Annotated in this window: 98 protein-coding genes, 1 tRNA gene and 4 pseudogenes (1 of these 103 only partly in view); 42 read left to right on the top strand and 61 right to left on the bottom strand. The window is 71.5% G+C overall.

Annotation, left to right across the window (positions count from 1 at the left end; all coding sequences use genetic code 11):
* Positions 1–55, bottom strand: partial view of a response regulator gene (locus ABNF97_RS18680; protein WP_130464807.1) — the 5' end (the start) only. Its footprint begins 650 nt before the window's first position; the window shows 55 of its 705 coding nt (coding positions 1–55); the start codon lies at positions 53–55; the stop codon falls past the left edge of the window.
* Positions 56–162: 107 nt separating this feature from the next.
* Positions 163–894: a PadR family transcriptional regulator gene (locus tag ABNF97_RS18675; protein ID WP_349339251.1), complete on the bottom strand. Its 732-nt coding sequence runs from the start codon at positions 892–894 to the stop codon at positions 163–165.
* A 522-nt stretch (positions 895–1416) separates the two neighbouring features.
* Between ABNF97_RS18675 and ABNF97_RS18670 the strand changes: the two genes are divergently transcribed.
* The 4 genes from ABNF97_RS18670 to ABNF97_RS18655 all read left to right on the top strand — a co-directional run bounded on the left by ABNF97_RS18670 (position 1417) and on the right by ABNF97_RS18655 (position 7594).
* On the top strand, positions 1417–2355 hold the full coding sequence (locus ABNF97_RS18670) for an ATP-binding cassette domain-containing protein (RefSeq protein WP_130464808.1): 939 nt from the start codon (positions 1417–1419) through the stop codon (positions 2353–2355).
* Positions 2352–3182, top strand: a complete 831-nt coding sequence (locus ABNF97_RS18665; RefSeq protein WP_130464809.1) for a DUF2705 family protein — start codon at positions 2352–2354, stop codon at positions 3180–3182. Before ABNF97_RS18670 ends, ABNF97_RS18665 begins: the two co-directional genes overlap by 4 nt.
* Positions 3183–3472: 290 nt before the next feature.
* On the top strand, positions 3473–7333 hold the full coding sequence (locus ABNF97_RS18660) for a multifunctional oxoglutarate decarboxylase/oxoglutarate dehydrogenase thiamine pyrophosphate-binding subunit/dihydrolipoyllysine-residue succinyltransferase subunit (protein ID WP_349339250.1): 3861 nt from the start codon (positions 3473–3475) through the stop codon (positions 7331–7333).
* 39 nt (positions 7334–7372) lie between these two features.
* Positions 7373–7594: a DUF6104 family protein gene (locus ABNF97_RS18655; protein ID WP_207230635.1), complete on the top strand. Its 222-nt coding sequence runs from the start codon at positions 7373–7375 to the stop codon at positions 7592–7594.
* Between the two features lie 485 nt (positions 7595–8079).
* On the opposite strand, the gene ABNF97_RS18650 is transcribed toward ABNF97_RS18655, so the two are convergent.
* Positions 8080–8250 (bottom strand): hypothetical protein, encoded by a 171-nt coding sequence (locus ABNF97_RS18650; protein ID WP_165436863.1) that lies wholly within the window; start codon positions 8248–8250, stop codon positions 8080–8082.
* Between the two features lie 125 nt (positions 8251–8375).
* Between ABNF97_RS18650 and ABNF97_RS18645 the strand changes: the two genes are divergently transcribed.
* The 3 genes from ABNF97_RS18645 (at position 8376) to ABNF97_RS18635 (ending at position 12945) form a co-directional block, all read left to right on the top strand.
* The gene (locus ABNF97_RS18645; protein WP_349339249.1) at positions 8376–10634 is read left to right on the top strand and encodes an MMPL family transporter; all 2259 of its coding nucleotides are present in this window, start codon (positions 8376–8378) and stop codon (positions 10632–10634) included.
* A 130-nt stretch (positions 10635–10764) separates the two neighbouring features.
* Positions 10765–11751 carry an alpha/beta hydrolase family protein gene (locus ABNF97_RS18640; RefSeq protein ID WP_349339248.1) on the top strand — a complete coding sequence of 329 codons (987 nt, stop codon included), beginning with the start codon at positions 10765–10767 and terminating at the stop codon, positions 11749–11751.
* A gap of 180 nt (positions 11752–11931) precedes the next feature.
* The gene (locus ABNF97_RS18635) at positions 11932–12945 is read left to right on the top strand and encodes an alpha/beta hydrolase family protein (protein WP_349339247.1); all 1014 of its coding nucleotides are present in this window, start codon (positions 11932–11934) and stop codon (positions 12943–12945) included.
* 113 nt (positions 12946–13058) lie between these two features.
* On the opposite strand, the gene ABNF97_RS18630 is transcribed toward ABNF97_RS18635, so the two are convergent.
* The 4 genes from ABNF97_RS18630 to ABNF97_RS18615 form a co-directional block, all read right to left on the bottom strand.
* A complete protein-coding gene (locus ABNF97_RS18630) occupies positions 13059–14525 on the bottom strand; it encodes a right-handed parallel beta-helix repeat-containing protein (protein WP_349339246.1) in 1467 nt (488 codons plus the stop codon).
* 197 nt (positions 14526–14722) lie between these two features.
* On the bottom strand, positions 14723–15685 hold the full coding sequence (locus tag ABNF97_RS18625) for a zinc-binding dehydrogenase (protein WP_207230636.1): 963 nt from the start codon (positions 15683–15685) through the stop codon (positions 14723–14725).
* 91 nt (positions 15686–15776) lie between these two features.
* Entirely contained in the window at positions 15777–17000 is a 1224-nt protein-coding gene (locus tag ABNF97_RS18620) for a malic enzyme-like NAD(P)-binding protein (RefSeq protein ID WP_130464816.1), read from the bottom strand.
* Between the two features lie 240 nt (positions 17001–17240).
* On the bottom strand, positions 17241–17603 hold the full coding sequence (locus ABNF97_RS18615; protein WP_486484826.1) for a S24/S26 family peptidase: 363 nt from the start codon (positions 17601–17603) through the stop codon (positions 17241–17243).
* Positions 17604–17686: 83 nt separating this feature from the next.
* On the opposite strand from ABNF97_RS18615, the gene sodN reads away from it, so the two are divergent.
* Positions 17687–18094 (top strand): superoxide dismutase, Ni, encoded by a 408-nt coding sequence (sodN, locus tag ABNF97_RS18610; RefSeq protein ID WP_130464817.1) that lies wholly within the window; start codon positions 17687–17689, stop codon positions 18092–18094.
* Positions 18095–18224: 130 nt separating this feature from the next.
* Positions 18225–18632 (top strand): ATP-binding protein, encoded by a 408-nt coding sequence (locus ABNF97_RS18605; protein ID WP_130464818.1) that lies wholly within the window; start codon positions 18225–18227, stop codon positions 18630–18632.
* Between the two features lie 186 nt (positions 18633–18818).
* Here the strand turns inward: ABNF97_RS18605 and ABNF97_RS18600 are convergent, their stop codons facing one another.
* On the bottom strand, positions 18819–19220 hold the full coding sequence (locus ABNF97_RS18600) for a hypothetical protein (RefSeq protein WP_130464819.1): 402 nt from the start codon (positions 19218–19220) through the stop codon (positions 18819–18821).
* Between the two features lie 42 nt (positions 19221–19262).
* Between ABNF97_RS18600 and ABNF97_RS18595 the strand changes: the two genes are divergently transcribed.
* Both ABNF97_RS18595 and ABNF97_RS18590 read left to right on the top strand, forming a co-directional pair.
* Positions 19263–20213: a diacylglycerol/lipid kinase family protein gene (locus ABNF97_RS18595; RefSeq protein ID WP_349339245.1), complete on the top strand. Its 951-nt coding sequence runs from the start codon at positions 19263–19265 to the stop codon at positions 20211–20213.
* Between the two features lie 432 nt (positions 20214–20645).
* Positions 20646–20903: a WhiB family transcriptional regulator gene (locus tag ABNF97_RS18590; RefSeq protein WP_130464821.1), complete on the top strand. Its 258-nt coding sequence runs from the start codon at positions 20646–20648 to the stop codon at positions 20901–20903.
* Positions 20904–21232: 329 nt separating this feature from the next.
* Here ABNF97_RS18590 and ABNF97_RS18585 read toward each other — a convergent pair whose 3' ends face one another.
* From ABNF97_RS18585 to ABNF97_RS18570, 4 genes are read right to left on the bottom strand one after another with little or no spacing between them, the layout of a single operon-like run.
* A complete protein-coding gene (locus tag ABNF97_RS18585) occupies positions 21233–22075 on the bottom strand; it encodes a sirohydrochlorin chelatase (RefSeq protein WP_502930515.1) in 843 nt (280 codons plus the stop codon).
* 50 nt (positions 22076–22125) lie between these two features.
* Positions 22126–22887: a phosphoadenylyl-sulfate reductase gene (locus ABNF97_RS18580; RefSeq protein ID WP_130464822.1), complete on the bottom strand. Its 762-nt coding sequence runs from the start codon at positions 22885–22887 to the stop codon at positions 22126–22128.
* A complete protein-coding gene (locus ABNF97_RS18575; RefSeq protein WP_130464823.1) occupies positions 22884–23081 on the bottom strand; it encodes a hypothetical protein in 198 nt (65 codons plus the stop codon). The genes ABNF97_RS18580 and ABNF97_RS18575 overlap by 4 nt, the downstream gene beginning before the upstream one ends.
* Entirely contained in the window at positions 23078–24817 is a 1740-nt protein-coding gene (locus ABNF97_RS18570; RefSeq protein ID WP_349339244.1) for a nitrite/sulfite reductase, read from the bottom strand. The genes ABNF97_RS18575 and ABNF97_RS18570 overlap by 4 nt, the downstream gene beginning before the upstream one ends.
* A 631-nt stretch (positions 24818–25448) precedes the next feature.
* Between ABNF97_RS18570 and ABNF97_RS18565 the strand changes: the two genes are divergently transcribed.
* Positions 25449–26678 carry a glycosyltransferase family 39 protein gene (locus ABNF97_RS18565; protein ID WP_349339243.1) on the top strand — a complete coding sequence of 410 codons (1230 nt, stop codon included), beginning with the start codon at positions 25449–25451 and terminating at the stop codon, positions 26676–26678.
* 88 nt (positions 26679–26766) lie between these two features.
* Here the strand turns inward: ABNF97_RS18565 and ABNF97_RS18560 are convergent, their stop codons facing one another.
* Entirely contained in the window at positions 26767–28404 is a 1638-nt protein-coding gene (locus ABNF97_RS18560) for a histidine kinase N-terminal domain-containing protein (protein ID WP_349339242.1), read from the bottom strand.
* Between the two features lie 95 nt (positions 28405–28499).
* Positions 28500–29534: an SIS domain-containing protein gene (locus ABNF97_RS18555; protein WP_130466287.1), complete on the bottom strand. Its 1035-nt coding sequence runs from the start codon at positions 29532–29534 to the stop codon at positions 28500–28502.
* A gap of 192 nt (positions 29535–29726) precedes the next feature.
* Here ABNF97_RS18555 and ABNF97_RS18550 point away from each other — a divergent pair, with 192 nt between their 5' ends.
* Positions 29727–31568 carry a tetratricopeptide repeat protein gene (locus tag ABNF97_RS18550; RefSeq protein ID WP_349339241.1) on the top strand — a complete coding sequence of 614 codons (1842 nt, stop codon included), beginning with the start codon at positions 29727–29729 and terminating at the stop codon, positions 31566–31568.
* Between the two features lie 185 nt (positions 31569–31753).
* Here ABNF97_RS18550 and ABNF97_RS18545 read toward each other — a convergent pair whose 3' ends face one another.
* A complete protein-coding gene (locus tag ABNF97_RS18545; RefSeq protein ID WP_486484829.1) occupies positions 31754–33337 on the bottom strand; it encodes an MDR family MFS transporter in 1584 nt (527 codons plus the stop codon).
* A 114-nt stretch (positions 33338–33451) separates the two neighbouring features.
* Between ABNF97_RS18545 and ABNF97_RS18540 the strand changes: the two genes are divergently transcribed.
* Positions 33452–34075, top strand: a complete 624-nt coding sequence (locus ABNF97_RS18540; protein ID WP_130464828.1) for a TetR family transcriptional regulator — start codon at positions 33452–33454, stop codon at positions 34073–34075.
* 140 nt (positions 34076–34215) lie between these two features.
* On the opposite strand, the pseudogene ABNF97_RS18535 reads toward ABNF97_RS18540, so the two are convergent.
* Together ABNF97_RS18535 and ABNF97_RS18530 are read right to left on the bottom strand one after the other, a co-directional pair.
* Positions 34216–34713, bottom strand: a pseudogene (locus ABNF97_RS18535) (GNAT family N-acetyltransferase); the annotation flags it as partial.
* 87 nt (positions 34714–34800) lie between these two features.
* A complete protein-coding gene (locus ABNF97_RS18530; protein ID WP_130464830.1) occupies positions 34801–35016 on the bottom strand; it encodes a biotin/lipoyl-binding carrier protein in 216 nt (71 codons plus the stop codon).
* 176 nt (positions 35017–35192) lie between these two features.
* Between ABNF97_RS18530 and ABNF97_RS34235 the strand changes: the two genes are divergently transcribed.
* On the top strand, positions 35193–35267 hold the full coding sequence (locus tag ABNF97_RS34235) for a 50S ribosomal protein bL37 (RefSeq protein WP_369752275.1): 75 nt from the start codon (positions 35193–35195) through the stop codon (positions 35265–35267).
* A 144-nt stretch (positions 35268–35411) separates the two neighbouring features.
* Here the strand turns inward: ABNF97_RS34235 and rsrA are convergent, their stop codons facing one another.
* The 5 genes from rsrA to ABNF97_RS18505 form a co-directional block, all read right to left on the bottom strand.
* Positions 35412–35696 (bottom strand): mycothiol system anti-sigma-R factor, encoded by a 285-nt coding sequence (gene rsrA / locus ABNF97_RS18525; protein ID WP_130464831.1) that lies wholly within the window; start codon positions 35694–35696, stop codon positions 35412–35414.
* A 4-nt stretch (positions 35697–35700) separates the two neighbouring features.
* The gene (locus ABNF97_RS18520; protein ID WP_349339240.1) at positions 35701–36552 is read right to left on the bottom strand and encodes a sigma-70 family RNA polymerase sigma factor; all 852 of its coding nucleotides are present in this window, start codon (positions 36550–36552) and stop codon (positions 35701–35703) included.
* A gap of 253 nt (positions 36553–36805) precedes the next feature.
* On the bottom strand, positions 36806–37420 hold the full coding sequence (locus ABNF97_RS18515) for an alpha/beta family hydrolase (RefSeq protein WP_130466289.1): 615 nt from the start codon (positions 37418–37420) through the stop codon (positions 36806–36808).
* A gap of 165 nt (positions 37421–37585) precedes the next feature.
* A complete protein-coding gene (locus tag ABNF97_RS18510; protein WP_130464833.1) occupies positions 37586–37987 on the bottom strand; it encodes a WhiB family transcriptional regulator in 402 nt (133 codons plus the stop codon).
* Positions 37988–38186: 199 nt separating this feature from the next.
* Positions 38187–38909, bottom strand: a complete 723-nt coding sequence (locus ABNF97_RS18505) for an SOS response-associated peptidase family protein (protein ID WP_130464834.1) — start codon at positions 38907–38909, stop codon at positions 38187–38189.
* A 165-nt stretch (positions 38910–39074) separates the two neighbouring features.
* On the opposite strand from ABNF97_RS18505, the gene aroA reads away from it, so the two are divergent.
* Complete coding sequence (aroA, locus tag ABNF97_RS18500) at positions 39075–40385, top strand: 3-phosphoshikimate 1-carboxyvinyltransferase (protein ID WP_349339239.1); 1311 nt, start codon at positions 39075–39077, stop codon at positions 40383–40385.
* A 99-nt stretch (positions 40386–40484) separates the two neighbouring features.
* Positions 40485–41504: a ribosome small subunit-dependent GTPase A gene (gene rsgA / locus ABNF97_RS18495; protein WP_207230637.1), complete on the top strand. Its 1020-nt coding sequence runs from the start codon at positions 40485–40487 to the stop codon at positions 41502–41504.
* Between the two features lie 10 nt (positions 41505–41514).
* Here the strand turns inward: rsgA and ABNF97_RS18490 are convergent, their stop codons facing one another.
* Positions 41515–42120 (bottom strand): DUF2087 domain-containing protein, encoded by a 606-nt coding sequence (locus tag ABNF97_RS18490; protein ID WP_349339238.1) that lies wholly within the window; start codon positions 42118–42120, stop codon positions 41515–41517.
* A gap of 51 nt (positions 42121–42171) precedes the next feature.
* Between ABNF97_RS18490 and hisN the strand changes: the two genes are divergently transcribed.
* Positions 42172–42963, top strand: a complete 792-nt coding sequence (gene hisN, locus ABNF97_RS18485) for a histidinol-phosphatase (RefSeq protein ID WP_349339237.1) — start codon at positions 42172–42174, stop codon at positions 42961–42963.
* 71 nt (positions 42964–43034) lie between these two features.
* A complete protein-coding gene (locus tag ABNF97_RS18480) occupies positions 43035–43979 on the top strand; it encodes a hypothetical protein (RefSeq protein WP_349339268.1) in 945 nt (314 codons plus the stop codon).
* A gap of 108 nt (positions 43980–44087) precedes the next feature.
* Here ABNF97_RS18480 and ABNF97_RS18475 read toward each other — a convergent pair whose 3' ends face one another.
* On the bottom strand, positions 44088–45287 hold the full coding sequence (locus ABNF97_RS18475) for a glycosyltransferase (protein ID WP_130464838.1): 1200 nt from the start codon (positions 45285–45287) through the stop codon (positions 44088–44090).
* A gap of 178 nt (positions 45288–45465) precedes the next feature.
* On the opposite strand from ABNF97_RS18475, the gene ABNF97_RS18470 reads away from it, so the two are divergent.
* Complete coding sequence (locus ABNF97_RS18470; RefSeq protein ID WP_130464839.1) at positions 45466–46035, top strand: DUF5709 domain-containing protein; 570 nt, start codon at positions 45466–45468, stop codon at positions 46033–46035.
* Positions 46036–46164: 129 nt separating this feature from the next.
* Here the strand turns inward: ABNF97_RS18470 and ABNF97_RS18465 are convergent, their stop codons facing one another.
* Together ABNF97_RS18465 and macS are read right to left on the bottom strand one after the other, a co-directional pair.
* A complete protein-coding gene (locus ABNF97_RS18465; protein ID WP_130466291.1) occupies positions 46165–46797 on the bottom strand; it encodes a response regulator in 633 nt (210 codons plus the stop codon).
* Positions 46798–46967: 170 nt separating this feature from the next.
* Positions 46968–48149 (bottom strand): MacS family sensor histidine kinase, encoded by a 1182-nt coding sequence (gene macS, locus ABNF97_RS18460; RefSeq protein WP_349339236.1) that lies wholly within the window; start codon positions 48147–48149, stop codon positions 46968–46970.
* Positions 48150–48291: 142 nt separating this feature from the next.
* On the opposite strand from macS, the gene ABNF97_RS18455 reads away from it, so the two are divergent.
* Together ABNF97_RS18455 and glpK are read left to right on the top strand one after the other, a co-directional pair.
* Positions 48292–48747 carry an ATP-binding protein gene (locus tag ABNF97_RS18455; RefSeq protein WP_349339267.1) on the top strand — a complete coding sequence of 152 codons (456 nt, stop codon included), beginning with the start codon at positions 48292–48294 and terminating at the stop codon, positions 48745–48747.
* 32 nt (positions 48748–48779) lie between these two features.
* Positions 48780–50297 (top strand): glycerol kinase GlpK, encoded by a 1518-nt coding sequence (gene glpK, locus ABNF97_RS18450; RefSeq protein ID WP_349339235.1) that lies wholly within the window; start codon positions 48780–48782, stop codon positions 50295–50297.
* On the opposite strand, the gene ABNF97_RS18445 is transcribed toward glpK, so the two are convergent.
* The 7 genes from ABNF97_RS18445 to ABNF97_RS18415 form a co-directional block, all read right to left on the bottom strand.
* A complete protein-coding gene (locus ABNF97_RS18445) occupies positions 50294–50680 on the bottom strand; it encodes an MmcQ/YjbR family DNA-binding protein (protein ID WP_349339234.1) in 387 nt (128 codons plus the stop codon). The genes glpK and ABNF97_RS18445 overlap by 4 nt on opposite strands.
* A gap of 92 nt (positions 50681–50772) precedes the next feature.
* Positions 50773–51939 carry a restriction endonuclease gene (locus ABNF97_RS18440; protein ID WP_349339233.1) on the bottom strand — a complete coding sequence of 389 codons (1167 nt, stop codon included), beginning with the start codon at positions 51937–51939 and terminating at the stop codon, positions 50773–50775.
* Between the two features lie 38 nt (positions 51940–51977).
* Positions 51978–53966, bottom strand: coding sequence for a GmrSD restriction endonuclease domain-containing protein (locus ABNF97_RS18435; protein WP_349339232.1), 1989 nt, complete (start codon positions 53964–53966; stop codon positions 51978–51980).
* A 35-nt stretch (positions 53967–54001) separates the two neighbouring features.
* Positions 54002–57388, bottom strand: a complete 3387-nt coding sequence (locus tag ABNF97_RS18430; protein WP_349339231.1) for a DUF499 family protein — start codon at positions 57386–57388, stop codon at positions 54002–54004.
* A gap of 62 nt (positions 57389–57450) precedes the next feature.
* The gene (locus tag ABNF97_RS18425) at positions 57451–60213 is read right to left on the bottom strand and encodes a DUF1156 domain-containing protein (RefSeq protein ID WP_349339230.1); all 2763 of its coding nucleotides are present in this window, start codon (positions 60211–60213) and stop codon (positions 57451–57453) included.
* A 312-nt stretch (positions 60214–60525) separates the two neighbouring features.
* Positions 60526–60696: a DUF397 domain-containing protein gene (locus ABNF97_RS18420; protein ID WP_502930514.1), complete on the bottom strand. Its 171-nt coding sequence runs from the start codon at positions 60694–60696 to the stop codon at positions 60526–60528.
* A 31-nt stretch (positions 60697–60727) separates the two neighbouring features.
* Positions 60728–61579, bottom strand: a complete 852-nt coding sequence (locus ABNF97_RS18415; protein ID WP_349339228.1) for a helix-turn-helix domain-containing protein — start codon at positions 61577–61579, stop codon at positions 60728–60730.
* A gap of 110 nt (positions 61580–61689) precedes the next feature.
* Here ABNF97_RS18415 and ABNF97_RS18410 point away from each other — a divergent pair, with 110 nt between their 5' ends.
* The 3 genes from ABNF97_RS18410 to ABNF97_RS18400 all read left to right on the top strand — a co-directional run bounded on the left by ABNF97_RS18410 (position 61690) and on the right by ABNF97_RS18400 (position 63358).
* Positions 61690–62040, top strand: coding sequence for a hypothetical protein (locus ABNF97_RS18410; protein WP_349339227.1), 351 nt, complete (start codon positions 61690–61692; stop codon positions 62038–62040).
* Between the two features lie 295 nt (positions 62041–62335).
* Positions 62336–62791: a helix-turn-helix domain-containing protein gene (locus ABNF97_RS18405; RefSeq protein WP_349339266.1), complete on the top strand. Its 456-nt coding sequence runs from the start codon at positions 62336–62338 to the stop codon at positions 62789–62791.
* Between the two features lie 3 nt (positions 62792–62794).
* A complete protein-coding gene (locus tag ABNF97_RS18400) occupies positions 62795–63358 on the top strand; it encodes a PIN domain-containing protein (protein ID WP_349339226.1) in 564 nt (187 codons plus the stop codon).
* 12 nt (positions 63359–63370) lie between these two features.
* Here ABNF97_RS18400 and ABNF97_RS18395 read toward each other — a convergent pair whose 3' ends face one another.
* Together ABNF97_RS18395 and ABNF97_RS18390 are read right to left on the bottom strand one after the other, a co-directional pair.
* Complete coding sequence (locus tag ABNF97_RS18395) at positions 63371–66940, bottom strand: helicase-related protein (protein WP_349339225.1); 3570 nt, start codon at positions 66938–66940, stop codon at positions 63371–63373.
* 205 nt (positions 66941–67145) lie between these two features.
* Positions 67146–67325: a hypothetical protein gene (locus ABNF97_RS18390; protein ID WP_130464848.1), complete on the bottom strand. Its 180-nt coding sequence runs from the start codon at positions 67323–67325 to the stop codon at positions 67146–67148.
* 309 nt (positions 67326–67634) lie between these two features.
* On the opposite strand from ABNF97_RS18390, the gene ABNF97_RS18385 reads away from it, so the two are divergent.
* Positions 67635–70118, top strand: coding sequence for a penicillin acylase family protein (locus ABNF97_RS18385; protein WP_130464849.1), 2484 nt, complete (start codon positions 67635–67637; stop codon positions 70116–70118).
* A 111-nt stretch (positions 70119–70229) separates the two neighbouring features.
* Here ABNF97_RS18385 and ABNF97_RS18380 read toward each other — a convergent pair.
* Positions 70230–70364: pseudogene (locus tag ABNF97_RS18380) on the bottom strand (phosphoribosylaminoimidazolesuccinocarboxamide synthase); the annotation flags it as partial.
* Between ABNF97_RS18380 and ABNF97_RS18375 the strand changes: the two are divergent.
* Both ABNF97_RS18375 and ABNF97_RS18370 read left to right on the top strand, forming a co-directional pair.
* Complete coding sequence (locus tag ABNF97_RS18375; protein ID WP_165436562.1) at positions 70341–70520, top strand: hypothetical protein; 180 nt, start codon at positions 70341–70343, stop codon at positions 70518–70520. The pseudogene ABNF97_RS18380 and the gene ABNF97_RS18375 sit on opposite strands and share 24 nt — an antisense overlap.
* A 9-nt stretch (positions 70521–70529) precedes the next feature.
* Positions 70530–71636 (top strand): hypothetical protein, encoded by a 1107-nt coding sequence (locus tag ABNF97_RS18370; protein ID WP_165436563.1) that lies wholly within the window; start codon positions 70530–70532, stop codon positions 71634–71636.
* Here the strand turns inward: ABNF97_RS18370 and ABNF97_RS18365 are convergent.
* Positions 71617–72447, bottom strand: coding sequence for a phosphoribosylaminoimidazolesuccinocarboxamide synthase (locus ABNF97_RS18365; RefSeq protein WP_130464851.1), 831 nt, complete (start codon positions 72445–72447; stop codon positions 71617–71619). The two genes, ABNF97_RS18370 and ABNF97_RS18365, sit on opposite strands and share 20 nt — an antisense overlap.
* A 202-nt stretch (positions 72448–72649) precedes the next feature.
* Here ABNF97_RS18365 and ABNF97_RS18360 point away from each other — a divergent pair, with 202 nt between their 5' ends.
* Positions 72650–73972: an ABC transporter substrate-binding protein gene (locus ABNF97_RS18360; RefSeq protein WP_349339224.1), complete on the top strand. Its 1323-nt coding sequence runs from the start codon at positions 72650–72652 to the stop codon at positions 73970–73972.
* Positions 73973–74060: 88 nt separating this feature from the next.
* Here ABNF97_RS18360 and ABNF97_RS18355 read toward each other — a convergent pair whose 3' ends face one another.
* The 7 genes from ABNF97_RS18355 to ABNF97_RS18325 all read right to left on the bottom strand — a co-directional run bounded on the left by ABNF97_RS18355 (position 74061) and on the right by ABNF97_RS18325 (position 81799).
* Positions 74061–74312 (bottom strand): hypothetical protein, encoded by a 252-nt coding sequence (locus ABNF97_RS18355; RefSeq protein ID WP_130464853.1) that lies wholly within the window; start codon positions 74310–74312, stop codon positions 74061–74063.
* A 65-nt stretch (positions 74313–74377) separates the two neighbouring features.
* Entirely contained in the window at positions 74378–74869 is a 492-nt protein-coding gene (locus ABNF97_RS18350) for an anthrone oxygenase family protein (protein ID WP_349339223.1), read from the bottom strand.
* Positions 74870–75015: 146 nt separating this feature from the next.
* A complete protein-coding gene (locus ABNF97_RS18345; RefSeq protein ID WP_130464854.1) occupies positions 75016–76209 on the bottom strand; it encodes an FAD-dependent oxidoreductase in 1194 nt (397 codons plus the stop codon).
* Positions 76210–76293: 84 nt separating this feature from the next.
* Positions 76294–77250, bottom strand: coding sequence for an RNA polymerase sigma factor SigJ (gene sigJ, locus ABNF97_RS18340; RefSeq protein WP_130464855.1), 957 nt, complete (start codon positions 77248–77250; stop codon positions 76294–76296).
* Between the two features lie 235 nt (positions 77251–77485).
* A tRNA-Met gene (locus ABNF97_RS18335) sits at positions 77486–77562 on the bottom strand.
* A gap of 105 nt (positions 77563–77667) precedes the next feature.
* Positions 77668–80682 (bottom strand): UPF0182 family protein, encoded by a 3015-nt coding sequence (locus tag ABNF97_RS18330; RefSeq protein ID WP_207230638.1) that lies wholly within the window; start codon positions 80680–80682, stop codon positions 77668–77670.
* A gap of 100 nt (positions 80683–80782) precedes the next feature.
* A complete protein-coding gene (locus ABNF97_RS18325) occupies positions 80783–81799 on the bottom strand; it encodes a PDZ domain-containing protein (RefSeq protein WP_130464857.1) in 1017 nt (338 codons plus the stop codon).
* A 141-nt stretch (positions 81800–81940) separates the two neighbouring features.
* On the opposite strand from ABNF97_RS18325, the gene ABNF97_RS18320 reads away from it, so the two are divergent.
* Positions 81941–83248, top strand: coding sequence for a zinc-dependent metalloprotease (locus tag ABNF97_RS18320; protein ID WP_502930512.1), 1308 nt, complete (start codon positions 81941–81943; stop codon positions 83246–83248).
* Between the two features lie 25 nt (positions 83249–83273).
* Here ABNF97_RS18320 and ABNF97_RS18315 read toward each other — a convergent pair whose 3' ends face one another.
* On the bottom strand, positions 83274–83873 hold the full coding sequence (locus ABNF97_RS18315) for a hypothetical protein (RefSeq protein WP_349339222.1): 600 nt from the start codon (positions 83871–83873) through the stop codon (positions 83274–83276).
* A gap of 139 nt (positions 83874–84012) precedes the next feature.
* The gene (locus ABNF97_RS18310; RefSeq protein ID WP_130464860.1) at positions 84013–84543 is read right to left on the bottom strand and encodes a YgjP-like metallopeptidase domain-containing protein; all 531 of its coding nucleotides are present in this window, start codon (positions 84541–84543) and stop codon (positions 84013–84015) included.
* Between the two features lie 512 nt (positions 84544–85055).
* Here ABNF97_RS18310 and ABNF97_RS18305 point away from each other — a divergent pair.
* The 3 genes from ABNF97_RS18305 to ABNF97_RS18295 all read left to right on the top strand — a co-directional run bounded on the left by ABNF97_RS18305 (position 85056) and on the right by ABNF97_RS18295 (position 88150).
* Entirely contained in the window at positions 85056–85223 is a 168-nt protein-coding gene (locus ABNF97_RS18305; RefSeq protein WP_165436864.1) for a DUF5679 domain-containing protein, read from the top strand.
* A 225-nt stretch (positions 85224–85448) separates the two neighbouring features.
* Positions 85449–86576 carry a hypothetical protein gene (locus tag ABNF97_RS18300; protein WP_349339221.1) on the top strand — a complete coding sequence of 376 codons (1128 nt, stop codon included), beginning with the start codon at positions 85449–85451 and terminating at the stop codon, positions 86574–86576.
* Between the two features lie 182 nt (positions 86577–86758).
* Positions 86759–88150 (top strand): AarF/UbiB family protein, encoded by a 1392-nt coding sequence (locus ABNF97_RS18295; protein ID WP_130464861.1) that lies wholly within the window; start codon positions 86759–86761, stop codon positions 88148–88150.
* A gap of 205 nt (positions 88151–88355) precedes the next feature.
* On the opposite strand, the gene ABNF97_RS18290 is transcribed toward ABNF97_RS18295, so the two are convergent.
* From ABNF97_RS18290 to ABNF97_RS18280, 3 genes are all read right to left on the bottom strand, one after another.
* Positions 88356–88613, bottom strand: coding sequence for a hypothetical protein (locus ABNF97_RS18290; protein WP_349339220.1), 258 nt, complete (start codon positions 88611–88613; stop codon positions 88356–88358).
* A 1-nt stretch (position 88614) separates the two neighbouring features.
* Positions 88615–88980: a WhiB family transcriptional regulator gene (locus ABNF97_RS18285; protein ID WP_349339219.1), complete on the bottom strand. Its 366-nt coding sequence runs from the start codon at positions 88978–88980 to the stop codon at positions 88615–88617.
* A gap of 598 nt (positions 88981–89578) precedes the next feature.
* On the bottom strand, positions 89579–91810 hold the full coding sequence (locus ABNF97_RS18280; RefSeq protein ID WP_502930511.1) for an ATP-dependent DNA helicase UvrD2: 2232 nt from the start codon (positions 91808–91810) through the stop codon (positions 89579–89581).
* Positions 91811–91950: 140 nt separating this feature from the next.
* Between ABNF97_RS18280 and ABNF97_RS18275 the strand changes: the two genes are divergently transcribed.
* Positions 91951–92196: a mycoredoxin gene (locus ABNF97_RS18275; RefSeq protein WP_130464865.1), complete on the top strand. Its 246-nt coding sequence runs from the start codon at positions 91951–91953 to the stop codon at positions 92194–92196.
* A gap of 272 nt (positions 92197–92468) precedes the next feature.
* On the opposite strand, the pseudogene ABNF97_RS18270 reads toward ABNF97_RS18275, so the two are convergent.
* Positions 92469–93650, bottom strand: a pseudogene (locus ABNF97_RS18270) (MFS transporter); the annotation flags it as partial.
* Positions 93651–94051: 401 nt separating this feature from the next.
* Between ABNF97_RS18270 and ABNF97_RS18265 the strand changes: the two are divergent.
* Entirely contained in the window at positions 94052–95017 is a 966-nt protein-coding gene (locus tag ABNF97_RS18265) for a helix-turn-helix domain-containing protein (protein ID WP_349339217.1), read from the top strand.
* Positions 95018–95351: 334 nt separating this feature from the next.
* A pseudogene (locus tag ABNF97_RS18260) lies at positions 95352–95585 on the top strand (hypothetical protein); the annotation flags it as partial.
* A 353-nt stretch (positions 95586–95938) separates the two neighbouring features.
* Here the strand turns inward: ABNF97_RS18260 and nudC are convergent.
* From nudC to ABNF97_RS18215, 9 genes are all read right to left on the bottom strand, one after another.
* A complete protein-coding gene (gene nudC, locus ABNF97_RS18255) occupies positions 95939–96880 on the bottom strand; it encodes an NAD(+) diphosphatase (protein ID WP_349339264.1) in 942 nt (313 codons plus the stop codon).
* Positions 96881–96897: 17 nt separating this feature from the next.
* Positions 96898–98223 (bottom strand): insulinase family protein, encoded by a 1326-nt coding sequence (locus ABNF97_RS18250; protein WP_130464868.1) that lies wholly within the window; start codon positions 98221–98223, stop codon positions 96898–96900.
* On the bottom strand, positions 98220–99533 hold the full coding sequence (locus ABNF97_RS18245; RefSeq protein ID WP_349339216.1) for a M16 family metallopeptidase: 1314 nt from the start codon (positions 99531–99533) through the stop codon (positions 98220–98222). Before ABNF97_RS18245 ends, ABNF97_RS18250 begins: the two co-directional genes overlap by 4 nt.
* Positions 99534–99722: 189 nt before the next feature.
* A complete protein-coding gene (locus tag ABNF97_RS18240) occupies positions 99723–100661 on the bottom strand; it encodes a hypothetical protein (protein ID WP_349339215.1) in 939 nt (312 codons plus the stop codon).
* A gap of 89 nt (positions 100662–100750) precedes the next feature.
* Positions 100751–100960 (bottom strand): hypothetical protein, encoded by a 210-nt coding sequence (locus ABNF97_RS18235; RefSeq protein WP_130464871.1) that lies wholly within the window; start codon positions 100958–100960, stop codon positions 100751–100753.
* Between the two features lie 300 nt (positions 100961–101260).
* Entirely contained in the window at positions 101261–102655 is a 1395-nt protein-coding gene (locus ABNF97_RS18230; RefSeq protein WP_502930510.1) for a DEAD/DEAH box helicase, read from the bottom strand.
* Positions 102656–102873: 218 nt separating this feature from the next.
* Positions 102874–103077, bottom strand: a complete 204-nt coding sequence (cspE, locus tag ABNF97_RS18225) for a transcription antiterminator/RNA stability regulator CspE (protein ID WP_101369720.1) — start codon at positions 103075–103077, stop codon at positions 102874–102876.
* A 260-nt stretch (positions 103078–103337) separates the two neighbouring features.
* The gene (locus tag ABNF97_RS18220) at positions 103338–106871 is read right to left on the bottom strand and encodes an ATP-dependent helicase (RefSeq protein ID WP_349339214.1); all 3534 of its coding nucleotides are present in this window, start codon (positions 106869–106871) and stop codon (positions 103338–103340) included.
* Positions 106868–110323 carry an ATP-dependent helicase gene (locus ABNF97_RS18215; protein ID WP_349339213.1) on the bottom strand — a complete coding sequence of 1152 codons (3456 nt, stop codon included), beginning with the start codon at positions 110321–110323 and terminating at the stop codon, positions 106868–106870. The genes ABNF97_RS18220 and ABNF97_RS18215 overlap by 4 nt, the downstream gene beginning before the upstream one ends.
* A gap of 196 nt (positions 110324–110519) precedes the next feature.
* Here ABNF97_RS18215 and ABNF97_RS18210 point away from each other — a divergent pair, with 196 nt between their 5' ends.
* Together ABNF97_RS18210 and ABNF97_RS18205 are read left to right on the top strand one after the other, a co-directional pair.
* Complete coding sequence (locus ABNF97_RS18210; RefSeq protein ID WP_349339212.1) at positions 110520–110876, top strand: type II toxin-antitoxin system RelE/ParE family toxin; 357 nt, start codon at positions 110520–110522, stop codon at positions 110874–110876.
* The gene (locus ABNF97_RS18205) at positions 110873–111193 is read left to right on the top strand and encodes a helix-turn-helix domain-containing protein (RefSeq protein ID WP_130464875.1); all 321 of its coding nucleotides are present in this window, start codon (positions 110873–110875) and stop codon (positions 111191–111193) included. The genes ABNF97_RS18210 and ABNF97_RS18205 overlap by 4 nt, the downstream gene beginning before the upstream one ends.
* A gap of 40 nt (positions 111194–111233) precedes the next feature.
* On the opposite strand, the gene ABNF97_RS18200 is transcribed toward ABNF97_RS18205, so the two are convergent.
* The gene (locus ABNF97_RS18200) at positions 111234–111524 is read right to left on the bottom strand and encodes a hypothetical protein (protein ID WP_130464876.1); all 291 of its coding nucleotides are present in this window, start codon (positions 111522–111524) and stop codon (positions 111234–111236) included.
* A gap of 386 nt (positions 111525–111910) precedes the next feature.
* Here ABNF97_RS18200 and ABNF97_RS18195 point away from each other — a divergent pair, with 386 nt between their 5' ends.
* The 3 genes from ABNF97_RS18195 (at position 111911) to ABNF97_RS18185 (ending at position 113666) form a co-directional block, all read left to right on the top strand.
* Positions 111911–112627, top strand: coding sequence for a DUF5753 domain-containing protein (locus tag ABNF97_RS18195; RefSeq protein ID WP_502930513.1), 717 nt, complete (start codon positions 111911–111913; stop codon positions 112625–112627).
* The gene (locus ABNF97_RS18190) at positions 112615–112812 is read left to right on the top strand and encodes a DUF397 domain-containing protein (RefSeq protein ID WP_130464878.1); all 198 of its coding nucleotides are present in this window, start codon (positions 112615–112617) and stop codon (positions 112810–112812) included. The genes ABNF97_RS18195 and ABNF97_RS18190 overlap by 13 nt, the downstream gene beginning before the upstream one ends.
* Positions 112813–113162: 350 nt before the next feature.
* The gene (locus tag ABNF97_RS18185) at positions 113163–113666 is read left to right on the top strand and encodes a hypothetical protein (RefSeq protein WP_349339211.1); all 504 of its coding nucleotides are present in this window, start codon (positions 113163–113165) and stop codon (positions 113664–113666) included.
* A 99-nt stretch (positions 113667–113765) separates the two neighbouring features.
* Here the strand turns inward: ABNF97_RS18185 and ABNF97_RS18180 are convergent, their stop codons facing one another.
* Positions 113766–114617 (bottom strand): LOG family protein, encoded by an 852-nt coding sequence (locus ABNF97_RS18180; RefSeq protein ID WP_502930509.1) that lies wholly within the window; start codon positions 114615–114617, stop codon positions 113766–113768.
* 171 nt (positions 114618–114788) lie between these two features.
* Between ABNF97_RS18180 and ABNF97_RS18175 the strand changes: the two genes are divergently transcribed.
* The gene (locus ABNF97_RS18175; protein ID WP_165436865.1) at positions 114789–114950 is read left to right on the top strand and encodes a hypothetical protein; all 162 of its coding nucleotides are present in this window, start codon (positions 114789–114791) and stop codon (positions 114948–114950) included.
* The last annotated feature ends 93 nt before the right edge of the window (positions 114951–115043 follow it).

Here is a 115043-nt window from a genome sequence, read left to right as displayed (position 1 = left end):
TCGGGTCGTCCTCGACGACGAGAAGCCGTGCCTCGGTCTGCGGTGTCGCTGCCATCTGACCATCATCCGCGTCCCCGCTGCGCCGGGGCTGAACATCCCCTGAAAGTTTTCTGAGAGCGCCCGACGGCTCGGCGGAGCGGTCCCGGGGGAGCCCACGGTCTCTCAGCGCAGCAGCCGGCGCAGCCCGTCCAGCGTCCCCTGCAACACCCGGGCGGCGGTACGCAGCTGGGCCTCGGTGAACCGGCCACTGCGGGCCAGCGCCCGTACCTCGGTCACGAAGAGCAGCAACTGCCGGTCGAACTCGTCCCCCGGATCGTCCCCCCGGGGCGCCGACCGCTCGCCGGGCGGCCGCTCCTCGGCACCGGCTCCCGTCGACCAGCCCTCCGGAGCCTGCTCCCAGGCACGCTGTCCGGCCGCCCAACCGCCACCGGCGGCCCCGGCCTCCGGCGCCGGGTCCGGGAACGCCGGGCCCGGAGCGGACCTCCGGGGACCCTGGCGGCTCTTTCGGACGGCGGCCCGCAGCTCCTCCTTCAGGTCCCGCACGGTGCCGCGCACCTCGGACCGGATCTCACCGGCCAGCTTGGTGAGGTCGGAGACCGCGGCGCGGATCTCCGACTCCAGGCTGGTCACCTCGTCGGCCCGCTGCCGCAGCTCGGCCCGGCCGGCGTCGGTGATCTGGTAGACCTTCCGGCCGCCGACGGCGTCGTGCGTCACCAGTCCCTCGGCCTCCAGCCGGGCCAGGCGGGGATAGATGGTGCCGGCGCTGGGCGCGTAGAGGCCGAGGAAGCGCTCCTCCAGCAGCCGGATCAGCTCGTAGCCGTGCTTGGGCCCGTCGTCGAGAAGCTTGAGCAGGTAGAGCCGGAGCCGGCCGTGGCCGAACACCACCACCGTCATCTCGTCCTCACTCCGCCGACCGCCGGGCATCCACGGTGCTGTGGCTCAGCCGGCGCGGTCCGTTGATGGTCCAGCTCGGCATGGCGACCCCCTGGTGCAGGCCGGTCCGGCCGGCGCGAGGCGCCGGCACGGACGGCAGGACGTGCGTCCCGCCACGATAACGCGATACATCGCGTTTCCTAAACGCTCCCTCCGGGGGCGGCAGCGCCGCCGGGCGGCTCGGCTTCGTCGCGGTACGTGTAGGCCCCGGCGGGGTCGACCGTCGGCCGGTGGCGTGTCGATCCCGTGAACGGGACGTGGTATGGCTCGACAGACTTCGCGCGCCATCCCCCGGCAGCTCGCCCGAGCTGGTAAATTTCGCCCCTCCTCCCCGGATGCCGCGCGGCTCGTGCTGTGGGAGGACGGGGTCCTGCCCAGGTATGACAACGCGTTACGCAATCATCCCGATTGACCGCGTGACCCACAATGTCAACGCTGGGTGACGGCGTGGCCGGTACGGCCGCGCCTCACGGAGGGAGAGAGATGTCCGACGGGCGGCTGAGCCCAACGACCGGAGCTGGCCAGATTGTGGTCTCCGGTCTTACGAAGGTCTATCGCAATGTCCGGGCGGTCGACAACCTGTCGTTCACCGTCGAGCCCGGCCGGGTGACCGGCTTCCTGGGACCGAACGGTGCCGGCAAGACCACCACGCTGCGGATGCTGCTCAACCTTGTCACGCCGACGGCGGGCGGCGCGACGATCGGCGGCAACCGCTACGCCGACCTGCCGCAGCCGCTCCAGTACGTCGGCGCGGTGCTGGAGGCGTCGAGCGCACACAAGGGCCGCACCGGGGTCAACCACCTGCGGGTGATCTGCGCGGCGGCCGGGCTGCCGAAGCAGCGGGCCGACGAGGCGCTGGCGCTGGTGGGGCTCACCCCGGCGGCCAAGCGGAAGTTCAAGGGCTACTCGCTGGGCATGAAGCAGCGGCTCGGCATCGCCGCCGCGATGCTCGGCGACCCCCGGGTGCTGATCCTGGACGAGCCCGCGAACGGGCTCGACCCGGAGGGCATCCGGTGGATGCGCGGCTTCCTCAAGGCGCTCGCCGCCGAGGGACGTACGGTGCTGGTCTCCAGTCACCTGCTCTCCGAGATGCAACTGCTCGCCGACGACGTGGTGATCATCGCGGCCGGCAAGCTGGTCCGGCAGGGCCGGGTCGACGAGGTCGTCGGCTCGATGGCGCAGACCGGCCGGGTTCGCGTGCGGACTCCGCAGAGCGACGAGCTGACCACGGCGCTGACCGGGAACGGTGTCCAGGTGACCCGGGGCGAGGACGGCGTGCTGCTGGTCGAGGGCACGGACGCCCCGGCGGTGGGCCGGGCCGCGCTGGCGGCAAAGGTCGAGCTGCACGAGCTGACCACGGAACGGCCCGACCTCGAAGGGGTCTTCCTGGAGCTGACGGCCGGAAAGGCGGGGATCCGATGAACCTGGTCCGGTCCGAGCTGCTGAAGATCCGTACGACGAACACCTGGTGGGTCTTCGGCCTCATCACGCTGCCCCTCTGGGGCCTCACCCTGATGATCAACTATTTCCAGTCCCAGGCGGTGCTCGACCCGGACCGCGTCGGCGTACCCGAGGCCGACCAGCAGAACGCGCAGTTCCAGGCGGCCGGTGAGCACGTCAACGTCGCGGCCAACCTCTACACCAACGGCCAGTTCTTCGGCGTGCTGATCGTGATGCTGCTCGGTGTACTGGTGGTGACGAACGAGTTCTTCCACCAGACCGCCACGACCACCTTCCTCACCACGCCGCACCGCACCGCCGTGGTGCTGGCGAAGCTGGTCGCCGCCGGCATCCTCGGGGTGATCTTCTGGGTGATCACCACCGGGCTGAACCTGATCTTCGGCCCACTGATCCTGAGCAGCCTGGACGTGTCGAGCCAGCTCGGCGAGGGCGCGATCTGGCAGGCGATCGGCCTGAACGGGCTGGCATACCTGCTCTGGGCCGTCTTCGGGATCGGGTTCGGGGTGCTGATCCGCAGCCAGATCGGTGCCACCGTCACCGCGCTGCTGGTCTACCTCGCCGGCTACATCGGGGCGATCATCGTACTGGCGATCCTGGCCGAGCGGTTCGGTGACTGGATCAACAACCTTCAGTTGATCGTCCCGTCGCTCGCCTCGCAACTGATGGCGACCGGCACCGACCTGCCGGGCAGCCCGCCCCGCTGGGCGGGAGCGGCGGTCATGGTCGCGTACGCCGTGGTGACCGGCACCATCGGCACCTTGATCATGCGCAAGCGGGACGTCTCCTGACCCTCAGTGACGAGGTGGGCCGGGTGTCGGAGAAACCCGGTCGGGGCCACCAGCCCCGGCCGGGTTTCTCCTCGGGCGGGGCGGATTGGTGGCCCCCGTCACCCGAGTACCTTGGTACCGAACGGCCAACAACTCGCAAAAGCTGTGAAACGCGACACGGGTCTGATGCGACAATGCTGTCGGTTACCGCACGGCGTAGCCTTGGACCCGTCTTTCGACCCAGCCCCCCGGACCGGGCGGGCAGGCGACCGCGTGACACACAACCCGCGTGAAAGAGGCGATTACCGGCCGTGTCGACCCAGCAGACTTCGCAGGAAAATCCACTGGCGGGGTTCGGTCCCAATGAGTGGATCGTCGAGGAGATGTACCAGCGCTACCTCGCCGACCCCGCCAGCGTCGATTCAGCCTGGCACGACTTCTTCGCCGACTACCGACCCACGGCCGGGCCGTCCGGCCCGGACGGTGGTGGCACCAGTGACGCCGGGGTGACCGGCGGCGCCAAGGGGGGCACGACCATCCAGAAGCCGGCCGCGCCCACCCGCACCGGCGCGAAGACCGAGACCGCGCCCGCCACCCCGGCACCGGCCAAGCGCGGTACCCCGACGACGCCGGACGGCAAGGCCGCGAAGCCGGACGGCAAGGCCGCCACCGCGAAGCCGGCCCCGAGCCCATCGAAGTCGGCCACGAGTGCGTCGAAGCCAGCCCCGAGCACCTCGTCGAAGCCGGCCACGAGCCCGCAGAAGGCCGCCGGCAAGCCGGCCGCGCCGAGCACCGACGGCAAGGGCGGCCCGACCCGACCCGCCGGCCCCCAGAGCACCCCGCTGCGCGGCGTCGCCGCCCGGATCGTGCAGAACATGGACGCCTCGCTGGCGGTGCCGACCGCGACCAGCGTCCGCGCGATCCCGGCCAAGCTGCTGGTGGACAACCGGATCGTCATCAACAACCACCTCGCGCGCGGCCGGGGCGGCAAGGTCAGCTTCACCCACCTGATCGGGTACGCCCTGATCAAGGCGCTCGCCAAGCACCCGGAGATGAACAACTCCTTCGCCGAGGTCGACGGCAGGCCGGCGCTGGTCACGCCGGAGCACGTCAACCTGGGCATCGCGATCGACCTGGCCAAGCCGGACGGCTCGCGCACCCTGGTGGTGCCGTCGATCAAGGCCGGCGAGGGGATGGACTTCCGGCAGTTCTGGCAGGCGTACGAGGACATCGTCCGGCGGGCCCGCCGCAACGAGCTGACCATGGAGGACTACGGCGGCACGACGATCTCGCTGACCAACCCGGGCGGGATCGGCACCGTGCACTCCCAGCCGAGGCTGATGGTCGGCCAGGGCACCATCATCGGGGTCGGCGCGATGGAGTACCCGGCGCCGTACCAGGGGATGTCCGAGGAGACCCTCGCCGAGCTGGCGGTCAGCAAGATCATCACGCTGACCAGCACCTACGACCACCGGATCATCCAGGGCGCGCAGTCCGGCGAGTTCCTGAAGACCATCCACGAGCTGATCCTCGGCGAGCACGGCTTCTACGACGAGATCTTCACCTCGCTGCGCATCCCCTACGAGCCGGTGCGCTGGATGCGGGACGTGGCGGTCAACTCCGACGGGCAGATCGACAAGACCGCACGGGTGATCGAGATCATCCACGCCTACCGGGTCCGTGGACACCTGATGGCGGACACCGATCCGCTGGAGTTCAAGATCCGTAAGCACCCGGACCTCGACGTACTCCAGCACGGCCTGACCCTGTGGGACCTGGACCGCACCTTCCCGGTCGGCGGCTTCGCCGGCAAGCAGAAGATGAAGCTGCGCGAGGTTCTCGGGGTGCTCCGCGACTCGTACTGCCGCCGGGTCGGCGTGGAGTACATGCACATCCAGGACCCGGAGGAGCGGCGCTGGATCCAGGAACGGATAGAGCGCAAGTACACCAAGCCGGCGCCGGACGAGCAGAAGCACGTGCTGAACCGGCTCAACGCGGCCGAGGCGTTCGAGACCTTCCTGCAGACCAAGTACGTCGGCCAGAAGCGCTTCTCCCTGGAGGGCGGCGAGTCGCTGATCCCGCTCCTCGGCGAGGTGCTGGAGTCGGCCGCCGAGAACGACCTCGACGAGGTCGTGATCGGGATGGCCCACCGGGGCCGGCTGAACGTGCTCGCCAACATCGTCGGCAAGCCGTACGAGAAGATTTTCTCGGAGTTCGAGGGGCACCTCGACCCGCGCTCGACGCAGGGCTCCGGCGACGTGAAGTACCACCTGGGCCAGGCCGGCAAGTTCACCACGCCGGACGGCGCGCACTCGATCAAGGTGTCGGTGACCGCCAACCCGTCCCATCTGGAGGCGGTCGACCCGGTGATGGAGGGGATAGTCCGGGCCAAGCAGGACCGGATAGACCTCAAGCTGGAGGGCTACACCGTGCTGCCGGTGGCGGTGCACGGCGACGCGGCCTTCGCCGGTCAGGGCGTGGTCGCCGAGACGCTCAACCTGTCGCAGCTGCGCGGCTACCGCACCGGCGGCACCGTGCACGTGGTGGTGAACAACCAGGTCGGCTTCACCACCGCCCCGGAATACTCGCGCTCCAGCCTCTACAGCACCGACGTGGCCCGGATGATCCAGGCGCCGATCTTCCACGTGAACGGCGACGACCCGGAGGCCGTGGTCCGGGTGGCCCGGCTGGCCTTCGAGTACCGGCAGGCGTTCAACAAGGACGTCGTGATCGACATGGTCTGCTACCGGCGGCGCGGGCACAACGAGGGCGACGACCCGGCGATGTCCAACCCGTTGATGTACAAGATCATCGACTCGAAGCGGTCGGTCCGGAAGCTCTACACCGAGGAGCTGATCGGGCGCGGTGACATCACCGTGGAGGACGCGGAGGAGCTGCTACGCGACTTCCAGGCCCAGCTGGAGCGGGTCTTCAAGGCCACCCGGGACGCCGCCTCGTCGGCCCGGCCGGCCAGCCGACCCCGCCGTCAGCCGGAGCCCGAGCCGCCGGTGGAGACCGCCACCACCGTCCCCGCGCTGCGCGCGGTCGGCACGGCACACACCTCGCTGCCCGACGGTTTCACCCCGCACAAGCGGATCCAGCAACTGCTGGAGCGGCGGGCCAAGATGACCGAGTCCGGCAACATCGACTGGGGTCTCGGCGAGATCATCGCGTTCGGCACCCTCGTCCAGGACGGGATCACGGTCCGGCTCGCCGGCCAGGACTCCCGGCGGGGCACCTTCGTGCAGCGGCACGCCGTCATCGTGGACTCCCGGACCGGAGTCGAGCACACCCCGCTGGCCACCCTGGCCGGGGACCGGGCCCGGTTCTTCGTGCACGACTCCCTGCTCAGCGAGTACGCCGCGATGGGCTTCGAGTACGGCTACTCCGTGGAGAACACCGAGGCCCTGGTGCTCTGGGAGGCGCAGTTCGGCGACTTCGCCAACGGCGCGCAGACGGTGGTCGACGAGTTCATCTCGTCCGGCGAGGTGAAGTGGGCCCAGCAGTCGGCGGTGACGCTGCTGCTGCCGCACGGCCACGAGGGCCAGGGCCCGGACCACACCTCCGGTCGGCCGGAGCGGTTCCTCCAGCTCTGCGCCGAGGACAACATGCGGATCGCCATCCCGAGCACCCCGGCGAACTACTTCCACCTGCTGCGCCGGCAGGCGCTCTCACCGAAGCGCAAGCCGCTGGTGGTCTTCACCCCGAAGTCCCTGCTCCGGCACAAGCTCTGCGTCTCCAGCGTGCAGGACTTCACCACCGGCACCTTCCAGCCGGTGCTGACCGACAGCTCGGGCATCACGCCGGAGGCGGTCAAGCGGGTGCTGCTCTGCTCCGGCAAGGTCTACTACGACCTGCTCCAGGCCCGCACCGAGCGGGGCATCACCGACACCGCGATCGTCCGGATGGAGCAGCTCTACCCGCTGCCGGTCGAGGAGGTCCGGGCCGCGCTGGCGCAGTACCCGAACGCCGAGGACTTCGCCTGGGTCCAGGAGGAGCCGGCCAACCAGGGCGCCTGGTCGTTCGTCGCGCTCAACCTGCTGGAGCACCTGGAGGGGGTACGCCTGCGCCGGATCTCCCGGCCGGCGGCGGCCGCCCCGGCGGTCGGCTCGGCGAAGATGCACGATGTCGAGCAGGCCGCGCTGATCGAGGCGGCCCTGCCCCGCCCCTGAAGTAGGTAAGGAAGGGCCCCCGCTACAGCAGAAAACGATATGCAGGGGCCCTTCCTTGCAACACCGTCGAGAGAGGACGCCGTGTACTTCACCGACCGAGGCATCGAGGAACTCGTCGATCGCCGGGGCACCGAGACGGTCACCCTGGAGTGGCTCGGCGCGCGGCTGCGCGACTTCGTCGACCTGCACCCGGAGTTCGAGACGCCGGTCGACCGGTTCGCCACCTGGCTGGCCCGACTCGACGACGAGGACGACCTCTGACGGCCTACCCTGGTTTCAGGTCAGGCACCGGAGAGTCGGCGTTGTCGTCACGCGCCATGTGCTTCCGGCCTCACCGCTACCAGGGCGAGAGGTTCGGGTGACCGGGATCGTCGAGGTTCGAGAACTCTCATTCTCGTACGGGAGGTGTCGGGTCTTGACCGACGCCAGGAGCTACCTCCAGTAACCCGAGCGGATTCCAGTAACCCGAGCGGAGAAGACGTTGAGCGACGTCGCCAGACCTGGCACGTGCCGGACGACCTCGCTCGCCGGCTCGCCGAGCCGCTGTTCGGCGCGAGCGACGGAGGACACCTCGGCGCCTGAGCACTCGCCGCGCCGGTGACCTCTCAGCAGGACAGCGACGACCCACCTGGAGATCGTGCTACTTCAGGGAAAGAGTGCCTTCCGGCGCCGGGTCAAGGCACTCTTTCCCTGAAAGCCCCAACAGGCAGTTCGGCTGAGCGCCAGCCAACCGACCAACAGGCAGCTCAGTCGAACGCCAGCCAGCCGACCAGCGCGGCCAGCACGACGACCACGACCGCGATCCCGACGATCAGCGGCAGCCTGGACGGCGGCTCGGCGGCCGACGATTCGGGAGAGTGCGCGAAGGCCCGGAACGCCTCGGTGTTGCCGCTCGGGTCGGGGTGCTGATCAGCCATGCGGAGCACGATAGCGAACCGGGGCACGGTCGGGCCTGCCCTACCTCGCCCGGCGTGGCCGCCCTACCCCTGACCTGGGTGCTCGCCGGATCGAACCCGACCGGTCCGGCTCATAGCGTCAGGGCATGACCACGTCGACCACTCTGCCACCGCCGGCCACCGGCACCGCCGCAGCTCCGGCGAGTTCCCGCAAGGGAAACCTGGCCGCGAGAATCGCCGGCTGGAGCACCCGGCACCGGGGCTTCGCCGTCCTCGCATGGCTGCTGTTCGTGATCGCGGCGACCGCGCTCAGCGCCGTCGTCGGCACGGTCGAGGCGAAGGACAGCGAGTACGGGCACGGCGACTCCCGCCGGGCGGACGAGATCATCGCCGCCGCCGGCTTCCCCGACCGGGCCGCCGAGATGGTATTGATCGAAAGCGACAGTCTGGTCGCGGAGGATCCCGCCTTCCGGGCCGCGGTCGCCGACACGGTCGCTGCCGTCGAAGGCACCAACCAGGTCCTCGACGTACGGTCGGACGCGGTCTCCGCCGACCGGCACGCCGTACTCGTCACCTTCGACCTGACCGGGCCGGCCGACGGCGCCGCCGACCGGGTCGGGCCGGTACGCGAAGCGGTCGCCGCCGTGCAACGCGACCATCCCGGGTTGTACGTGGCGCAGACCGGTGGGGCCAGCATCGGCGAGGCGATCGGCCGGACCCTGGACGCCGACATGCACCGGCTGTCGATGCTCTCCATCCCGGTGACCCTGGGCATCCTGCTGGTGGCGTTCGGGGCGCTGCTCGCCGCCGTGCTGCCGATGGGGCTGGCCCTGACCGCGTTCCTGGCCTCGCTCGGGCTGCTCGCCGCGGCCAGCCGGTTCGCACCGGCGGTCGACACCACCATGCACCTGATGCTGCTGATGGGGCTCGCGGTCGGGGTGGACTACTGCCTGTTCTACCTGCGGCGGGAGCGGGACGAGCGGGCCCGGGGCGCCAGTGCCGAGCAGGCGCTGGCGATCGCCGCCGCCACCTCGGGACGGTCGGTGCTGATCTCGGCACTGACCGTGATCATTGCGATGTCCGGAATGTTCCTGACCCAGGACACCACCTTCATCAGCCTGGCCACCGGGACGATCCTGGTGGTCGCCACCGCCGCCGTCGGATCGCTCACGGTACTGCCGGCGGTGCTGAGCAAGCTCGGCGACCGGGTCGACCTGGGCCGGGTACCCGGGCTCTACCGCCGGCAGTCGAGCGGCCGGTTCTGGCGCACCACCATGAACGTGGTGCTGCGCCGGCCCGGGATCTCCGCCGTACTTGCCGCCGTCACCCTGCTCGCCCTGGCCGTGCCACTGCTCGGGATGCGGACCGCCGAGGAGAACATCACGGTGCTGAAGAACCCGGCGCCGGCACTGAGCGCTTTCCTCCGGGTCAACGCCGCCTTCCCCGGCGGCGCCGAGCCGGCGGTGGTGGCGATCAAGGCGGACGACGTGACCACCCCGGCGCTGACCGCCGCGATCGACGAACTGAAGACCCGGGCCCTGGCCACCGGGGTGCTACACGAGCCGGTCAGCGTCGAGGTCAACCCGGACCGGACGGTCGCGCTGGTCCGGGTGGGGCTGGCCGGCTCCGGCGTCGACGCCGCCTCCGAAGCGGCGGTACGCACCCTGCGTGAACAGGTCGTCCCACGCACCGTGCAGGGCGTGGACGGAGCCGAGGTACTGGTGACCGGCCGGGCCGCCGACTCGGTCGACTTCAACGCGGCGATGGGCCGCAGCGTGCCGCTGGTGTTCGGGTTCGTCTTGGGGCTGGCGTTCCTGCTGATGCTGGTGTCGTTCCGGTCGCTGGTGGTGGCGGTGACCGCGATCGTGCTCAACCTGCTCTCGGTGGCCGCCGCGTACGGGCTGCTGGTGCTGGTCTTCCAGCACGGCTGGGGGGAGGCGCTGCTCGGCTTCGAGTCGGTCGGCGCGATCACCAACTGGGTGCCGCTGTTCCTCTTCGTGATCCTGTTCGGCTTGTCCATGGACTACCACGTCTTCGTGCTCAGCCGGATCCGGGAGGGGCACGACCGGGGCTGGCCGAGCAAGCTGGCGGTCTCCCGGGGCATCCGGGGCACCGCCGGGGTGATCACCAGCGCCGCCATGGTGATGGTCGCGGTCTTCGCCCTCTTCACCACCGGGACGTTGGTGTCGATGAAGGAACTCGGCTTCGGCCTGGCCGTCGCGGTGCTGATCGACGCCACCATCGTCCGGGCGGTACTGCTGCCCTCGGTGATGGTGCTGCTCGGGGAGCGGAACTGGTACCTGCCCCCGTGGCTGGGCTGGTTGCCCCGGCTCTCCCCCGACGAGGTCCCGTCGGGTGGGCTGCCGCAGGGCGTGCCCGTCGGGATGGGGCCGGTGACGCGCTGAGCCGACGCGCCGCGGATCGTCGCGCGACGGCAGATCGGGGGCGGGCGGTGGGACGAACCGTCCGGGTGGACGCCGCACGAGGACCGGAAAGTTGGCCTCGTACGGCGTTCCGCCGTTTAGCGTCGAGGCTGTGCGCGTGCACTTCAGGGTCTCGGGGCTCTTCGTCCTGCTGCTGCCGATCGCGCTCGTTGCCAGCGGGTGGGTGGTGGCCGCTCCGGCTCCCGCGGCACCGCCCGGTTTCGCCCCGGACCGAACGTACGCGGTCGGCGTGCGCACGTTCGACCTCGGTCGCGGCACCGCCCGCCCGCTCCGGGTCACCGTCTGGTATCCGGCCCGGGACGACAGCCCGCGCAGTTCCGGTGCCGGGCCGGCCGCGCCCCGCCGGGACGCCCCGGTCGCGGCTGGCCGGTTTCCGATCGTGTTGTTCAGCCACGGCCTGCACAGCCTGCCCGAGCTGCACGCCCCGCTGACCACCCGGTGGGCCGCCGCCGGTTTCGTGGTCGCCGCCCCGGCCTACCCGCACACGAAGCGCGCGGCACGCCGGTTCGACCGGGGGGACATCCGCCGCCAGCCGGGTGACGCCCGGCGGGTGATCCGGTACCTCACCCGGCTGGACCGGGCCTCCGGTGACCGGTTCGCCGGGCGTCTCGCGGTGACCCGGATCGGCGCGGTCGGCCATTCGGCCGGCGGCTACACCACCGCCGGCCTGTTCGCGCCGGGGCATTCGGCGCGGCTGCGTGGCGGAATCGTGATCGGCGGCGCCGGCATGCCCGGGACCGCCTTCGGCGGGCCGGCGGCGCCGCTGCTCTTCGTGCACGGCGACGCCGACCGGGTGGTGCCGGTGAGCCGCGGTCGGGACGCCTTCCGCCGGGTGCCGTGGCCGAAGGCGTTCCTCACGGTACGCGGCGGGGGTCACGGCGAGTATCTTGTCCCGGGCCGGCGCGGCTTCGCCCAGACCCTGGCCGTGACGACGGAGTTCCTGCGCTGGACGCTCTACGGCGACACCCAGGCCCGGCGCCACCTCCCGACCAGCGCCAGCTCCGAGGTCACCGTCTTCGCCGACCGTCTCGACCGAGACCTCTCGACCGAGACCTCTCGGCTGAGACCTCTCGGCTGAGCCTTTCCGGTGGAGCCTCCCGACCGAGGCACGCCCGCTGAGCCTTCCCGACCGAGCCTTCCGACCGAACCTTCCGACCGAGCCTTCCCGATCGAGCCTTCCCGACCGGGAGGCCGGCGGGTACGCCTGGCCGGGAATCGGTTGGCCCGACCGGCCGGTGGGCGGGGCAGAATCTGTCTCATGCCCCGACGTTCCCCTCCCGCCCGTGCCATGTTCGCCGCGACGGTGACGGCGGCGCTGGTCGCGATCCTGGCGGGCTGCTCCGCCGGATCCGGTCGCTCGGTCGCCGACCGGCCCGCGCCGACCGAGAGCCCGACTCCGGTCGTCACCACCCCGGCCGGCCAGCCCCCGGCCGGCCAGCCCCCGGCCGGCGTCGCACCGAGCCGGCGATTCGCGGTCGGCGTGCGGGAGCTGACCTACAACCGTGGCGGCGACCGCAGGCTGCCAGTCACCGTCTGGTATCCGGCGCAGGGGAGCCCGGGCGGCGGGGTGGACCGGGGAGCCGAGGTCGCCGACGGACGCTTTCCGGTGGTGGTGTTCAGCCACGGCCTGACCGGCCGGCCGGCGGACTACCGGGCGCTGCTGGTGCGCTGGGCGGCGGTGGGCTTCGTGGTGGTGGCGCCGACCTATCCGCACACCAGTCGGGGCGCGTCTGACGTGCAGGTGCTCGACGTGATCAACCAGCCGGCCGACGCGTCGTACGTGCTGACCCGGGTGCTGGCGCTGGACGGCGTGGCCGGCGATCCGCTGCGCGGCCGCATCGCCGTCGACCGGGTGGCCGCGGCCGGGCACTCGGCGGGCGGCGTCACCACCATCGGGCTCTTCACGGCTGGGCGGGACGCCCGGCTCGACGCCGGAATCGTGCTCGCCGGCACCGCTCTCGGCGTCGGCACCGAGTTCAGCGGTGCGGCCGCGCCGCAGCTCTTCGTGCACGGGCAGCGCGACGACGTGGTGTCGTACCGGGCCGGCAAGGCGGCATACGACCGGGTCCCCTGGCCCAAGGCGATGCTGACGCTGCCGGACGGGGATCATGTCGGTGGGCTGCTCGGCAGCGGCGAGCGGGCGCTCGACCTGATCACCGACACGACCGTCGAGTTCCTCCGCTGGACCCTGTACGGCGACGACCGGGCGCTGCGGCGGCTGCCGGCCCAGGCGACCCGGGGCGGGCTGGCCTCGCTCGACAACCAACTCTGACTGAAGGACGCCCGTCAACTCCGATAACACCCGCCCGACGTGCCGGCCTCCCGGACCCCGGACGGCCGGGCGCGGCCGGTCCTGGCCCGACCGGCCGCGCCCGTGAGGGATGGTCAACCCACCACCGGTCTCCGGTTGTCCGCGTAGAGGTTGGTCGCCCGGTCCCAGCTGATACCACGCTGGTCAGGTCGGGCTATCACGCCATATCTGTGGTTTCGCCCAAAGACATTGCCGGTCAGTCTGATGTTGGCGGCATTGAGGTCGGCGCGCACGCCGATGGAATAGTTTCCGCCGTTGCAGTAGTTTCCCTCGAAGACCAGATTCGAGACGATCGGCCCGGTGGTCGACCCGATCATGAGACAGGCGTTGAACGGATCCCTGGTCACCGGGTTGTACGCCTCCAGCGTGTTGCGCCGGATCACGATATTCGAGGCGCCGGTGGTCTGGAGCGTGTCGTTGTGCGATCCCGGTCCCCGGGTCAGGTGGTGGATCCAGGAATCCTCCACGACCACCTCACTGCCGAGTCGGGGCCCGTCTATGACGTTGCTGATGTCGACCCGGCGCAGGGTGTATTCACCACAGCAGACCGCCGCGGAGTTCTTTCCCATGCCGTTGATCTCGACGTCCTCCACCACCAGGTTCACGGCGTTGATCGTGCGAATCGAGTAGATCCCGTCGCAGGTGATACGGGATTTGCGAAGTACGACGTTCTTGGCGGTGACGGTCACGCAGCCGGTGATGTTCAGCCCGCTGAGCACCTGGCCATCCTGGGTGACCTTGATCGAACCCGAGGCCCGGAGGGTGGTGCCGGCCGGCACGCCGGTGTTGTCGGGGCCGGGGAGGGCGGCGGGAGCCCGACTGGCTTCCGTCCTGGTCACGGTCGCGGCGGCCGCATCCGTCCCCTCCGGGGAGTCCTCGGGCGCCGGGGTCGTGGGCTCGGAGGTCGGCTCCGACCGGTTCTCCGAGGGCAGGTCACCGGCGGCCACCGGCTTCCCGTTCCAGGTGGACATGACGATCGTCGCGGGCGCCTCCGGCGAGTGCATGAAACCGTTCTTGCAGCCGGACACGCGCACCTTGCGGGCCGTATAGTTGCCGAAGACGAGACCATTCGTCTCGGGTCGGGTGCACTGAATCCTGGTGTTCTCGACCAGCGCCCCGGAGAAGCCCTCGAAAATCCGTACGGCGTGCGCCCCACCGTACTTGATCGTGCTGTTTCTGATCGTTACGTCGTCCGCCTTGATGTGCACGTAACCATCGATCTTGCGGCCGTCCAGCACAGTCCCGTTCCGGGTAATGGTCATCGACCCGTCGCCACTGCTCGCGACGGCGACGCCGATCCCGGCGAGAATGATCCCCAGCGTCGCCGAGCCCACCAGCAGGGATCGGGGCGTACGCCAGGCGCGCCCGAGATCACGCCGGGATGGCGGTCTTTGTCGATTGTGCTTGCCCGCCACAGAGAAACTCATCAAGATCCGACTCCTTCGCCGTACATAGCGTCCACGATCAGAGGGGCGGAACGGGACGACTGTACCCGCCGGCCCCAAGGCGACGGAGACACGAAGGAATGGACGGGAATCCAACCTTTATTTTTCCTGAAGTCGGGCTTTAGTCCGACTTTCCGGTGCATTGCGCGGTACTTATCCTGCCCGGCCGTCCCTTTTGATTAGGGGCGAAACGTCCGGATTTTCAAATCGCGTCACCGCGCGTGTTCGGACCGTGATCACGCCAGCTCGGCCCGGGAACGGCAGGTCAGGGCCGGCCGGGAGGAGTGCCTCGCCTACGCGGCGTGGTCCAGCACCACCTTGCCGAACACGTCTCCGGAGAGCAGACGGGCGAAGGCCGTACGGGCCTCCGAAAGGGGATAGGTGCTGTCGATCACCGGCCGGATCCCCCGTCGTACCAGCAGACCGAGCAGATCGGCCAACTCGGCCGGCGTACCCATGGTCGAGCCGAGGATCTCCAACTGCATCGCGAAGACCCGGCGGAGGTTGACCGCCGGCTCGTACCCGGCGGTCGCACCGGATACGACGATCCGGGCGCCTGGGGCGGCCGACTTCATCGAGTGGTCGAAGGTAGCGGCGCCGACCGTCTCGATCACCACGTCCACCCGCTCCGGCAGCCGGGCTCCCGGCTCCAACGCGGTCGCGCCCAGCGCGGCGATCCGCTCCCGCTTGCCCGGGTGCCGGCTGGTCGCGTACACCCGCTTGCCGAGCGCCACCGCGAGCATCACGGCGGCGGTCGCCACGCCGCCGCCGGCCCCCTGCACCAGCACCGACTCCCCGGCCTCCACCCGTCCCCGGGTGGTGAGCATCCGGTACGCGGTGAGCCAGGCCGTCGGCAGGCAGGCTGCGTCGGCGAAGGAGAGCCCGGACGGCTTGGGCACCAGGTTGGCGCGGGGCACCGCGACCCGCTCGGCGAGCGTTCCAGGATGCCGTTCGGAGAGCAGCGACAGCCCACGGGGATCGGCCGGATCCGGGATCACCGGGTACACCACGACCTCGTTGCCGTCCGGGTCGACGCCCGCGGCATCGCAACCGAGGATCATCGGCAGCCGGTCGGCCGCCAGCCCGACCCCGCGTAGCGACCAGATGTCGTGGTGATTGAGCGAGCTCGCCCTCAGCTCCACCGTCACCCACTCCGGCTCCGGATGGGCCGGCTCGGGACGATCCCCCACGACCAACGCGGCGAGCGGATCGTCGGCGTCGAACATCGAGGCGTAGACGGCACGCATGATCGACACGTTACACCCGACCGAGAACGGCCGCCCCACCCGTCAGACGTGCGCCTCCGCCGTCCGAACGCGGCCCGACCATCCGAACGCGGCCCGACCGTCAGGCGTGGGCGACGCCGTCGCGGCGGGCCGCCTCGGCGACCGCCTCGGCGACCGCCGGCGCGACCCGGGGGTCGAGCGGCGACGGCACGATGGCGTCGACCCGCAGCTGCCCCGGCTCGGAGCCGCTCCGCGGTTCCCCCTCCGACCACGCCGCCTCGACCGCGACCGCCGCGATCGCATCCGCTGCCGCCACCTTCATGCCCTCGGTGACCCTGGTCGCCCGGGCCGCCAGCGCGCCCCGGAAGATGCCCGGGAAGGCGAGCACGTTGTTGATCTGGTTCGGGTAGTCGCTGCGGCCGGTCGCCACCACCGCCGCGTATCGGGCGGCCACCTCGGGATGCACCTCGGGCGTCGGGTTGGCCAGCGCGAAGACGGCACCGCCGGGCGCCATCCCGGCCACCGCGTCCTCGGGAATCTGCCCACCGGAGACCCCGATCAGCACGTCCGCGTCGCGGAGCGCCTCGGTGATCCCGCCGACCCGGCCGGCGGCGTTGGTCAGCTCGGCCAGCTCGGCCTTTGCCGGGGTCAGGTCCGGTCGGCCCGCGTGCAGAACGCCCCGGGAGTCGCAGACCACCATCTCGGCCGGGTTCACCCCGCCGACCGTCAGCATCCTGGTCACCGCGACGCCGGCCGCACCGGCACCGCTGACCACCACCCGGAGGTCGCCGAGCTTGCGGTTCAGCAGCGTCGCGGCGTTGCGCAGCGCGGCGAGCACCACGACGGCGGTGCCGTGCTGGTCGTCGTGGAAGACGGGGATCGGCAGCGCCTCGTCCAGCCGGCGCTCGATCTCGAAGCACCGGGGGGCACTGATGTCCTCCAGGTTGATGCCGCCGAACGACGGAGCCAGCGCGGTCACCACCGCGACGATCTCGTCGACGTCCTGGGTGTCCAGGCAGACCGGCACGGCGTCCACCCCACCGAACTGCTTGAAGAGCACCGCCTTGCCCTCCATCACCGGCATCGCCGCGCGCGGGCCGATGTTGCCCAGCCCCAGCACGGCCGACCCGTCGGTGACCACCGCGACGGTGTGCGAGACCCAGGTGTAGTCGTCCGCCAGGGCGGGGTCGGCGGCGATCGCCTCGCAGACCCGGGCCACCCCCGGGGTGTACGCGAGGGAGAGGTCCTCCCGCGTGGCCAGCGAGACGGTCGAGGCGACCGCCAGCTTGCCGCCCCGGTGCAGTTCGAAGGCGGGATCGGACGGGTCCACGGCGGCGGATGACATGGTGACTCCAAGGATCGCGACGATGCATTCCATTGAACCTTTTTCAACCTCCCCTTGCGGTCCGTCGGAGCGCAAGGTCGGACGCGGTGTGTGAGCGCCGCGCGGTTCAGGTTGAAAAAGGTTCATTCGAGAGGCGGCCGGTTGGACGCGAGATCGGCGAGCGCCGGCAGCGGTGCGGGGGTCACCCGGGTATGAACTACAGAGCATAGTGGCGCCAGGGAACGCGGTTGCCCGGCAGGGTCATACCGACCGGTAGCGGAACCACCTCGGGCGGGGCCAGTAGCGGGCCACCACCCGGCCGAGGACGTCGGCCACGCCGTACGCCCGGGAGTCGTCGGTCACCAGCGCGTTGTCGCCGCGCAACTCCCAGCCGCCGTCGCGGGGGCGTACCGCGCGTTTGACCACCAACAGGTCCGGCCGGGTACGGAAGACGCCGACCACCAGGTCACCGGTGCGGACCGCCCGGCCGCCGCGCCGGACCAGCAACGCGTCGCCGTGCCGCAGGGTCGGCACCATCGACGGCCCGACCACGAGTACCGCGAAGAGCCGAGCACCGGATCGGCCGCCAGCCGCCGCACCGGGAATGGAGGGGCCGGTGGGCACCGAGTTTCACCTCCGACCCTTCGGGGACATACCGCAGGAGTACTGTCATCCTGGATCATCACAGACGTGCCTTGGAGGATCCCATGCGCCTTCCACGCATCCTTACACCACGCACTGTCGCCAGTGCGCACTGCGACCTTCCCTGCGGTGTCTACGACCCGGCGCAGGCCCGGATCGAGGCCGAGTCGATCAAGGCAATCGACGAGAAGTACGCGGCGAACACCGACCCCGAGTTCCGTACCCGGGCCCTGATCATCAAGGAGCAGCGTTCCGAGCTGGTCAAGCACCACCTGTGGGTGCTCTGGACCGACTACTTCAAGCCCCCGCACTTCGAGAAGTACCCGCAACTGCACCAGCTGTTCAACGAGGCCACCAAGCTGGCCGGGGGCGGCGGGGGCACCAAGGCCACGACCGACGCGTCCAAGGCCGACGAGCTGCTGCAGAAGATCGACGAGATCGCGAAGATCTTCTGGGAGACCAAGCAGGCGTGAGTTCCGCCGGCCCGCCGGCCCCCGGTCCGGCGGGACGTCGTCGACGAGGTGCCGGCCGGACCAGTCAATCCGGCCGGCACGTACGTCGACGCGACGGCCCGGTAGAGTCCGAGACGGGGGGACTGGCCTGGTGACTTCGCTGAGCACACCGCCGACGACCGGCGACGACGTCGTACTGCTCACCGTGCCCGCCGACGGTGGCTTCCTCGGCGTACTGCGGACCGCGACCGCGGGCCTTGCCGCCCGCCTGCACTTCGCCCTCGACGAGATCGAGGATCTGCGCATCGCCGTCGACGAGGCCTGCGCCATGCTGCTGGCCGTCACGACCCGCGACGCGGAGCTGGACTGTCGGTTCTCGGTCACCGAGGACGCGCTCACCGTCGAGGTCGCGGTGCCCACCGCCCGCGGGGCGCGGCTGCCAGCGGAGTCGTCCTTCGCCTGGAAGGTGCTGACCGCGCTAACCACCTCGGCCACGGCGACCGTGACCGGCGACCGGGCCACCATCACGCTGTTGACCCGCCGCGCCGCCGCGGTCTGAGCCCCGGGGCGCCACCCCTCCGCGGACCACCTGATCCACCGCCGACCTCCGCCGACCACCTGTCCCACCGCCGACCACCTGACGGGCATCGGCGCATCGCCCGCGCAGTGACGGGCATCGGCGCGTCGGCGCATCGCTCGCGGGTGCCGGCCGGCCGGTCCGGCCTCGACCTGTCGGATGCCCCGGTCAGGCCCGTTCGGTGTCGAACCCGAGCGCCCGGTTCGTGCCCGTGCTGATCAGCAGGCCGACGACCAGCAGACCCAGCGCGATCAGTGGCCCGCCCAGCCAGGCCAGCCCGCCCATGATCATGAAGTAGCCGATCGGCAGGAGCATGAGCTGCAGCACGATCGCCGGAGCCCTGGCGGCCGGGCGTCGCCGGTCGAGACCGGTACCGAGCGCCCAGAGCACCACCGCACCGCCGGCCGCGAAGAGGGTGACCAGGAGCGCGGAGAGCAGGTCGGCCGCGGTAGCGGTGAACAACTCGTAGACCAGGAAGAGCGTCAACAGGGCCAGCCCGATCCCCTCGGCGCGCAGCAGCCACACCGCCCAGCGCAGTGCACCGGGCGCCGGTTCGGGGTCGCTTGTCACGGCCGCCACGATACCCGGGCCGCTCGCGGTACAGTGCCGGCCATGCGGGCCATCCTGGTGGTCAATCCCAAGGCCACCACCACGACGGGCCGGGGTCGGGACGTTCTCGTCCGCGCACTCCGCAGCGAGGTGGACCTCACCGTCGAGTACACCCGGCGGCGCGGACACGCGGTCGCGCTGGCCAGAAAGGCCGTCCGGCAGGGCGTCGACCTGGTCGTGACGCTCGGTGGCGACGGCACCGTCAACGAGGTGGTCAACGGCCTGATGACCGGCGGGCTCACGCACACCACCGACGACCGGCTGCCGGCCGAGGACCTGCCCGCGCTCGCGGCCGTACCGGGTGGGTCGACCAACGTCTTCGCCCGGGCGCTGGGGCTGCCCCGGGAGTGGCCGGAGGCGACCAGCATGATCCTGGAGGCGCTGCGGGTGGGGCGGGTCCGCACCATCGGTCTCGGTCTCGCCGACGACCGCTACTTCACCTTCTGCGCCGGGCTGGGCATGGACGCGGCGGTGATCCACCGGGTGGAGCGGGCCCGCCGATGGGGCCGGGTCTCCACCCCGAGCCTGTACCTGCGCTCGATCGTCGGCCAGTACCTGGTCGGGGCGGAGCGGCGGCACCCGGCGATCCGGCTGGAGCGGCCGGGCGAGGTCACCCAGGGTGAGCTCGCCACGGTGATCATCCAGAACACCGCCCCCTGGACGTACGTTGGGGACCGCGAGGTCAACCCGAACCCGGACGCCTCGTTCGACCTGGGCCTGGACGTGTTGGCGCTGCGCCGACTGCGGGTGCCGAGCACCACCCGGATGGTGACGCAGAGCCTGTCCCGGCGGCCGGACCCGCGTGGTCGGCAGATCCTGCGACTGCACGACCTGGAGGAGTTCACCCTGGTCGCGGAGCAGCCCCAGGCGTTCCAGCTGGACGGTGACTACCTCGGCGAACGAAGCAAAGTCCGATTCACCTCCGTCTCGGCCGCACTGCGAGTAATCTGCTGACCCTGGGGTACTGCGACCGGTAGCGAACCTCTGGAACCAGCGAGGAGGGCGGTGCCGGAAATGCCAGCAATGTGGGGCGGACTGTACTATATTGATTCTCGGCTGTGGCGCACCGGGGGTCGTCCGAGGACGGAAATCCGGACAAATGAGCCGTGACCTGTCTCACCTGCCCAGAGTTTTTCGGGGCGCTACCCTTGACATCGTGGGAGTTCGTGAAAGTATTCACAAGCGAACTTGAGCTACCGGGAGATTGCGCGGGCGCGTTCGACCAACGACCGCTGCCCCGCAGGTCCCACTAACACAAAGCCTGCTCTCGCGTTGCCGAATCGACGGGCCTGCACCCCGTCGTGATCAGCACTGCGGACGCATATAGGAAAAGATCCACCAAGCACGAAGCACTGCCGCCCACCCAGATTGAGGAGTGTTGCCGCCATGGACTGGCGCCACCATGCTGCCTGCCGCGACGAAGACCCGGAGCTGTTCTTTCCGATCGGAACGTCCGGTCCGGCCGTCCTGCAGGTCGAGCAGGCCAAGGCCGTCTGCCGGCGTTGCTCCGTGACCGACGAGTGCCTGCAGTGGGCCCTCGAGTCCGGTCAGGACGCCGGAGTCTGGGGTGGAATGAGCGAAGAAGAGCGGCGCGCCGTCAAGCGCCGTGGCGGCCTCCGGGTCCTGCGCGCTCACTCTGCCTGACCGACCGCACCACGCATCGGACGCCCTGGGGTTCCCACCCCGGGGCGTTCTGCTGTTCGGCCGTAATACGTTCTGTTGTTGCCGGAATGCGTTCCGCTGTTGTCGTGACGACGGATAGTCGATCGACGACATTCCGGTGATCGAGTCACCCTCACCGAACCCGAAGACGATTCCTATCCGCCGGTCGCAATTCCGAACACGGTTACCGGCGACCGAGGCGCGTCACCCCGGACCGGTGGCACTGACGTACGGAGTACCGATCGGTGACGACTACGGTCCGTTAGGAATTGTTACCACTGTCCGTAACGGTTTCGTCGGAGCTACCGCAGCTACCCAGGGTCGACGGCCAGTGCGGCATCCAGCCGCCCGAGTACCAGTTGGACCAGCTCGGGCACGTCGCCCAACGGGGCGGCCAGGGCCACCGCGCCGGCCTCCCCGGCCGACGCCAGGGCCGCCTCGCAGAGCCGACCCGGCGCCAGGAAGTACGTCGCCACCGCCACCCGCCGGGCACCGGCCTCCCGCAGCGCGCCGACCGCCGTACCGGCCGTCGGCGGGGCCGCGGAGGCGTAGCCGACCCGGGCCGGCAGGCCCGTCACGCGGCCGAGCGCCTCGGCCACCTGCACGACGGTGCCCCGGGCGGCGGCGTCCCGGGTACCGGCGGCAGCCAGCACCAGGCCGTCCACCCCGGCGTCCCTGAGCGCTTCCACGGCGCCGCCCCGCCGCGCCGGACCGACCGCCTCGGCGAGCCGGCGCAGCAGCGCGGTGAGCAGCCGTGGGTCGACCACTCCCGGCGCCGTCGGGCCGAGTCCCGGCGCCGTCGGGCCGAGTACCTCGGCGGTGCGCACCGGCATCCGCAGCCCCGCCTCCCGGGCCGCCCCGACCGCGGCGGGGATGTCCACCCGGCCGTGGTACGCGGCGGTCAGCAGCAACGGCACCAGTACGGCCCGCCGGTGCCCGGCCGCCTCCAGCTCGGCCAGTACCGCGCCGGGCCGGGGCGGACCGTGGTCGAGATAGCTGGCCCGGACCAGCAGCCCGGGCCGGGCCGCCGCCACCGCCCGGGCCAACGCCCCGGTGGCACGGGCGGCCCGGGGATCGCCACTGCCGTGCGCCACCAACACGACCGGGACCGACGCCGACCCGGCCACCGACGCTCCGGATGCCTCGACCGCCACGCCCGCTCCGGAAGCTGCGAGAGTCACCTCTGCTCCGGCGGCCTCGACGGTCACACGTGCAGGCCGCACTCGGTCTTCTCGAACATCGCCCAGCGGCCGGCCCGGGGATCCTCGCCCGCCTTCGTGCGCCGGGTGCAGGGCCAGCAGCCGATCGAGGTGTATCCCTGCCGGAACAGCTCGTTGACCGGCACGTTCCACCGCGAGATGTAGGCGTCGACGTCGGCCTGGGTCCAGGTGACGATCGGATTCACCTTGACCTTGCCGCGTCGCGGGTCGAAGCCCACCACCGGGGTCCTGGCCCGGGTCGGCGACTCGTCCCGGCGCAGCCCGGCCGCCCAGGCGTCGTAGTCGGCCAGGGCCCGCTCCAGCGGCTCCACCTTACGCAGCGCGCAACACTCGTCGGGCGCCCGGGAGAAGAGCCGGGGACCGTACTCGCCGTCCTGCTGGCCGACGGTCTGCCGGGGCCGGATGGAACGTACGTTGACCGGCAGCGTCCGGGCCACGACGTCGCGTACCCGAAGGGTCTCCGGGAAGTGCAGGCCGGTGTCGAGGAAGACCACGTCCACTCCGGGCGCCACCCGGGAGACCAGGTGTGCGAGTACGGCGTCGGCCATCGAGCTGGTGACGCAGAACCTGTCACCGAACTCGCCGACCGCCCACCGCACGATCTCCTGGGCCGGTGCACCCTCCAGTTCGCGGTTCGCCGCCTCGGCCAGCGTCCGCAGCTCGTCCGGGTCCCGCCGGGACGGGCCGGCCGACACCTCCGGGCCGAGCCTGACCAACCCGAGGTTGGCCGCGACAACGGGACTCATGACTGCCTCCCCTCGGGTGCCGACTGCTTCCCCTCGGGCGCGACGGCGCTGGCGAGCAGGCCGGTGAACCGCACCGTGAAAACCCGGGCGCAGGCCCGGCACTCCCAGGCACCGTGCGCCGCCTCGTTGGGACGCAGGTCCTCCTCGCCGCAGTAGGGGCAGTAGAGAGGTGCGGCTCGGGTTTCCCCACTCATCGCAGTTCCTCCTCGTCGACTCGCACGACCCAGTTCGCGAAGCTCTCCCCCTCGGTGCGGCCGTCCAGGTAGCGGCGGGCGAGCCGCTCGACGTACTCGGGAAGCTCGGCCGCGGTGGTCTTCAGACCGCGCAGCTTGCGGCCGAAGCCGCCGGACTGGCCCTGGGCCATGCCCAGGCCGCCGCCGAGGTGCACCTGGAAGCCCTCGACCTGACGCCCGTCCGGTCCGACCACGAGTTGGCCCTTCAGACCGATGTCCGCGGTCTGGGTTCGGGCGCAGGCGTTCGGGCAGCCGTTGAGGTGGATGCTCAGCCCGGTCTCACCGAGATCCGCCCCGGCCAGCCGCTCCTCCAGCCGGGCGACCAACTCCTCGCCCCGGGCCTTGGTCTCGACGATGGCGAGCTTGCAGTACTCAAGACCGGTGCAGGCCATGGTGTCGCGCCGCCAGACCGACGGGAACGCATCCAGGCCGATCCGGCGCAGCGCCGCGACCAGCGAGTCGGTCCGCTCCGGCGGCACGTCCAGGACCAGCAGCTTCTGGTACGGGGTGAGGCTCACCCGGCCGCTGCCGTGCTCGGCGGCGGCGTCGGCCAGCTCGGCCAGTTGGGTGCCGGAGACCCGGCCGACCACCGGGGCGGCACCGACGTAGTAGCGGCCGTCCCGCTGCCGGTGCACTCCCATGTGGTCGACCGGCTTGGACGGCAGGTCCGGCGCCGGCCCGTCGAGCAGGCTGCGGCCCAGGTATTCCTTCTCCAGCACCTCGCGGAACTTGGCCACGCCCCAGTCGGAGACCAGGAACTTGAGCCGGGCACGGTGCCGTAGCCGGCGGTAGCCGTAGTCCCGGAAGATCCCGGTGACCCCGGCCCAGACCTCCGGCACCTCGCCGAGCGGCACCCAGACACCGACCCGCTGCGCCAGCATCGGGTTGGTGCTCAGCCCGCCGCCGACCCACAGGTCGAAGCCGGGGCCGTGCTCCGGGTGCTCGACGCCGAGGAAGGCGACGTCGTTGATTTCGTACGGCGTGTCGACCAGCCAGGAGATCGACGTCTTGAACTTGCGCGGCAGGTTGGAGTACGCCGGGTCACCGATGTACCGGCGGACGATTTCGTCCAGCGCCGGGGTCGGGTCGAGCACCTCCGCCTCGGCGATCCCGGCGACCGGGCTGCCGAGGACCACCCGGGGGCAGTCGCCGCACGCCTCGGTGGTCTGCAACCCGACCGCCTCCAGCCGGCGCCAGATCTCCGGCACGTCCTCGATCCGGACCCAGTGCAACTGGATGTTCTGCCGGTCGGTGATGTCGGCGGTGTCGCGGGCGTACGTCTGGGAGATGTCGGCAATGGTCCGGAGTTGGTCCAGGCTGAGCTGGCCGCCGTCGATCCGGACCCGGAGCATGAAGTACTCGTCCTCGAGTTCGTGCGGCTCCAGCACGGCGGTCCGCCCGCCGTCGATGCCGGCCCTGCGCTGGGTGTAGAGGCCCAACCAGCGGAACCGGCCGCGCAGGTCCTGCGGGTCGATCGAGGCGAAGCCCCCACGCGCGTAGATGTTCTCGATCCGGGCCCGTACGTTGAGCGGGTTGTCGTCCTTCTTGGTCCGCTCGTTGGGGTTGAGCGGCTCCCGGTGCCCGAGCGCCCACTGTCCCTCGCCGCGCGGGCGACGGGCCGGTCGGGCCGCACGTGCGCTGCTGCCCGCTGGTGTGCTGGTGACGTCGGACCGGGTCGGGGTGTCGCTGACCGCCATGGCGGCGCCCTCCGTAATTCGGTGTGACTCGGTGGACGCGCAGAGCGACGGCCGCAACCCGGGACAGGCCGGAGACGGCGGTGCCGGATGACGGCGGTGCCGGATGACGGCGGTGTCAGGGGAGCCGGCGCACTGCAACGCCCGGGACGGAACAGGTCCAGGCGGCGTCAGTGGGCCGGACAGATCGCGCTGCGAACGCGGCCGTAGTCCACGTGGCGGCGGGAGGTGAATCCCGGCCTCGCGAAGCGGCGCACGGCGGCGGTCATACCCGTCATGCTGCCATATCCGTAAGGGCCGGACCACCGATGCGACCGTCGATCCCGCCTGGCGGACCCGCTGTGGCCGGCTTCACGCTAAGATTCCGAATATTGGAACTAATGCGACAGATCACGCTTCGCCCATCATAGATCGCGGTTCGGGTCGACCTCGGATCGTCCTGCCCGGTTGGTTCCGCCGGGCGAGCTGGCTCTGTCCCGGCCTGGCCACCCTGCTCGTCACCGCCGTACAGCTCGACCGCGCCCCACTCTGGCGCGACGAGCTGGCGACCTGGAGCGCCGCCTCCCGCCCGCCGCACGATCTGCTCCGGCTGATCGGCACGATCGACGCGGTCAACGGTCCGTACTACCTGCTGATGCAGGGCTGGCTGGCGGTCGCCGGAGACTCCACCGTCGCGCTGCGGCTGCCCTCCGCGCTCGCCATGGCCGGGGCCACCGCGCTGACCACCGTGCTCGGCGCGCGGCTGTTCGGCCGCCGGGCCGGACTGCTGGGCGGGCTGCTCCTCGCGGTACTGCCGAGCACCTCCCGGTACGGTCAGGAGGCCCGCCCGTACGCCCTGGCCACCCTGCTCGCCGTGCTGGCCACCCTGCTGCTGTGCCGGGCCCTGGACCGGCCGACGTGGCCGCGCTGGGCCGGCTACGCGGCCGCGCTCGCCGCGGCGGGCCTGGCCAACCTGTTCGCGGTCAGCCTGGCCGCCGGGCACGCCTTCGCCGCCCTCGGCCACCGGCGGGCCGGGGTACGGGTGCGCTGGGCGGTCGCGGTGGGCGGGGCGGTGCTGGTGCTGGTGCCGCTGATCCTGCTCGGCCGCAGCCAGCAGGGCCGGCAGCTCGACTGGGTCGGCCGGCCCGGAGCCGGGGACCTGCTGGGGCTGCCCGGAAGCGTGGTCCGGGCCGGAGTCGTCGGCGGGCTGCTCTTCGGGCTGGCCGCCGTCGCGGTCGCCACCCGGGGCCGCTCGGGTGTGCTCCTCGGGCTGACCGTGCTGCTGCCGGCGCTGCTGCTCTTCGTCGCCGGACAGTTCACGCCGCTCTTCGTACCGCGTTACCTGGTCTTCGTGCTGCCGTTCGCCTGCCTGCTGGCGGCCGCGACCCTGGCCCCGCTCCGGCTCGCCGCCGCGCTGGCGATCGTCGCCGTCGCCGGCCTGCTCGGCGCGCCGGAGCAGGCCGCGCTGCGCCGGACCCACGAGTCGCCGCGCAGCGCCCCGGTCGACTACCCGGCGGCGGTACGCGTCATCGCCGCACACCAGCGACCGGGCGACGGCATCGTCTACGCGCCCCGGGACGGCTGGGCCTTCCTGGACCTGGCCACCGCCTACTACCTGGGCGCCGACCGCCCCCGCGACGTGCTGCTGGTGGCCGACCAGACCCACCGGGCCGACTTCTGGGCCACCGAGTGCCCAGAGCCCGAGCGCTGTCTAGCCACTGTCGATCGGCTCTGGCTGCTGGTCTGGGGCGCGCACGCCGATCCGCTGACCCAGCTGCCCGAGAGCCGAGCAGCCCCGCTGCGGGCCCGATTCCACCTCGACCGAACCTGGACCCTGCCAGGCCTCACCCTGGCTCTCCTCACCCACCCGCCTATCCCCCGCTGAGGCGAGGGCCGGGGGCTGAGGCGAGGGCCGGGGGCTGAGGCGAGGGCCGGCGCTCTCTCGCGGCAGTAGCGCGATCTTCGAGTCGGGGTCACCGGGCCAGCGGGACTACCAGCAGTGCCTCCGTACCGGTGTCGGGGCGGTTGCGCAGCTCGATGGTGCCGCGTAGTTCGCCGGTGGCGAGGGCGCGGACGATCTGTAGGCCGAGCCGGCTGCCCAGGTCGGCGTCGAAGTCCTCCGGCAGGCCCCGGCCGTTGTCGGCGACCGTGACGTGCAGCTGCTTACGGAACCGGTGCGCCGAGACGACCACCTCGGCCGGCTCGACCACCTCGGCGCTCCCGGCCGCACCGGCGACCTCACCCGGCCCGGCAGCTTCGGCCAGCTCGGCGTCCTCGGCCAGCTCGGCAGCCTCGCCCGGCCCGGCGGCTTCGCCCGGCCCGGCCGGCGGGAGCATCGCCGCGTTCTCGCCCTGCTCCGGAAAGGCGTGTTCGACCGCGTTGAGCAGCAGTTCGTTCAGCACGATCACCAGTGAGGTGGCGATCTCCGCCGGCAGTACCCCGAAGCTGCCCTGCCGGCGCATCCGCACCGGGACGTCGGTCGCGGCCACCTCGGCGGCGGCCGCCGCCACCCGGTCCACGATGCCGTCGAACTCGACCGCCTCGTCACTGGACATCGAGAGGGTCTCGTGCACCAGGGCGATCGAGGCGACCCGGCGCACCGACTCCTCCAGCGCGGCCCGGGCGGCCGGGATGCCGACCCGGCGGGCCTGGAGCCGGAGCAGCGCGGCGACGGTCTGCAGGTTGTTCTTCACCCGGTGGTGGATCTCCCGGATGGTGGCGTCCTTGGTGATCAGGGCGCGGTCCCGGCGACGTACCTCGGTCATGTCCCGGACCAGCACCAGCGCGCCGATCGGCACCCCGGCGGGCATCAGCGGCAGGGCCCGGGTCAGCACGGTCGCGCCCCGGGCCTCGATCTCCCGGCGCGGCGGCGCCTCACCGCGCAGCGCGGCGAGCACCCGGTTGGCCGCCTCGGTGCCCTCCAGCGGGTCGGCGGCGAGCCGGCCGTTCAGCGCCGCCAGATCCTCCCCCACCAGGTGCGAGGCGAACCCGAGCCGCCGGTACGCGGACTGCGCGTTCGGGCTCGCGTAGGTGACCTTCCCGTTGGCGTCCAACCGAACCAGCCCGTCACCGACCCGGGGTGCCGTGGTGGTCTCGCCGGGGTGGCGTACCGGCGGGAACGTCCCGTCGGAGAGCATCTGGGCCAGGTCGTCGGCGGTGGTCAGGTAGTTGAGTTCGAGCTGGCTCGGGGTGCGCGCGGTGGAGAGGTTGGTGTCCCGGCCCACCACCGCGATCACCTCGCCCGCCTCGCCGTCCCCGGAGCGCAGCCGGACCGGGATCGCCTCGTGCCGGGCCGGGGTGTCGCCGTACCAGACCGGATCGCCCTCCCGCCAGATCCGGCCCTGGCTGTACGCGATCGCCAGGTGCGCCACCTCGGGACCGCCGACGATTCGGCCGACCTGGTCGTCCTGGTAGGCGGTCGGCGCGGTCGTCGGGCGTACCTGGGCGACGCAGACGAACCCGTCGGTGTCGCTGACCGGTACCCAGAGCAGCAGGTCCGCGAAGGACAGATCGGAGAGGAGTTGCCAGTCGCCGGCCACCCGATGCAGGTGGTCGATGTCGACCGGACGCAGCCGGGTGTGCTCCTCGGCGAGATCGCGCAGCGTGGACACGGGGCAAGCCTGCCACGACCACCCAAGGCTGGGCGGTAGGGAAGGGCCCCTTCCCACCGGATTCTGTTGTAGAAGGGCCCCCTCCGCACCGGCGGTCAGAGCGTCGAGGTCACCTTGTGCAGGCCACGCGGGGCGTCGGGATCCTCGCCTCGGGCCAGTGCGAGGGCGAGGGCGAGGCGCTGCACCGGCAGGATGTCCAGCAGCGGGGCGTACCGCTCGTCGACCTCCGGCACCGGCAGCCGGGCGGCGGCTCCGGCAACCTCGGCCGGCCCGATCACGACCAGGTCCGCGCCGCGCTCGCCGACCTTGGCGAGCACCTCGCGCATGGCGGTACCGCCGGGCCCGGCACCGACGACGGCCAGCACCGGTACGTCCGGGTCGGTCATCGCCAGCGGGCCGTGCAGCAGGTCGGCGCCGGAGAAGGCGAGCGCCGGCAGGTAGGAGGTCTCCATCAGCTTCAGTGCCGCCTCCCGGGCGGTCGGGTACGCGTATCCCCGGCCGGTGGTGACCATCCGGTCCGCGAAGCGGTAGCGGGCAGCCAGATACCCCGGCGTCGGGTCGGCGAGGGTACGGGCGGCGAGTTCGGGCAGCGCCTCCAGCCCGGCCCGCTCCTCGGCGGGCACCGCGCCGTCCCCGGCCCGGATCCCCTCGACCAGCAGCAGCAGGGCGAGCAGTTCGGCGGTGTACGTCTTGGTCGCGGCGACCGCCCGCTCGTGGCCGGCGGTGACGTCGACGGCGAGTTCCGCCACGCGGGTCAGCGGCGAGTCGGGGGCGTTGGTCACCGCCAGGGTCAGCGCGCCGGCGGACCGGGCGACCCGCAGCACCTCGGTCAGGTCGGATGACCCGCCGCTCTGGCTCACCCCGACGACCAGGGCCTGGGACAGGTCGGGTCGGGCGCCGAAGACCGTGATGCTGCTCGGTGAGGCGAGCCCGGCGGGGAGCCCGAGCCGGATCTCGGTCAGGTACGCGGCGTAGAGGGCGGCGTGGTCGGAGGTGCCGCGTGCGGTGAACACCACGTGCTTCGGCCGGCGTTCCGCGATCACGGCTGCCACCTGCGCGATCGCCGCCATCGAGGTCGGCTCCAACAGTCGTGCGAAGCCCTCCGGCTGCTCGGCGATGTCCGCCGCCATGCCGGCTCCCGGTTGCGCCACGATGCCCCCTCCTCATGCGCGATTCCCGCGCGTTCCATGCTCAACTTTGCACGATCTGACGCGCTGGAGCAATCTAGCGCGCAGCTCTGCGCAGTAGATCACCAACCGTGGTCGCCATGCCCTAGGCTCCCCAACCCAGGGGAAATTCCACGTACGCGAAGGGTCGACTCGGTGCCCGAGGGAACGGACGACCCCCGGCTCTCGGCCGAGGGGGAACTCGCGCTGGCCCGGCTGGCGCTGGACGAGGGTGACCTGCGGCACGCCGCGGGTCACCTGGCCGGGGCGATCGCGTACGCCCCGACCATGCCCGAGGTGCACGAGGCGCTCGCCCAGCTCGCCGCCCGGTCCGGCGGCGGTGTCGACCTCTTCCCCCTCGACCAGCACCCGTTCATCGGTACCGTGGTGGCCCGCGCGCACCTGCTCGCCGCCGCCGGGCGTCCCGCCGACGGGCTGGAACTGCTCGCCGCCGCCACCGGGCACGTCCCCTCGGCCGACTGGGCCGGCGTGCCCTGGGTGAGCGCGCCCGACCTGCCCGGCCTGCTGGACCCGGACCGGATCGCCCGGGTGCTGATGCAGGTCTGCGCCGGCATCCCGGACCCGGTTCCGGAGACCGCCCGCGAACCGCTCTGGCCCTACCTGCGGCTGGCCCGGCACGCCGTGGCGGCGCATCCCCGGCACGGACTGCTGCTCGGCGCGGCGTCCGCACTGGCCCGCCGGGTCGGCGCGGTCGGCCAGGCCGTGGAGTGGGCCGGGCAGGGAGCCCGGGAAATGCCGTCGAAGCTCTCCGAGGTGTGGCTCGGCTACGCCTACCGCAGCGCCGGGCGGACCGCCGAGGCGCTCGCGGCGCTGCGCCGGGCCGTCGACCACGACCCCGACGACCTCTCGGTGTACGCCGACATCGCCGGTACCCTCGCCGACCACGGCCAACTCGAAGAGGCGCTGGGCTGGATCGATCGGGCGCTGTCCCGGGACCCGTCCTTCGACTGCGCGGTGCACACCGGTCACCGGCTGCGCTACCGCCGGGACGGCGATCTCGGCCACCTCGTCGCGCTGGCCGACTTCCAGCGGGACCATCCGGACGACTCGCACGAGCACAGCGACCTCGCCGAGTGCTGCCAGAGCCAGCCGTGGCTGGGCCGGGTCCCGCCGGCGACCGAGGTGGCGGCGGTGACGCTGCGGCAGCGGCTGGCCACCGGCGGTCCGGCCGACGGCGCCCGGCTCTCGCTGGACACGCTGGAGCCGCCGAGCGCGATGCGGGCGCTGCACGAGGCGGCCCCGGCCCTGGTCGTCACGGTCGCCGCCACCCCGGAACCGGATCCGCGCGAGGCACGCCGGTCGGTCGGACACCACCTCTGGCGGTACGCCGGCATCACCGCCGTACCGGCCGTGCCGGCCCCGGACGACGCGGCGGTACGCCGGATCCAACAGCTGGCCCATCCCGCCTGGCCGCATCCGCCGGCCGCCTACGACGCGGCGGTCGGGCTCGCCACGCTCGAACTCGACGACCTGCTCGGGCTGCTGGCACATCCGCCGGCCCCACCGGAGACCGAGCTGGGTCGCACCCTGAGCCGGCACGACCCGACGCTCTGGGTGCGCTGCGTGCAGGTCTGGGTCTGCCTCGGACTGCTGCACCACCGTACGGACGAGCCGTGGCCCGACTCGGCACGCCGGAGGGTACTGCTCGACCTGGTCTGGGGCGTCGAGGACTGGGTCACCGAGGCTGCCCTGTTCGCCCTGGTCACCGCCGCCTGGGTGGACCCGTCGGTGCGTACCGAGGTGGCCCGGGTCGTCGCCGAACGGTTCGGCGACGCGGTCGAGGTGGCACAGCGGCGGCCGGTCACCGTGCTGCGGTCGCTGGCCAAGCTGGTGCTGGCCACCCCGTCCGCCGAGCCGGCCACGGTCGACACCGCCCGCCTGCTGCTGGCCCGGGACGGTTCTCCGGTGGCGCCCCGGCAGCGCCGGTTCGGCCGGCTGCTGGACCGGATGTGGCGGCGGTTCACCCGACAGGGTTGATCAAGCGGTACGGCCCGGCCCCGTCGGGTGTCCGTGGACTGCCGTCCGACGCCGCCTCCCGCCGACCAGGCGCGCTGCCACTGCGGAAAGGCCGCACCGCCGCCGAGCAGGCGCGGTGCTGCCACTGTGGGAAGCCGCGGCGCCGCCCGCCGCGGTCGAGCAGGGGGGCGGCACCGCGGCGGAGGTCAGTGTGCGGGTGGACCCGCCAGAGCGACCTCGGCCTCCTCCTCGGGAGTGTCGGCGCCGGGGCCGAAACTGCCACGCAGCGGGATCTCCTTGATGAACCAGGCCAGCACCGCGACGGCCAGCGCGAACGGTACCGCCCAGACGAAGACCGTCCCGATCGCGTCGGCGAGGCCGCTGAGCACCGCGTGCTGTTGCTCCGGCGGCAGCGACCGCAGCGCGGCCGGGTCGACTCCGGCGCCCTCGCCCCCGCCGGCCATCATGGGCCCGGCGGACGAGTCGGCGAGTCGGTTGGCGAAGACGGCGCCGAACAGCGAGATCCCGAAGGATCCGCCGATCGACCGGAAGAAGGTGGCCGCGCCGCTCGCCGCGCCGAGGTCCTTCTGCTCGACGCTGTTCTGCGCGATCAGCATCGAGGTCTGCATCAGGAAACCCATCCCGACGCCGAGCACGACCATGTAGAGCGAGGACTCCAGCTTGCCGGTGTCGACGTCGAGCAGGGCCAGCAGCGCCATGCCGGCGGTCATCACGATCCCGCCGATGATCGGGAAGGCCCGGTAGCGGCCGGTCCTGGTGATCGTCCGGCCGACCACGATCGACACCACCAGCATGCCGAACATCAACGGCAGCAGCAGCAGGCCACTGTTGGTCGCGGAGGCGCCCTGCACGGTCTGCTGGAACAGCGGCAGGAAGTTCATCGAGCCGAACATCGCGAACCCGAGCAGGAAGCCGATCGCCGAGATCACCGCGAAGTTGCGGTTGGCGAAGAGGCCGAGCGGCAGGATCGGCTCCGGCACCCGCCGCTCGACCACGGCGAAGGCGACCAGCGAGATCACCGCGACCGCGGCCAGGCCGAGAATCGGGCCGGAGATCCAGTCGTACTCGTTGCCACCCCAGGTGGTGACCAGGACGATCGCGGTGATGCCGACCGAGAGCAGCGCGGCGCCGAACCAGTCGATCCGGTGCTCGGTGCGGTACCTCGGCAGGTGCATCCGGGTGGCCAGCAGGATCAGCGCCGCGCCGCCGAGCGGCAGGTTGACGTAGAACGCCCACCGCCAGGAGAGGTGGTCGGTGATGAAGCCGCCGGCCAGCGGACCGGCCACCATGGCGATGGCCATGATTCCGGCGATCATGCCCTGGTAGCGACCCCGCTCCCGGGGCGGGACCAGATCACCGATGATCGCCATCACGCCGACCATCAGGCCGCCCGCGCCGAGGCCCTGGACCGCGCGGAAGGCGATCAGCTCCATCATCCCGTCGCCGGGGCCGCCGAGCAGTTCCGACCCGGCCATCCCGCAGAGCGCCGACCCGAACAGGAAGAGCAGGATCGAGCTGAGGAAGACGCTCTTGCGGCCGTACAGGTCGCCGAGCTTGCCCCAGATCGGGGTCGAGACGGTGGATCCGAGCACGTACGCGGTGACCACCCAGGTGAAGTGGTTGAGCCCGCCGAACTCGCCGACGATCCTCGGCAGCGCGGTGCTGACGATCATGTTGTCGAGCATCGCGAGCATCATCGCGATCATCAGACCGCCGAGCACGACCCTGATGTTGACCGGTCGTGCCGGCGCATCCGCCATGGTGGTCATCGGTAGGCTCCCCCTGAGTGTGATCCACTTACTTGCCGACCGGCTAGTGATTCTACTTGCCGTACGGTAAGTTGGGTGTCGGTTCCCGTCAAGGCGAATTGCGAGAGGTGCTCCGTGACCGGCAACACAGGCGACACGCGGTCCCGGATCCAGGCCGTGGCACTGGAACTCTTCACCGAGCAGGGTTACGAGAAGACCTCGCTGCGGGAGATCGCGGAACGACTCGGCGTGACCAAGGCCGCCCTCTATTACCACTTCAAGAGCAAGGACGACATCGTCCACAGCTTCGTCCACGACCGGCTCGACCGACTGGACCGGCTGATCGAGTGGGCCGCCGAACAGCCGATCGACGCCGCCGGCCGGCGGGCGACACTGCGCCGCTACTGCGAGGAGTTCTTCCGCGACGACGGCCGCAGCGTGATGCGGTTCTTCGAGCAGAACCAGACCGTGATAAAGCAGCTCTCCTCCGGTCAGATGATGCGGGAGCGGATGCTGCGGATCGCCGAACTGCTCTCCCGGGCCGACCCGTCGCCGGCCGGACAGCTCCGGGCGACGCTGGCGCTCTTCGCCGTACACGGCAGTCTCTTCGCGCTCCGTGGCGAGGTCAGCAGCGGACAACGGCGGGAACTCGCGCTGGAGATCGCCAACGAGTTGCTCGACCGGATCGGTACGACGCCCGCCGGGCAGGACGCCCCGGAATCCCCGGCGGGCACCGGCCGGCTCGCCGAGTCCGGCTAATTCCCGGGGCGGCGCTCGCGGCGCCGCCATCAGCCCGGTCGGCTTCAGCTGCGGCTCTGCTCCGCCGGCACGGTCGGCTCCGCCGGCACAGTCAGCTCCGCCGGCACGGTCGGCTCCGCCGGCACGGTCGGCTCTGGAGTCAGGTCGAGGCGCAACGCGAGCAGGTCGACACCGGGGGCCGGCGACCAGTCCCGGTCCGGGGTCCGGACGAAACCGAACCCGGCGTAGAGCCGGTGTGCGGGCGTGGAGAAGCTGCGGGTGCAGATCACCACCCGGGAGCAGCCGAGCGACCTCGCCCGGTCCAGGCAGGCCCGGACCAGCGCCTTGCCGGCACCCCGCCCCTGCGCCCGCGGGTCCACCGCCAACATCCGGAACTCCGCCTCACCGGGCCCGCAGAGTTCGGCGAACGCCGAGCCGGGCAGCACGAAGAGCACGGCACCGAGCGGCTCACCGGTCGCCTCGTCGGCGGCGACCAGCACGTCACCGGCACCGGCCCGGGCTGCTACGTCGGAGAGCAGCTGCTCGTACCCGGGCTCGCCGCCGAGCTGCCCGTCCGCCCGGTACGCCGCCACGGTGAGTCGGGCGATCGCGTCGAAGTCGGCCGGCTCGGCGACCCGGACCAGCAGGCCGGTCATGTCGCTCCCTCGCTTCGTCGGGTCATGCCGTCGCCCGGGGTCGCACCCCGGACGGTTGGTTCCGCCGGGCGACCTGCCCGGCGCGCCGGGTCATTCGATCACGGCGATCAGGTCGCCGTCCTGCACGACGTCGCCCTCGTTCACGGCCAGTTCCCGGAGCACCCCGTCCGACTCGGCCAACACCGGGATCTCCATCTTCATGGACTCGAGGATCACCAGCGTGTCGCCCTCGGAAACCGTGTCACCGGCCGTGGCCACGACCTTCCAGACGTTCGCCACCATCTCGGCGCGGATCTCCTCGGCCATGGGTTCCCCCTCGTCGTCACTGTTGCCCTGGGACGGTATCCAATCATGCTCGCCCCGGTCGCCGAGGCGCCTCGGCAGGGTCGCCCGGCGACCATGGGAGGATTGCCCGGCGCGAGCAGAACCGGGCGGTCGACGACGCTGGTCGGCACCGCCCCCGGACGACGACGGAGGTCAGCATGGCGAAGAAGGCACGGAAGAAGAAGGCGCGGAAGAAGAGCTCCGCCAACCACGGCAAGCGCCCCAACTCCTGAGCTCGGCGCCGAGCCTGGGCGGCCGGGCGGGGCACGGGAGCCGTCGGCGATCGCGACAGCGCGCTCGCCACGCCCCGGCCCGCCCGGCGATCCGCCACGACGGGCCGGTGACTTCGTCTACGCCCGCCTCCGTAGGTGGCCGGCTCAGTCGGCGAGGTACTCCCGGGAGTCGGTCTCGAAGACCAGGTCGGCCAGCCGTACCCGCAGCCGCTCCCGAAGCTCGGCGGGCGCGGTCTCGTTGCCGCAGCAGCGCGCTACCAGCGCCTTGACCTCCTGCTCGATGCCGTACTCGCGCAGGCAGGGCGAGCACTCGTCGAGATGCTGCCGGATCCGGTTGCGCCGCTCGTCCGCGCACTCCAGGTCGAGGTAGAGGTACACCTCGGTGAGGACCTCACGGCAGTCGGTCTCGTGCGGTTCACCGCAACTCATGCGCTCACACCTCCCGGCCAGCCGCAGCGGACCTGGTCGACGGGGCGGACGAGAAGCCCCGCTCGGCAGCGTAGCGCTCGAGCAGCTTTCGTAGGTTCCGCCGGCCACGGTGCAGCCGGGACATCACGGTGCCGATCGGCGTTCCCATGATGTCGGCGACCTCCTTGTAGGAGAACCCCTCGACGTCGGTGAGGTAGACGGCGAGCCGGAACTCCTCCGGAAGCTGCTGCAACGCCTCCTTCACGTCGCTGTCCGGGAGCCGGTCCAGCGCCTCGGTCTCGGCCGAGCGCAGCCCGCTGGAGGTGTGCGACTCCGCCTCGGCGAGCTGCCAGTCGGTGATCTCCTCGGTGGGCGCCTGCACGGGCTGCCGCTGCCGCTTACGGTAGGAGTTGATGTAGGTGTTGGTCAGGATCCGGTAGAGCCACGCCTTGAGATTCGTGCCCTCTTCGAACTGGTGGAACGCGGCGAACGCCTTCAGAAACGTCTCCTGGACCAGATCCTCCGCGTCGGCGGGGTTACGGGTCATCCGCAGGCCGGCGGCGTACAACTGGTCGACGAAGGGCAGCGCGTCGCGTTCGAACCGGGCCCTGCGCTCGTCCGTCTTCTCCGCTGTCAACCGGCCGTCTCCCTCGCCTCGGTACCGAACCGGCGCGGTGATCTTCTTCCCCACCACCGCAGCGTTATTCGGCTGTCCCGCCGAGGATACGCGGAAAGCGCGGCCGGGCGACTCGGTTCGGGCGGTGGCGGTACCCACGCCCGGCCGGTCACCCGACGACCGGGAGGGTGGACCGTTCCGTCTCCGATCGGGCCACCGCGCCTCGCGGTCGTGCTCCAGGCTCCGTGTCTCGGTCGACACCGGGCAAACCCCCTTGTGGCTCCACTGGCTTCCAGGAGTTGTAACCGCAGTGCCGGGCCAGGCATTCCGTCCACCGCCCATCCCTGGCCCCGGCCGTGGCCAATCCGTCCGGATTTCCCACGGCTGGGACCAGGAAGGGCCTGGGAGGATGAAACCGGGCGCCGCCTCCGATTCGTGGAATCGCAGGCGGGTCCGGCATCAGTTGGAGCAACGATCACGCCAGCGGGACAGAAACGGCCGGACGCCCGCGACCTCAGCCCGCCCAGCCCCGCTCGCGCAGCCAGCCGAGCACCAGTTCGGCCGTTGCCACCGGGTCGACCCGCAGGTCGTGCCGTTCGCCCGGCCGCACCTCCACCCGGACGCCCGATTCCGCGACCGGTACGCCGAACGGGTCCCGATCGCCGTTGACCACCAGGGTCGGCACCCCGGTACGCAGCTCTGCCGCCCGGGACCGCTCCGGCCGACCGGGTGGATGGAGCGGGAAGGCGAGCGCGACGACCCCGGACGCGCCGAGAACGCCGGCGGTGCGGCAGGCGACCCGCGCGCCGCTGGACCGGCCGCCGACGACCAGGGGCGGGGTCGGGCGGCACCGGCCCAGCAGCTCGGTGACGACCGCCACCCAGGCCTCGTCGAGCTGGCTGGCGGGGGCCGGGGCCCGCCGACCGGCGACCCGGTACGGCTGGGTCACCCTGGCCACCGCGACCCCGGCCCCGACCGCCGCGTCCCGGAGCGCGACCAGGTCCGGCGCGTCCACGCTGCCGCCCGCACCGTGCCCGAGCACGAGCAGGCCGCTCGGCTCGGAACCCGGCAGGTCGACGTCCACCCGGGCCGGCCCCCGTGGCGTGTCGATCTCGTCTCCGCGCAGCACGGCGCCACTGTAGGACACCCGACCGGGATCCTGCGGCGTCACCATCGGTATCCGGTCGGCGGGCCACACGCCGCACCCGACGACCGGCGCCAGCCCGGCGCCGCAGCCACGAGCCGACCGACCGACGACCGGTACTGCCCGGTCGGTGGCCGGCGGTCGAACGGGTCAGCGGCTGGAGCTGATCGGGACGAGGGTCAGCAGGCGGTCCCGGACCGGTGGTCCGGCGTCGCCGACCACGTCCGGGTCACGCTCCACCTGGTCTCGCCAGGCGACCAGCATGGCCCGGCGTTCGCGCGGGGTGGTCGCCCCCCATACGCCGTGGCAGTCACCCACCTCAAGCGCCCAGGCGAGACAGGGTCCCTGCACGTCACAGGTCCGGCACAGCGCGACGGCCGAGTCGGCCGGCTCGCTCGGTGCCGGAAAGAACGTCTCCGGGTCCACGCTCTGGCACACCCCCCGGGTACGCCAGGCATCGTCCAGGCGCCGCTCGCTGAGTGCCCGAAGCAACCTCGGGTCTCGACGCGCAGCGGCAACCTCGTGCGGGCGTGGCATCCGCGCCCGTGTCATCCACCCACCTCCCCCGTGGGACCGACTAAGATCGATGGGTGCGCCCGCCCAGTGCGAGCCGACACCCACTGCCGGCGCTGTGTTCTATCGCACCACCACGATGCGTGACAAGTGCTCTCAGCAAAGGTGTGGAAAACTCCGGGCGACGATCCACCCCGAACGGTGCCAAATCGGTGCAGGCAAATATGCGCTTCCGAGGTCAGAACAACGTCGATGCGGCGGGTTCTTCTGGTAACGCGCGCAGCGGCTCGGCGGCGACCCGGGCGATGAGTTCCGGGCCGTCGTTCCGGACATCTCCGACCGCCCTGCCGACCGGCCGGATCTCGATCGCGGACAGCGACTTCTCGTCCGGCGGCGCGAGCAGCAGGGCCGGGTCGTCGGCGCCGTGCAGCCAGTCGGACCAGCGCTGCCGGGACAGCAGCAGCGGCATCCGGTCGTGCACGCCGGCCAGCTCGCCGAGCGCCGCCGTGGTGACCACGCTGCAGGTGAGCAGCGGATCACCGGCGCCGTGCCAGACCGACCAGAGCCCGGCGAAGGCGAGCACCCCGCCGTCGCGCGGAGTCATGAAGTACGCCTGCTTGCCGCCGTCCCGGCGGACCCACTCGTACCAGCCGTCGGCGGGAACGAGGCAGCGGCGCCGGGCGAACGAGTGGGCGTACGCCCGGGTGGTGGCGACCGTCTCGGCCCGCGCGTTGATCATGCGGGCGGCGCCCCGGGTGTCCTTCGCCCAGTGCGGCAACAGCCCCCAACGGGCGACGGAGAGGAGCGAACCGGCCGAGTCGGCGCAGACCCGCACGATCGGCACCGGATCGGTCGGCGCGACGTTGTAGTCGGCGGCGAGCCGGCCACCGGTCTCGTCGTACGCCTCGAAGAGCGCGCTCAGATCGGCCGCGCTACGGGTGGTCGCGTACCTACCGCACATGCTGGCCACGCTAGCGCCTCCGGCGCCGGGCCGGCCGTCCCCGCCTGGCGAGCGGGGCCGAGACCGCACTCTCGACCGCCCCACCCACCCTGGCCGGCCGTCCCGCCAGGCGAGAGGGACCGAGCCTCCGATCACGCACACCGGCCGGCGAGGCAGAATGTACCGGTGCCGAACCTGACGGCGGTCCGCCCGCTCGAGCCCTGGACCGCGCCGACCGCGACCGACCCGGTCGCCTCGACGCTGCGGCTGCCCGGCTCCAAGTCGTTGACGGCCCGGGCGCTGGTGCTCAGCGCGGTGGCCGACGGCCCCTCCACGCTGCGTCACCCGCTTCAGGCGCGGGACACCGAGCTGATGGCCGGTGGCCTGCGCGCGATGGGCGCGCACGTTTCCACCGTGGACGGCGAGCGATGGGTGGTCCGGCCCAATCCGCTCCGGGGACCGGCGCACGTCGACGTCGGACTCTCCGGCACCGTCATGCGGTTCGTCCCGCCGGTGGCCGGGCTCGCCGACGGGCCGGTCACCTTCGACGGCGACCCGCACGCCCGGCTCCGCCCGCTCGGCCCGCTCGTCGGCGCACTCCGCTCCATCGGGGTACGCATCGACACCACCGAGGGCGCCAGCCTGCCGCTGACCGTGCAGGGCACCGGTCGGGTGCTCGGCGGCGAGGTGGAGATCGACGCCTCGGCGTCCAGCCAGTTCGTCTCCGGGCTGCTGCTCGGCGGAGCCCGGTTCGCGCGCGGGATCGTGGTCCGGCACGTCGGCCCGCCGGTCCCGTCCGCGCCACACCTGCGGATGACCGTGCAGATGCTCAGGGCCGCCGGAGCCGCCGTCGACGACAGCACCCCGGACGTCTGGGCGGTGGAGCCGGGCCGGCTCTCCGGGCGTGGCTGGGACATCGAACCGGACCTCTCCGGCGCGGTGCCGTTCTTCGCCGCCGCGCTGGCCACCGGGGGCGGGGTGACCCTGCTCGGCTGGCCGCGCAGCAGCCTGCAACCGGTCGACACGCTCCGCGAACTGCTCTCCCGGATGGGTGGCCAGGTGAGCCTGGGCACCGACGGCCTCACCGTACGCGGCACGGGGACGATCCGGGGGCTGGACGCCGACCTCTCCGACGTCAGCGAGTTCACCCCGGTGCTGGCCGCGCTCGCCGTGCTGGCCGACTCGCCGTCCCGGCTGCGCGGCGTGGCACACATCCGGGGCCACGAGACCGACCGGCTGGCCGCGCTGGCCCGGGAACTGACCGGGCTCGGCGCCGACGTCACCGACACCGCCGACGGGCTGGAGATCCGGCCCCGGCCGCTGCGCGGCGGGAGGTTCCGGACCTACGCCGACCACCGGATGGCGCACGCGGCGGCGGTGATCGGGCTCGCCGTGCCCGGCATCGAATTGGACGACGTGGCGTGTACCTCCAAGACCATGCCCGAGTTCCCGGCACTATGGTCGACGATGGTGACCGGCGGCGACGGGCGCCGGTAACCGGGACCGATCCGTTTCCTCGCTGGTCGCCGCCGCCGGAAGACGAGACGGGGAGCGAAGCTGGCGGGCAAGCGGGAGTACGACGAGGACGACGTACGGGTGCGACCCGGGCGATCGTCGCGTCCGCGTACCCGCACCCGGCCCCGGCACTCCGACGCGGTCGACGGCTTCGTGATCGCCGTCGACCGCGGCCGCTACACCTGCGTGGTCGGCGACGACCCGGGCGCCGGGCGGACCGACCGGACCGGCGGCGGGACGGTCACCGCGATGCGGGCCCGCGAACTGGGCCGGAAGTCGGTGGTGGTCGGCGACCGGGTCGCACTCGTCGGAGACACCTCCGGCGCGGCCGGGGCACTGGCCCGGATCGTCCGGATCGCCGAGCGCCGCTCCGTGCTACGGCGTACCGCCGACGACGACGAGAGCACCGCCGAGGGGCGGCTCGAACGGGTGGTGGTGGCCAACGCCGACCAGCTCGTGATCGTCAGTTCGCTGGCCGACCCGCCGCCGCGGACCGGGTTCATCGACCGGTGCCTGGTGGCGGCGTACGACGCCGACATCGAGCCGCTGCTCTGCCTGACCAAGTCGGATCTGGCCCCACCCGACGGGGTGCTCGGCTACTACGCCGAACTGGACCTGCCGCACCTACTCGTCGGCCCCGGCTCCGACCTCGACGAGCTGCGCGGACTGCTCGCCGAGCGCGTCTCGGTGCTGGTCGGGCACTCCGGGGTGGGCAAGTCGACGCTGGTGAACCGGCTGGTTCCGGAGGCGGACCGGGCGGTCGGCACGGTCAGCGCGATCGGTCGGGGCCGGCACACCTCCACCAGCGCGGTCGCGTTGCGCCTGCCATCGCTGCCGGGCAACCGGCGTACCCATCCCGGCTGGATCGTCGACACCCCCGGGGTACGCAGCTTCGGCCTGGCGCACGTCTCCGCCGAGAGTCTGCTGCACGGCTTCCCCGACCTGGTCGAGGGGACCGTGCAGTGCCCGCCGAACTGCGAGCACACCCCGGACGAGGCCGACTGCGCACTCGACGCCTGGGTGGCGGCCGGCAACGCCGACCCGCGCCGGCTGGCGTCGTACCGCCGGCTGCTGGCCTCCCGGGCCGGCGAGGTCGAGTAGCTTCCGGCGACTATCCGGGCAGGCCGTCGGGGTCGGTGGCGGTCGGGCCTGGATCGAGGTCGACCGGGCCGCCGCTGCGCCAGTAGACACCGTCCCGGCGGGTCAACAGCACCTCGTCGACCAGGTACCGGCGCAGCGTCACGTAGTCGTCGTACCAGGCCCGGAGCAGGGCGTCCACCTCCCGCTCTGCGTAGCGCACCCCCGGCTCGAAGGTTGCCACGACGTGTTCGAGCAGCAGCAGCCGCTTGCCGTGCGCGGCCGGCATCCGAGAGATCCGGCCGTCCCGGAGGAAGGCCCGGAGCACGGCCGCCGTCGCCCGGTCCGGGTCCGGTTCCACGTCGGGCTCGCCGGCCGCGGACGGGTACCCGCGTACCGCCGCCTTGAACGCCCCGACCAGGGCGACCATCCGGCCGTCGACCGTCTCGACCAGGCCACCGGACTCCAGCCGGCGCAGCGCGGCGAGCACGGTCCGGACGGGCAGCCCGGTCCGCCGCGCCACCTCCGCCGGCTCGGCCGCGCCGAGTACCACGGCGGCGAAGGCGGCCAGCCGGTCCGGCTCGGCCAGCAGGCCGATCAGTACCTCGGGGGACGCGTCGGAGATCGGTTCGGTCGCCACGGCGCGGGATGCTAACGCACCAGGCCGGACCGGATCGAGTAGGTTTCCGCCATGGCCCAGTACGCGGACGACCTGTCCCTGGCGCACATGCTCGCCGACACCGCCGACTCGATCTCGATGGCCCGGTTCCGGGCCCTGGACCTGCACGTGGAGGCGAAGCCGGACCTGACGCCGGTCACCGACGCGGACACCGCCGTGGAGCGGGCGGTCCGGGCCACCCTGGCCCGCACCCGGCCCCGGGACGGCGTGCTCGGCGAGGAGTACGGCGCCTCGGCCGCGCCCGCCGGGACCGGCTCCCGGCAGTGGGTGATCGACCCCATCGACGGCACCAAGAACTTCGTCCGGGGGGTGCCGATCTGGGCCACCCTGATCTCGCTGATGGACGGCGACACCCCGGTCGTCGGGCTGGTCTCCGCACCGGCCCTCGGCCGCCGCTGGTGGGCGGCGACCGGGCTCGGGGCGTACGCGGGCCGGCACCAGGCCGCCGCCACCCCGATCCGGGTCTCCGGGGTCAACCGGCTCGCCGACGCCAGCTTCTGCTACTCCTCGCTGGACAGTTGGGAGGAGACCGGCCGGCTCGACCCGATGCTGGACATCATCCGGGCGGTGTGGCGGAGCCGGGCGTACGGGGACTTCTACGGCTACATGCTGGTCGCCGAGGGGGCGGTGGACGCGATGGTCGAGCCGGAGCTGTCGCTGTGGGACCTGGCCGCGCTGATCCCGATCGTGACCGAGGCCGGCGGCACCTTCACCGACCTGGCCGGACGGCCGGGGCCGGGTGGTGGCAGCGCGATAGCCAGCAACGGCAAACTGCAGCAGGATCTGCTCGACCGGCTCGGCTAGGCGGCCGCGCGAAGCGACGCGGCAGCCTCTATCCTCGCGTGGTGTCCACCGGTTGGTGCTTCCTCGCGGCCATGATCGCCGCCTACGGCGTGGCCAACCTGCTCCAGTCGATGGCCGCGACCCGGACGGCCCTGCACCACACCTTCGACCCCGGGCTGCTGCTGCGGCTGGTCGGACACCGCAGCTATCTGGTCGGGCTGACCTGCCAGGTGCTCGGCTTCGTCCTCGCCTTCCTGGCCCGGCGCGACCTGCCGCTCTTCCTGGTCCAGGCGAGCGTGGCGGCCGGGCTGGGCGTGACCGCGCTGCTCGGGGTGCTGGTGCTCAAGTGGCGACTGCCGGCCGCCGAGGTCCTGCTGCTGGTGCTCCTGCTGGTCGGGATCACCGCGCTGGTCCTGGCCGCGGAACCGGCGCCGTCCCGGCAACTCGGGACCGCCGGGGTGGTCGCCCTGGTCGCCGCGCTCGGCGTGATCGGCGCGCTCGGTTTTCCCGCCGTACGCCTGCACGGCGTGCCGGGGTCGGTGGCCCTCGGCGCGCTCGCCGGGTTGGCGTTCTCGGCCGCCGCGGTCGCCGCCCGGCCGCTCGCCTCGGCGCACTCGTTCGACGCCTTCCTCGGCAATCCCCTGCTCTACCTGCTGATCGTGCACTCGATCGTCGGCCAGCTGCTGCTCGGCCTGGCGATGCAGCGGGGCTCGACCACGGCGGCGGTGGCCGCGATGGACGCCGCCGGGGCGGTACCGGCGGCGGTCGTCGGCCTGCTGCTGCTCGGTGACCGGATCTGGCCGGGCCGGGAGTGGCTGGCCGGGGTCGGCTTCCTGGTCACCCTGGCGGCGGTGCTCGGGCTGACCCGGTACGCCGAGCCGCAGCACCAGCACATCCTGCTGCCCGACCAGCGGGGTCGGGAGCTGCCCGTCCGGCCGCCCGCGGTGCTGCCGGTCCGGCCCGCCCCACGGCTGTCGAGGTCGGCCGTGCCCGGTCGGCGTCGGTCCACCCCGATCGCGCCGGTCCCCCGGCGTTGAGCCGACACACCCGGTCGGGTGCCCGGCTCCGGCCGGCTCGGGCCGGTCGGCTCGGGACAGGCCGGCCAGGCATCCGGTCAGCAGCCGGCGGCCAGCGACACCACCGGGTCAGCTCGCGGCAGGCTGGCGACGGCGTACCACCCGCTCGTAGAGGCGCTCCAGCGCCCCGGCCGTACGGTCCCAGGTGTAGCTGCACCGCACCCGGTCCACCGCCGCGTGCCCGTACGCGAAGCGCTCGGCGTCGGCGGCGAGCAGCCGGCGCAGCGTCAGGCCCAGGCCCCGTACGTCGCCGGGCGGGACCAGCCGGCCGGTGACCTCGTCGACCACGGTGTCCACGATGCCGCCCATCGAGTAGCCGACCACCGGCACTCCACAGGCCATCGCCTCCAAGGGGATACGGCCGGCGGAGGCGTACCGGGGGGTGCAGGCCACCACGTCGGCGGAGCGGTACCAGGCGGGCATCTGGTCGTGCGGCACCGCGCCGACCAGCCTGATCTGGTCGGCGACCCCGCTGGACTCGGCGACCTCCCGCAGCCGTCGCGCCTCGGCGTGGTTGTTCAGGGTGCCGTCGGGCGGGCCGCCGGCGATGACCAGCTCGACGTCCCCGACCAGCCGCAATGCCCGGATCAGGTCCTCCTGCCCGTGTCCCGGCTCCAGGCCGCCGGCGGCCAGGATGCGCGGCCGCCGGTCCCGGGGCACCGCCTCGCCCTCCGGGGCGAACAGCCCGGTGTCGACGCCGGCCGGGACCACCACCACGGAGGCGCGCTGCAATCCCATCCGGGTCAGCTCGTCGACCTCGTCGGTGCACTGTGCCACCGCCATGTCGACCGCCCGGGTCAGCGCCCGCTCCAGCGGAATCCGCTCGCCCGGACCCCGGTACGCCTCGCCGAGGTGCCGGAGCTGTTCGACGCCGAGCGAGTGGAAGGTCTGCACGACCGGGATGACGCTGTCCCGCACGGCACTCGCCGCCGCCAGCCCGCCGATCCAGAAGTGCCCGTGCACCACCTCCGGCGCCCACTCGCCGGCCCAGCGGTGGGTCAGCCAGCGACCGAGTTCCGGCACGTGCGGCACCAGCTCGCCGGTGGCGGCGGGTCGGGACGGGCCCACCGGCACCCGTTCCACCCGGTAGCCGGCGATCTCGGTGGCCGGTGGCGCGTCGGGGTCGTCGAGCCGCTCGTACACCCGTACGTCGTGGCCCCGTCCGGTCAGCTCGGCGGCGACCCGGGCGACGTGCTGGTGCGTACCGGCGAACTGGGCGCGACGCTCCTGCGGCGGGCCGGCGTGTGCGCAGACGAGGCCAACGCGCATGGGTCACCTCCAGCGACGGCTGCGGCGGCTAGGACCGTTCGATCAGAGGCTCCCATTAACCACGGCGGACCGAGCGGAAACCTGGCAAACCGGTGCGCCGACCCACCGGTCCGGCCGCGGGGCACCTCGGGCGCCTTCGCCCGGTTACGGGTACCCGGCGAGCGGGTAGTGATCTGTCATGCGCGATGACGAGTTTCCGACGCCCGTGTCCGACCCGGAGGCGGAAGGTCTGCCCGACACCGCCGACGACGACTCGACGGCCCGTGACGACGTCGAAACCGGCCGGGAGGCGGACGGTCGGGATCCCGCCGCACTACCCACCGATCGCCGACCACTGGCGGCGAACCGGTACGGAAACACCGCCGAGGAGCAGGCCGACGGCGAGCCGCTCGACTACAAGCTCGCCCAGGAGCAGCCCGATGTGCCGGTGGACGATCCGCAGGCCGGCCCGGCCGAGCAGGGGGTCTCGGAGGAGGCGGACAGCGAGGAGGCCGCCGCCGAGGCACAACTCGACGCGGACGTGATGGGTCCGGGGCCCACCTCCGACCCGGACTCCCCGGTCTCGATCTACGATCACGGCAACCTCGGCGACGCGCCGGGCGGTGGGCCGGTGGGCCGGCTGGTGGAGTCGGACGAGGGTGCCCGGAACGACGACGAGACCGACTCGGTCGCCTTCGACCGGGGTACCGCGGGCGGCGGCGCGAGCGCCGAGGAGTTGGCGGTCAACGAGACCCAGCCGCCGCCGTGACCCGGCCCGCCCGGTCGATCGGTGAACCTTTCCACCTCCCCTTGCGGTCCGACGGACTGCAAGGTCGGACGCGGTGCATGAGCGCCGCGCGGTTCAGGTTGGAAGAGGTCGGTTCAGGTTGAAGAAGGTTCAGTCGTCGAGCCCCTGCTCGATGGCGTAGCGGGTGAGCTCGACCCGGTTGTGCAGTTGCAGCTTGCCGAGCGTGTTCTGCACGTGGTTCTGCACCGTACGGTGCGACAGCCCGAGCCGGTCGGCGATCCGCTTGTAGGACATCCCCTTGGCGACCAGCCGGAGCACCTCTGTCTCCCGCTCGGTGAGCCGGGGCAGGTCGTCGCCGGAGGGTGCCGGCGCGGCAGCGATCCGCCGGTACTCTCCGAGCACCAGACCGGCCAGCCCGGGCGTGAAGACCGCCTCCCCGGCGGCGGTACGCCGGACCGCGTCCAGGAACTCCGCCGGCCCGGCCGACTTGAGCAGATAGCCGGTGGCCCCGGCCTTCACCGCGTCGAGCACGTCCTGCTCCTCGCCGCTGGCCGAGAGCATCAGCACCCGCACCCCGGGCAGTCCGGTCAGCAGCGCCCGGAGCACCTCGACGCCGGAGACGTCCGGAAGTTGAAGGTCGAGTACGACCACGTCGGGGCGGGTGGCCGGGGCGACCCGGACCGCCTGCCGCCCCTCACCGGTGGTGGCGACGACGCGGTAGCCGGCCTCGGTGAGGTCCCGGGCCACCCCCTCCCGCCACATCGGATGGTCGTCGACCACCATCACCCGTACTGCCGGCCCGCCCTCGTCGATCACACCGGCGAGCCTAGACGAGCCCGGGATGTCCGCACGGTCACGCGTCCGGCCACTGCCCCGGGACCGTCCGGCCGTCCGGCCGGTGGCCCGTCCGGCCACGGCCCGGGACCCTCCAGTGCGCGATCACCGGCCCGCGATCACCGGTCCGTACGCTGCCGTGGGACCGCTGAGCCGCGCGGTACCCGCAGCTCGACCTCGGTACCCTCGCCGGGGGCCGAGCTGATCCGGACCGTGCCGCCGAGGTCGGCGATCCGCCCCTCAATCGACTGGGCCACCCCGAGCCGCCCCTGACCGACCGCCTCGACGAGCCGTCCCGGTGGAATCCCCGGCCCGTCGTCCCGGACCGAGACGATGACCGCCTCCGGGTCGTCCTCGACCAGGACCCAGCCCCGCCCGCCACCGTGCCGGCCGACGTTGTCCAGCGCCGCGCCCACCGCCGCCGCGACCTCACCGGCGACTCCGGCCGGCAGCGACACCGGGGTCGCCGGTGCGGCGATCGAGACCGTGGTCGAGGCGTACCGGGCGAGCAGCGAGCGCAGGTCGACCTCCTGCCCGTCCCGCCCGGTCGGTGCCCGGTTGGCGATCAGGGACCGCAGTGCCGCCTCCTGTTCACCGGCGAGTCGGGCCAGTTCACCGGCCTCGCCGTCGAGGTGCGCGCCCCGGCGCTGAACCATGGCCAGCACCTGGAGCACGGAATCGTGGATCCCCCGGGCCAGCCGCTCCCGTTCCCGGGTCGCCGCCTCCAACTCGACGGCCTGCTGCAACCGCTCCTCGGCGATCACCGCGAGCCGGACGACGTGCCCGACGGCGATCCCGGCGAGCAGCATCAGCGCGGCGCCGGTCAGCGACGCCTGGGCGAAGCGCTCCCGGGCCACCAGGTCGGTGCCGCCGATCACCAGAGCCGCCACCACGCCGCGGCGGCGCCCGCCGGAGACCGCCCAGGCGAGCACCGGCCCGGCCAGCCAGGCGACGCTCGGCGGCGGGACCCCGTCGTTCATGACGTCCAGGCCGACCACCCGGGCGGCGGCGACCACCACCACCAGCACCACGGCCAGGTCGGCCAGGAGCAGCGGCCAGCGCCGCCAGACCGGATCGGCGTACGCGTAGCCGGCGAACACCGTCCAGCCGGTCATCGCCAGCAGCAACACGGCACCTGACACCGGATGGGTGTATTCGTTCAGGTTCCGTACCGCCAGTACCGCGACGTACGCCAGTGCGGCGAACCGGTAGACGGCGATGGACCGCCACAGCGGCGCCTGGAGGCTGCCCGGCGGGTCCCGGCGGCGGCCGCCCGGCGCGGCGCTCGACGAGTCCGACACGGACCGACCATCGCACAGCCTCCCGGGCGGGGCGACCCCGCACCCGGGGCGCTCCGCCCCCGACGCCCGGATGCGCAGCTACATACCCTGACGTAGGGTGGGAAAGCCACGAAAGGACTCGACGACCAGCGGTGGGACGACCATGAGCGACATAGATCCCCTCGCGCCCACCGCTGTCGCCTCCGGCGGGTCTCCGCCCCTGATCGCCGAGACCTTCGACGGCGACCGGGTGACCGAGATCCGACACACCGTCACCGACTGCGCCAAGGCGGCCGGTCTGGGCGGCGCGCGGCTGGACGATTTCGTGCTCGCCATCAACGAGCTGATGACCAACGCGGTACGGCACGGCGGCGGGCGGGGCTGGCTGCGGCTGTGGCGTACCGGGGAAGTGCTCTACTGCCTCGTCTCCGACACCGGGGCCGGCATCGGGCCCGACCGGCTCGACGAGCGCCGGCGCCCCCTGCCGGAGGTCGCCGGCGGCTGGGGGCTCTGGCTGGCCCGGCAGCTCAGCGACGAGATGCTGGTCCGCAGCGGCCCGGACGGCACCACCGTGCGGATCAGCGCCCACCTGAACGCCCCCGGCCCCGCCGCCGGGTGACTGCGGCTGCGGGGCCGAGTACGGTGCTCCGCATGACCGGTCAGTTCGTCGCCGCGATCGATCAGGGCACCACCTCGTCCCGCTGCATCGTCTTCGACGACTCCGGCGGCATCATGTCGATGGCCCAGCGGGAGCACCGGCAGATCTTTCCCCGACCGGGCTGGGTCGAGCACGACGCCGAGGAGATCTGGGCCGCCGTCTGCCAGGTGGTGCCGGAGGCGCTGGCCACGGCGGGGATCGGCGCCGACCGACTCGCCGCGATCGGCATCACCAACCAGCGGGAGACCACGGTGGTGTGGGACCGGGCCACCGGCCGGCCCGTGCACCACGCCATCGTCTGGCAGGACACCCGTACCGCGCCGCTGCTGCGCCGGCTCGATGCCGACTATGGCGAGCAGCGCATCCGGGAGCGCACCGGGCTGCGGCTGGCCACCTACTTCTCCGGACCGAAGCTGCGCTGGCTGCTCGACAACGTCGACGGGCTGCGGGACCGGGCCGCCCGCGGCGAGGTGCTCTTCGGCACCATGGACAGCTGGCTGATCTGGAAACTCACCGGACGACACGTCACCGACGTGACCAACGCCAGCCGGACCCTGCTGATGGACCTGCGCACCCTCGACTGGGATCCGGAGATCCTCGACGTGCTCGGCATCCCGGCCGGGATGCTGCCGGAGATCCGCTCGTCGGCGGAGGTCTACGGCACCGCCGACGGCCTCGCCAGGAGCGGGAGCGTCGGGTCGTTGGCCGGCGTGCCGGTGGCCAGCGCGCTCGGCGACCAGCAGGCGGCACTGTTCGGGCAGACCTGCTTCCAGCCCGGCGAGGCGAAGTGCACGTACGGCACCGGCAGCTTTCTGCTGCTCAACACCGGTGAGAGTCCGGTCGCCTCCCGACACGGGCTGCTCAGCACGGTCGGCTACCGGATCGGGGACCAGCCGGCGACGTACGCCCTGGAGGGGGCGATCGCGGTCACCGGGTCGCTGGTGCAGTGGCTACGGGACAACCTCGGGCTGATCTCCAGCGCGCCGGAGGTCGAGGAACTGGCCCGGACCGTCGAGGACAACGGCGGCTGCTACGTCGTACCTGCCTTCTCCGGGCTCTTCGCTCCGCACTGGCGCAGCGACGCCCGGGGCGTCATCGCCGGGCTGACCGGCTACGTCACCAAGGGCCACCTGGCCCGGGCCGTGCTGGAGGCGAGCGCCTGGCAGACCCGCGAGGTGGTCGACGCGATGAACGCCGAATCGGACGTGACGCTGCGCCGGCTCCGGGTCGACGGTGGGATGACCGCCAACAACCTGCTGATGCAGTTCCTCGCCGACGTGCTCGACGTACCGGTGGTCCGGCCGACGGTCAGCGAGACCACCTGCCTCGGTGCCGCGTACGCCGCCGGCCTGGCGGTCGGCTTCTGGCCGGACCTGGCGACGCTGCGCGCGCAGTGGCGCCAGGACGCCGACTGGACGCCCGCGATGGACCCGGCGCACCGGGACCGCGAACTACGCAACTGGCGCAAGGCGGTAACCCGCACCCTGGACTGGGCCGAGGACGAGGATTAACGGGGCGGACTGCGGTCGAGCGCGGCGACCCGGCGTGGTCCGGCCGTACGCCGGTAGCTGGCGTCCAGAAGCTCGCCGATCTCGTCCCAGTCGGTGCCGTCGGTGAGGTCCACCCCGATCCAGCCGTACGCGCCCAGGTACATCGGCAGGTAGCAGTGCGCCTCGGTCAGCAGCGCCTCGCGCTCGTCCGGGTCGGCCAGGACGATCACCGACTGATCGTGCTGCCGGTACCCGCCGTCGACCTTGACGGAACCGCCGTAGTAGGCGAAGACCTTGGTGGTGTAGAAGGCCGGACGGCCGTGGGAAATCTTCTCGGCCGCGTCCGGGAAGGCCAGCGCGAGCGACCGTACCCGGCGCAGCATCGGGTCTGACTCGTCGAACATGACCGGGTGTCCCATGCCGGAAGCCAAGCATACGGCGACGACAGTTCGTCTCCCGCCATGCCAAGGATAGGCGGTCCCGACGCGGGACTGGGCTACTCCTGGTCGAGTACGGCCACCATGGCTCCGGCCAACTGTTCGATCCAGTCGATTGTCTGCGTCGTGGCCGCCGCGTCGATCGGACGCTTCTTCGGGGCGTTGTCAGGATCCTCGTCGTACTCGTGGGCGATCTTGTGCCGTCGGCGGACAATCTCCCGAAGCTGTTGCTGCACCTCGGTGCCGGAGATCTTGACACCGTCGCCGGCCTGCTCGCTGAGCACCCGCGCCGCCCGATCCCACAACCCCTTGGCGTTCGCCACCATGGCGAACCCGTCCCGGATCTTGTCCGGGTTCTGGTATGTCAGGTGGCCGTGCGTCTGGCGCAACTGCCGGTCAAGTGCGTCGGCGAGGGTGAGTTCACCCTGCTGGACCCGCTGGAACAGCCCGAGGGTCATCGGGAAGCCGGCGAAGCCCTTGAACTTCTCGGCTGCGTCGGGCTGGCCCGCGAGCCGGCGCATCCGGTCCCGAATCTCCTGACGCACCCAGTGGTCCAACGCCGCGACCGCCTGCACCCAGGCTGCCCGGAACACGTCGTCCACCTCGAACGCCCGCACTTTGAGCTGCGCCAGATGCTGCCCCGCAGTCGCCAGATTCCGGGCGTAGTTCAGGTTCCGCTGGAGGTTGACGAACGGCCCCGACTCCTGCGCGGTCACCGGCTGTTCGGCGACGTCCGGCACTTCGGGATTTGTCCCGCCGAGCAGCCGGCGCATCCGTTCCACGACGTCGGGCTGGTTGACCCGGAAAATCGTGGCCAGCGCGGGTAGGTTCAGTAGCTCGGTCGCCAACACCGATCGAGGGAGATCGGTCCGCACCCAGTTCACCGACCGCACGTGCCGCATCGTCCGCCCGAGATCTGTGCGGTACTGGTACGGGCCGGTTACCCAGCCGACCGCCACGTCGGGGCTGGTCCGTCGGAGCAGGAGCACGAGGTCCCCTGGCTGCATGCGGCTCCGGAACGCGAACAGTTGGATCGCGTACGCGTCCGCGGATCTCGGTTCCACCTCCGGGTAGTTGGCCCGGACGATGTCCTTGACGTCCTGTTGGTTGGGGCGGGACGTCAGATCGCCCGCGGCCGGCCATCCGATCGAGATGACGTCGTGTTTGAAGATCGTCTCTTCGTAGTCGTCGTCCCGCCCGGCCCGGACGATCCACGCCTGCGCCACCACGTCTCCCTCTCGTCGCGCTGTCTGCTTGATCGCCGTCATTCGGTGTTCGTCACCGGGAAACGGGTGCGTTCGCCGGCCCAGGGGACGGACGGGACCTCAGGGATGGCGGACATCGGACGGGCACTGGCCCGCTCCCGGTCGAGTACCGATCGCCACTCCTCCGGGCTACCGACGACCAGGAACGGCCCGATCGGCACCTCGACGGAGTCCTCGGCTATCCGCACCGGCACCGACTCACCGGCCAGTTCCAGGTCGCTGTCGAGGCCGGCGATCCGGGCCGACTCGATCGCGTTCTCCAGGTCGGCCATCCGGGCCGAACCAGACCAGTTGATCCCCTTCCCGGCGGCAATGAAGATCATCCGCCCGTCCTCCCACGGACTCTCGTAGAGCGCGAGATCGAGGGAGAAGCCGGTCGTGGAGTCGCTGGGTACGGCCACTGCCGCGTCAAGCCACCCTGGACGGAACCGGTCGAGCAGGTCGTTCATCGCCCGGGCCAGCAGGCTTCGACGGGCGGCGAGGAAGTCCCGATACGCGCCCGGGTGCCACAGACTTTCGTCGAGCGGCACGAGGTGGGCGGCCAACTCGTCCTTGGACAGTTCGGGGAAGTAGTCGACCGGCGACCGCCCGGCGATCTTCTTGTTGGCCTTACCGGAGATGAAGACCAGGTTCGTCAGGTCGTTGATCTCAGTCTTCTCGTAGTCGTCAACAAGGATGGCCGCCGGGTGGATGTGGTGCTGCTCGATGCCGCGCTCGCTGTCCACCCCGGGCAGGATCTCGCCGCCGTACCACCAGTCGCGGGCGTCGTTGAGCTGGGCGACGAGCAGGCTGAGGAAGAAGTACGGGCTCTCCTTGGTGCGGCCCAACAGCGCCCGCTCGGTCACCTCGACCCGGGAGTGCACGACATCCAGGTTCTCCAGCAGTGCCCGGACCGCCCCGGCGCCCTTCTCGGCGGCCTGGATGTCCTGACTGAGCCGGGTGTCCGTGGAGCCGCTGTACCGCGTCCGCACGGTGGCGATCAGCAGCCAGTAGAGGATGCCGTTGATGGTGTCCCGGTCGGTCGGCTCCTCGTCGGGCCGGCCGAGCAGGACCACGAGGGGGATCAGGACCACCAGCGAGGGCAGCGGTTCGGATCGGATCAGCCGGAGTTGGGAGCGCAGCAGTGGCACCAGCCGGCGCAGACCGCGTTGGACCACCGTCCAGCCCTGCTCCAGTTCGACGTCCTTGGCCTGCCGCAGCCGGCTGTGCGAGTAGGCGGAGAGACCTCGGCCGAGCACCACACCGGCCAAGGCCCGGGAGAGAAAGTTAACGTCGATGCCGCCGTAGCCCTGCGACCGCCAGTAGTCGGCCTCCTGCTCCAGTTTGGCCAGCACGCCGGTCCACCGGGTGGATAGGGTGGCCATGGCGAGGTCGAGGGTGCCCAGGCGCCGGCCGCCGCTGTTCACCCGGACGAAGATTTCCGCGACCTCGTCGTACGGGAAGCCTTTGAGCACCTCCATTGCGAAGCGCCCGTTGCGCAACTGCTTGACCTTGCTGAGCCGCCGCTCGATTTCATGATCGGGAAGCGTGGCACCCGCGTCGAGCATCTGTTTGGTGATCCTCAACATGCTCGCCTCGGGGTCGAGCACGTCGTGCACCTTGATCCATTTCGAGTCCCGCCGGGTGGCTGCGCTCTGGTTCTGAAAGCGCTCGCCCTCGACGTGGAAGACGATCTGCGCCTCGGGATGATCGGTGAAGACCCGATGCAGCGAGGTGAGCCGCTGCTGACCGTCGAGCAGGAAGAGCGGTGGGCGGGCCGGCCGGGTTTCCAGCCCGGTCACCGCCATCGACCTGGTCTCCGGCATGTCGTCGGTCTGCCAGAACAGCAGTGATCCGAAGGGATAGCCCCGATAGATCGAGTCCATCAACTTGGCGACCTGGGTCGGCTTCCAGACGTATTCCCGCTGGATCTCCGGCAGCCGGATCTCCGCGCTGGAGATCTGGTCGATCAACTCGCCGATAGACCGCTCGGTTCGTTCGACATGCACGGGGGCACTGCCTCCACGGTGAGGGATGTAATTGATCATTCGTCTTCGAACTCGGCCTGCTCGAACCTTAGTGCACGGGCGTTTTCCCGGACGGTACGCACACGGTCCTCAGTGAATCCCGACGAGTTCGTCGCGGTGATCTCCACCGAGATGGTCAGTGCGACGCCCGGGTCTGCCGCCAGGTGCTGCAACACCTCCCGGTCCAGATCGGTGAGCAGCTTCATCCGGCGCAGCGGATTGGGGTCGACCTGGTAGACGCCGAAGAACCGCTTCGGTCGCTGCTGCGCCGCCGGCCGGTCGATCGGCGCGGCCGGCTCGGGTCCACCGCCGCTCGGCAGGTACGTGACGCCCGGCGCGACCACATCGACCGGGACGCCCTGCCGACGGGCTTCCTCGGCCTGCCGCTCGGTGTTCTCCAGGTCCCGCTGCGCCCGCGCCCGCCCGGCGTCGACGATAAGCGTCGAGTCGACGACCTGGCCGAAGCCGTCCTCGTGCGGCAGGGTCAGGTCCAGATAGCGCCCGTCGGTGTCGTCGTAGCCGGCGGCCAGCGCGAATCCGGCGACCGTCCAGGCGATCTCGTCCAGCACCGAGCGGACGGCGGTGTCGAGTACCTGCCGGTTACGCAGCCGCGCCAGGTACGGATACTTGCAGTACAGCGCCCACAGTTCGCCGACGCTTATGTGCCCGCGTTCCCAGAGCGCGGCGAGACGTTTCGGGTCTTCCAGGTCCAGCCGGATGTTGCGTACCCCGTGTTGCACTCGCAGCAGGTCGGACTGGCGCAGTTTGGCGCTGGTCCGGGGTCCGAGCCCGGCGGTGGAGCCTTCGGCCCGGACGGTCTCCCACTGCACCGGCCGGTCCGGCTGCGGTTGCACCGGCACCAGGGCGTGGGTGTAGGTCTCCGGGATGCGCAGATTCACCGCGTGGTCGGCTTCGGCGCGGCGGGTTTCGGCGAGTTTGCGCTGGGCCGGGTCGAGGTTGCGTTCCTCCCAGGTGGTCTGGATCTGGTCCCAGGCGATGAACTGCCGGGCGGCGGTCTCCAACTCGGCCACCCGCTTGTGGTCGGGGGCGAGGAAGACAAGCATGTTCCGATTGACCCGCTGCCCGGTGCCCCGGGTGTCCAGCGCGTTGCGGGCGAAGCCGATCGCGTCCGAGTCGGTCGCGCCCCGGGTGTGCGTGTGGCGCGGGTGCAGCACGACCAGCCGGGCTTCCGGGTCGTCGGGGATGTCGGCGCTGTTCTCGGGAGCGGCGTGCAGCCGGACGAAGTCACCGGGGCTGGCCTGTTCCTTGCGGAGCCGGCGGACGATCAGCGCCCACGCCTCCTCCGGGCGTTCCCGTAGCCGGTCGGCGATGTCGGCGGCGGTGCGGGCCACCGACTCCTGCACGTCGTACCACCAGCGACCCCGGTCGCTGTACAGGTAGGTGGCGCGCTCGCCGAGCAGGTGCAGTGCGGAACCGAAGTTGCCGACGACATCGCCGGGGATCGCCACGCCGAGCCAGATCCGCTGCTGGTCGATGCCCTTGTGCCCGCTCTTGATGGTGGGCGCCGAGCCGAGGAAGATCGTCCGGGCGATCCGCTGGGTGAGGGCCCGCTGCTGGAAGGCGGGGCGGGTGGCGTCGATGGCGGCCGGCGTCGCCTGCGGGGCGTCCACATCCTTGTCGAGGATCGGTTTCCAGGCGTCCTCCAGATATTGTGTCAGCTCGTCGCGGGGTGCGGAGACATCCAGCGGCACGCTGCCCGGCATGATCAGCGGCCCGGCGTCACCGGAGATCCAGAGCGTGTGGATCACCTTGCTCATCAGCCGGAGCACGCCCCGGGTGCGCTGGAATCGGTCCAGTGTGGACCAGTCGCCGTAGAGCCGGTCGAACAGTTCCGGGTGGATCGGATAGGCGGCCCTGATCCGCTGCTCGTAGTCCCGCTCCGAGCAGCCGCTGGGAAACTCGCCCTTGTGCTGGTGATAGAAGCGGGTGAACTGGTGGGCGACGGCGGCGATGTCGCGCAGCGCGTCCCCGTTCGGAGTTTCGAAGAGCCGCCGCCGGACGATCTCGAACGACTCCTCGGCGCTGGCCGGTCGCCAGTTGTCGGCGAGTCGGCGCACGACGTGCTGGAGCCGGTTGAGCGCCGCCTGGCCGTTGGGGCCGCCGACCTCCAGGTCGGTGGAGCGGTGCGAGTCCTCGGGGCGGTGCGAGGCCGGGATGGAGACGACCAGCAGCGCGCCGGGCACCGCCGCGACCGCCTCGGTGAGGGTCTGCGCGAAGGTGAACTGGGTTTCGAAGGTGCCGCCGGCCAGGTCGTCCCGGCCGAACAGCTCGCGGGCGTAGGCCACCCACTCGTCGATCAGGATCACGCAGGGTGCGTAGGCGGCGATCAGCTCGGTCAGCGCCGCCCCGGGGTTGGTCCGGCTGGCGTCGGAGTCGACGATGCTGTCGTACGCCGGTCGCCCGCCGAGCTGCCAGGCCAGCTCGCCCCAGAGGGTGTTGATCCGGGTGCCGTCCGGCTTGGCCGGCAACCCGTGCGCGGCGAGCCGGTTGCCGACCAGGACCACCCGCCGCACCCGGTCACCCAGCTCGGTCAGGTCACGGCCCGCGAGCAGCTCCTGCACATCCTGTGGGTACGCGGTGAGCGGCCGGCCGGAGAAGACGTGGTAGAGCGCCAGCATCGAGTGGGTCTTGCCGCCACCGAAGTTGGTCTGCAGGTTGACCACCGGGCTGGCGTTGGCGTCCCCGGAGACCCGCCGCACCGCCCGGTCCAGCAGGTCCCGCAGCCCTTCGGTGAGATAGGTGCGCCGGAAGAACTCGACCGGTTCGGCGTACTCGTCGCCGGCCGTGTCGCCGTGCGCGACCTGCCACAGGTCGGCGGCGAACTCGGCGGCGTGGAACGCGTTGTCCCGGACGTCCTGGTGCGGCACGATGACCTTGCGCCACGACTTGACGTCGACCCCTTCGACCAGCTTGGCGATGCTCGTCTTGGTGTCCCGCCGGGTCTCCTCGGCATAGACCGCGCGCTGGTGCTCGACCTTGCCCCGGCGGACCGCCTCGGCCTGCTCGGCCGCCCCCATCGCCTGCAACAGCAACTCGATGGTGTCGAGCGCCCGATAGGTTTCGTCGGCGCTGAACGTCTCGTGGTGGGCGAGCTTGTTGCGGGCATCCTTGAGCAGGCCGGCAAGATTGCGGTGGCTCTGCCCGAGGACGCGGCTGAACGCCCGCCACTCCTCCAGCAGCATCCGGATCTGCACCTGCGGATCCGACTTGTTGATGGTGGTGCGCCGACCGTGCCGCTGCTCGTCCCGAGCGGCGATCACGGTAGCCCAGTCGTCATTGGCGGCCCGCATGTGGGCGGTCATGTGCTCGTCGATGAATGGGGTGGCACCCTCGGCAAAGAGTTCGAAGGCGCGGTTGACCCGGTCACGGTGGCTGATGGCCATGGGAGGGAGTCCTTGCCGTCGTCGTACGGGTATCGGGATGGCTGTCGTTGGGGTGGGGCGGGTCAGGACAGCGCGTCGAAGTCGAACTCGGCCTGCTCGCGCCGGACCACAGGCATCGCGCGGGCGGCGTTGCCGAGGTCGGTCCACATGCTCACCAGGTTGTTGAACCGCAACGCCTGTCTGGCCCACTTGCGCCGCTCACAGATCGCGAAGAGCAGGTAGGCAAGCTCCTTGACCGCGTCCAGGTCGCCGAGACTGGCAGCGGCATCGGCCATGAACCGGGCCGTCGCGTCGATCCCCTGGGTGTCGAGGCGCTTCACCAGGTGCAGCACGACCTCCCAGACGCTGACCCGGTCGTCGTCGACCGGGCTGTAGTCGTCCGGCAGCTCCTCCGGCATGATCAGCCGCGCCTTGCCGGCCCGCGCCCGGAAGATCCCGGCCCGCTCCAGCCCGGCCACGCTTGTGTTCATCGCCTTGGCCAGCGTCTCGGCGGTCCCGAACGGCCCCTCGTCCCAGCTGTACTGCTCGAACCACTTGAGCGCGAACCGGCTGTCGGCGTCCAGGTCGCCTTCCTGCTCGGTCAGCACCTCGGCGAGCACCTGGTTGATCAGCGCGAGTGCCGTCCGTACCCGCATCGGGGTGCCGTCCGGCTCGGTCACCTGGGCATAGCCACTGAACACCGCCATCCCGGGGCCGATCGCCGCCTGCGCAAGGTCGACGGGAGCGATGTTTCCTTGCTGGAGTTTTTTAAGTGCATCTGGCAACTGACTTCGCAAGGCAGCAATCAGTCCGCGTCGATCGGCATTCCCGGCAATATCTACACGAGGTCGGCACGACAACACCACAGACGAAGCAAGTGCATTACTGCCGATTCCGACAGTTCTCCCCGACCTTTCCGTACGCATGGGCCAGGTCGCAGTTACATGCCATCCAGATCGAACTAGACCCTCCAGGAAGGTTTCCCAGCCAGTAGAAGCAGCACCAACTACTCGATCGTCTTCGGTTTGCTTGAATGCATAGAATAGAGTAATCGGGAAGTCGGGAATAGCTTCCCTGCGGATGACATTAAATGCCGAATCGAAGCTCGCTCGGAAAAAGTCCTCCGCTCCTTTTTTGCTGCCCCGCCGGGAAGGATCTGCGATCATCTCTTCCACCTTGGGGGACAAGACGGTATTCATCAGCTCTGGATACTGATCACGAAGGGTCTGCCGAAGCCAAACATAGAAGTAGTCGGAGAGATCGGCGTATCCAATATTGTCATAGTAAGGCGGGTCGGTAGAAATCGCCACTCCGCTATATGATCGAACCTTCGAATCCGCTTGCAACACTTTAGACGAGCCCCTTCCAGGGACTCCATGCAGTACTCGTACAATACCACGAATCATGAATTCCCAATTGCCCGAGGATGAACTAAAGGGGTTTGCCTCAGCGTAATCCCAAGCCATCGGAACCGCCTGTCTCGCGAATGTATTCCGGAGGCCCTCATTTTTTGGGTCAGGCATCCAAGTCGAGCAGGTAGATCCGTAGTCGGCCAGGCGACTGACACCGAATGCAAGGTAGTGCACGATAGCCATCGCGCGAGCTTGCGCATCCGAATCTTGAAGGCCAGACTCAAGCGAGTCTGCCACGACGCGCTTCCGCAGTAACGCAATCAAACTGACAAGAAGCAAAAGCAAGGACAGCTGACGGCTAGTGAACAGCTCCTCATGCTTCGCAAAACCGAATAATGGCGGCGAAAACCAGCGCGGGTTTTCGGGAAGGTAAGTTGAGGGGACCGATGCTGGGCGGTCTACGTCAGCGACGCCGACGTGTTTCTCGTCCGGTGGGAGGTAGATGCGCCGGCGGGTTCCTTCGGCAACGATGGCCATGAGCTGGGCGTCGATGCGTTTAGCCTTGCCCTCGGAGCGTACGTACGTGAGCGGCACCGGTTCGGCACAGCCGATGCAGACGGCACCCGTCCGGGTGACCGTGCCGTCGTTCTCCTTCGTCGGGGCCTTCGCCCCGTCGTGGCCGATCGAAAAGGCCACCTTGCCGTCCACGACGGACGGGACGACGTACGCCTCTTTGCCCTTCTTCTTGCCGAGCCACCATGAGCGGACGAGCGGCATCTCGATTCGGCAGGCCGGGTTGGGGCAGCGGACGGTACGAGCCCAGATCCAGGCAATGACGGTGGCCTTGGTGCCGTCTGGCAGCGTCGCCTTCGGGTAGAGGTGGCCGATGCGTTTCTCGGCCTCGTCCCGCATCCATTGTCCGTAACGACGCACGTCCTCGGCAAGGCCGGTCGCGCCCGGCCAGCCACCAATCCGGGAGGAGGCCGCCCCCGGGAACACCGGCGGTTGTCCCGCCCACTTCGGCGGGATTTCGATCAGGGCCTTGTTGATCAAAACGGCTACCGGGTTGAGGTCGGAGGCGTGCGCTTCCAGGCCGAGCCGCTGGGCCTCCAAGGGGATCGAGCCACCCCCGGCGAACGGGTCCAGGATCGGCGGCGGGTTGCCGTCACACGACTTCCAGATCTCCGCTCGGGCCTCCGCAAGCAGCCCTTCGTCGTTCGCGTTCTCCCAGACGACCAGGCGCTCGATGAGGTTGTGCAGCCTCTTGCGCTCCAGAATTTGATCTTCTTCCGACAGGGTCGGATCGGATGACGGATCATCTACGAGCTGGGCAAACAGCACGGCACGGCAGGCAGCGAGCGGCCGGCGAGCCCACCAGAGATGCAGAGTTGACGGGTGCCCGTGTCGGATCGACTTCTCCCGGGCGGACTCCTTGTTGATCACTTCCAACGGCAGCGATACCTCGATCAACTTCCGCTTGCGAACTTCGGTCACGGCACTCCCCAGCTGCGTCTTCCGAGGTCAGGAGCGCGACCGCCTATCCAGTTGTGATCGATGGCCAGGCGCGCCTTCGCATTCACGAAGATTGCGACGCTACACGTTGGACGAAGAAGGCGACAAGGGAGAAAGCGGACCGTATGGCAAGCGCTCGCGCGCTATGGGCGCCTGGTCACAAGGATGATCAACAACGTCAACGGGTGACTGGCGAGTGGCCCGTACGGGCATAAGGACTGATCAAGGCACCGGCACCAGATTGGCCGTCCCCGAGGGCTTGAGTCAGTACCTGAGCGACAGGTCAGCGGATTGTCAGATTGCCGACTGAAGTAGCGCCATCAAATCCGACCAGGAGCGCCGCGAGAAGATCAAGGTTGGGCCGTCCGGGTCCTTCGAGTCACGGACCGCCACCAACAGCGGTAACTCGGCTACCTCGACACAGTTGGTATCCGAGCCGCTCCGGCTGGATTTGCGCCACACCATGCCCGTCGAGTCTGTCGAGGTCATCGCCGTTTTACTCCCGTTCGTGCTCCAACGCGATCTGCCCAAGAAGCCGCAGCGACTCGGTGGGATCAAGGGCAACGTCGACCAGCCTATCCACCTGCCGACGGAAGAACGTCACCTGCTCAGCGTCCTCCAAGAACATGGATGCCATCTTCTGCTCAAGATGAACCACCGGCTTGTGCCGATCGAAGTCGAGGATCATGAACGGCCCGTCTAACCCGGTGTAACCGCCGACGGCCAGCGGCACGAGGTGGATGGTGACTCGCGGCCGAGCCGAAGCCTCGATCAGGTGCCGCAGTTGCCTGGCCATGACCCAGGGACTGCCGACCACCCGCCGCAGAGCACCTTCGTCGACGATGACGTGCAGGGTCGGCGGCTCGTCTTGGGTCAACAACGCTTGCCGACCTAGCCGTGCCGCGACCCGAAGCTGGGCGCTCTCATCCGGCACACCGCATGCCTTCATCACGGCTCGGGTGTAGTCGGGGGTCTGGAGTAGACCCGGCACAAGCAGCGGCTCGAAGTTGAAGATCGCGCTCGCGTCAGTCTCCAACTGGAGGAGAGTCCGCGACCATGGGGTGAGCCCAGCCCCGTACGTCTCCCACCAACCCGGCTCGCCGGATCGCTCGGCCATCGCCAGCAGTCGCTTCCGCTCGGCACCGGTCACACCGTAGATGACCAGCAACGAAGCAAGGTCCGCCACGCGGATTCGCTGCTGGCCGGTCTCCATCCGGGAGAGTTTGGAGCCCTGCCAGTCGAGCTGGGTCGCCACTGCCCGGACGCTGAGTTTCTTGGTTTGACGCAATCGGCGCAGCTCACCGGCCAGCCCACGTCCCACGATCGTCGGTAGCTCGGGGTCAGGCATCGATACCTCCATGCGGGTAACCCTTGACTTGATCTAAGCACACAGCGAGAGTGGATAGCAACGATGCGATTCTGAACTTGTTGTTGTGATACTCGGGAGATGATGCTCTGATGTCGACGACAATCAAGGCGTACGACTCGGCGGACAGTCCAGGGCCGATCACGTCGGTGCTGGAGCGGTTTCGGCCACGACCTGCCGGCGAGGCACCGAGCCTCGGCGCCGAGGCCGAGGCAGCCCGCTACACGGTTCTGCTGGTGCCGCCGGACCAGGCTGAGGCGCTCGGGCACGCCCGCGAGGATGCCGGGCTCAAGCTCTACCTCGACAGCGAGTACGACTACGACGTCGCCAATCTCTACGAGGCGGCCAAGTTGATCGAGGAGGAGTGCGGCGCCCCGGTCACCCTGGTCGAGCACCGCGCCGACCTCACCTACTGGACCGCGCGGCTCCGCCAATCTGCATGAACTCGATCCGAGGCGCGAGATTTTGCCTGAATCCGCGATTTTGCTGGGCCAGCAAAACGCTGAGCCGCTCCTGACCCGGCCGACAGCGAGTACGACAGCGACCTCGCCAATCTCTACGGAGCGGTCAGACTGATCGAGGAGGAGTGCGAAGCCCGGCGACCCTGGTCGAGCACCGTGCCAACCCCACCCACTGGACCGCCCGACTCCGCCAACCTGGCTGAGAACATCACAGCTCGCGGTTCGGTTGCTACGCTTATTGCGGATATTGCGGCTACGATAACCTCGGGAGGTGATCATGAACCTTGCCGTAAACCCAGTCACCCCGGATCCGCAGTCGGTCGAGGTGGCTGCCGAGGCCCTCAGCCAGGTGCAGGCATACCTGCGTACGCATCAAGATGACGCCGCCACCGTTCGACTGGTCGATGACGACGAGGCCGAACAGCTTGTCGTGCCCCGGGGGGCGATCGAGCTGCTCGCCCGCGTTCTCGCACACATGGCGAACGGCCACAGTGTCTCGGTCGTGCCCGCCCATGCGGAGCTGACGACCCAGCAGGCGGCCCAGCTCCTCAACGTGTCGCGGCCCTACCTGATCGGTCTGCTGGAGGCCGGCGAGATCGAGTACCGCAAGGTAGGGACACACCGCCGGGTCCTCGCAGGGTCCCTCCTGGCGTACAAGCACCGAGATGATGCTCGGCGCCGGAAGGCCGCCGACGAGCTGACCCAGCTGGCGCAAGAGATGGATCTGACCTGAGCCATGACCTTCGTCGCCGTCTACGACGCCAGCGTGCTCTATCCAAGCACTCTGCGGGATCTGCTGATCCGGATCGCGCAGTCAGGTCTCGTCGATGCCAAGTGGACCGAGCAGATTCTCGACGAGATGTTCCTCGCTCTCCGCAGGGACCGTCCGGATCTCGACGAGATCAGACTGGTCAGGACCCGGACCCTGATGGGAAAGGCTGTCCGGGACTGGAAGGTCACCGGCTACGAACCTCTCGTTGACGCCCTGAAACTGCCCGACCCCGACGACCGCCACGTACTCGCCGCCGCCATCCGGGCTCGTGCCCAGCTCATCGTCACGGCCAACCTTCGCCACTTCCCGGCTGACGAGCTGCGCGCCTGGGACGTGGAACCCAAGTCACCCGACGAGTTCGTCCGTGACCAAATCAGCCTGGACCGGAGCATGGTCTTCGCAGCCGTGCAACAGATCGCGGACTCGTGGCGCAACCCTCCGGGCAGCTTCGATGACGTGCTGAACCGCCTCGAACGGTCCGGTCTCGGGGTCAGCGTGGCCGAACTACGAGCGGGGGGACAGCAGTAGAGCAACGGCGGCTCACCAGGGCGGGCGGGCTCGTGCCCAGTTGTCGGCCCAGTCGCCGGTGATCCCGGTCGACTCGAAGTCGCCGAAGTCGGCGCCGAGGAACGGATTCGCCAGGTAACGCACCTCGTCGTGCTCCGGGCCACGCGTCGGATCCACCGACACCAGGGCCAGCCGGTACGCCGGCCCAACGTTCTTCGCGTGGAACACCTGGGTCCGGGAGACGAAGAAGTCCGTCGCCCCGGCCACCCGGCCCTTCACCTCGATGTCGATCCGCTCACCGCTGCCCGGGTCACGGCTGCGCACGTCGTACCCCGGATTGTTGTGCGGCATCCGGTCCGCCGCGCGGCCCAGCGCCCGTTCGGCGGCGAGCACCGCCGCCACCGCCCGCTCGTCCACCACCGCCGGGTCCGTCGCATGGCCGGCCGGGTCGCCCCGACCGGCCAGCCGGTCGAGCAACCCCTGCGGCACGACCAGTGCCACCCCGGCCAGCGTCGGCGGCTGCGGCATCACCGCGCCGTCGCGGTCCAGTTCGGCGGTACGCCGTTCCAGCCGCCGCTCCAGCTCCTCCGCCCGCCGCCGGGCCGTCTCCGGGCGCATCGTCACCTGCCGTCCGGCGCCGATCGCGGCGGCAAGCCGCCCCTCCTCGCCGTACCAGTAGTTGATCTCCTGGGTGAGTCGCTGGGTGACCTGCTCGCGGGTCCGCCGCACCAGCAGACCGATCCGCTCGCGCACCTCGGCCAGGTGCTCGGCCATGCCGTGCTCGACGGCCCACGCCACCGCCGACTCCTCGGCACCCTCCACCCACCAGCCGGCCTCCACGACCGGCGCCAGCAACGCCGACTCGTCCCCACCGAGCGGACGGTAGTCCAGATAAGGCGCCACCCCGGCCGAGCGGGCGGCCCCGCTGCCGCTCAACTCCACGAACTCGAACCGCTCGGAGACGGTACGCGCGGGAGTGTGCCCGTCGGTCAACCGCTGGGTGAGCGCCACCAGCAGCCGGGGCTGGTCGTCGCCGTCCCGTTCGTCGACCAGGAGCGCACCCTGTCGCAGCAGTGCCCCGTACCGCTCGATGGTCGCCGTCACCACGACGTCGAGCAACGGATGCCCCGGCGCTAGCAGCTCGGCCTGGGACCGCCCCGGCTGCCGGATCTGCTCCCGGTCGAAGCAGACCCGCTCGTAGCGGCGCAACATCGGCACCGCCACCCCCGTCGGACCCGTCGTGCCGGCGACACCAGTCGTACCGCCGCCACGCGGCCCGGGCCGGTCGCGCAACGCCGCCGGCACGTGGGTCACCTCCCACCGGCCGGCCTCCCGCCGGTTGATCCGGCCGCCCGCCTCGGCGAACGCCCGGAGGAAGAACGCCTCGATGAAGTACGGCTGGAGCCGGCGCGCCCGCGCCTCCTCCATCTGCCGGCGGACCGCTTCGAGGTCGGCGAGCGAGAAGAGGTCCCGGTGCAGTGCCCGCTCCGCCAGCAGCGCGGCCAGGCCGTCGCCGACCCGGGCGTCGATCACCTTCGTCAGCCACTCACGCCGTTCCGGGCGGTCGCCGTAGCGCAGCGCCTCGACCAACAGCTCACGCAGCGGCTGCCCGTCGAACGCCTCGCCGAGCACGTCGAAGACCTTGTCGGTGCCGAGCGCCCGGCGCTGCTCCTCCAGCTTGCCGAGCAGCCGGAGGAAGACCGCACCCTCGCGGGTGTCCCGGGCGACCAGGTTCCACAGGTGACAGACCTCGGTCTGGCCGATCCGGTGGATCCGGCCGAACCGCTGCTCGATCCGGTTCGGGTTCCACGGCAGGTCGTAGTTGACCATGAGGTTGGCACATTGCAGGTTCAGGCCCTCACCGGCCGCATCGGTGGCCACCAGTACGGCCCGGTCCCGGTCGTGGGTGAACGCCTCCTGGATGTGCCGCCGGTCCTGCCGGCGTACCCCGCCGTGGATCGCGAGCACCGCGTCCGGGCCGATCAGCCCGCCGATCCGCTCGACGAGATAGCCGAGGGTGTCCCGATGCTCGGTGAAGATGATCAGCTTGCGCAGCCGACCGCTCGCGTCCCGCATCGCCGCCGGATCGAGCAGCAGTTCCCGCAGTTCACCCCACTTGCGGTCGTCGCCGGAGTTGCGTACCCGACAGGCCAGCGCCGCCAACTCCTCCAGGGCGGCGATCTCCTGGTCCAGCTCGGCGATGGTGCGCGCCGCGCTCGCCGCGTCGACCACGTCGCCCTCGAACGTCTCCAGCTCGTCGGCGTCGAGGTCGTCCAGGTTGGCGTCGAGCTGCTCCGGACCACTGCCGGCGATCAACCCCGCGAACCGCCGCCCGGCGAGCGGCTCCGGCGCCCTCCCGTCCACCACCTCCTGCCGACGGCTTTCCAACCGCCTGCGGCGGCGCTCCAGCGATCGCCAGATCGCCTCCGGGCTGGACGCGAGCCGGCGTTGCAGCACCGTCAGCGCGAACCCGACCGTGTTTCCCCGGCCACCCTCGCCGGCCTGCCGGAGCGCGTCCACCCGGTTCCACTCGCCACGCACATACGCGGTCACCTCGTCGTAGAGCCGCTGCTCGCCCGGTGACAACGGGTACGGCACCGTCGACGCGCGCCGCTCCGGAAAGAGGGCCGTGCCGTCGAAACGCAGCAGCTCCTCCTTGACCATCCGCCGCATCACGCCGCCGGTGTCCAGACTGTGCGCACCGGCCCGGTAGCGCCCCTCGAACCGGTCCTGGTCCAATAGCGCCAGGAAGAGCTGGAAGTCCTCCTCCTTGCCCGCGTGCGGAGTGGCCGTCATCAACAGCAGGTGTCGGGTCTGCCGGCCGAGCAGCCGGCCCAGGTCGTAGCGCCGGGTCGTCTTCAGCTCCCGCCCGAAATAGTGCGCGGACATCCGGTGCGCCTCGTCAACGACGACCAGATCCCACTCGCTGCGCTCCAGCAGCGCCAGCAGCTCGTCCGACCGGGAAAGCTGGTCCATCCGGGCAATCAGCATCGGGTACCGGTCGAAGACGCTCCCGGCCACGTTCGCCTCGGCCAGGTCCCTGGTCAACAGGTCGAACCGGAGGCCGAACTTGTCCAGCAGCTCGTCCTGCCACTGCTCCACCAACCCACCTGGGGCGACGATCAGGCACCGGAGTGCGTCTCCCCGCAGCAGGAGTTCCTTGACGTAGAGCCCGGCCATGATGGTCTTACCCGCGCCGGGATCGTCGGCGAGCAGGAAGCGCAGCGGCGTACGCGGCAGCATCTCGCCGTACACCGCCCGGATCTGGTGCGGCAACGGCTCCAGCTCGCTCGTGTGCACCGCGAGCATCGGGTCGAAGAGGCCGGCCATCCTGATCCGCAGCGCCTCGGCGGCGAGCCGGAAGGCCGCAGCGTCAGCGTCGAACGCGCGGCCCTGCGAAGCGGACGCGTCGGCCCGCAGCGCCGACACCTCGCTCGCGTAGAGCAGGCGTTGCCCGACCTGCCCATCCCCGAACTCGTAAGTGATCTTCAGCGCAGTTGCGCCGACCGGCTGCGAGGCCAGGACGGTGATAGGCCCGTCCGGCACGATGCCACGGAAGCGGGCGCCCGGGGTCACCCTCGCGAACTGCTCGTGGTCGGTCATTCCTGCCCCAACGGACGGTGTTCCCGCGATCACGTCGGGGACCATTGAATCATCGAGACACCTACTCGTCCGGCCTCTGTACGCGCTCCTGCACTCCTTTGGACATGGACCGGGCGCACAGACGGGGCAGCTCGACAGTCGACCGACGGCGGGGTGCCGCCCCCGGCAGGGGCGCCCCCCGACTGTGTGGGAACGCGTCCGCGACTCAGGTGTGGCAGAGGATGCCCAGGTCGTCGACCCAGGTTCCCAACCGCACGCCGTTGACGCCGATCAGCGAGACCCGGACCAGGATGTCCGTCGGGCCGTGGTTCCAGGAGGTGGAGACGAAGGTGTACGGCGGCACGTCGGTCCGATCCCGACTCGGCACGTCGGTCCGCAGATTCACACGTGGGTCAACCGGGTCTCCGCCACGGATCGGGTGGCGGCATCGGATGCTCAGACACCAGCTGCGCTGGACGGCTGCGTAGGTGAACGATCGGCGTCGGGGGCAGCGGGACGGGTCGTCCGTACCCGCTGGAAGGCCTTCGCTGGGTGACGCTAAAGATCGTCTTGGGGCGAGTCAATCCTCTGGGCGCTCCTTACTTTCTTCTGGGAAGAAACGAACGAGGGTGCCAGGAGGACTACTGCCGTACATCCACCGAATGACCTCTCCAGGCTGATGCCCGACCGGTGGCGTCCTGCCTAGTTTGTTGCCATGACAGGCGAAGACAGCCCACATGTCGCACGACCACCCGGCGAACCCAGGACGCACCCTCCCCGTGCACGCACCGCCACGATCGCCGCCGTTGCCCTGCTCACTGCCGGACTCGTCGCCGGCTCGGCACCGGCCCACGCCGGGACGACCGAATCCGCCGGCAGGTACTCCGCCGAGATCCGCCGCGCGTCGTACGGCGTACCGCACATCACCGCCGCCAACTTCGGCAGCCTGGGCTTCGGGGCTGGCTACGTACAGGCCGAGGACAACATCTGTGCGATCGCCGAGAAGGTGGTCACCGTCAATGCCACCAGGTCACGGTACTTCGGTGGCACCGACGCGAACGTGGCCAGCGACCTGTTCTTCCAGAAGGCCAAGGAGGAGAAGGTCGCCGAAGGGTTGCTCGTCGGCTCACCCAACGGCGTGTCCGCGCCGTCACCGCAGGTCCGCGGCCTCGTCCGTGGCTTCGCCGCCGGCTACAACAACTACCTGCGCAGGACCGGGGTGGCCAGGCTGACCGATCCGCAGTGCCGGGACAAGCCCTGGGTACGGCAGATCAGCGAGCTCGACCTCTGGCGTACCAACTGGGCCAACATGATCCGGTCCGGCACCCTGGAGTGGGTCGGTCCACTCGTCGAAACGAAACCCCCGGCACCGGGTGCCGCCACCACCAGCACCGGCGCCAGCATCGGCGGGCCGGGCGCGAGCGCCCCCAACTCCGGTGAAGCACCCGACGGCTCGGCCGGAAACGCTGGCGACTCGGCCGGAAACGCTGGTGGGCTGGGCAGCAACGCCTACGGGCTGGGCGGCACGGCGACGGTCAGCGGCGGCGGGATGCTCCTCGCCAACCCGCACTTCCCCTGGGACGGCCCCGACCGGTTCTACCGGGTGCACCTGAAGGTCCCGGGGGTGTACGACGTCGAGGGGGCGGCGTTGCTCGGCGATCCGATCGTCCAAATCGGGCACAACGCCACGATGGGCTGGAGCCACACCGTCTCGACCGCCCGTCGGTACGTCTGGCACGAGCTGAGGCTGGCGCCCGGCGACCCGACGTCGTACCTTGTCGACGGTCGCCGGGAGAAGATGACCCGACGCACCGTGACGGTCCGGGTGCCGACGTCGAACGGTGGCACGAAACCCGTGACCCACACGTTCTACGACACCCGCTTCGGCCCGGTCGTCGCCACCCACGCCTTCCCCTGGACGACCAGCACCGCGTACGCGATCACCGACGTCAACGCCGGCAACGCCCGCGCGCTTGACGGCTGGGTACAGCTCGGGCGGGCCGGCACGGTCCGGGCGGCGAAGGCGGTCCTCGACCGCTACCAGTTCCTGCCCTGGGTCAACATCATCGCGGCCGACGCGGCCGGGGATGCGCTGTACGGAGACCACTCGGTCGTCCCCCGGGTCACCGACGAACTCGCCACCAGGTGCATTCCGGAGCAGTTCCAGGCCCGGTACGCGGCCAGCGGCGAGGCGGTGCTCGACGGGGCGACGGCGGCCTGCGGGCTGGGTGCCGACCCCGACGCGGCGGTACCCGGAATCCTCGGCCCGGCGCGGCTGCCGGTGCTGATCCGCACCGACTACGTCACCAACTCCAACGACAGCCACTGGCTGGCCAACCCGGACCATCCGCTGACCGGCTACCCACGGATCATCGGCAGTGAGCAGACACCGCGTAGCCCGCGTACCCGGCTCGGGGTGCTCCAGGTGCGGCAGCGGCTCGCCGGCACCGACGGCCTGTCCGGCACCAGATTCACCACCGGGAACCTCTGGGAGGTCCAATTCGGCAACCGGGTCTACGGCGGAGAGCTGGTCCGCGACGACTTGGTCGCGCTCTGCACGGAGAACCCGAGCGCCACGGCGTCGGACGGCGCCACCGTGGACCTGACCGCGGCCTGCCCCGCGCTGCGGGCCTGGGACCTCCGAGTCGACCTGGACAGCCGCGGCGCCCACCTGTTCAACGAGTTCAGTCGCAGCCGCGGCCTGCTGTTCCAGGACCCGTTCGTGGCGACCGATCCGGTCAACACCCCAAGGGTCCTCGCGAAGGACGACCCCAGGGTCCTGACCGCGCTGGCCGACGCGGTGCAGCGGCTGGCCGGCATCCCGTTGGACGCACCGCTCGGTGCGGTACAGACCGAGCCACGGGGTGCCGAACGGATTCCGATCCACGGTGGGCCGGGTAGTTCCGGGATCTTCAACGCGATCAACACCGGGTTGGTGGCCGGCGTCGGCTATCCGAAGGTCACCTACGGGGCGTCGTTCGTCATGGCCGTCGAGTTCGGCCGGAACGGCCCGTCGGGACGACAGATCCTGACGTACTCGCAGTCGGCCAACCCGAACTCGCGCTACTACGCCGACCAGACCCGGCTCTACTCGCGGAAGGGCTGGGACACCGTCAAGTACACCGAAGCGCAGATCTCGGCCGACCCGAACCTGTACACCTACCGGGTACGGGAAAGCCGGCAGGACAGCCTGGGCTGACGGACCGGGCGGGTACCCCGGCACGGACCACGGGTACCCCGGCACCGACCATCAGTGCCGGGGTACCCGGGCCGGTGGATGCATGGGTCGCCCGGGGCGAGCCACGGTGCTGCCCCGGGGCAGGTAGCCCCGGGCGACGCACTCGACCGGGATCATCTCCAGCCGGCGGACCCGGATCGCCCGCCCGGCCCACTCCGCCGGTACGGCGGTGGCCGAGATGACGTGGTTCGGCGCCAGGTCGGCGAGGTGGGCGAGGAGCTGGTTGGGATCCAGCTCTGGGCCGCCGGTGGTGCGACCGAACCGGTGATCCTGCGCACCCTCGGCCCCGGGCCGCTCGGCTTCGCGTTCGCCCTGGACGGCGAGCGGCTCGGGTGGGCTCCATCGGCGGGCGTCGACAACTAGGCTGGCGCCGTGATCTCCCCGCAGTCCGATGCCGCCGCCGACCTGACACCGTCCATCCGAGAGAGTCCCACCTGGCTGGCCGGGGCCCGGGTCGCCGGACTGGTCGGGCTGGCGGGTGGGCTCGGCTGCTGGGCGTACACGGTGGCGGTGCTCACCCCCCGGATGCCGGTGGTGGCGGCGACCGCCCCGATGCCGGGCGGGGACGGTGAACTTTTCCTCTGGGTCGCCGAACTGCGCTGGGCGGCCATCCTGCTGGCGGCGCTCGGTTTGCTCGCCGCGCTCGCGCACCGTTCCGCCGCGCTGCCGCTGGCGGCGGCCACCGGCGCGGTACTGCTCGGTATGGACGGGGCGGTGGAGCGGGCCGACGCCGGAGAAGGTGTCGGCCTGGCGGTCACGCTGGGGCTGGGCGTAGCCGTACTGGGCCTGGCCGGGTGGCTGACGTGGCGGCGGGGCGCCGCAGTTCCCCCGCACGTCGTACGGCGACGGCTCGCGATCGTCGCGGTCGCCGCCGCCTGCTGCGCACCGGTGCCGCTGCTGCAGGGCACCCCGGCGGTCAACCATCCCTTCCTGCCGGGCGGGCTGCCGGCGGTAACCGCCCTGCTCCCGGTGTTACTCGTCGTGGTGGCCGCCTTCGCCGTCGGCACCGCCCGGCACCGTCCGTCGGCTCCGATCGTGCTCCTGGCCGGTGCCGCGTTGCCGGCGATGGTGCTCGCCGCGTTCGGTACCGCCACCGGCGCCGGGATCGAGCCCGGGAAGACCAGTTTCGGCGTGCTGCTCGCCGTACCCCTGGTGGTGGTCGTGGTGGCCCTGCTCCGCCGGCATCGGCCGAACCGCCGCACGGTGGTGCTCTGGACCGGACTCACCCTCGCCGGCCTGCCCGCCAGCGTGCCGTTCGTCTTCGTCTCCGTGTTCGTCTCGATATTCCTCTCGGCCCCGCTCTTCGCACTGGCCGGCACGAGCTATCCGGCGGACGGCCTCGCGGTGCTGCCCGGTGTGGCCCTGCTGGCCCTGACCGCCGGCGGGCTGATCGCGCCGCTCACCGTCCCGCACACCGGCCGTTCGTCGCCCGTCGCCGGGCCGCCGGTCATGGTGCCGGTTACCAGCGGCGGCCGGTGAGCCGCTCGTACACCTCGACGTAACGGGCCCGGGCCGCCTCGACGACCTCCGGCGGCATCTCCGGGGCCGGTCCGGTCTTGTCCCAGCCGGTGCCGACCGCCCAGTCCCGGACGAACTGCTTGCTCAGCGAGAGCTGGTCCCGGCCGGGCTGGTAGGAGTCGGCCGGCCAGAACCGGGACGAGTCGGAGGTGAGCAGCTCGTCGGCGAGCACCATCGTGCCGTCCGGCGCCCAGCCGAACTCCAGTTTGGTGTCGGCGACCAGGATGCCCCGATCGGCGGCGAGTTCGGCGCCGCGCCGGTAGACGGTGAGGGTGATCTCGCGGAGCCGCTCGGCGGTCTCGGTCCCGACCTTGGCCACCACGTCGTCGAAGGTGATCGCCTCGTCGTGCTCGCCCTGCGGTGCCTTGGTGGTCGGGGTGAAGATCGGCTCGGGCAGGATCGACGCCTCCACCAGCCCGGCGGGCAGCGGTACGCCACAGACGGCGCCGGTCCTCTCGTACTCCTCGATACCGGAACCGGTCAGGTAGCCCCGGGCGACACACTCGACCGGGATCATCTCCAGCCGGCGGACCCGGATCGCCCGCCCGGCCCACTCCGCCGGTACGGCGGTGGCCGAGATGACGTGGTTCGGCACCAGGTCGGCGAGCTGCTCGAACCACCAGAGTGACAGCGCGGTGAGCAGTTTGCCCTTGTCCGGGATCGGGGTCGGCAGCGCCACGTCGTAGACCGACACCCGGTCGGAGGCGACCAGCACCAGGTCGTCGCCGTCGGCGTAGACGTCCCGGACCTTGCCCGAATGCAGCAGTTCCACGCGCCCAAGTACATCACGGTCGCCAATCCGGGCCCGGTGCGGCCCGCGCCGGCCGGGCCGCCGCCGGCCGGACCCGTCACCCGGGCTGTTCCGGGCAGAGGTTGGGACGATCATGCCCGTACGGGCGTTGACACCCGCCGAGGTCGGCTGTGTAAATGATCCGGTTGCCGTCACAGCTGACCCGGTGTCGTCAGGAGTTGTCGTGCCTCTTCCCCTCCCCTCCCCCGTGACGCCAAGACCTCCGGCCGGCCGACTCGGCCGGCGTCTGGGTGCCGCACTGCTCGTCGTCGTCACCGCGCTCTCCGGTTGCACCGCCGAGGACGCCGCGCCAAAGAACGAAAAGGTCGAACTCTCCGTCTTCTGGTGGGGCGGCGACCGGCGGGCCGAGTTGACCAAACAGGCGCTGGCGATCTACACCAAGCGCTATCCGGACGTCACCTTCAAGTTCACCCACCAGGGCAATGCCGGCTACTTCGACCGGCTCTCCACCGAGGCCGCCGCCGGCAACGCCCCGGACATCTTCCAGATCGACGACAACTACCTCACCGAGTACGCGCAGCGGGACATCCTGCTGGACCTGACCGACTATGTCCGGACCGACGTACTGGACCTGCGGAAGCTGCCCGCCGGTCTCGCCCAGTCCAGCCAGGTGACCGGCCGTACGGTCGCCGCGGCGGCAGCGGAGAACACCCCCGGCCTGATCTACAACAAGAGCCTGCTCGACCGGCTCGGCCTGCCGGAGCCGAAGATCGGGATGTCCTACCAGGACTACCTGGACTGGGCCGAGCGGATCACCGAGCGCAGCGACGGCGAGGTCTTCGGCACCATGGACCCGTCCGCCGACTACAAGGCGCTCTGGCTCTGGCTGCGCTCGCAGGACAAGGAGCTCTACCGGGGCCGGCAGGTGGGCTTCACCGAGAGCGACCTGACCCGCTGGTTCGAGCTGTGGGCAAGGGCCCGGCAGCGCCGTGCGGCCCCGCCGGCACCGGTGATCAAGCCGGCGAACAGCGGTGACGTGACCAAGCAACTGGTGGGCAGCGGCCAGGCGGCGACCTCGTTCGTCTGGTCCAACCAGCTACCCGAGTTGCAGAAGCTCACCAAGGACAAGCTCAGGGTGGTCAGCTACCCGGGCGACCCGGCGGCGCACTGGGCCCGGGCCTCGCTCTACTGGGCCGCCTTCCGGGGTACCCGCCATCCGGACACCGTGGTGCACGTCATCGACTTCCTGGTCAACGACACCGTGGCCGGCGAGATCCTCGGCACCGAGCGAGGGCTCAGCGCCAACCTGGACGTACGGCGGGCCGTGGAGGCGTCGCTGACCGACGAGAGCATGAAGCAGTCGGTCGCCTTCGAGACCACCATGACGGAGAAGTTCGGACCGGCCCCGGTGCCGCCGCCGAAGGGACACGCCACGGTCAAGCAACTGCTGATCCAGGCGGCGGAGAGCGTCCAGTTCGACAGGGCTTCCCCGCGTACGGCCGCAGCCTCCTTCATCAACCAGGCGAACGCCGCGCTGACCAGGTGAGCCGCCGGATAAGGACCCCGTCCGCCGTTTCCCGGCGGCGGAGGGGTCCCGTCCGGACGCCCCGGTCGGGGTCACCCGGTGCGGCTGCTCAGCGCTTCCCTCCCGACCTGCGGTTGCGCATGACGAAGACCAGGATCGCCACGATCAGGCCGACCACGATCAGGCAGCAGATCAGTCCCCAGATGCCGAAGCTGCCCCGGGCCCGGCGCCCCCGGGCCGCCTCCAGCACCAACTCGCCGGGTCCACTCGACGCCCAGGCCATCGCCGGCACGAACACTGTCAACGCCGCCGTACCGAGCACTGCGCTCAGGCGGACCCACCAGTTCCGGAAAATCTCCATGGCTACATCCTCGGGGCTACTCGCAAGTCCCGCCGGCAACGCGGCCGATCACCGCCCGCCCGCTCTCAGCCCCGGCCGCCGTACCTGACGAGCGCGACCAGCAGGCAGCCGAACGCCGCGAGGCTGAGTACGACGCGGACCAGGTTCCACGCCCGCCACCTCGCCTCGCCGAAATCCCGGCGTACTCCGGCGAGGTCATCGATCTGGTCCGGGTCGCCGGCCGCCTTGATGGCGTCGTTGCGCGGCACGTTCACCGCCAGGGTGATCACGACCACCACCAGGTAGAGCACGAACGCGACGGCGGTCCACGGCAGTCCGCCGTGCCCGTCCGCCGGCAGGTGCAGGGCGGCGGAGATCCCGGTGAGCACCAATGCTCCCAGGAAGCAGGACATGAACCACGGGTTGATGATCGACCGGTCGAGGGACTGGAACGCGCCGACGAACGTACGGTCGTCGGTGCCGCCCAGCCCGGGCATGATCGTGTGTGCGTACAGGGTGAACACCCCGGCCACCAGCCCGGTGGTCATCGCGGCGGCGCCCAGAACGGCCCCGGTCAACAAATCGCCCGCCTCCCGTCGGTCCCGGCCGGCAGATCCGGCAGTGGCAGTATCACCGAACTCCCCCGGCCGTCCCAAGATCTGCCGGAGAAGCAGACCGGCCCGCCAGCTGGGCTGGCGGGCCGGCGCTGCCGAACAGCGGCGGCTCAGCGGGCGGTTGCCGGCTGGGTCTCGGCCCCGACGGTCGCGGCGACCCGGCGGCGGCGGGTCGGCAGCATGATCGTCGGGTGGGAGACGCTCCAGGCCGCACTCGCGCAGATGAACTCCTTGTACCGGGCGGCCTGCCGGCCGGTAAGGGCGGCCGGCCTGGCCCGGTCGTCGGGGGTCACGAACTGGATGATGCCGTCGTGCCGGCCGAGGCTGATGCACTGCTGGACGTAGCCGATCGTGTTACCGGGGAGCTTGCGGCCGGTCAGCCGCGCCGCGATGGCGTCGGCGGCCTTCCAGGCCATCGGGATCCCCGAGGCGCACGACATTCGCAGTGGCCTGCCGCCGGCTCCCTCGGCGATCCCGGCGTCGCCGACCGCGTACACGTCGGGATGCGAGACCGAGCGCATCGTGGCGTCGACGACGATCTGCCCGGAGTCGGCGACCGCCAGGGCGCTGGCGGCGGCGATCGGGTGCGTGGCGAAGCCCGCCGTCCAGACGGTCACCTGGGCCGGGATCCGCGCGGCGGAACCGGTGAGCACGCCGGTCTCCTCGACCCGCACGATGTCCGTGTGCTCGTGGACGGTGATGCCGAGCCGGTCGAGAACCGTGCGCAGGTGCCGTCGGGCCCGGTCGCCGAGCCAGTCGCCGACGCCGCCTCGGGCCGCGATCGAGACGTCGAGGTCCGGCCTGGTCTCGGCGATCTCGGTGACCGCCTCGATGCCGGTGAGGCCGCCGCCGACGACCAGTACGGCCGCACCCGCGGCAAGCTCACGCAGCCGCTCGCGCAGCCGCAGTGCGCCCGGCCGGCTGGCGACGTGGTGGGCGTGCTCGACGACACCGGGGACGCCGTGGTCGGCAACGGTGCTGCCGAGGGCGTAGACCAGGGTGTGGTAATCGATCTCGTCGGTACCATGCTCGTCGACTACCTCGACGGTCCTGCGGTCGACATCGACGGCGGTGACCCGCGCCGGTCGTACCGCGACGCCGGTGCCCGCGAAGACGTCGCGCAGCGGGCGGCGCCGCAGGTCCTGCCCGACCGCGAGCTGGTGCAACCGGACCCGCTCGACGAAATCAGGGTCGGCGTTGACCAGGGTGATCTCGATGTCGTCGGAGTGGAGCCGGCGGGCGAGCCGTCCGGCGGCGTGGGCCCCGGCATATCCGGCCCCGAGGACGACGATGCGGTGCTTCATGTTCCGCTCCTGTCTGGTGTGGCCTGCTCGCCTCCTGAACCGGACGGCGACGCGATCCCTGACAGGACCCGGTTGAGACCTCGGTCACCAGCCGATGCCGGGTGACTCCCGGTGATCGGACGCGGCCCACTGCCTGCTGATCCGCTTTAGCTTGTCGGGGTTGGCCTGGGTGTGGATCGCGGCCACACCGTCGGGGGTGACGTCGAGCGACATGACGCCGACCACCCGATCACCGCTCACGGCCAGCAGGGCGGGGCCGTCGTTGACGACGGTGACGTGCACGGTGAAGGCGCCACCGAGCAGGGCCTCGAAGGTGGCCCGCCTGGCGGCGGTCGGCGCGAACAGGCCCCGCAGGAATCGCGCGATGCCGAGCGCACCGACGACCGGGGTGCTCCGGGCCGGGATCCGGCCGCCGCCGTCGGACATGCTCACCGCGTCGTCGGTCAGCAGCCGGACCAGCGGATCGGTGTCACCGCTGAGCGCGGCGGCGAGGAACTCGTCGGCGATCTTCCTCGCGGCGGCGGCGTCGATCTCCATCCGCACCCGGCCGGCGGCGACGTGCTGCCTGGCCCGCCGGTAGATCTGCTGACAGTTCGCCTCGCTGAGGTCGAGGATCCGGGCGATCTCGGCGTGCGGATAGCCGAACGCCTCCCGCAGTACGTACACCACCCGCTCGTTGGCCGACAGCCGCTCCAGGAGGGTGAGCACCGCGATCGAGACCAGTTCCCGCTGCTCGGCGGTCTCGGCCGGCCCGAGCATCCGGTCCCCGGCGAGGAGCGGCTCCGGCAGCCAGGGCCCCACGTACCTCTCGCGCCGGGACCGTGCCGACGTGAGCTGGTTGCGGCAGACGTTGGTGAGTACCTTCGTCAGCCACGCCTCGGGCGTCTCGATCCGGTCCCGGTCGGCCGCCTGCCAGCGCAGGAACGTGTCCTGAACCGCGTCCTCCGCGTCGGCGGCCGAGCCGAGCAGGCGGTAGGCGATCGCCTCCAGGCGGCCCCTGGAGCCCTCGAACAGCTGGACCTCACGCGGACTGAGCGACATCACCCACCAGTTAAGCACGCGGGTAGGCGGCCTCAGCTCGAGCACGTGGGTGGGCGGCCTCAGCGCCGAGCGGGCCCGCTCGCCAGTGGCTGCCGGGCGCGTGACCGGTTCTCGACCGGGACGGGCCGGGAGGCGGTCGGGAGGGGCCGGTTGCGTCGGGGAGCCGTCTTCGACCGAGGTAGCGACCGGGTGCGCAAAACGGCCCCTCGGATGATCTCCGAGGGGCCGTTTTCCCTGGTAGCGGGGACAGGATTTGAACCTGCGACCTCTGGGTTATGAGCCCAGCGAGCTACCGAGCTGCTCCACCCCGCGTCGGCTCGTTAACACTAGCGCACACCGCCCGCGCCCCGCAAAACGGGGGTCGAACTGCCCGGCGGCGACGGTACCGCCGCCGCCGGGCAGCCGGGTACGACCTGGTCAGCCGCTCGGGGACGGCGGCGGGCTGGGCGTACCGCCGCTCGCCGCCGGTGAGCCGGCCGGGGCCGGGTTACCACCCGCCGCCTTCTGAGCGTTCTGGAACTCGGTCATCGCCTCGTCGAGCGCCTTCAGCGCCCGGCCGTACCGCTCGAAGTCACCGGCGGTCTGGGCGGCCCTCACCTCGACGATCGCCGCCTGGACCTTGCTCGCGGCGGCGGCCAGCTCCGGCGTGAGCTGTGGACTGGCGTCCGCCGGTGGTGGCGTGGTCGGGCCGGGTGTCGGGTTGGTGCCGCCGTCGGTGGGTGGCGGTGGCGTCGTCGGCGTCGTCGGGGCGTCCTTCTTGCCCTGCTCGACGAGCTGCTTGATGCCCTCTTCGAGGCTGTTCGCGAGTACGACGTACTGGCCGCCGTCACCGTAGGAGAGCAGCACCCGTTGCAGCAGCGGATAGGCGTTCGTCTGGTTGCTCTTCACGTAGACCGGTTCGACGTAGAGCATGCCGTCGCCGTAGGGCAGCGAGAGCAGGTTGCCGTACTGCACCTGGGCCTGGTTCGAGGAGAGCAGGTTGAGCTGCTGCCGGATGTCCCCGTCGTTGGTCATCTTCTGGTGCACCTGGACCGGCCCGGAGACCGCCGTCTGGTCGGGCAGTTCCAGCACCTCCAACCGGGGCTGGCCGTTCAGGTACGACCCGCTGATCAGCGCGGCGAGGTTCTGCCGGCCGGCCGGGGTGACCGCCGAGGTGAGCTGGAAGCGTGGCGCGTCCTGTCCCGGCAACTTCGTGTAGAGGTAGTACGGCGGCTGCCGCTCACCGGAGTCCGGCGCGTCCGGCGCGTTCGGCACCTCCCAGAAGTCCTGCCCGGAGAAGAACTCGGACGGGTCCGTGACGTGGAACTTCGCCAGCAGGTTGCGCTGCACCTTGAACAGGTCGGCCGGGTAGCGGAAGTGTGCCGCCAGGGCGGCCGGGATCTCCGACCTCGGCTTCACCAGGTCACCGCCGAACGCCTTGTTCCAGGCCTTCAGCACCGGGTCGGCCTCGTCGAACTGGTAGAGCGTCACCGTGCCGTCGTACGCGTCGACGGTCGCCTTCACCGAGTTCCGGATGTAGTTGATGTTCTCCCGGGCGAGTTCGAAGGTGCCCAGCCCGGTCAGCTCGTCGGCGGTCTCCTCCTGGAGGTTCACCTGCTCGGCGTACGGGTAGGTGGCCGCCGTGGTGTAGCCGTCGACGATCCACTTGATCCGCCCCTCGATCACCGCCGGGTACGGGTCGCCGTCCAGGGTGAGGAACGGGGCGACCTTCTCCACCCGGTCCCGGGGGTTACGCACGTAGAGCAGCTTGGAGGCGTCGTTGACCGCCCCGGAGAGCACGAAGTTCGGCTCCTGCTCCTTGATCGCGTAGAGCAGCCGGCGCCCGAAGGAGCCGATCTCGACCCCGCCCGAGCCGGTGTAGGTGTAGTACTGCTCGCCACCGTCCCGGCCGGTCGGCCGGTCGAACTCGACCGGGTTGTTCCCCTCGGTCTGCCCGACGATCGCGTAGTCGCTGCCGTCCATCTGCTCGCCGTAGTAGATCCGCGGCTGGGTGGCCGGGATCGTCTCGGTCGACGACGAGCACGCCTCCTCGGCGCGCTCACCGAGGAAGCCGGAGACGAAGTACGGCTGTCCGCCGCAGACCACCTTGTTGGCGGGGGCGCCGACCAGGCCGTAGCCGTGGGTGAAGACGGTGTGCCGGTTGATCCAGTTGCTCTGCTGCTCGGTCAGCTCCAGGTAGTTGATCTCCCGCATCCCGACGATGTAGTCCTGGGTCTCGCCGTTGACCTCGTAACGGTCGATGTCGAGCTTCGGGCCGAAGTCGTAGAAGCCTCGCACCTGCTGGAGCTGGGTGTAGGTCTCGGAGACCAGTTGCGGGTCCAGCAGCCGGATGTTCGGCACCACCGAGGTGTCGGTGGCCAGCGACTCCGGCGGCTTCAGGTTCGCCGCGTTGTACGGCGCCGCCACCGTGTTGGCCAGGCCGAACGAGTCCCGGGTGGCGATGATGCTCCGCTCGATGTACGCGGCTTCCTTGTCCTTGACGCTCGGCTTGACCTCGAAGGTCTGCACCGCCCACGGGTAGATGCCGCCGATCGCCACCGCCGAGATGCCGAGCAGGGCGAGCGAGATGCCGGGCCAGACCAGGTTCCGGATGAAGGCGTTGGAGAAGAGGATGATCGCCAGCGCGACCACCACCGAGATGTACGCCAGGATCTCCTTGGCCGGCAGCAGCGCGTTGACGTCGGCGTAGCCGGCGCCGTACAACTCGACGCCCTCGTTGAACTCCAGCAGCATCGCCCGCCGGTCGAGCACGTACGCCAGCGCCTTGAGCAGCACGAAGACCGCGACCAGTGTGGTCAGGTGGGCCCGGGCGGCGCTGGTCATCCGGTCACCGACGCCCTGCAGCCGCACCCCGCCGAAGATGTAGTGCATCGCCAGGGAGCCGATCACGGCCAGCACCACGGCGGTGAAGCCGACGCCGAGCAGGTAGCGCAGGAACGGAAACTGGAAGACGTAGAACCCGATGTCGATCTTGAATTCCGGGTCCTCGACGCCGAAGGTCTGCGAGTTGCGGAAGAGCATCCACTGACCCCAGCGGGTCTGTGCGGAGAGACCGGCGAAGAGCCCGACGATCGTCCCGATCGCGAGCAGCCAGGTGCCGATCCGGGGTGCCAGCACGGACCGGTAGCGCTCCAGGGTCACCTGCTCCGGCGAGTTCGGCCGGAGCACCGGCCGCAGCCGGTAGGCCAGCCACATGTTGCCGCCGACCACCAGCGCCATGGCCAGACCGATCACGACGAAGAGCAGGATCCGGGTGACCAGCACCCCCCTGAAGACCCGGGTGTACTGCACCTCGTCGAACCAGAGCCAGTCGGTCCACGCCTGCACGCCCCAGCCCAACAGGGTAAGGAGCAGGAACACCCCCAGGAGTACGCCGACCGTGACGCGACCGCGTCGACTCATTCTTGGTAGGGGGCTGCTACGCATGACCACTGTTGGCTCCGCACCTTCGGCAATGACCGGACCTGATCAGAGCACCTAGACTACGGGGTGTTCCTGAGGCCGGCCGGTCCCCCATCGGGCCCTCGGTGCTTCAGCACTTCGGCGGCTCGCCCCCGGCGCGGATCGCCTCCAGCGCGCTCAGCGCGTCGTCGAGGGTTTCGACCCGGGCCATCGGCAACCCGGGCTGGGCGTTGCGGACAGCCTCCTCGCAGTTGCCGGCGGGCACCAGGAAGTACGTGGCACCCGCGTTCTTCGCGCCGACCAGCTTCTGCGGGATGCCGCCGATCGGGCCCACCTCGCCCAGGTCGTTGATGGTGCCGGTGCCAGCGATGATCTTCCCGCCGGTCAGATCCTCGCTCTGGATCTTGTCGATGATGCCGAGCGCGAACATCAGGCCGGCACTCGGCCCGCCGATGTCCCCGAGGTCGATCTTCAACTCGAACGGGTGCGGCTGCCGCTGCTCGATCTCCACGCCGATCCGCGGCGGGTCGTTGCCGGTGGCGGCGCTGACGATCGTCGCGGTGGCCGGCTTGCCGTCCCGGGTGTAGCCGATCCTCAGCGAGGAGCCGGCCGGACGGGACCGGATCACGTCGGTGAGGCTGCTGGCGACCACCACCGGCTTGCCGTCGACGGAGGTGATCACGTCACCCACCTTGAGGATCCCCTCCGACGGGGCACCCGCGCCGACGGACTTGACCACGATCTCCACCGGATAGCCGAGTTCGCGCAGCGCCGCGGTCTCGGCGCTGGTCTGCGAGGCGGCGAAGTCCTCCGCGTTGCGCTCCTCCACCTGCTGCTGGGTCTGCCCCGGCGGGTAGATCAACTCGTACGGCACCACGGCCTCGTCCGAGGAGAACCAGCCGGCGATCGCGGAGAGCAGCTTGACGTCGGGCTGCACGCCGACCGTGGTCAGCCGGAGTTGTCCGGCCGACGTCGAGGTCTCCCGGCCGGACACCTGGATCACCTCTTTGTCGTCCTGCCGGCCCAGCGTGTCCACGGTCGGTCCCGGACCGAGCACGACGTACGGGATCGGGGCGGCGAGCACGCCGAGGCTGAGCAGGGCGGTGAGCACCGCGCCGAGCAGGACCGTGACACCGCGACGTCTCATGGCCGACAAGCGTACCCAGAAGGCACCTTCGGGCCGGCCGTACCCGGAAGACATCTTCGGGCCGGCCGGCGAGCCCCGGGTTCGCCCGTGGCGTGACACCTGGGCGGGCGGCGTACCCTCCGGCGCGCGTACCGTGGACGGGTGCCTGATATTCCGTTCGGCTTCGCCCTGCCGGGTGGCCAGCCGCCCGACCCCAACGACCCGCAGCAGATGCAGCAGTTCATGGCGCAGCTGCAGCAGCTGCTCGCCACGCCGGGCAGCGGCCCGGTCAACTGGGACCTGGCCCGCCAGGTCGCGGCCAGCCAGCTCTCCTCGGCCGGCGACCCGGCCGTGACGCCGTACGAGCGCAATGCCGTGGAGGAGGCGCTCCGGCTGGCCGACCTCTGGCTCGATCCGGCCTCGGCACACCCCTCCGGGATCCAGACCTCCGTGGCGTGGAACCGGAACGAGTGGATCTACCGGACGCTCGACGTCTGGAAGAAGCTCTGCGACCCGGTGGCCGGCCGGATGGTGGCCGCGATGGGCGATCTGGTGCCGCCGGAGGCCCGGTCGCAGCTCGGCCCGATGCAGTCGATGCTGACCACGCTGGGCGGGGCCCTCTTCGGCGGCCAGCTCGGGCAGGCCCTCGGTTCGCTCGCCGCCGAGGTGCTCTCGGCCGGTGACATCGGCCTGCCGCTCGGCCCGGCCGGCACGGCCGCGCTGCTGCCGGCGAACATCCGGGCGTACGGCGAGGGCCTCGAACTCCCCGAGGACGAGGTACGCCTCTACGTCGCCCTCCGCGAGGCCGCCCACCAGCGCCTCTTCCAGCACGTACCGTGGCTGCGCGGCCATGTGCTGACCACCGTCGAGATGTACGCCACCGGCATCACCGTGAACCGGGAGGCGATCGAGGAGGCGATGGGCCGGCTCGACCCGATGAACCCGGAGTCGATGCAGGCGCTCTCGGTGGAGGGGATCTTCACCCCGGAGGACACCCCGACGCAGAAGGCCTCGCTGGCTCGGCTGGAGACCACGCTTGCCCTGGTCGAGGGCTGGGTGTGCCACGTCGTGGACACCGCCGCCGCCCAACGGCTGCCGAACGTGAACCGGCTCGCCGAGGCGTTCCGGCGGCGTCGGGCCGCCGGTGGTCCGGCCGAGCAGACCTTCGCCGCGCTGGTCGGGCTGGAGCTGCGACCCCGCCGGCTGCGCGAGGCCGCCGCGCTCTGGGCGGCGCTGACCGAGCACCGGGGCATCGCCGGCCGGGACGCGCTCTGGGGCCACCCGGACCTGCTCCCCGCCGAGGAGGAGTTCGCCGATCCGGAAGCCTTCGCCCGGTCCCAGCTCGACCTCGGCGACCTGGACGACTTCGACTTCGGCGGTACCGGGTCCGGGAACGACTCGGGCGACACCGGGGCCGGGGACGACTCCGGGGAGCCCGGTCCGGACTCGTCGGGGCGTACCCCGGAGTGAGCGGCGCCGCCCGGGGGTGGCGGGCTCAGCCGCCGAGCAGGATCCGGGTGGAGTCCCAGCCCTCGACCGCCGGGTCGAGCGTCGCGACGTCGGCCGGGGTACGGAGCCGGCGCCAGCCCGGCGCCACCGCCACCTCGGCCGGTCGTGGCGCCGCGGCGCGCACCAGGTCGACGTCGGCGGTGTCCAGGTCCAGCTCCGGCAGCCACTCCGGCGCGGGCAGCCGGGCCGCCAGGCCGAGCAGGCCGGGGCCGGGGTTCGTCGCCGGGGCGACCGCGACTGGACGGCTGGTCAGCGGACGGAGCAGCTTGCCGAGGATCAGGCCGGGCAGGTCGGGCACGTCGGACACCAGCGCGGCGGCCTGGTCGTAGCCGTCCCGGGCCGCGGCGTGCAGCGCGGCACCGACCCGGTTCTCCGGTAGCTCGTACACCGGCATGCCGGGCCAGGCGATCGCGTCGGCCAGCGGGCGGTCGGGCGCGGTGGCGGCGATCGCCGGCTCCACCTCGGCCAGGGTGGCGAGCAGGTCGACCACGTCCTCGGCGAGCGCGGACCGCCAGCGGACCGGGTCGGTGTCGGGCGGGGCCCAGGCGACGGGTCCGAGCATCAGCACGATCAGACGGCGGGTCACCCGCCGACCTTACCGACCCCCCGGATCCGGTACGCCGGACGGCGGAGGAAGGCGGCGGCGCGCCGGGTACGGTCCGGGGCCGGGTCCGCGCTTGCCGCCGTGCCCGCCGCTCGGCCGAGCTGGTCAGCGCCGCGCCGGCTCAGTCCGGCAGCACGATGCCGGCGGTCGCCGCGACGCCCTCCAGGTAGCCCCGGGCCCGTTCCGTCTTCGGATAGCGCCCGACGAGCTCCCAGAACCGCGCGTTGTGGCTGGGCACGACGAGGTGGGCCAGCTCGTGCAGCAGCACGTAGTCGATCACCCAGTCCGGCATCTCCTGGATCCGGTGCGAGATCCGGATGGTCCGGTCGGCCGGGGTGCAGGAGCCCCACCGGCCGTTCTGGTTCGTCACCCACCGGACGCTGGCCGGCACCGCCGCCCGGCCGTGCTCGCTGAGGTAGCGGTCGATCAGCCGGCGGGACCGGAGCAGCAGCTCCTCGTCGGAGCGTCCGAGCCGCTCCTCGCGGGCGGCGAGCCGGGCGAGCATCCGGTCCACCCACTCGGTCTCCTCGGCCCGGGAGAACTGGTCGGGGATCAGGACCACGACGCGCTCGCCGTCCCGGTAGGCGGACACCGTCCGGCGCCGGCGCTGACTGCGCCGTACCTCGACGACCGGCTTCCGCGTCCCCGCCATTAGCGGCCCGCGCAGCCCCGGGTTTCGTTCACGATGGAAAACTAATGCTTACTGACCAGGTCACCGCAAGAGTCAACCCACAGATGACCGCCGGAAAAATACCGGTTGGCGGTGACCCGTCCGGAAAAAATTCATTGCGGTGATCGTCTGCGTACCCATGATCGGTCCGGTTCGGCCTCCCGGGGGCGTACGGCGGAGCACCGGAGGCAACGGTAAAGGATCATCCCCCGGTCACGCCAGACGCCCTCGATCACCGATCTGACGCAGTTCATCCGGCGTGTCCCTGCCAAACTGACTTATCCGACCTATTCCGGCATGCACACTCTGGGCGTCGGCTTCCTCACAGTGTCGACAGATCGCTGACATGGAACTGCCCAGATCTGGGTAGGGTCCGCGGACCGGCGGTCACATCGGTGACCGCGGAGAAACCCAGCGCTGGCGCCTACGTGGCCGCCCGCCGCCGGGCGCACGCCAGGCTCGCGAGAGCCGGCGGATGAGACGAGGAGGGCACCGTGGCCGAGAAGGCCCAGACCTACAACGGTTACTGCGTGAAGTGCAAGGAGAAGCGTGACTTCGAGGGCAACGTCGAGGTTTCCAAGACAGGCATGAACATGGCCAAGGGCAAGTGCCCGGTCTGCGGAACGACCGTCAACCGGATCCTCGGCAAGGCCAAGGTCTGATCATCGAGAAGTACTCGGAACTGCGGGAAGGGGTGGCGGAGCGCCACCCCTTCCCGCTTTCGCTGTCGCCCTGCGGACACCCCCCGTGATGTCCGCGCCGCGACAGCAGTTACCCATGGGTTGTGGATAAGTCGCCAAATCCTGTGGATAGAGCAGTGCACCCGGCCCACCCGCTGTGGACAACCGCTGCCGTCGCGCACCCGGGCGGTGACAGCGTGTCGCCCCATGACCCGAACCGTGCTGCCCCGTCCCACCCTGCTGCCCGGCCTCGCCCGACTCTGGCGTGACCGGCACACCCTGCAACTCGGCCTCGACCCCCGCCGCGCGGTCCTGCTCGAGGTCGCCAACCCGTCCGCCGCCCGGCTGCTCGACCTGCTCGACGGCAGCCGCAGCGAGCGGGCCGTCCTGGACCATGCCGCCAAGGTCAACGTCTCCCGCGACGACGTCCGTACGCTGATCGACACCCTCCGCGCCGCCGGCCTGGTGGTCGCCGCGCACACCCTGCTCCCCACCGACCTGGCCGAGCCGGTCCGGCAGCGCCTCTCCGCCGAGGCGGCGGCGCTCGCGCTACACGGCCGAGACTCGCCCGGCACCCCGGCCCAACTACTTCGGCGGCGCGCGGCCGCCCGGATCGTGGTGACCGGTCAGGGCCGGCTCGCCGCCCCGGTGGCGGTGACCCTGGCCCAGGCCGGCGTCGGGCAGGTGCATCCGGACCTGGGCGGCCGGGTCGGGCCGGCGGACACCGGCGGCGTGCTGCTGGCCACCGACGTACGCCGGCCGAGCGCCGCCGCCGTCGCGGACGCGATCGCCCGGTCCGCGCCCGGCACCACCACCCGGCCCGTCCGGCGCGGTCACGCCGACCTGGTGGTCCAGGTCGGGGCGGACCGCCCCGCCGGCCTGCTCGCCGCCGGCTACGCCCAGCACCGGCAGGCGCACCTGCTGCTGACCATGCGCGACGGGGTCCCGGTCGTCGGCCCGCTGGTCCGGGCCGCCGGCTCGCCCTGCCTCAACTGCGTCGACCTGCACCGTCAGGACCGTGACCCGGGCTGGCCCGGCCTCGCCGCCCAACTGGCCGGCGGCGACGGCCCGGAACCCTGCCTCACCTCGACCCTGGTCACCGCGGTCGGCTACGCGGTCGGCGAGGTGCTCACCTTCCTCGACGGCGGTACCCCGGAGACGGTCGGCGGGGCGGTCGAGGTGACCGGCGCCGGAAGGCTGCGCCGCCGCACCTGGCCGCCGCACCCGGCCTGCGGCTGCGCCGCACGGCGCCGCGGTACGCCGCCCCGGCGCGTCCGCCGCGTCCCGCCCCGGTCCCCGGAGCCGGGGACCGACGGAACCGCCCCGCAGGCATGAAACAGCACCTGCCTCCCGAACCGGTCCATTCCGACCGAGGGTCGCAGCCGGGCACGAGCGGGCACGGCCGGGCGGATTCCGGCACCCCGAACCGGCCGTGGCCGGTCAGCGACGACGAGTACGTGGCCGGAGCCACCCGCCGACGGCGGACCGGATCTCGCCGAGTCGGTAACAATGATCTGGTGACCGACATCCCGCGCCGTGCCGTCTCCCGGACCGCCAAGCTCGCCGCTCTGCCGCTCGGCTTCGCCGGCCGGACGGTCCTCGGCGTCGGCAAGCGGGTTACCGGCCTCGCCTCCGACGTGATCTCCAACGAGATCCAGCAACGCACCGCCGAACAGCTCTTCAGCGTGCTGGGTCAGCTCAAGGGCGGAGCGATGAAGTTCGGCCAGGCCCTGTCGGTGTTCGAGGCGGCCCTGCCCGAGGAGGTCGCCGCCCCGTACCGGCAGGCGTTGACCAAGCTCCAGGAGGCGGCCCCGCCACTGCCGGCGGCCAGCGTGCACAAGGTGCTGGCCGAGCAGTTCGGGCCGGACTGGCGGTCGCTGTTCGTCGAGTTCGACGACAAGCCGGCCGCCGCCGCGAGCATCGGCCAGGTGCACCGGGCGATCTGGAAGGTCGAGGGCGCCAGCACGCCGACGGTACGGCGGCGCGGCGCGAAGGCGGCGACCAAGACGGCTGTCCCGACCCCGGCCGGTCGGCCGGTCGCGGTCAAGGTGCAGTACCCGGGCGCCGGGCCGGCGCTCCTCTCCGATCTGAAGCAGCTCTCCCGGCTCGGTGCCATGTTCCGGGCGATCCAGCCGGGCCTGGACATCAAACCGCTGCTCAGCGAGTTGCGTGAGCGGATCAGCGAGGAGTTGGACTACGAACTGGAGGCGGAGTCGCAGCGGGTCTTCGCCGCCGCGTACGCCGACGATCCGGAGATCTTCGTACCCGGCGTCGTCGCGGCCACACCCCAGGTACTGGTCACGGACTGGGTCGAGGGCACCCCGATGTCGACGATCATCAGCTCGGGGTCCGAGAGCGAACGGGACCAGGCCGGCCGGCTGATGGCCACCCTGCACTTCTCGGCGCCGATGCGCGCCGGGCTGCTGCACGCCGACCCGCACCCCGGCAACTTCCGGCTGCTGCCGGACGGACGGCTCGGCGTGATCGACTTCGGTGCGGTCGCCCGGCTGCCCGGCGGGCACCCGGAGCCGATAGGCCGGCTGGTCCGGCTGGCCCTGGCCGGCGACGCCGATGCGGTGGTGGCCGGGCTGCGCGAGGAGGGCTTCATTCCGGCCGACGCCGCGATCGACGCCCAGGCGGTACTCGACTTCCTGATGCCGATCCTGCAACCGCTCTCGGTCGAGGAGTTCCGCTTCACCCGGGCGTGGCTGCGGGTCGAGGCGGCCCGGCTCGCCAACCCGCGCTCCCCGGCGTACCAGCTCTCGCGGCAGCTCAACCTGCCGCCGTCGTACCTGCTGATCCACCGGGTGACCCTCGGCTCGATCGGGGTGCTCTGCCAACTGGAGGCGAAGGCGCCCTACCGGGGCATCGTGGAACGCTGGCTGCCGGGATTCGCCCCGGTGGCCTGACCTGCAGCGCGACGACGCCGGGCCGGTCGCGGCGGCGGGCGTACCCTCCGCCGGGACCGGCCCGGCCGATTGAACCTTTTCAACCTCCCCCTGGGTCCGACGGACCGCAAGGTCGGACGCGCTGCATGACCGCCGCGCGGTTCAGGTTGAAAAAGGCTCATTGGATGTCAGATCTAGTTACCTGCCGTCGGCCGAAGCCGTCGACTCACAGGCTGCCCAGCTCGCGGGCGGCCCGGCGACGGGCCTCCAGCGCGATGCTGCGGGCGGATCGGGTTGCCTCAGTGCTCGTGGTGCTGCGACCGGCCTGAGGCAGGCGCATTCGAGCCCTCGACAACGCTTCGTGGATGAGATGCATCTTGGTGGCTCCGTCTCGGATGGGCATGGCAGTGATGTTCTTCGACACCGCGGCCATCGCGGTGTCCGGCGCCGACAGCAGACCGGCGTTCGTACGGATCGGGTTCATGTCAGGCCGCCAACCGGACCGCACTGCGCGACTCGGCAAGGCCACTGGCCGCCAGCCGCGCCTGGGCCTCGACCCGCAGCGCCGCGTCACGGGCGACATCCTCCTTGCGCGGGCGACCACGGGGCCGCTTGCGCGGAACGACCGCGCCACGCTCGAAGATCTCGCCGCCCCAGACGCCCCACGGCTCCGCCCGCTCGACCGCACCGGCGAGGCACTCGACGCGCAGCGGGCAGTCCCCGCAGAGCGACTTGGCCAGCTCCAGCTCGGCAGGCGAGTCGGCGAACCACAGGTCGGGGTCGAACTTCCGGCAGGGCATGTTCGCCTCCAGCTCGACGTTCGCGTCGAGGGGGGCCAACGCCAGACTCATCGCCCGGTCACCTCTCTCTCGTTTCGATCTCGTAGATCGCTGTTCCGACTTACTTTTGGTGCGGAAATGACTGAGGCCGCGGATCCCGGTGACGGGGTCCGCGGCCTCGAGGTGAGCCGGCTGGTCTGTGTTAGACCGGTCTCCCTCGAGGTCGAGCCCCGCTGACATCCACCCGCTTGACGCCGCCGCGGATGCCATTGCCCGTGAATCCATTGGTCCCCTGGTGCTCAGCAGCCGTGAGGGCCTGAACCAGCTCGGCCTGGGCCAGGACCTGGTGCGCCTGCGAACGCTGGAGGAGTTCAGTGATCAGCATGCCGCCGACCTCTGACACTCGAGCTGGGGCAGCAGGCAGCGCCCACGGTCGCTGAGTGACATAGGTCGTCTCCATTGGGGCCACCTCCTGACTCTCGCTCGTCGCCAACATCGGACTCATCCCCCTCTTGAACAGCCTGAAGGCGGCCGCTCGCGAGGTGTGCCATGAGGCTATTCCTCCCCCGGGCACGAGGGCAAACGAATTACGGCAAGATCGCGGAACTTTCTTCCGACACCCGTCGGCGGCTCCTCGGCCCAGCGCGGCGGCGACTCGGTCGGCCCGCCGTCAGGAGTCGGTCGACGCCTCCGCCAGCAGCACGTCGTCGACGCGCACACCGTCGACCAGTGCGAGAACCGCGTCGCCGTACAGGGCGACCTTGCGGGGACCGATCCCGGCGATGGCCAGGAGCTCCGCCGGGCGGCTGGGCCGGCGTTCGGCCAGCGCAAGCAGGGTGGCGTCGGTGAAGACCACGTAGGCAGGGACCTTCTGCGCCCCGGCGACCCGGGCCCGCCAGTCGCGCAGCCGGTCGAGGAGTCCCTCGTCCAGATCGGACGGGCAGTCCGCGCAGCGGCCGAGCTTGCGGTCCGCGCCGGCCAGCAGGGTCGCCCCGCAGACCCGGCAGGAGACGACCACGCTACGCCGACGGTCGGGTTTCCGACTGCCCCCGGGCGCCTCGACGGTGCGCCCACCGCCGGAACGGTCGAACTGGGGCAGAAACCGGCACGGCCGCCGGGCGCGACCACCCGGCGAGCGCGCCGAGGCGTACGACAGCCAGAGCCACTCGCGGGCCCGGGTCACCCCGACGTAGAGCAGCCGGCGCTCCTCCTCCAGCTGTTCGGCGGTCTTCGCGTAGCTCGTCGGCAGCGTGCCGTCGGAGAGCCCGACCAGGAAGACCCCGTCCCACTCCAGCCCCTTAGCCGAGTGCAGCGAGGCCAGCGTCACCCCGTCGACCGTCGGCACGTGCTGCGCGGCCGCCCGCCGCCGCAGCTCGGCGCAGAAGTCCGCCAGCGTCACCGACCGCTCGACCACGGCAATCCGTTCGCTCGCGACTGCGGGGCTCGCAAGCTCACTCCTCGCACTCGCAGCAATCCGTTCCGCGCTCGTAGCGGCCTCGCCGATCGGCAGGAGCGCCGGGCTTGCCGCGTACTCCTCGGCGAGTCGGACCAGGGCGGCCAGCGCCTCCCAGCTCTCCCGGGCCGCGCCGCCCGGCGGGGGCGCATCGGGTACCCAGCCCACCGCGGACAGCGCCTCGACCACGGCCGGGACCAGCGGCGTGTTTCCCGGCGTCGAGCGGGTCGCCGCGCGGAGCGCGACAAGCGCCTGCCGGATCTCGGTCCGCTCGAAGAAGCGTTCGGCACCCTGGACCTGGTACGGCACCTCCGCCTCGGCGAGCGCCTTCTCGTACGCCTCCGATTGCGCGTTGGTCCGAAACAGCACGGCGATCTCCCGGGCCGGCGTGCCGGCGGCGATCAGGTCCCGGCAGCGCACCGCCACGGCGGCGGCCTCGGCCGGCTCGTCCGGGAAGATCCGCAGGTCCGGCTCGGCGCCCGGCGGGCGCTGCCCGACCAGTTCCAGCCGCAGTCGTGCCTCGGCGCCCCGGGCCTGCCGGATCACCGCGTTGGCCAACCCGACCACCTGCGGGGTCGAGCGATAGTCCCGGACCAGCCGGATCACCACCGACTCCCGGTGCTGTCGAGGAAAGTCGACCAGGTAAGCCGAGGTGGCACCGGTGAACGAGTAGATCGTCTGGCTGGCGTCGCCGACCACGGTCAGGTCGTCCCGACCGCCCAGCCAGGCGTCGAGCAGACGCTGCTGGAGCGGGTTGACGTCCTGGTACTCGTCGACGACGAAGTGCCGGTACTGGGCGCGGATCTGCTCGGCGACGTCCGGATGCTCCTCGATCCCCCACACCGCGGCGCGGAGCATGTCCTCGAAATCGATCACACCGTTGGCCCGTTTGACCTTCTCGTACCCGGCGTAGACCTCGGCCACCCGCGCCGGGTCGTGCGGGGTCTCGCGCAGCGCCTTGGCCGCCGCGACGACGTACTCCCCCGGCTCGATCAGGGACGACTTGGCCCACTCGATCTCGCCGGCCAGGTCCCGCGCGGCGGCCCGGTCGGCACGCAGCCCGGCCCGGGCGGCGGCCAGGGTGACCAACCTCACCTTGCTGTCCAGCAGCTCGGGCATCTCCCGACCGGCGAGCAGCCGGGACGCGAAGTACCGGAGCTGGCGCAGCGCGGCGCCGTGGAACGTCCGCGCCTGCACCCCCGGCACGCCGAGCGCGCCGAGTCGGGCCCGCAGCTCGGCGGCGGCCCGGGCGGTGAAGGTGACCGCGAGCACGTGCCGGGCGGCGATCTCCCCGGCTGTCACCCGGTACGCGATCCGGTGCGTGATCGCCCGGGTCTTGCCGGTGCCGGCGCCGGCCAGGATGCAGACCGGCCCGGCCGGAGCGGTCACCGCGGTGCGCTGCTCCGGGTCGAGTCCGGCCAGGATCCGTTCCACGCGCGAGTCAGCCACCACAGTAAGGAATCATGGCAGCCCCTCCCGACGTTGCACCTTTAGCCTGTGTGATCGGCAAACCCGTCCGATCCGGCGCCCGACCGGCCGAGCCGGCCGGACCTGGCTGGTAACGACTGACCACCGCGGAGGTCTCGACGATGTTGACGATGTATTCCACGCCCTGGTGTGGCTACTGCCACCGCCTCAGGTCGCAACTCGACCGGGAGGGCATCGCGTACACCGTGGTGGACATCGAGCAGGACCCGGCCGCGGCGGAGTACGTGATGAGCGTCAACGGCGGCAACCAGACCGTGCCGACGGTACGGTTCGACGACGGTACGGCGCTGACCAACCCGTCGATCGTCGACGTCAAGAAGCAGCTGGCCGCGCTCGCCGGAAGCTGACCGGACCGGCGGTGGGCCCGGCGCGGGCCCACCGCCCCGCGCGTCGCTCAGCGGAGCTTCGATCCCGGGGCCGGCAACGCCCCCGGGGATCCGCCGGACGGTGACCCCGGCCCGCCGCCGGACGGAGCAGGCACCGGCCCACCGCCGGACGGAGCGGCGGACGGAGTGGGAGTGGGGACGGCCGGGGTGGCGACGGTCGGGATGTCGGGGAGGATCACGTCGGGGGCCAGCACACCCGGGGACGCCTCGGGCCGGGCCGCCGCACCGGTGGCGGAGGGCGCGGAGAGCCCTCGACCCGCCCAGAGGTATCCGGCCGCCACCGTCATCACCACCGCGATCACCACGAAGAGCAGCCGGTAGTCGACGAAGCCGACCAGCAGTGCCCCGGTGCCGATCGAGATCGCCTGCGGACCGCTGATCAGCGCCTCGGCGGCGGCGGTCACCCGGCCGAGCAGCGCCCCCGGGGTGCGGCGCTGGATCAGCGTGTTCAACCCGACGAACGCGATCGGCAGGCCGAAGCCGAGCAGTACCAGGGCGACGAAGGCCAGCCCCATCGTCGGATACGCCAGCAGCAGCGCGCCGGGCGCGAAGAGCGCCACCCCGACGGCCAGCGCGGCCAGCTCGCCGAACCGGCGTACCACGGCCGGGGAGGAGAGTCCGCCGAGCACCCCGCCGATGCCCTGCACGGTGACCAGTACCCCGACGAAGCCCGGTTCCCGGCCCAGCCCCTGGTCCACGTACGCGAAGATCAGTGACTCGCTGAACCCCATCACCAGTACCGCCAGTGCGCCGCCGACGACCGCCCGGCGCAGCGCCGGCTCGCCGACCATGTGCCGCAGCCCGGCACCGACCTCGGTCGCCCAGCGGAGCTGGGCCGGGCCGGGACTCCGCTCGGCGATCCGCAGTGCGGAGACCGCGCAGGCGGCGGCGACGAAACCGAGCATGCCGACGGTCGGCAGGGTCCAGCCGCCGGCACCGGTGTAGAGGGCCGCCCCGGCCAGCGGACCGACCAGCCGCAGTCCCTGTTTGACGGTCTGCAACGCGCCGTTCGCCTGGGCCATCAGTTCCTCGGGGACGATCTGCTTGATCAGCCCGTTGAGTGTCGCGCCGAGGGCGACGTAGGAGAGCCCGTACAGGGCGCCCACGACGTAGATGATCCAGACGTCGGCGCGGTCCCGGACCAGGAACAGCGGGGTGAGCACCACCGCGGTGGCGAGGTTGGCGACCAGGAAGAACGGCCGGCGGCGAAACCGGTCGACCACCCAGCCGACGATCGGGGCCAGGGCCATCGGCGCGACCATGGCGAAGATGGTGGCGCCGGCCATGCCGTCCGAACCGGTCAGGTCCTTCACCCAGACGGCCAGCGCCAGCAACATGATCGACTCTGCCGTAATGCTGAAGACGAGACCGGCGAAGAGCAGCCGGAAGTCGGGGTGACGCAGGATGGTTCGCATGCGAGGGGGTCCCTTCGGGGTGGCTGCGAGCCGCTCGGGGACCGCGGGCACCCGGATTTCCATGATCATCGTCGACGGGTGGACGCGGACGCCGGGTCGCCCGCGGCGGCTGTTCGCCGTACTGATGAGGGGCGTTTCGGGGGCGGCGTACGGCGCGGTCGTCGTTGTGAGAAATGGTCGCAGTCGATGGTGGCGGGGTAGCTGGTCGCACTCGAAACTCGATCGGCTATCCGACGGCGGCAGCCGGAGGTGCTCCGGAAAGCCACCTCCATTTAGACACGCCGTTACCATTCGACGGCACGCCGTGAAGTACGAACGGCATACTGGACCGCCAGGAGCGCGACCTGGACGGTCCGCACCTGCCCGGCGACGGGCTCGACGCGATCGAGAGCGAGGATCCAGTGCCTCCTGCTCAACCCAGCCCGATCCTGCGGCGGCGCAGGCTCGGCACGGAACTGCGCAAGCTGCGGGAGTCCGCCAAGCTCACCGGCGACCAGGTCATCGAGGCGGTGGGCTGGGCGTCGGCTTCCAAACTGTCCCGACTGGAGAACGGCCGCAGCCGACCCGACCTACGCGATGTCCTCGACCTGCTGGATCTCTACCAGGTCACCGGAGCGTTGCGGGACGAACTGACCGCGATCACCAACGAGGCCGGCGACATCCGGGGTTGGCTGCGCTCCTACGCCACCATGACGCCACGGCAGCGCGGCTACGCCGAACTGGAGGCCGGCTGCGCGGAGATCCGCGAGTACAGCCCGGTGATCGTGCCGGGCCTGCTGCAGACGAAGGCGTACGTCAACCTGCGGATCCTCTCCTCACGACAGTTGGTGGACGACCCCGACGCCGAGGACGCCGAGACCGAGGTGGCCGCCCGGATGGCCCGGCAGTCGCTGCTCACCCGCGAGCCGGAGCCGCCCCGCTACTCGGCGGTGATCGAGGAGGCCGCGCTCGGCGGCCGGGCCGGCCCGCGTGAGGTACTGCGCGCCCAACTGATCCAGTTGCGCAAGCTCGCCGGGCTGCCCAACGTGACGCTCCAGGTGCTGCCCACCGAGCAGACCATCGCGGCCTGGTACCTGCCGCACACCGGGTTCTCGCTCTACCGCTTCGCCGAGCCGCAGGATCCGGAGACCCTGGCGATCGAGGGGCTGGCCACCAACCTGATGGTGACCGAGCCGAGGGAGATCGCCACCTATTCGAGGGTCTTCGACTGGCTCCAGGCCGCGGCCCTCACTCCGGAGGAGACGATCATCTGGCTGACCGAGCGGGCGGGTCAGCGCTCGTCGGCCCCGCGGAAGCCGACGAGCCGCGATCCCGGGATGCCGCCCAGCCAGCGCAGTCGCCGCGCGGGGCGGCTGACCGAACAGTAGTTCCGGCCGGCACCGCAGCCGGGAGGCGTACACACACGAGTCGCACACAGAGTCCGTTGCCGCCGGCTTCCGTCTCGGGAGCCGGCGGCCCTGTCGTAACCGGGCGGGAACGGGCTGCGACCTGCGTAAACCGGCACCGTGCCGCCGCGTGGCCACCGGTCGGGTGGCGCTCCGGTCACCTGATCGGACGACCGACTACTCCAATCGGCGCGTTTCACTTGCCCACCGGGCAAATATGGGTGAACATAACCGAGAGGAACGTGGAAGTTCCACGCAATGACTTCGTTAGGTAATCGCAGGATCATCGTTCCGTCACCGGCCTTCGGAGACACCCATGCGGTTTCTAATCGTTCGCACGGATATCCGTGCCGCCGCAGACGACGAGCTGGCCGCCGCCTGGGCGCAGGGGGAGCGCCTCCGCGACGAACAGATCTCTCCGGAACAGCGCCGCCAGATCGTCCGCGCCGAGGACCGGGACGCCGCCCTGCTGCTCGCCCGGGCACTGTCCAGCGTGGGCGCGGTCCGATCCGGACGGCAGCGGGTCAAGGTGGTGCCGGTGGGCGAGCCTGACCGGCGACAGCGCAACAATCCGTTCCGGGACCGGGCCGCTGAGCCGGCCCTCCCCGTCGACCACCACGGGCCGGCCCCGGCCGGGTTCGCCCCGCCGACCGGCGGGGAGCCTCGCCCCAGCAATCTCGGCACACCGTCGAGGTTCGGTTAGACGACCGTCGTCGGCCGGGTGGCGTCCCCCGCCACGCACCATGCCTGGCCCGGCAACGACGGCCTATGATCTTGGCCCGTGATCGTCGCGGCAACGACGGTCGCGGGCCAAGATTCTGGGCGGGCCACGATGCAGAACGGGCCACGATGCTGGGCCGGCCAAGATGCTGGGCGGGCCAAGATGCTGGGCGGCCCCGGAGACTAGCGGGCGTTCTCCAGCCAGCTGCGGATCAGGAACAGCGCGATCGACGACGGCGGCGGCAACCCCAGGCGCAGCCCGTCGCCGACCTCGACCGCCTCCCCGGCCAGCACGGCGGCGATCTCCCGCCGGTCGAACCAGCCCGCGTGCGCGATCTCCGCCGCGTCCAACCGGATCGGTTGCTCCGGGTCGGCGAGGGCGAAGAAGCCCAGCATCAACGAGCCTGGGAACGGCCAGGCCTGGCTGGCGACGTACCGGATGTGCTGCGGGACCAGGCCGACCTCCTCGGTGACCTCCCGGACCACCGCGTCCTCGGCCGACTCGCCCGGCTCCACGTAGCCGGCCAGGCAGGAGTACCGGCGCAGGGCCCGCTCGGACCGCCAGGCCGCGTTGTTGCCGAGCAGGCACCGCCCGCCCGGGCCGGAGACCCCGTCGTGCACCAGCACGATCATCGCCGGATCGGTACGCGGCCAGAGCTGGTTGCCCGCCTCGTCCCGCCGGGACCAGCCCGCGTCCCCGGCCACCGTGGAGAGACCGGTCAGCGACGAGTACGGGTGCCGGGCGTGCCAGTTCGCCAACGCCACGGCGGTGGTGAACAGGCCGGCGTCCCGGTCGCTGAGCAGATGCCCGACCTCGCGCAGGCTCGCCGGCCGGGTGCCGACGAGCTCCGGCAGCGGCGCGTCGACCGCGAAGACCGGTACCCCGTCCGGCTCGACGCCGAGGAAGAACCGGCCGCCCGGCCCGCTGTCCCGAGCCGCGTCCGGACCGAACAGGACCAGCTCGGGCTTGTCACCGGCCGAGCCGACCAGGGTACGGCCGCCGTCCACCATCAGCACCCTGGCCCGTTGCCAGGCGTCGGCCAGCCACCCCGGGTCGGTACGGCGGTGCGCGGCCCGGTCGAGCGTGGACCTGGCCAGCGGCGGATGACCGGCCGGCAGGTCCATCGGCGGTGGACCGGAGGTCACGGCCCGGCGGCCTCGGTGCGGACCGGTCCCAGCACCGCGAGCGGCGCCTCGACCGCACCGGCGTCGCCGAGCGCCACCGTGACCGCCCGGGCCGGAGCCAGGTACTTCGCCGCCGCCACCGCCACGTCGTCCCGGGTCACCTTCGCCAGCCGGGCAGCGTGCTCGGCCAGGAACTCCAGACGCAGCCCGGAGCCGGCGTACGCGCTGGCCACCGCCGCCAGCCCGGCCTGGGTCGAGATGCCGAGTTGGAGGGTGCCGAGGGCGTACTGGCGGGCCTGCTCCAGCTCGTCCTCCTTCGGCGGCAACGAGGCCAGCCGACCCAACTCGTAGATCGTCTCCAGCAGGGCCGGCCCGGTCACCTCGGTGGCGACCTCGGCCGAGACCACCAGCGCGGAACCGGCGACCGAGTGCTCGATCGTCGAGTGCGGGCCGTACGTGTAGCCCTTGTCCTCGCGGATGTTCTCCACCCAGCGGGAGGAGAAGTAGCCGCCGAAGACCAGGTTGGCCAGTTGCAGCGCGGCGTGGTCCGGATGGGTGCGGGGCACCGCCGGCAGCGCCAGCCGGACCGACGACTGCACCGACCCGGGCCGGTCCATCAGCAGCAGCGGCCCCGCCTCCAGCGGTGGGGTCGGCGGCAGTTCACCCGGGGCGCCGTCGCCGGTCCAGTCGCCGAGGGCCCGCTGCACCGCGTCCAGCGCCTTGTCCGGCTGCACGTCGCCGACCAGCAGCAGGATCGCCCCGGCCGGCCGTACCCGGGCGGCGTGCAGGCTGCGCAACGCCGCCGGCCGGACCGCCTCGACCTGCTCCGGCTCCGGGGTCTGCACCGCGTACGGGTGCCGGCCGTACATCCGCTTCAGCAGTGCCTTGCGGACCAGGTGGGTCGGCTGGCTCTGCGCCATCCGGATCCCGTCGATCAGCCGGGACCGCTCGGTGGCGACCTCGTCGTTCGGGTAGCTGGCCCCGGTCAGCACCTCGGCGAGCAGCTCCAGGATCCGGTTCAGCCCGGTCGAAAGGCCCGTGCCGGAGATCATCAACCGGTCGGCGTCCGCCCCGGCGGAGAGCCCGCCGCCCACCTTCTGCAACTCGGCGGCAAGCTGCACCGAGGTCATCGTCGCGGTGCCGGAGAGCAGCGTCTGGGACATCATCAGTCCCCGGGCCAGGTGGGCCCGGCCGAACGGCAGCCAGAGCCGCAGCTCGACCAGCGGTACCGCCGGCCGGCGCAGCACGATCACCGTCAGCCCGTTGGGCAGGGTCTGCTCGACCTCGCGGGGCAGCTTGAGCTTGCGGTTCGGCCCGAGCGGGGGCAGCGTACGGACGGTCACCTGACACCTCCACCGGGAACGACCTCGACGGCGGCCCGGCGCTGCGGACGCAGGGTGGCGGCCGCCGCCCGCACCTGCTCCTCGGTGACCTCGCCGACCAGTCGGGGCAGCTCGCCCAGCAGCCCCGGATCACCCCGTTGCTGCTCCAGCACCGCCATCTGGAGCGTGCGGCCGAGCACCGCGTCGGTCTCCCGGAGCAGGTGGGTGGCCATCCGCGCCTGGGTCCGGGCCAGCTCGTCGGCGGCCAGCCCGTCGGTGGCGAGCCGGTCGAGTTCCTCGTCGACGGTCTGCAGCACCTTTTCCACCTCGCCGCCCGGCGGCAGGTGGGCCTGCAGCACCAGGGCGGTCGGGTCCCGTACGTCGAACGGGTCACCCATCAGCCCGAGATAGCCGCCGACGCTGGTCACCGAGCGGTCCCGCAGTACCAGCCGCTCCACCAGCCGGGACGCGTCGCCGTCGGTGAGCACCTCGGCCAGTACCACGTACGGCAGATAGCCGGCGAAGTCGCCGATCGGGTCCGGCACCCGCCACGCCGCCGCCACCGCCGGCAGCGGCGCCAGCCGGTCGGTGTACGTCTGGCGCCGCTCCCCGGTCAGGTCCGGCTCGGCGAAGTCGGGCCGTTCCGGCGCGGGCCGGGCCGGTACGTCCCCGAAGTGCCGCTCGATCAGGGCCGTCGCCTCCGCCACGTCCAGGTCCCCGCCGACCGCCAGTACGGCGTTGCCGCAGGCGTAGTACCGGTCGAAGAAGTCGGTCGCGTCCGCGATGCTGGCACTTTCCAGGTCGTCGAAGGAGCCGTACCCGTCGTGCGCGTTGGCGAACGTGTCGAACATGACCGGCGGCAGCCGCAGCCAGGGAAAGCCGCCGTACGGCCGGTTCAGCACGTTGACCCGGATCTCCTCCTTCACCACGTCGACCTGGTTGCGGAGGTTCTCCTCGGTCAGCCGCGGCCCGCGCATCCGGTCCGCCTCCAGGAACAGGGCCCGCTCCAGCGCGTTGCTCGGCAACGTCTCCCAGTAGTCGGTGTAGTCCAGGTGGGTGGAGCCGTTGAAGGTCCCGCCGGCACCCTGGATGTGCCGGAAGTGCGCCAGCTTCTCCAGGTTCTCCGAGCCCTGGAACATCAGGTGCTCGAAGAGGTGCGCGAACCCCGTCCGGCCCTCCGGCTCCGACCGGATGCCCACGTCGTAGACGACCGCCACGCCGACCACCGGGGCGCTGCGATCCGGGGCCAGCACCACCCGTAGGCCGTTGTCGAGGGTGAACCGCTCGATTGGATGCTTCGTCGCTGGAATTCTCGATCTTCCCGCCGCCACGAACCGACCCTAGCGCGTCCGCTCACCGCCGGTGGCAGCCCTCGGGGTACCCGCATGCGGCGCGGGGTGCCGGCGCGAGCCGTCAGGACGTCGCTCAGAGATCCCTGGCTCCCGACGACGACACCTCCGCCGTCGCACAGCCCACCCCACGATCCCGCTCGGGCAAGATCCGACGGGCTCGAAGCTGCCTCAGACGGGCCGGACCGAGGCGAGGGCGTGCTCGATCACCCAGTCCAACTCCCGGTGGGTGCCGGGTATGGAGATGTAGAGGACCGCGACCGTGGACCGTCCCACGTCGATGCAGGCGACGGCGGCCAACTCGTCGGTGGCCCGCAACCGCGGCCGCTTGAAGTGCAGCCGGAACACCGACACCCAGGCCGGCCGCCCGCCCAGGGTGCTCCGGCCGTCCCGGATCGGCTCCAGCCGGTTCGGCTGCGGGTAGTACTCGGACCGCACGTCGGCGGTCACCTGCCGGCCCACGCACTCCAGGTCGAACGTGAGCGCGTCGTTCTCCGCCGCCGGTACCGCCGCCGACAGGATCGAGGCGTGGTAGTCGCTGAAGCCGTCGTACTCCCGCTCGGTGACGAAGTGCTGCCCTACCTTGTACGGCACCTCCAGCGTCCCGGCGCTCCACACCGTCCGCCACGGTTGCCAGGGCGCGCCGTAGGTGGCGTACGAGATGCCGGCCTCCGGGTCGACGGTCCGCTCCCCGTTCAACGGCTGACCCGGTCCGGCCGGTGGCACGACGGGATCGGGCTCCGGCGCTCCCGGCCCGGGCGATCCCGGTCCCCCCGGCGTCGGCGTGGCCTGGCCCGACGAGCCGGGCGGCGGGCACTTCCGGGCCAGTGGCGGCCGCACGTCGGTCGGTGCCTCCGGCCGGCTCCACAGCGGGTCGACCCCGCCGGAGACGGTCAGCGCCAGCACCACCACCAGGCCGATCACCAGTACGCCGCCGGCCGCCCCGGCGAACCACCACAGCCGACGGTCCCGGCTCCGGTTGCCGGGTGGCGGCTCGGGCTGCTCTGGTGCCGGAGCGGGCAGGCCGATCCGGGTGACCGCACCCGCCCCCCACGCGGCTCCGGGCCGGGCCTCGGTACCGTCGGTCGCACGCGGGACGTTAACCGGCATGCTTCTAGTCAACACCACCGGCAGCCCGGCCAGCCGACCCGGCGGGCACGCCCTCCGGCCAGTCGACGCCCACGGGTGCGTCCCTCCGGTCAGCCGTCCCCGGCGACGGTCATCCCGGTCTCGTTCCCGGACGACCCCACCGGGGAGTGCATCTCGACCACCTCGACCTTGGACGCTCCGGCGGCCAAGCCGTACCACGGGGTGAACGCGACGAGCGTGGCGAGGAGCAGCCCGCTGGCCGCGAGCGCAAGTACCACCAACAACTCATGTGTCGAGCCCTGACCGACACGCACGGTCATCGCAACCTCCCCCATCGCGACCCACCCCCGTGGCCGCTGGTTCCCCAGGACAGGATGGCCGGTCGATGGTTAGCCCGCAGTCACCCATCGGACCCGATCAGGTGTATTCGCGGGCATAGTTGCCCTGACCGATCGGAGCACCGGTCGTGCCACCCGCTCGGGACACGTCAGCAGGGGGTCGACGCGGCATCACACCGTGTCACGACACGGACTTTCCACACGGGAAGGTCGGGAGAAAGCGGTGGCTCAGCCGACCTGGAGAGGTCGGGGAGAAGGGAGAGGTCGGGGAGGGTGGTGGGCTCAGCCGACCCGGCGGAGCCGACGCGAGCGCGCCGCCCGGCGGGCCCCGCCGGTCCCGGCCGGAGGCTTCGACACCGCCGCCGAGGCCGTGACCGCCGGTGCCGACCGGGCCGTGGACGCGGGTACCGGACGGGCTGCCGTGCGGGCCGCGGGCACGCCTGTCGCGCGGGCCGCAGAGGCGGCTGCCGGCCGGGCGGTGGACGCCGGAACCGGGACTCCGGACGGGGAGCGCGCTCCGGTGAGCCGTACCAGTGCCGGGTCACCGGGGCGAACCGCCACGGTCTCCGGCCTGATTCCGGCGTCGTCGAGGAGTCGCGCCACCTCACGGCGCTGCTCGGGTAGCACCAGGGTCACCACCCGGCCGGACTCGCCCGCCCGGGCCGTCCGGCCGCCCCGGTGCAGGTAGTCCTTCGAGTCGGTCGGCGGATCGACGTTCACCACCAGGTCGAGCCCGTCGACGTGGATGCCCCGGGCCGCCACGTCCGTCGCCACCAGGGCGTTCACCTGGCCGGACTTGAACTGCTCCAGGGTACGGGTCCGCTGCGGCTGCGACTTGCCGCCGTGCAGGGCGGCCGCCCGTACGCCCCGGGTCAGCAACTGCCGGGCCAGCCGGTCGGCGCGGTGCTTGGTACCGACGAACATGATGACCCGGCCGTCCCGGGCCGCGATCTGCGCCGTCGCCGTCGTCTTGTCCACGGCCTCCACCTGGAGGACGTGATGGCTCATCGCGGTGACGGTGGCGGTCGTCGGGTCGACGGAGTGCGACACCGGGTCGGTGAGGAAGCGGCGGACCAGCCGGTCGACGCCGCGGTCCAGGGTGGCCGAGAAGAGCATCCGCTGCCCGCCCGGCGCCACCTGACGCAACAGGTCGGTGACCTGCGGGAGGAAGCCCATGTCGGCCATCTGGTCGGCCTCGTCGAGCACCGTGATGGTGACCTCGTTCAGCCGGCAGTCGCCCCGGTCGATCAGGTCGGCGAGCCGCCCGGGTGTGGCGATCACCACCTCGGCGCCGGCCCGCAGCGCCGCCGCCTGCCGGTTCAGCGACAGTCCACCGACCACGGTGGCGCAGCGCAGCCCCAGCGTGCGGGCGTACGGGGCGAGGGCGGTGGTCACCTGCTGTGCCAGCTCCCGGGTCGGGACCAGGACCAGCCCGAGGGGGCGGCCCGGCCGGGCCCGGCGCCCGGCGGTACGGGAGAGCAGGGGAAGGCCGAACGCGAGCGTCTTGCCGGAGCCGGTACGGCCCCGGCCGAGTACGTCCCGGCCGGCCAGCGAGTCGGGCAGCGTGGCCGCCTGGATCGGGAACGGGGTGAGAATGCCGTTCTCGGTCAACGCCGCGTGCAGTCCGGCGGCCAGCGACACGTCGGCGAAAGAGTGGACGGTGGTACGGGTCATCATGGACCTTCCTCGATGCGGTACGTGTCGAGGAAGGTCACCGGCGACCACCACCGGCGGCTCGGCCACCGGCGGCGGTGCGCCCGGTGACCGCAGCCACGGACCGGGAAACACGCGGGAGCCAGCCCGTGCCGTCGGGCGCGGGCTGGCCGCGTCACCACGCCGGTCTGGGCGCGGTGGTCGAACGTCGTCTCTGGGCTGACGCCACAGAGGGCGCTGGGTCAGATCGGACGGATGTTCTCCGCCTGCGGGCCCTTCTGGCCCTGGGTGACCTCGAACTCCACCCGCTGGTTCTCGTCCAGGCTGCGGTAGCCGGAGCTCTGGATCGCGGAGAAGTGGGCGAAGACGTCGGCGCCGCCGCCGTCCGGGGTGATGAAGCCGAAGCCCTTGTCGGCGTTGAACCACTTCACGGTGCCAATTGCCATGTGTTTCGTCTCCTGACGGAACGTTCGGTCCGCACCTGTTGCGGACCAATTTGTTGCCCACCTGACCGGTGGACGGCTGTCGCTCTGGTCGCCCCGCCCGGAGAACTCCGGACATAACAAAGAGCGCCTACGGTCACAATCCCGCAGGCGCACACAGAGTCTCTGGGAACCAAAACTGCAACGCCGCAACGTTAGCACACCACCGGCCCGCCCGCGCGGATTCCGGCAGAGGATCGGGCGACCCGACCTCGGCGGCGGGCTCAACCGCCCGTCGCCGTCTCCGGCACCTGCGCCACCAGCGCGGCTAGGCCGTCGGCATCGAGCAGGTCCGCCGGACGTACCGTCAGGTTGTCCCGTACGTAGTGGAAGGCTGCCCGGACCCGGTCGACCGGCACCCCCGCCAGTTCCGCCCAGGCCAGCCGGTACGCCGCCAACTGCACCGCGGCGGCGTCCGCCTCGACCCCGGTCGGCTGCCGGCCGGTCTTCCAGTCGACCACGTCGTAGCGGCCACCGGGAAGGGTGAAGACGGCGTCCATCCGGCCCCGGACCAGCAGCCCGCCGATCGACGTGGCGAACGGCACCTCCACCTCGACCGGAGTCCGCTCGGCCCACTCGCTGGCCAGGAACCGCTCCTGCAACTCGGCCAGTGCCTCGTCCGGCGCGGCATCCGAGTCGGCCGCACCGGGAAGCTCGTCGACGTCGAGCAGTCGACTGATCCCGTACCGCTGCTCCAGCCAGGCATGGAACGCGGTGCCCCGCCGGGCGTACGGCTCGGGCCGCCGGGGCATCGGCCGGCGCAGCGCGCGGGCCAGCGCCGACGGGTCCCGGCGCAGCGCCACCAGTTGCGAGACCGACAGGTGGCCGGGGAGCGCCACCTCGACCGGTCCGGAGCGGTGGGCCAGCATGTCCCGCTCGGCGAGCAGCAGTTCGGCCTCGCGCCGCCATGCCGCCGCCGCAGCCGCCGCCTCCGGGTCCGGCTCGACCACCACCTCCGCCGCCGACGCGTCACCCGCCTCCACCGCCACCGCTTCCACCGCCACCGCCTCCGCCGGCGCCGCCTCCACCGGCGCCGCCTCCGCCTCGGCTGAGGTGTTAGGAAGGGCCCCCGCATCCACCGAAAGCGATAAGAAGGGGCCCTTCCTTTCGTCTTCGGCGATGAGGCGGCGGACCAGGGCGGCGGCTTCGGCGAGTGCCGGGCGGCGGGCGCCCAGCGGGTCGGCCGGCCACTCGGCCCGGAGCACCACCTCGGTGGTCGGGTTGCTGGCGTCCGCCGCCGGCTCGGCCGCCCAGGCGTCGACCACGAAGCCGCTCTCGCCGGCCTCGGGCGTGGTCAGGCACCACTCGTACACCTCGGAGAGGAACGTCGACGGGCCGCGCGGTCGCTTCGTACCCTCGCCCCACCAGTAGCCGGAGCAGAGCAGCAGCCGGCGCGGCCGGGTCACCGCCACGTACGCCAGCCGGCGTTCCTCCCGCTCGTCGTGCGCCCGCCAGTCGTCGGTGAAGGTGGTCAGCGCCCGGGCCACCGCCTTCTGGTCGTCGGCGTCGGCCAGGGCCAGTTCGGGCAGCCCGTCCGCGTCGCCGCGCAGCGGGAACGGCAGCACCCCGAGGCCACGCAGGTAGTGGTCGGAGCCCCGGGCGGTACCCGGCCAGACGCCCCGGCTCAGCCCGGCCACCGAGACGACGTCCCACTCCAGGCCCTTGGCGGCGTGCGCGGTGAGGACCTGCACCGCTCCCTCCACCACCTCCACCTCGCCCGGGGAGAGTCCCCGTTCCTCGTCCTCGGCGGCGGCGAGGAAGGCCAGGAAGGCGTGCAGCGGCGCACCGGCCGAGTCGCCGGCGAACCGGGCGGCGACGTCGCCGAGCGCGTCCAGGTGCCCCCGGGCCAGGCCCGCGTCGCCGCCCCGGCCGTCGCTGCCGGCGCGTACCGCCACCTCGACGTCGAGGCCGATGGTCCGCTCGACGTCCGCGAGCAGGTCCGGCAACGGCTGGTCCAGGCGGTGCCGGAGCAGGCCGAGTTCCTTGGCGTACGCCCGCAGCCGGGCATAGCCCTCCGCCGAGTACGCCTGCGCCGGGCCCAGGTCCGCCAGCGCCTCGACCAGCGTCGCCTCGTCCAGCCGGTCGGTGACGATCTCCGGCTCGGTGTCGTCGTCGGACCGGGGCAGTTCCCGCCGGGCCCGGGCGATCGCGGTGGCCCGGCGGTGCAGGGCCACCAGGTCGCGCGGGCCGATCCGCCAGCGTGCCCCGGTCAGCAGCCGGAGCAGCGCGGCACCGTCGGTCGGGTCGGAGAGCACCCGCAGGGTGCAGACCACGTCCCGGACCTCGGGGGTGTCCAGCAGTCCGCCGAGCCCGACCACCTCGACCGGCAGTCCCCGGTCCCGCAGCGCCGCCTCGATCGCCGGGATCTGGCTGCGCAGCCGGACCAGGACAGCCGTCGTCGGCCGGGCCACCACCGGAATCTGCTCCGGCAGCGCGTCCGGCATCCGGGCCGCGCCCCGCCAGGCGGCGAGGATGCTGTCCGCGATCCAGTCGGCCTCGTCGGCGTACGTGTCGAGCAGTGCACAGTGCACCGTGCCGCCGGCGTACCCCCGTCCGGTGCGGCCCGGAATCGCCTCGTCGACCCGGAACGCGGCGGCCAGCTCGGCGACCTGCGCCCCGGCCGCGCGCAGCGGCGCGGCGAGCCCGTTGGCGACGTCCAGGATCTGTGGACGGTTCCGCCAGCTGGTGCTGAGGGTCCGCACCTGGGCCGGCGTCCCGTCGGGCTGGGCGAACTCGGTCGGGAACCGGTCCAGGGTGCCGGCGCTGGCCCCCCGCCAGCCGTAGATCGACTGGCACGGGTCACCGACCGCGGTGACCGGGTGGCCGCCGCCGTAGAGGGAGCGGAGCAGCACCACCTGGGCGTGGCTGGTGTCCTGGTACTCGTCGAGCAGCACCACCCGGTAGCGCCCGCGCTCGATGGCGCCCACCTCCGGGTGGTCCCGGGCCACCCGCGCCGCCCGGGCGAGCTGGTCGCCGAAGTCCATCGCCTCGAAGTCGTCCTTGCGCTGGGCGTACGCCCGGACCAGCGGCAGCAGCCGCAGCCGGAGCTGCTGGACGTGCAGCGCCCTGCGTACGTCGGCGTAGACCCGGCCGGGTCGGGACTGCACCTCGGCGAAGAACCGGCCCGTCCAGGCGGCCAGGTCGTCCGGGGTGACCAGGTGCTCGGCCAGGTCGGCGGCGAGCGCCAGCACGGCGTCGGTGACGGTGCTCGGCTGCCGCTCCACCTCGGACATGTCCCCGTCGTGGTTGCGCACGATCGAGTCGACGATCTGCCAGCGGGACGCCTCGGTGAGCAGCCGGGTCGACGGCTCGTACCCGCCGCGCAGGCCGTGCTCGGTGACGATCCGGGCCGCGTACGAGTGGTACGTCGCCACGGTCGGCTCGCCGCCGAACGGGTCGTCGTCGCTGTTGCGGCTGTTCCGGCCGAGCCGGCGCACCAGTTGGCCGAGCCGGGTCCGGATCCGGGTGCCGAGTTCCCCGGCCGCCTTCCGGGTGAAGGTGAGGCCGAGGACGTGCCCGGGTTCGACGTACCCGTTGGCGACCAGCCAGACCACCCGGGCGGCCATCGTCTCGGTCTTGCCGGAACCGGCCCCGGCGACCACCAGCAGCGGCTCGACCGGCGCCGAGATGATCGCGGCCTGCTCCAGGGTGGGCGCCGGTAGCCTGAGCAGCTTGGCCAGCTCGACCGGGGTGTAGCGCGGTCCGGCGTCGGCGACCCGCTGGGTCGGCGTCGAGGTGAACAGGGAGGGCTGGCTCACCGGCGCTCCCCGCCGCCGCGCTGGCCCGGCGGCTTCGGCACGGCGGCGTCCGGGCGGCGCCGGGTGGGCGGCTCGACGACCTGCCGGCCCTGACCGGAGATCGGGCAACTGCTGCGCACCGGGCAGACCCGGCACTTCGAGTTGGCGACGGCGGAGAAGGTGGCCGCCGCCATCGTGTCGGCGGTACGCCGGACCATCGCCCGGGCCCAGCTACCCGAGTCCTCGGCCGCGACCGGCGGCTGGACCTGCTCCCTGGCGTCCTGCGCCGACGTGCCGAGCTGCACCAGCGCCGCCCCGCCGGACTCCGACCCGGCACCGAGGTCGGCGAAGGCGCCCGCCTCCACCGCCGCCTGGTACGCGCCGAGCTGCGGATGCTCGGCCAGCTCCGAGGCGGTCACCGCGGTCGACTTGCCGGTCTTCAGGTCGATCACCACGAGCCGGCCCTCGGCGTCCACCTCCAGCCGGTCCACCCGGCCGGTCAGCTCGATCGGGCGCCTCGGGTCGTCGAGGCGCACCGCGAACTCGTGTTCGATGGCGAGCAGCCGGCGCGGGTTGCCGGCCAGCCAGCGCAGCAGCTTGTCCACCATCACCTCGGCGCGGGCCCGTTCGGTGCCGGCCATCCACCGGGCGGCGAGTTCGATCACGTCGAACCGGGCCGTCACGTACTCCAGCAGTTTGCCCCGGTCGGCGCTGGCGTCCTCGGCGAGCATCGCGGCGGCGTGCACCAGGTTGCCCACCCCCTGGGCGGAGCTGGCCGGCGCACGCCCGCCGTGCCGTTCCAGCAGCCAGCGCAGGCTGCACCGCAGCGCACTCTCCATCCCGGACGGGGTGACCCGGACCGGCTCACCCTCGTCGACCAGCGGCCGGTCGTCGGAGAGCGGTCGCAGCCCCCACCAGTCGTCGGGATGCGCGCCCGGCACCCCGGCGACGGCCAGCCGGGCCAGCTCCGCCGCCGCCGCGCGCCGCCTGGCCGGTGACGCCTCCGGGTCGGTGACGGCGGTACGCAGCTCTGCGACCAGCGCCGGCAGCGTCAACGCCCGCGGCGGTCGCCCCACCGGCAGCACAGCTGTAAGGAAGGGCCCCCCGTTATCGTTCTCGGTAGCTGAAGGGCCCCCTCCCAACACCTCGACCTCGACCTCGACCTCGGCGTCGGCGTCGGCGTCGGCGTCGGCGTCGACCGTCGGGCCGAGTTCGTAGAGGAAGCGGCTCGGCTGCTCCTCGTGGTCGGCCACCCCGACCGCAGCCGAGGCGACCGCGCTGACCAGCAGCCTGCGCCGGGCCCGGGTGGCGGCGACGTAGAAGAGCCGCCGCTCCTCGGCCAGCATCGCCGAACTCTGCCCGACCAGTGTTGCCGCGACGCCGGCCCCCTCGCCCCGGCCGGCGAGCAGGTCGACCAGCCGCTCCGAGCCGAGCAGGCTGCCGCGCAGCCGCAGGTCCGGCCAGATCCCCTCCTGTACCCCGGCGACCGCGACCAGGTCCCACTCCAGCCCTTTCGCCGCGTGCGCGGTGAGCAGGCGTACCGCCTCGCCCCGGTCGGCACTCGGCGCGAGGGTGTCCGCCGGCAACTGCTGCCCGAGCACGTGGTCGAGGAAGACCTCGGTACGCGCCCCCGGCAGCCGGTCGACGAACCGGGCCGCCGCGTCGAAGAGTACGACGATCGCGTCCAGGTCCCGGTCGGCGGCGGCGACCCGCCAGCGCAGCCCGCTGTCCTGGGCCCCGGCGCCGGTACGGGCCCGGGCCAGCGCGCCGGACCAGCGCTCGGCGAGCCCGCTGGCCCGCCACACCGTCCAGAGCACGTCCTCGGCGGTCGCCCCGGGCACGGCGGCGGCCTCCCGGGCCGCGGTCAGAAGGTTCGCCACCGCCTGGGCCGGTGCCGCCCAGCGGCGCTCGATGGTGAGCAGGTCGCGCGGGTCCCGCAACGCCTCCACCAGCAGGTCCCCGGAGGGGCGCCGGTCGCCGCCGGCCAGTGCCAGCGCCCGCAGCCCCTGCCGGAGCCGCCGCTCGGCCAGCGGATCGGCGCCGCCGAGCGGCGAGTGCAGCAGCGTCACCGCCGCCTCCTCGTCCAGCCGCTCCGGTTCGAGCGCGCAGCGCAGCAGCAGCAGGAACGGGGCCACCGCCGGTTGCAGGTGCAGCGGCAGGTCCTCGGCGTGCACCACGGTCGGCACCCCGACGGTGTGCAGCGCGCGCTGCAACGGCGGAAGTTGCAGCGTGGTGGAGCGGAGCAGCACCGCCATCCGCGACCAGGGCACCCCGTCGAGCAGATGCGCGGAGCGCAGCGCGTGCGCCAGGTAGGCCGCCTCGCTGGTGCCGGAGCGGAAGGTGCGGATCTGGACCGTCCCCGGCTCGGCGTCCGGCACCGGGTGCAGGTCACGATGGGCCACCGGCCCGCGCAGCCGCCGCGCCAGCCGCCGGGTCGCGGCCAGCAGCTCCGGACCGCTCCGGTACGACGTGTGCAGCACCAGCGTCCGGGCCACCGCCCCGGAGACGGTACGGAACCGGTGCGGGAAGCTGTGCACGATCTCTGGGTCGGCGCCCCGGAAGGCGTACGTGGACGAGTCCGGGTCCGCGAACGCCACCAGTGGCTTGCCACCGCCGGCCACCAGGTGCAGCAGGTCCACCTGGGCCGGGTCGGTGTCGGCCAGCTCGTCGACGTAGACGTACGCCAGCCGGCCCCGTTCGGCGTCGAGCAGGTCGGGGTCGTCGGTGAGCAGCCCGGAGGCGGCCCGGACCAGTTCGGCGGGATCGTAGGCGACCGAGCCCCGGGTGGTGACGTCGCGCAGCGCGAGCACCGCGACGTACTGCCGGAGGAACCGGGCGGCGGCCGGCCAGTCGGAACGGCCGAGCTTCTCGCCGAGCCGGGCCAGCTCGACCGGGCCGACGCCCCGCTCGGCGGCCCGCATCAGCAGGTCGCGGAGCTGTTCGGCGAAGGCCCGGGTACGCAGGGCCGGCCGCAGCTCCGCCGGCCAGCCGACCGGGTCGTCGAGTTCGTCCCCGCTCTCCGGCTCGGTCTCCTCGCCGCCGATCACCCCGAGCAGTTCCCGGATGATCAGATCCTGCTCGGGACCGGTGAGCAGTCGCGGGGACGGCTCGCCGCGCTCCGCCGCCGCCCTGCGCAGCAGCCCGAAGGCGTACGCCGGGAAGGTCCGGACCAGCGGCTCGTGCACTACCCGGTTGGTGTCCTCGGCGATCCGGGCCTCGATCCGGTGCCGCAGCGCGGTGGCCGAGCGGCGACTGAACGCGAACACCAGGATGCGTTCCGGGTCGACGCCCTCGGCGACCCGGGCCACCACCGCCTCGACCAGGGTGCTGGTCTTACCGGTACCCGGTCCACCGAGGACCAGCAGCGGACCGTCGGTGTGTCCGACCACCTCCCGCTGCCCGGGGTCGTCGTGTCGCGCCGGCCCGGCCTCGGCCGGCCGACGAACCAGCCGGTACGCCTGCACGCCGCCCATCACACCACGCCGCCCCGACGGACCCTCCGCAGGTACGCCCGGCGCCGCGCGCCGATCGCACCGGCGGGTACCGGCGGAGTCGGGGCACAGCCCGCTCGACGGAGCGTTCAGGGACCGCGAGAATCGGATGAGGACTTTAGGATATTCTTAACTCGTCCACCATCGAGAGGGCAAAGACGTGGAGTGGGAGATCTTGATGACTGCACAGGTCGAGAGGTTCCTCGATGATCTCTACGAATCGGATCGGAACAGCCACCGCCTCGTCACCCAGGCCATCCTCGTCTTGGAGCGGAACGGCCCAGCGGAGGGACGTCCACTCGTGGATACCGTGTCTGCATCGCGGATCGCCAACTTGAAGGAGTTGCGTCCGCCGTCCACTGGCCGTACGGAAGTCAGAATCCTGTTTGTGCTTGACCCGTGGCGGTCAGCGATCCTACTCGTAGCCGGTGACAAGGCAGGGCAGTGGAAACGGTGGTACCAGAAAGCAATTCCTGAAGCCGAGGAGTTGTACGCGACGTACCTCAAGGAGCGCGAAGAGGAGAGCGGACGATGAGCGAGGTTCGACGCTGGCGTGAGTCTGGTCATCTGGAGCGCGCAGTCGAGACGGCAGGCGGTCCCGAAGCCTTTGCGGCCAGCCTGGGTCGGATGCTTGACGAGGCACGCGGCTGGCGCCTGGCCGACATGCGCAAACGACGAGGACTGACCCAGGAACAGGTAGCGATCCGGATGGGAGTCTCAGTCGCCCGTGTGTCACAGATCGAGAGCGGCGACTTCTCCACCCAAGAGGTACTCAGCCGCTACGTGGCTGCCCTTGGCGGGACGCTCAAGCTCATCGCCGACTTCGGCGACGAGCAGATGAAGGTCGCCTAGAGCCGCCACGTCACTCGCAGACACCTCCGCCCCCTGTCGGTCATCCACGTTGACCGGCTGGATCGCGCTCGGCCTGCGGGCCCGGCACCCAGCCGACGAAGCGTACGCAGACGGCCACCGGGTCGAGGTTGGGTGAGGTGGCGAGGAGGTCGCACAGCGCCCGATGCAGGTGCCCGGTGAGGTGGACCAGGAGTTTCGCCCGGGCCCCCCGGTAGGCGTGCAGCAGGTTCAGCCGGGCCGGTTGACACGGCCAGGGGGCGGCGCAGGTGCGGCAGAGGTACCTCGGCCGGGTCGGCACGTGTGGCCGACGGCGCGCGAGCGGCGGATTCATCGCTCGGCCCGGTTATCCGGTCGGCTGCCCGGCCGCGCGCCTGGCGGGGGCCGAGGTCGGCCGGCCGTTCCGGCCGGCGGGTGCGGTCCAGCGCGGACCCTGGTTGGTGTTCCGGGCGGCGCCCGAGGTCGGTCGCGGGCCCGGCTCCGGTCCGACCGGCACCGACACCCCGGCCGCGGGCGGTGGCGGCGGCCATGGCAGGGGCATCACGGGTACGTCGTCGGGGCAGCGCCAGCGCAGCCCGCACCGGCAGTAGCGCCACAGCCGGCGCCAGTCCCGACGGTGGCGTTCCGGTCGTCGCCTTCTCCAGCCCATCCCGCTGCTCCCCTCCGTCGTGCCGCTCTCCGCTCAGTGAGGCGGGGACCACCCGATTTCCGGGGGAGGCAATCCGGGCGGTCCCCGCGCGGTTCCGTCCGGGGTGGTTGCCGCCACCGAACAGTTCTGGGCGGTGGTTGACGCCCGGCCGGATCCCCCAGCCGCGCCACCGGACGGCAGTGGCCGAGCTGCTCGGCCGGGACGTCGGCGAACTCTGGCCGGACGTCCTCCGGCGGCGGGAACTCGAATGGTTCCGCCCATGGGCCGACCTCGAACGGGAGGCCACCTCGCTGCGGTCGTTCCAGGCGTCGGTGCTGCCGGGCCTGCTCCAGACCGAGGCGTACGCCCGCGCGGTGCTCGGCAGCGGACCGCTCGGCGGCGACGAACTCGACCTGCACGTGGCGGCCCGGCTCAAACGCCAGGCGGCGGTCTTCGACCGGCCCAAGCCACCGCTGGCCGTCTTCGTGGTGGACGAGGCGGCGTTGCGCCGGGGCGACCCGGAGATCATGCGCCCGCAGCTCGACCACCTGGTCGAGATGGCCCAGCGCCCGTTCGTGATGGTGCACGTGTTGCCGCTCCGCGCCGGCCTGCATCCCGGCCAGGCCGGGGCGTTCGTCATCGCCAGCCTGGACGACCGACCCGACGTCGCCTATCTGGACGACCAGGCGGAGGGGCGGATGACCAGCGACGTTGCCGCGCTCTGGCGCACCTGGGACACTGTGAGGTCGGTGGCGCTGCCGCGCGACCAGTCGATCGCACTCCTGAGGGCACGAGAATGGTTGACCTGACCGGCGCCCGGTGGCGCACCAGCACCCGCAGCAGTTCCAACGGTGGCGACTGTGTCGAGGTGGCCGACAACCTGCCCGGCCGGGTGCTCGTCCGGGACAGCAAACACCGCGACGAGGCCACCCTCGCCTTCACCCCCGCCGCCTGGCGCAGCTTCGTCCGCGAGGTGGCAGCCCGGCCGTCGTGACCGGCGGCCTCCTGGTTGCCGCGGTGAGAGTTTGAGAGGATGTCGGCCGAACCGGGTGCCTGACGTCCGAGCGCCGGACAGCCCTGATCGCTCCCCAAGCGGCAGACGCTCCACCGGCGCCGCTGCTGGGTCGGACCTTGCCGAGCGATGTCGTCGCACCCTTGAGCAGGTCGACACATCCCTCGGAGGATTCCTTGTACACCCCCCCTACCCCACCTGGGTTCCAGGCATCCGGCCCTGGTCAACCGCCGGCACAGACCCCGATCACCGCGTACCCGCTGTCGCCCACCCCCGGGCAACCGCCGGCACCACCACCCGGGGTGGCGCAACCGCCGGCATCACCACCTGGAGTGGCGCAGCCGCCGGCCCGGCCGACGGCGCTCTACCTCGTACTCGCCCTCGTTCTGTTGGGCAGCCTGCTGACGTTCGTCGACTGGTACCTGGATCGGCGGGTCCTGACCGTGATGTTCCTGGGCAACGGCGACATGGACCGCCTCCTGCCCACGTTCACGACCGGGCGGCTCGTCGGAAGCGTGCTGGGCGTCGTCGTGGCACTCGGGCTCTCCGTACTGACGTTCCTCGGCCTCAACTGGGCACGGGTCCTCCTCGCCCTCACCTGCCTCGGCTTCGCCGTGGTGAACATCGGTGCCGCCATCGGCGCCGGTTTCACCCTGGTGGCGGGTCGGGGCGCGTTCAACGAGGGCGGGGACGCCACCTCCACCGACGTCTCGATCCTGAACGGTGCTTCGTTGGCCAACGACGTCGTGCTTCTGCTCCTCGTCCTCGTCTGCGCCGGCATCCTCTTCTTCGGCAAGACCAAGGCCTACACGAAGGCGAGAGCCGGCACCCACTAGGCGCGAGTCGACCCGGCGCTCCTGCCAGTAGCCCGCGTCCGGTGCGGGCCGGTGATCGGACGCGCACTAGCCGGAGGTCAGCCAGTGCAGATCGCCGGCTCAGCGGGCGTCGCGTGCCCCGGCGGCCGACTGTTGGGCCGCCTCGGCCTGGGCTATCGCGCTCTCCTGGAGCGCCTCCTGCTCGGCGGCGAGCGCCGTGTCCGCCTCCACGATGTGCCGGACGGCCGCGTTCACGTCGTCGGTGAGGATGATCAGTTCGAGGTCGGCCGGGCCGATCTTCCCGTCGGCGGCGAGGGTTTCCCGGAGCCAGTCGAGCAACTTGCTCCAGTACGCCGTACCCATCAGGACCACCGGGAACCGGGTCACCTTGCCGGTCTGCACCAGGGTCAGCGCCTCGAACAGCTCGTCCAGGGTGCCGAAGCCGCCGGGCAGCACCACGAACGCCTGGGCGTACTTGACGAACATGGTCTTGCGGGCGAAGAAGTACCGGAAGTCGATCGCGAGGTCGACCCAGTCGTTGATGCCCTGCTCGAACGGCAGTTCGATGCCGAGCCCGACCGACAGCCCGCCCGCCGCCGAGGCGCCCCGGTTGGCGGCCTCCATCACACCCGGCCCGCCCCCGGTGATCACCGCGTAGCCGGCGGCGGCGAGTGCCGCGCCCAGCTCCTCGGCCAGCACACACTCCGGGCTGTCCGGCTTGCTGCGGGCCGAGCCGAAGACGCTGACCGCCGGAGGCAGGTCGGCCAGGGTGTCGAAGCCCTCCACGAACTCGGAGAGGATGCGCAGCGCCCGCCAGGCGTCCTTGGTCTTCCAGTCTGCCCGGCTGCGGGAGTCGAGCAGCCGCTGGTCCGCCGTACTCATCGGGATGGCCTCGCGGCGCAGGGTGACCGCACCCCGATGCCGTTCCGGTCCGCGACCCCGGCCGCCGTTTCGCCCCTCGCTGTGGTTCATGGGGTACACCGTAATCCGGTGGACGACGACCGGGGTGGCGTGATCCGGTACGGCGCAGGACAAACTCCGGCGCCGGTGCAACCGAACGGGGCTGGCGGACGTCTTACCAATCACAGAGGGGAACGCGCGGCGCCCACACCACGGCCGCGCAATCTTCGGGGGGCAACGGTGATGACCAGCGGGGAGATCATCCGACTTCGACGACAGATGCAGCGCCGGATCCTGGCGGTGGTTGCGGAGCGCCGGATGGCGCGCAACGCCGCGCCGGTCGGCGCCGTGGACGACCCGGGGGCGGAGCAGGAATCACGTACGCAGCAGCACGTCGACGGGTAGTCCGCCGACCGAGTATCACGGGGAAGCCGGTGCCGGCCGGCGGCACAGGGGCCACCGCCGGCCGGCACCGGACACCGACGTCGACGCGTTGCG

Origin of the sequence: Plantactinospora sp. B6F1 (assembly GCF_040120695.1) — a bacterium.
Classification (GTDB): domain Bacteria; phylum Actinomycetota; class Actinomycetes; order Mycobacteriales; family Micromonosporaceae; genus Plantactinospora.
This window is presented reverse-complemented; position numbering and strand designations above follow the sequence as displayed.

Bases quoted from the DNA above. Each gene is read 5' to 3' on its own strand.
- ABNF97_RS18210 (WP_349339212.1), top strand. From the start codon at position 110,520: ATGACTGCACAGGTCGAGAGGTTCCTCGATGATCTCTACGAATCGGAT.
- ABNF97_RS18310 (WP_130464860.1), bottom strand. From the start codon at position 84,543: ATGGCGGGGACGCGGAAGCCGGTCGTCGAGGTACGGCGCAGTCAGCGC.
- ABNF97_RS18635 (WP_349339247.1), top strand. From the start codon at position 11,932: ATGCCCCGACGTTCCCCTCCCGCCCGTGCCATGTTCGCCGCGACGGTG.
- ABNF97_RS18415 (WP_349339228.1), bottom strand. From the start codon at position 61,579: ATGCCTGACCCCGAGCTACCGACGATCGTGGGACGTGGGCTGGCCGGT.
- ABNF97_RS18215 (WP_349339213.1), bottom strand. From the start codon at position 110,323: ATGGGCGGCGTGCAGGCGTACCGGCTGGTTCGTCGGCCGGCCGAGGCC.
- ABNF97_RS18590 (WP_130464821.1), top strand. From the start codon at position 20,646: ATGGACTGGCGCCACCATGCTGCCTGCCGCGACGAAGACCCGGAGCTG.
- ABNF97_RS18420 (WP_502930514.1), bottom strand. From the start codon at position 60,696: ATGGTGTGGCGCAAATCCAGCCGGAGCGGCTCGGATACCAACTGTGTC.
- ABNF97_RS18345 (WP_130464854.1), bottom strand. From the start codon at position 76,209: ATGAAGCACCGCATCGTCGTCCTCGGGGCCGGATATGCCGGGGCCCAC.
- ABNF97_RS18565 (WP_349339243.1), top strand. From the start codon at position 25,449: ATGCAGGGCTGGCTGGCGGTCGCCGGAGACTCCACCGTCGCGCTGCGG.
- nudC (WP_349339264.1), bottom strand. From the start codon at position 96,880: ATGGACCTGCCGGCCGGTCATCCGCCGCTGGCCAGGTCCACGCTCGAC.
- ABNF97_RS18505 (WP_130464834.1), bottom strand. From the start codon at position 38,909: ATGTGCGGTAGGTACGCGACCACCCGTAGCGCGGCCGATCTGAGCGCG.
- ABNF97_RS18650 (WP_165436863.1), bottom strand. From the start codon at position 8,250: ATGGCTGATCAGCACCCCGACCCGAGCGGCAACACCGAGGCGTTCCGG.
- ABNF97_RS18620 (WP_130464816.1), bottom strand. From the start codon at position 17,000: ATGTCATCCGCCGCCGTGGACCCGTCCGATCCCGCCTTCGAACTGCAC.
- ABNF97_RS18530 (WP_130464830.1), bottom strand. From the start codon at position 35,016: ATGGCCGAGGAGATCCGCGCCGAGATGGTGGCGAACGTCTGGAAGGTC.
- ABNF97_RS18655 (WP_207230635.1), top strand. From the start codon at position 7,373: ATGCAGGGGCCCTTCCTTGCAACACCGTCGAGAGAGGACGCCGTGTAC.
- ABNF97_RS18645 (WP_349339249.1), top strand. From the start codon at position 8,376: ATGACCACGTCGACCACTCTGCCACCGCCGGCCACCGGCACCGCCGCA.
- ABNF97_RS18385 (WP_130464849.1), top strand. From the start codon at position 67,635: ATGACAGGCGAAGACAGCCCACATGTCGCACGACCACCCGGCGAACCC.
- ABNF97_RS18230 (WP_502930510.1), bottom strand. From the start codon at position 102,655: ATGATGACCCGTACCACCGTCCACTCTTTCGCCGACGTGTCGCTGGCC.
- ABNF97_RS18480 (WP_349339268.1), top strand. From the start codon at position 43,035: ATGATCGCCGCCTACGGCGTGGCCAACCTGCTCCAGTCGATGGCCGCG.
- ABNF97_RS18175 (WP_165436865.1), top strand. From the start codon at position 114,789: ATGACCAGCGGGGAGATCATCCGACTTCGACGACAGATGCAGCGCCGG.
- ABNF97_RS18285 (WP_349339219.1), bottom strand. From the start codon at position 88,980: ATGAGTCTGGCGTTGGCCCCCCTCGACGCGAACGTCGAGCTGGAGGCG.
- sodN (WP_130464817.1), top strand. From the start codon at position 17,687: ATGCGCCTTCCACGCATCCTTACACCACGCACTGTCGCCAGTGCGCAC.
- ABNF97_RS18595 (WP_349339245.1), top strand. From the start codon at position 19,263: ATGCGGGCCATCCTGGTGGTCAATCCCAAGGCCACCACCACGACGGGC.
- ABNF97_RS18240 (WP_349339215.1), bottom strand. From the start codon at position 100,661: ATGCCGGTTAACGTCCCGCGTGCGACCGACGGTACCGAGGCCCGGCCC.
- sigJ (WP_130464855.1), bottom strand. From the start codon at position 77,250: ATGTCGCTCAGTCCGCGTGAGGTCCAGCTGTTCGAGGGCTCCAGGGGC.
- ABNF97_RS18665 (WP_130464809.1), top strand. From the start codon at position 2,352: ATGAACCTGGTCCGGTCCGAGCTGCTGAAGATCCGTACGACGAACACC.
- ABNF97_RS18400 (WP_349339226.1), top strand. From the start codon at position 62,795: ATGACCTTCGTCGCCGTCTACGACGCCAGCGTGCTCTATCCAAGCACT.
- ABNF97_RS18555 (WP_130466287.1), bottom strand. From the start codon at position 29,534: ATGGCGGCGGACATCGCCGAGCAGCCGGAGGGCTTCGCACGACTGTTG.
- ABNF97_RS18405 (WP_349339266.1), top strand. From the start codon at position 62,336: ATGAACCTTGCCGTAAACCCAGTCACCCCGGATCCGCAGTCGGTCGAG.
- ABNF97_RS18570 (WP_349339244.1), bottom strand. From the start codon at position 24,817: ATGGCGGTCAGCGACACCCCGACCCGGTCCGACGTCACCAGCACACCA.
- ABNF97_RS18200 (WP_130464876.1), bottom strand. From the start codon at position 111,524: ATGAATCCGCCGCTCGCGCGCCGTCGGCCACACGTGCCGACCCGGCCG.
- ABNF97_RS18470 (WP_130464839.1), top strand. From the start codon at position 45,466: ATGCGCGATGACGAGTTTCCGACGCCCGTGTCCGACCCGGAGGCGGAA.
- ABNF97_RS18475 (WP_130464838.1), bottom strand. From the start codon at position 45,287: ATGCGCGTTGGCCTCGTCTGCGCACACGCCGGCCCGCCGCAGGAGCGT.
- ABNF97_RS18235 (WP_130464871.1), bottom strand. From the start codon at position 100,960: ATGACCGTGCGTGTCGGTCAGGGCTCGACACATGAGTTGTTGGTGGTA.
- ABNF97_RS18410 (WP_349339227.1), top strand. From the start codon at position 61,690: ATGTCGACGACAATCAAGGCGTACGACTCGGCGGACAGTCCAGGGCCG.
- cspE (WP_101369720.1), bottom strand. From the start codon at position 103,077: ATGGCAATTGGCACCGTGAAGTGGTTCAACGCCGACAAGGGCTTCGGC.
- ABNF97_RS18455 (WP_349339267.1), top strand. From the start codon at position 48,292: ATGAGCGACATAGATCCCCTCGCGCCCACCGCTGTCGCCTCCGGCGGG.
- ABNF97_RS18430 (WP_349339231.1), bottom strand. From the start codon at position 57,388: ATGGCCATCAGCCACCGTGACCGGGTCAACCGCGCCTTCGAACTCTTT.
- glpK (WP_349339235.1), top strand. From the start codon at position 48,780: ATGACCGGTCAGTTCGTCGCCGCGATCGATCAGGGCACCACCTCGTCC.
- hisN (WP_349339237.1), top strand. From the start codon at position 42,172: ATGGCCCAGTACGCGGACGACCTGTCCCTGGCGCACATGCTCGCCGAC.
- ABNF97_RS18670 (WP_130464808.1), top strand. From the start codon at position 1,417: ATGTCCGACGGGCGGCTGAGCCCAACGACCGGAGCTGGCCAGATTGTG.
- ABNF97_RS18575 (WP_130464823.1), bottom strand. From the start codon at position 23,081: ATGAGTGGGGAAACCCGAGCCGCACCTCTCTACTGCCCCTACTGCGGC.
- ABNF97_RS18465 (WP_130466291.1), bottom strand. From the start codon at position 46,797: ATGGTGGTCGACGACCATCCGATGTGGCGGGAGGGGGTGGCCCGGGAC.
- ABNF97_RS18510 (WP_130464833.1), bottom strand. From the start codon at position 37,987: ATGACACGGGCGCGGATGCCACGCCCGCACGAGGTTGCCGCTGCGCGT.
- ABNF97_RS18205 (WP_130464875.1), top strand. From the start codon at position 110,873: ATGAGCGAGGTTCGACGCTGGCGTGAGTCTGGTCATCTGGAGCGCGCA.
- ABNF97_RS18355 (WP_130464853.1), bottom strand. From the start codon at position 74,312: ATGGAGATTTTCCGGAACTGGTGGGTCCGCCTGAGCGCAGTGCTCGGT.
- ABNF97_RS18580 (WP_130464822.1), bottom strand. From the start codon at position 22,887: ATGAGTCCCGTTGTCGCGGCCAACCTCGGGTTGGTCAGGCTCGGCCCG.
- ABNF97_RS18545 (WP_486484829.1), bottom strand. From the start codon at position 33,337: ATGACCACCATGGCGGATGCGCCGGCACGACCGGTCAACATCAGGGTC.
- ABNF97_RS18190 (WP_130464878.1), top strand. From the start codon at position 112,615: ATGGTTGACCTGACCGGCGCCCGGTGGCGCACCAGCACCCGCAGCAGT.
- rsrA (WP_130464831.1), bottom strand. From the start codon at position 35,696: ATGAGTTGCGGTGAACCGCACGAGACCGACTGCCGTGAGGTCCTCACC.
- ABNF97_RS18300 (WP_349339221.1), top strand. From the start codon at position 85,449: ATGACCCGAACCGTGCTGCCCCGTCCCACCCTGCTGCCCGGCCTCGCC.
- ABNF97_RS18275 (WP_130464865.1), top strand. From the start codon at position 91,951: ATGTTGACGATGTATTCCACGCCCTGGTGTGGCTACTGCCACCGCCTC.
- ABNF97_RS18325 (WP_130464857.1), bottom strand. From the start codon at position 81,799: ATGAGACGTCGCGGTGTCACGGTCCTGCTCGGCGCGGTGCTCACCGCC.
- ABNF97_RS18290 (WP_349339220.1), bottom strand. From the start codon at position 88,613: ATGAACCCGATCCGTACGAACGCCGGTCTGCTGTCGGCGCCGGACACC.
- ABNF97_RS18180 (WP_502930509.1), bottom strand. From the start codon at position 114,617: ATGAACCACAGCGAGGGGCGAAACGGCGGCCGGGGTCGCGGACCGGAA.
- ABNF97_RS18445 (WP_349339234.1), bottom strand. From the start codon at position 50,680: ATGTTCGACGAGTCAGACCCGATGCTGCGCCGGGTACGGTCGCTCGCG.
- ABNF97_RS18675 (WP_349339251.1), bottom strand. From the start codon at position 894: ATGACGGTGGTGGTGTTCGGCCACGGCCGGCTCCGGCTCTACCTGCTC.
- ABNF97_RS18395 (WP_349339225.1), bottom strand. From the start codon at position 66,940: ATGACCGACCACGAGCAGTTCGCGAGGGTGACCCCGGGCGCCCGCTTC.